Origin of the sequence: Streptomyces sp. NPDC088746, from assembly GCF_044751065.1 — a bacterium.
In the GTDB taxonomy this organism is placed as follows: Bacteria; Actinomycetota; Actinomycetes; order Streptomycetales; family Streptomycetaceae; genus Streptomyces.
The window spans coordinates 467595-581583 of the sequence record NZ_JBIVLA010000005.1 but is presented as its reverse complement, the minus strand read 5'-3'; the positions used below and the strand labels follow the sequence as shown (position 1 = coordinate 581583).

At 71.6% G+C, this 113989-nt stretch carries 98 protein-coding genes (1 of these 98 running past the window's edge); 74 read left to right on the top strand and 24 right to left on the bottom strand.

All coding sequences use genetic code 11. The annotated features are described in order from the left end of the window. The 10 genes from ACIP63_RS24915 to ACIP63_RS24870 form a co-directional block, all read left to right on the top strand. On the top strand, positions 1–626 hold the 3' portion of the coding sequence (locus ACIP63_RS24915; protein WP_401519414.1) for a GntR family transcriptional regulator. Its footprint begins 136 nt before the window's first position; 626 of the gene's 762 nt are visible here — the last part of the coding sequence; the start codon falls outside the window, past its left edge; the stop codon is at positions 624–626. A gap of 241 nt (positions 627–867) precedes the next feature. Further along, complete coding sequence (locus ACIP63_RS24910; protein WP_401519577.1) at positions 868–1848, top strand: sugar ABC transporter substrate-binding protein; 981 nt, start codon at positions 868–870, stop codon at positions 1846–1848. Further along, positions 1845–2894 carry an ABC transporter permease gene (locus ACIP63_RS24905; protein ID WP_401519411.1) on the top strand — a complete coding sequence of 350 codons (1050 nt, stop codon included), beginning with the start codon at positions 1845–1847 and terminating at the stop codon, positions 2892–2894. The genes ACIP63_RS24910 and ACIP63_RS24905 overlap by 4 nt, the downstream gene beginning before the upstream one ends. Then, positions 2891–3751 carry an ATP-binding cassette domain-containing protein gene (locus ACIP63_RS24900; protein ID WP_401519409.1) on the top strand — a complete coding sequence of 287 codons (861 nt, stop codon included), beginning with the start codon at positions 2891–2893 and terminating at the stop codon, positions 3749–3751. Before ACIP63_RS24905 ends, ACIP63_RS24900 begins: the two co-directional genes overlap by 4 nt. Positions 3752–3883: 132 nt before the next feature. After that, entirely contained in the window at positions 3884–5050 is a 1167-nt protein-coding gene (locus tag ACIP63_RS24895) for an ROK family glucokinase (RefSeq protein WP_401519406.1), read from the top strand. Positions 5051–5123: 73 nt separating this feature from the next. Then, on the top strand, positions 5124–5801 hold the full coding sequence (locus ACIP63_RS24890) for a hypothetical protein (RefSeq protein ID WP_401519403.1): 678 nt from the start codon (positions 5124–5126) through the stop codon (positions 5799–5801). A gap of 36 nt (positions 5802–5837) precedes the next feature. Beyond that, positions 5838–7643: an alpha/beta fold hydrolase gene (locus ACIP63_RS24885; RefSeq protein WP_401519401.1), complete on the top strand. Its 1806-nt coding sequence runs from the start codon at positions 5838–5840 to the stop codon at positions 7641–7643. A 12-nt stretch (positions 7644–7655) separates the two neighbouring features. Continuing rightward, positions 7656–8303 (top strand): MBL fold metallo-hydrolase, encoded by a 648-nt coding sequence (locus ACIP63_RS24880; RefSeq protein WP_401519398.1) that lies wholly within the window; start codon positions 7656–7658, stop codon positions 8301–8303. Between the two features lie 34 nt (positions 8304–8337). Beyond that, positions 8338–9117, top strand: coding sequence for an exodeoxyribonuclease III (locus tag ACIP63_RS24875; protein ID WP_401519395.1), 780 nt, complete (start codon positions 8338–8340; stop codon positions 9115–9117). A 60-nt stretch (positions 9118–9177) separates the two neighbouring features. Continuing rightward, positions 9178–9927 carry a Clp protease N-terminal domain-containing protein gene (locus ACIP63_RS24870; RefSeq protein WP_401519392.1) on the top strand — a complete coding sequence of 250 codons (750 nt, stop codon included), beginning with the start codon at positions 9178–9180 and terminating at the stop codon, positions 9925–9927. A gap of 62 nt (positions 9928–9989) precedes the next feature. Here ACIP63_RS24870 and ACIP63_RS24865 read toward each other — a convergent pair whose 3' ends face one another. After that, a complete protein-coding gene (locus ACIP63_RS24865; protein WP_401519389.1) occupies positions 9990–10769 on the bottom strand; it encodes an SDR family NAD(P)-dependent oxidoreductase in 780 nt (259 codons plus the stop codon). A gap of 107 nt (positions 10770–10876) precedes the next feature. On the opposite strand from ACIP63_RS24865, the gene ACIP63_RS24860 reads away from it, so the two are divergent. The 6 genes from ACIP63_RS24860 (at position 10877) to ACIP63_RS24835 (ending at position 15489) form a co-directional block, all read left to right on the top strand. Further along, complete coding sequence (locus ACIP63_RS24860) at positions 10877–11338, top strand: DUF6278 family protein (RefSeq protein WP_393762939.1); 462 nt, start codon at positions 10877–10879, stop codon at positions 11336–11338. 102 nt (positions 11339–11440) lie between these two features. Continuing rightward, on the top strand, positions 11441–12184 hold the full coding sequence (locus tag ACIP63_RS24855) for an amino acid ABC transporter ATP-binding protein (protein ID WP_104784391.1): 744 nt from the start codon (positions 11441–11443) through the stop codon (positions 12182–12184). A gap of 11 nt (positions 12185–12195) precedes the next feature. After that, positions 12196–13110 carry a glutamate ABC transporter substrate-binding protein gene (locus ACIP63_RS24850; RefSeq protein WP_401519385.1) on the top strand — a complete coding sequence of 305 codons (915 nt, stop codon included), beginning with the start codon at positions 12196–12198 and terminating at the stop codon, positions 13108–13110. A gap of 16 nt (positions 13111–13126) precedes the next feature. Next, positions 13127–13771: an amino acid ABC transporter permease gene (locus ACIP63_RS24845; protein WP_362935632.1), complete on the top strand. Its 645-nt coding sequence runs from the start codon at positions 13127–13129 to the stop codon at positions 13769–13771. Beyond that, positions 13768–14640 carry an amino acid ABC transporter permease gene (locus tag ACIP63_RS24840; protein WP_401519381.1) on the top strand — a complete coding sequence of 291 codons (873 nt, stop codon included), beginning with the start codon at positions 13768–13770 and terminating at the stop codon, positions 14638–14640. Before ACIP63_RS24845 ends, ACIP63_RS24840 begins: the two co-directional genes overlap by 4 nt. A gap of 315 nt (positions 14641–14955) precedes the next feature. Then, a complete protein-coding gene (locus tag ACIP63_RS24835; protein ID WP_401519379.1) occupies positions 14956–15489 on the top strand; it encodes an SRPBCC family protein in 534 nt (177 codons plus the stop codon). Positions 15490–15562: 73 nt separating this feature from the next. Here the strand turns inward: ACIP63_RS24835 and ACIP63_RS24830 are convergent, their stop codons facing one another. Together ACIP63_RS24830 and ACIP63_RS24825 are read right to left on the bottom strand one after the other, a co-directional pair. Further along, complete coding sequence (locus ACIP63_RS24830) at positions 15563–16774, bottom strand: aromatic acid exporter family protein (protein WP_401519376.1); 1212 nt, start codon at positions 16772–16774, stop codon at positions 15563–15565. A gap of 163 nt (positions 16775–16937) precedes the next feature. Then, a complete protein-coding gene (locus ACIP63_RS24825) occupies positions 16938–17318 on the bottom strand; it encodes a winged helix-turn-helix transcriptional regulator (RefSeq protein ID WP_401519373.1) in 381 nt (126 codons plus the stop codon). A 124-nt stretch (positions 17319–17442) separates the two neighbouring features. On the opposite strand from ACIP63_RS24825, the gene ACIP63_RS24820 reads away from it, so the two are divergent. Continuing rightward, a complete protein-coding gene (locus ACIP63_RS24820; protein ID WP_401519370.1) occupies positions 17443–17820 on the top strand; it encodes a VOC family protein in 378 nt (125 codons plus the stop codon). 47 nt (positions 17821–17867) lie between these two features. Here ACIP63_RS24820 and ACIP63_RS24815 read toward each other — a convergent pair whose 3' ends face one another. Continuing rightward, positions 17868–18614: a hypothetical protein gene (locus ACIP63_RS24815; protein WP_401519367.1), complete on the bottom strand. Its 747-nt coding sequence runs from the start codon at positions 18612–18614 to the stop codon at positions 17868–17870. A 104-nt stretch (positions 18615–18718) separates the two neighbouring features. On the opposite strand from ACIP63_RS24815, the gene ggt reads away from it, so the two are divergent. The 12 genes from ggt to hydA all read left to right on the top strand — a co-directional run bounded on the left by ggt (position 18719) and on the right by hydA (position 30470). Beyond that, positions 18719–20524, top strand: coding sequence for a gamma-glutamyltransferase (gene ggt / locus ACIP63_RS24810; RefSeq protein ID WP_401519364.1), 1806 nt, complete (start codon positions 18719–18721; stop codon positions 20522–20524). Between the two features lie 162 nt (positions 20525–20686). After that, the gene (locus tag ACIP63_RS24805) at positions 20687–21358 is read left to right on the top strand and encodes a glycoside hydrolase family 75 protein (protein ID WP_401519361.1); all 672 of its coding nucleotides are present in this window, start codon (positions 20687–20689) and stop codon (positions 21356–21358) included. Positions 21359–21491: 133 nt separating this feature from the next. Beyond that, the gene (locus ACIP63_RS24800; protein ID WP_362933334.1) at positions 21492–21785 is read left to right on the top strand and encodes a helix-turn-helix transcriptional regulator; all 294 of its coding nucleotides are present in this window, start codon (positions 21492–21494) and stop codon (positions 21783–21785) included. A gap of 19 nt (positions 21786–21804) precedes the next feature. After that, positions 21805–22185 (top strand): PPOX class F420-dependent oxidoreductase, encoded by a 381-nt coding sequence (locus ACIP63_RS24795; protein ID WP_401519359.1) that lies wholly within the window; start codon positions 21805–21807, stop codon positions 22183–22185. Between the two features lie 135 nt (positions 22186–22320). Further along, a complete protein-coding gene (locus ACIP63_RS24790; RefSeq protein WP_401519356.1) occupies positions 22321–23703 on the top strand; it encodes a hypothetical protein in 1383 nt (460 codons plus the stop codon). Positions 23704–23839: 136 nt separating this feature from the next. Further along, the gene (locus ACIP63_RS24785) at positions 23840–24022 is read left to right on the top strand and encodes a hypothetical protein (protein ID WP_401519353.1); all 183 of its coding nucleotides are present in this window, start codon (positions 23840–23842) and stop codon (positions 24020–24022) included. Then, the gene (locus tag ACIP63_RS24780; RefSeq protein ID WP_401519350.1) at positions 24019–24750 is read left to right on the top strand and encodes a hypothetical protein; all 732 of its coding nucleotides are present in this window, start codon (positions 24019–24021) and stop codon (positions 24748–24750) included. Before ACIP63_RS24785 ends, ACIP63_RS24780 begins: the two co-directional genes overlap by 4 nt. After that, complete coding sequence (locus tag ACIP63_RS24775; RefSeq protein WP_401519348.1) at positions 24747–25664, top strand: DUF6895 family protein; 918 nt, start codon at positions 24747–24749, stop codon at positions 25662–25664. The genes ACIP63_RS24780 and ACIP63_RS24775 overlap by 4 nt, the downstream gene beginning before the upstream one ends. Before the next feature lie 4 nt (positions 25665–25668). Further along, the gene (locus ACIP63_RS24770; RefSeq protein ID WP_401519345.1) at positions 25669–26697 is read left to right on the top strand and encodes a serine hydrolase domain-containing protein; all 1029 of its coding nucleotides are present in this window, start codon (positions 25669–25671) and stop codon (positions 26695–26697) included. A 137-nt stretch (positions 26698–26834) separates the two neighbouring features. Then, positions 26835–27677: a nitrilase-related carbon-nitrogen hydrolase gene (locus ACIP63_RS24765; RefSeq protein WP_356714420.1), complete on the top strand. Its 843-nt coding sequence runs from the start codon at positions 26835–26837 to the stop codon at positions 27675–27677. After that, complete coding sequence (locus ACIP63_RS24760) at positions 27674–28957, top strand: aspartate aminotransferase family protein (RefSeq protein ID WP_401519342.1); 1284 nt, start codon at positions 27674–27676, stop codon at positions 28955–28957. Before ACIP63_RS24765 ends, ACIP63_RS24760 begins: the two co-directional genes overlap by 4 nt. 115 nt (positions 28958–29072) lie before the next feature. Beyond that, complete coding sequence (hydA, locus tag ACIP63_RS24755) at positions 29073–30470, top strand: dihydropyrimidinase (protein WP_401519339.1); 1398 nt, start codon at positions 29073–29075, stop codon at positions 30468–30470. 31 nt (positions 30471–30501) lie between these two features. Here the strand turns inward: hydA and ACIP63_RS24750 are convergent, their stop codons facing one another. From ACIP63_RS24750 to ACIP63_RS24740, 3 genes are all read right to left on the bottom strand, one after another. After that, positions 30502–32319: a thiamine pyrophosphate-requiring protein gene (locus ACIP63_RS24750; RefSeq protein WP_401519337.1), complete on the bottom strand. Its 1818-nt coding sequence runs from the start codon at positions 32317–32319 to the stop codon at positions 30502–30504. 193 nt (positions 32320–32512) lie between these two features. Continuing rightward, complete coding sequence (locus tag ACIP63_RS24745; RefSeq protein ID WP_401519335.1) at positions 32513–33823, bottom strand: PP2C family protein-serine/threonine phosphatase; 1311 nt, start codon at positions 33821–33823, stop codon at positions 32513–32515. A gap of 102 nt (positions 33824–33925) precedes the next feature. Continuing rightward, positions 33926–34573 (bottom strand): type III effector protein, encoded by a 648-nt coding sequence (locus tag ACIP63_RS24740; protein ID WP_401519332.1) that lies wholly within the window; start codon positions 34571–34573, stop codon positions 33926–33928. Between the two features lie 127 nt (positions 34574–34700). On the opposite strand from ACIP63_RS24740, the gene ACIP63_RS24735 reads away from it, so the two are divergent. Both ACIP63_RS24735 and ACIP63_RS24730 read left to right on the top strand, forming a co-directional pair. Beyond that, positions 34701–35135, top strand: coding sequence for an Hsp20/alpha crystallin family protein (locus tag ACIP63_RS24735; RefSeq protein ID WP_401519330.1), 435 nt, complete (start codon positions 34701–34703; stop codon positions 35133–35135). A gap of 218 nt (positions 35136–35353) precedes the next feature. After that, positions 35354–35788 (top strand): DUF2267 domain-containing protein, encoded by a 435-nt coding sequence (locus ACIP63_RS24730; RefSeq protein ID WP_401519328.1) that lies wholly within the window; start codon positions 35354–35356, stop codon positions 35786–35788. Here ACIP63_RS24730 and ACIP63_RS24725 read toward each other — a convergent pair. The 3 genes from ACIP63_RS24725 to ACIP63_RS24715 are packed head-to-tail and all read right to left on the bottom strand — an operon-like array spanning position 35772 to position 37833. After that, positions 35772–36638: a cytochrome c oxidase assembly protein gene (locus ACIP63_RS24725; RefSeq protein WP_401519326.1), complete on the bottom strand. Its 867-nt coding sequence runs from the start codon at positions 36636–36638 to the stop codon at positions 35772–35774. The genes ACIP63_RS24730 and ACIP63_RS24725 overlap by 17 nt on opposite strands. Then, positions 36638–37192: a DUF2243 domain-containing protein gene (locus tag ACIP63_RS24720; protein ID WP_401519323.1), complete on the bottom strand. Its 555-nt coding sequence runs from the start codon at positions 37190–37192 to the stop codon at positions 36638–36640. The genes ACIP63_RS24725 and ACIP63_RS24720 overlap by 1 nt, the downstream gene beginning before the upstream one ends. Positions 37193–37224: 32 nt before the next feature. Beyond that, on the bottom strand, positions 37225–37833 hold the full coding sequence (locus tag ACIP63_RS24715) for a Dps family protein (protein WP_401519320.1): 609 nt from the start codon (positions 37831–37833) through the stop codon (positions 37225–37227). A 205-nt stretch (positions 37834–38038) separates the two neighbouring features. On the opposite strand from ACIP63_RS24715, the gene ACIP63_RS24710 reads away from it, so the two are divergent. Further along, positions 38039–38281: a cold-shock protein gene (locus ACIP63_RS24710; RefSeq protein WP_401519317.1), complete on the top strand. Its 243-nt coding sequence runs from the start codon at positions 38039–38041 to the stop codon at positions 38279–38281. Positions 38282–38299: 18 nt separating this feature from the next. Here ACIP63_RS24710 and ACIP63_RS24705 read toward each other — a convergent pair whose 3' ends face one another. Further along, positions 38300–39178 (bottom strand): Rieske 2Fe-2S domain-containing protein, encoded by an 879-nt coding sequence (locus ACIP63_RS24705; RefSeq protein ID WP_401519574.1) that lies wholly within the window; start codon positions 39176–39178, stop codon positions 38300–38302. 155 nt (positions 39179–39333) lie between these two features. Beyond that, positions 39334–41010, bottom strand: coding sequence for a family 20 glycosylhydrolase (locus ACIP63_RS24700; protein WP_401519314.1), 1677 nt, complete (start codon positions 41008–41010; stop codon positions 39334–39336). A gap of 189 nt (positions 41011–41199) precedes the next feature. Between ACIP63_RS24700 and ACIP63_RS24695 the strand changes: the two genes are divergently transcribed. Beyond that, positions 41200–42501, top strand: a complete 1302-nt coding sequence (locus ACIP63_RS24695; protein ID WP_401519312.1) for a glycoside hydrolase family 1 protein — start codon at positions 41200–41202, stop codon at positions 42499–42501. 10 nt (positions 42502–42511) lie between these two features. Further along, positions 42512–43090: a TetR/AcrR family transcriptional regulator gene (locus ACIP63_RS24690; protein WP_401519310.1), complete on the top strand. Its 579-nt coding sequence runs from the start codon at positions 42512–42514 to the stop codon at positions 43088–43090. A 66-nt stretch (positions 43091–43156) separates the two neighbouring features. Here ACIP63_RS24690 and ACIP63_RS24685 read toward each other — a convergent pair whose 3' ends face one another. Continuing rightward, entirely contained in the window at positions 43157–44449 is a 1293-nt protein-coding gene (locus ACIP63_RS24685; protein ID WP_401519307.1) for a serine hydrolase domain-containing protein, read from the bottom strand. A gap of 1 nt (position 44450) precedes the next feature. Then, positions 44451–46742 carry a glycoside hydrolase family 3 C-terminal domain-containing protein gene (locus ACIP63_RS24680; protein ID WP_401519304.1) on the bottom strand — a complete coding sequence of 764 codons (2292 nt, stop codon included), beginning with the start codon at positions 46740–46742 and terminating at the stop codon, positions 44451–44453. A 292-nt stretch (positions 46743–47034) separates the two neighbouring features. On the opposite strand from ACIP63_RS24680, the gene ACIP63_RS24675 reads away from it, so the two are divergent. Beyond that, positions 47035–47961 carry an SGNH/GDSL hydrolase family protein gene (locus ACIP63_RS24675; RefSeq protein WP_401519301.1) on the top strand — a complete coding sequence of 309 codons (927 nt, stop codon included), beginning with the start codon at positions 47035–47037 and terminating at the stop codon, positions 47959–47961. Here ACIP63_RS24675 and ACIP63_RS24670 read toward each other — a convergent pair. Beyond that, positions 47951–48610 (bottom strand): TetR/AcrR family transcriptional regulator, encoded by a 660-nt coding sequence (locus tag ACIP63_RS24670; RefSeq protein WP_401519300.1) that lies wholly within the window; start codon positions 48608–48610, stop codon positions 47951–47953. The two genes, ACIP63_RS24675 and ACIP63_RS24670, sit on opposite strands and share 11 nt — an antisense overlap. 235 nt (positions 48611–48845) lie before the next feature. On the opposite strand from ACIP63_RS24670, the gene ACIP63_RS24665 reads away from it, so the two are divergent. The 4 genes from ACIP63_RS24665 to ACIP63_RS24650 all read left to right on the top strand — a co-directional run bounded on the left by ACIP63_RS24665 (position 48846) and on the right by ACIP63_RS24650 (position 54082). Further along, a complete protein-coding gene (locus tag ACIP63_RS24665) occupies positions 48846–50375 on the top strand; it encodes an ABC transporter substrate-binding protein (protein ID WP_401519297.1) in 1530 nt (509 codons plus the stop codon). 85 nt (positions 50376–50460) lie between these two features. Next, on the top strand, positions 50461–51402 hold the full coding sequence (locus ACIP63_RS24660) for an ABC transporter permease (RefSeq protein ID WP_401519296.1): 942 nt from the start codon (positions 50461–50463) through the stop codon (positions 51400–51402). Continuing rightward, complete coding sequence (locus ACIP63_RS24655) at positions 51399–53204, top strand: dipeptide/oligopeptide/nickel ABC transporter permease/ATP-binding protein (protein ID WP_401519293.1); 1806 nt, start codon at positions 51399–51401, stop codon at positions 53202–53204. Before ACIP63_RS24660 ends, ACIP63_RS24655 begins: the two co-directional genes overlap by 4 nt. Further along, positions 53201–54082 carry an ABC transporter ATP-binding protein gene (locus ACIP63_RS24650; protein WP_401519290.1) on the top strand — a complete coding sequence of 294 codons (882 nt, stop codon included), beginning with the start codon at positions 53201–53203 and terminating at the stop codon, positions 54080–54082. The genes ACIP63_RS24655 and ACIP63_RS24650 overlap by 4 nt, the downstream gene beginning before the upstream one ends. Before the next feature lie 102 nt (positions 54083–54184). Here the strand turns inward: ACIP63_RS24650 and ACIP63_RS24645 are convergent, their stop codons facing one another. The 4 genes from ACIP63_RS24645 to ACIP63_RS24630 all read right to left on the bottom strand — a co-directional run bounded on the left by ACIP63_RS24645 (position 54185) and on the right by ACIP63_RS24630 (position 58164). Beyond that, complete coding sequence (locus ACIP63_RS24645) at positions 54185–54664, bottom strand: hypothetical protein (protein WP_401519287.1); 480 nt, start codon at positions 54662–54664, stop codon at positions 54185–54187. A gap of 118 nt (positions 54665–54782) precedes the next feature. Next, positions 54783–55913, bottom strand: a complete 1131-nt coding sequence (locus tag ACIP63_RS24640; RefSeq protein WP_401519285.1) for a SagB/ThcOx family dehydrogenase — start codon at positions 55911–55913, stop codon at positions 54783–54785. Between the two features lie 305 nt (positions 55914–56218). Further along, complete coding sequence (locus ACIP63_RS24635; RefSeq protein WP_401519283.1) at positions 56219–57757, bottom strand: MFS transporter; 1539 nt, start codon at positions 57755–57757, stop codon at positions 56219–56221. Further along, on the bottom strand, positions 57754–58164 hold the full coding sequence (locus ACIP63_RS24630; protein ID WP_401519280.1) for a DUF3291 domain-containing protein: 411 nt from the start codon (positions 58162–58164) through the stop codon (positions 57754–57756). The genes ACIP63_RS24635 and ACIP63_RS24630 overlap by 4 nt, the downstream gene beginning before the upstream one ends. A gap of 478 nt (positions 58165–58642) precedes the next feature. On the opposite strand from ACIP63_RS24630, the gene ACIP63_RS24625 reads away from it, so the two are divergent. The 21 genes from ACIP63_RS24625 (at position 58643) to ACIP63_RS24525 (ending at position 92884) form a co-directional block, all read left to right on the top strand. Next, on the top strand, positions 58643–59944 hold the full coding sequence (locus tag ACIP63_RS24625; protein ID WP_401519279.1) for an NAD(P)/FAD-dependent oxidoreductase: 1302 nt from the start codon (positions 58643–58645) through the stop codon (positions 59942–59944). 14 nt (positions 59945–59958) lie between these two features. After that, a complete protein-coding gene (locus ACIP63_RS24620) occupies positions 59959–60225 on the top strand; it encodes an acyl carrier protein (RefSeq protein WP_104784310.1) in 267 nt (88 codons plus the stop codon). After that, complete coding sequence (locus ACIP63_RS24615) at positions 60209–61096, top strand: alpha/beta fold hydrolase (RefSeq protein WP_401519276.1); 888 nt, start codon at positions 60209–60211, stop codon at positions 61094–61096. The genes ACIP63_RS24620 and ACIP63_RS24615 overlap by 17 nt, the downstream gene beginning before the upstream one ends. Positions 61097–61153: 57 nt before the next feature. After that, positions 61154–68539 carry an SDR family NAD(P)-dependent oxidoreductase gene (locus tag ACIP63_RS24610; protein ID WP_401519274.1) on the top strand — a complete coding sequence of 2462 codons (7386 nt, stop codon included), beginning with the start codon at positions 61154–61156 and terminating at the stop codon, positions 68537–68539. A 180-nt stretch (positions 68540–68719) separates the two neighbouring features. Then, positions 68720–76057, top strand: coding sequence for a beta-ketoacyl synthase N-terminal-like domain-containing protein (locus ACIP63_RS24605; protein WP_401519272.1), 7338 nt, complete (start codon positions 68720–68722; stop codon positions 76055–76057). 29 nt (positions 76058–76086) lie between these two features. Further along, positions 76087–77709: a PfaD family polyunsaturated fatty acid/polyketide biosynthesis protein gene (locus ACIP63_RS24600; RefSeq protein ID WP_401519270.1), complete on the top strand. Its 1623-nt coding sequence runs from the start codon at positions 76087–76089 to the stop codon at positions 77707–77709. After that, positions 77706–79553, top strand: a complete 1848-nt coding sequence (locus ACIP63_RS24595) for an acyl-CoA dehydrogenase family protein (protein WP_401519269.1) — start codon at positions 77706–77708, stop codon at positions 79551–79553. Before ACIP63_RS24600 ends, ACIP63_RS24595 begins: the two co-directional genes overlap by 4 nt. Then, on the top strand, positions 79550–81307 hold the full coding sequence (locus ACIP63_RS24590; protein WP_401519266.1) for an acyl-CoA dehydrogenase family protein: 1758 nt from the start codon (positions 79550–79552) through the stop codon (positions 81305–81307). Before ACIP63_RS24595 ends, ACIP63_RS24590 begins: the two co-directional genes overlap by 4 nt. Positions 81308–81329: 22 nt before the next feature. Continuing rightward, positions 81330–82100: a 4'-phosphopantetheinyl transferase family protein gene (locus ACIP63_RS24585; protein WP_401519264.1), complete on the top strand. Its 771-nt coding sequence runs from the start codon at positions 81330–81332 to the stop codon at positions 82098–82100. Between the two features lie 156 nt (positions 82101–82256). After that, positions 82257–82958 (top strand): RNA polymerase sigma factor, encoded by a 702-nt coding sequence (locus ACIP63_RS24580; RefSeq protein WP_401519262.1) that lies wholly within the window; start codon positions 82257–82259, stop codon positions 82956–82958. A 5-nt stretch (positions 82959–82963) separates the two neighbouring features. After that, positions 82964–83374 (top strand): acyl carrier protein, encoded by a 411-nt coding sequence (locus tag ACIP63_RS24575; RefSeq protein ID WP_401519260.1) that lies wholly within the window; start codon positions 82964–82966, stop codon positions 83372–83374. Then, positions 83367–83807 (top strand): hypothetical protein, encoded by a 441-nt coding sequence (locus ACIP63_RS24570; RefSeq protein ID WP_401519257.1) that lies wholly within the window; start codon positions 83367–83369, stop codon positions 83805–83807. Before ACIP63_RS24575 ends, ACIP63_RS24570 begins: the two co-directional genes overlap by 8 nt. Continuing rightward, a complete protein-coding gene (locus tag ACIP63_RS24565) occupies positions 83804–85216 on the top strand; it encodes an aldehyde dehydrogenase family protein (RefSeq protein ID WP_401519254.1) in 1413 nt (470 codons plus the stop codon). The genes ACIP63_RS24570 and ACIP63_RS24565 overlap by 4 nt, the downstream gene beginning before the upstream one ends. A 9-nt stretch (positions 85217–85225) precedes the next feature. Beyond that, entirely contained in the window at positions 85226–85705 is a 480-nt protein-coding gene (locus ACIP63_RS24560; protein WP_393765976.1) for a DUF4188 domain-containing protein, read from the top strand. A gap of 7 nt (positions 85706–85712) precedes the next feature. Beyond that, positions 85713–86792, top strand: a complete 1080-nt coding sequence (locus ACIP63_RS24555) for a LuxR C-terminal-related transcriptional regulator (protein ID WP_401519252.1) — start codon at positions 85713–85715, stop codon at positions 86790–86792. Between the two features lie 111 nt (positions 86793–86903). After that, complete coding sequence (locus ACIP63_RS24550; protein ID WP_393765974.1) at positions 86904–87395, top strand: cobalamin B12-binding domain-containing protein; 492 nt, start codon at positions 86904–86906, stop codon at positions 87393–87395. After that, complete coding sequence (locus ACIP63_RS24545) at positions 87395–88654, top strand: methylaspartate mutase (protein ID WP_401519250.1); 1260 nt, start codon at positions 87395–87397, stop codon at positions 88652–88654. The genes ACIP63_RS24550 and ACIP63_RS24545 overlap by 1 nt, the downstream gene beginning before the upstream one ends. After that, a complete protein-coding gene (locus ACIP63_RS24540; RefSeq protein ID WP_401519247.1) occupies positions 88651–89694 on the top strand; it encodes a transporter substrate-binding domain-containing protein in 1044 nt (347 codons plus the stop codon). Before ACIP63_RS24545 ends, ACIP63_RS24540 begins: the two co-directional genes overlap by 4 nt. A gap of 30 nt (positions 89695–89724) precedes the next feature. Then, on the top strand, positions 89725–90783 hold the full coding sequence (locus tag ACIP63_RS24535; RefSeq protein ID WP_401519245.1) for an aspartate-semialdehyde dehydrogenase: 1059 nt from the start codon (positions 89725–89727) through the stop codon (positions 90781–90783). Next, the gene (locus ACIP63_RS24530) at positions 90780–91874 is read left to right on the top strand and encodes an aspartate kinase (RefSeq protein WP_401519242.1); all 1095 of its coding nucleotides are present in this window, start codon (positions 90780–90782) and stop codon (positions 91872–91874) included. The genes ACIP63_RS24535 and ACIP63_RS24530 overlap by 4 nt, the downstream gene beginning before the upstream one ends. After that, positions 91871–92884 carry a TauD/TfdA family dioxygenase gene (locus ACIP63_RS24525; protein WP_401519239.1) on the top strand — a complete coding sequence of 338 codons (1014 nt, stop codon included), beginning with the start codon at positions 91871–91873 and terminating at the stop codon, positions 92882–92884. Before ACIP63_RS24530 ends, ACIP63_RS24525 begins: the two co-directional genes overlap by 4 nt. 162 nt (positions 92885–93046) lie before the next feature. Here the strand turns inward: ACIP63_RS24525 and ACIP63_RS24520 are convergent, their stop codons facing one another. Beyond that, complete coding sequence (locus ACIP63_RS24520; protein ID WP_401519237.1) at positions 93047–93253, bottom strand: hypothetical protein; 207 nt, start codon at positions 93251–93253, stop codon at positions 93047–93049. A gap of 163 nt (positions 93254–93416) precedes the next feature. On the opposite strand from ACIP63_RS24520, the gene ACIP63_RS24515 reads away from it, so the two are divergent. From ACIP63_RS24515 to ACIP63_RS24490, 6 genes are all read left to right on the top strand, one after another. Then, entirely contained in the window at positions 93417–94430 is a 1014-nt protein-coding gene (locus ACIP63_RS24515; protein ID WP_401519234.1) for a hypothetical protein, read from the top strand. 106 nt (positions 94431–94536) lie between these two features. Next, on the top strand, positions 94537–95433 hold the full coding sequence (locus ACIP63_RS24510) for a LysR family transcriptional regulator (RefSeq protein WP_401519230.1): 897 nt from the start codon (positions 94537–94539) through the stop codon (positions 95431–95433). A gap of 229 nt (positions 95434–95662) precedes the next feature. After that, positions 95663–96664, top strand: coding sequence for a TIGR03842 family LLM class F420-dependent oxidoreductase (locus tag ACIP63_RS24505; protein WP_401519227.1), 1002 nt, complete (start codon positions 95663–95665; stop codon positions 96662–96664). Positions 96665–96763: 99 nt separating this feature from the next. After that, on the top strand, positions 96764–97006 hold the full coding sequence (locus ACIP63_RS24500; RefSeq protein WP_393765965.1) for a DUF6411 family protein: 243 nt from the start codon (positions 96764–96766) through the stop codon (positions 97004–97006). A gap of 454 nt (positions 97007–97460) precedes the next feature. Beyond that, positions 97461–98687 carry a globin domain-containing protein gene (locus ACIP63_RS24495; RefSeq protein ID WP_401519223.1) on the top strand — a complete coding sequence of 409 codons (1227 nt, stop codon included), beginning with the start codon at positions 97461–97463 and terminating at the stop codon, positions 98685–98687. Beyond that, entirely contained in the window at positions 98684–99328 is a 645-nt protein-coding gene (locus tag ACIP63_RS24490; protein ID WP_401519222.1) for a pyridoxamine 5'-phosphate oxidase family protein, read from the top strand. Before ACIP63_RS24495 ends, ACIP63_RS24490 begins: the two co-directional genes overlap by 4 nt. Positions 99329–99463: 135 nt before the next feature. Here ACIP63_RS24490 and ACIP63_RS24485 read toward each other — a convergent pair whose 3' ends face one another. Beyond that, complete coding sequence (locus ACIP63_RS24485; protein ID WP_401519219.1) at positions 99464–101071, bottom strand: ATP-binding protein; 1608 nt, start codon at positions 101069–101071, stop codon at positions 99464–99466. Between the two features lie 107 nt (positions 101072–101178). Between ACIP63_RS24485 and ACIP63_RS24480 the strand changes: the two genes are divergently transcribed. Beyond that, complete coding sequence (locus ACIP63_RS24480; RefSeq protein WP_401519216.1) at positions 101179–101952, top strand: response regulator; 774 nt, start codon at positions 101179–101181, stop codon at positions 101950–101952. A gap of 25 nt (positions 101953–101977) precedes the next feature. Here the strand turns inward: ACIP63_RS24480 and ACIP63_RS24475 are convergent, their stop codons facing one another. Continuing rightward, positions 101978–102739: a hypothetical protein gene (locus ACIP63_RS24475; protein ID WP_401519214.1), complete on the bottom strand. Its 762-nt coding sequence runs from the start codon at positions 102737–102739 to the stop codon at positions 101978–101980. 291 nt (positions 102740–103030) lie between these two features. Here ACIP63_RS24475 and ACIP63_RS24470 point away from each other — a divergent pair, with 291 nt between their 5' ends. The 4 genes from ACIP63_RS24470 (at position 103031) to ACIP63_RS24455 (ending at position 109060) form a co-directional block, all read left to right on the top strand. Then, the gene (locus tag ACIP63_RS24470) at positions 103031–105310 is read left to right on the top strand and encodes a catalase (RefSeq protein WP_401519211.1); all 2280 of its coding nucleotides are present in this window, start codon (positions 103031–103033) and stop codon (positions 105308–105310) included. A gap of 168 nt (positions 105311–105478) precedes the next feature. After that, entirely contained in the window at positions 105479–106957 is a 1479-nt protein-coding gene (locus ACIP63_RS24465; protein ID WP_401519208.1) for an aminotransferase class I/II-fold pyridoxal phosphate-dependent enzyme, read from the top strand. 213 nt (positions 106958–107170) lie between these two features. Further along, positions 107171–108229 (top strand): YihY/virulence factor BrkB family protein, encoded by a 1059-nt coding sequence (locus tag ACIP63_RS24460; protein WP_401519206.1) that lies wholly within the window; start codon positions 107171–107173, stop codon positions 108227–108229. Between the two features lie 156 nt (positions 108230–108385). Next, entirely contained in the window at positions 108386–109060 is a 675-nt protein-coding gene (locus tag ACIP63_RS24455; protein ID WP_401519204.1) for an HAD family hydrolase, read from the top strand. Between the two features lie 153 nt (positions 109061–109213). Here the strand turns inward: ACIP63_RS24455 and ACIP63_RS24450 are convergent, their stop codons facing one another. Both ACIP63_RS24450 and ACIP63_RS24445 read right to left on the bottom strand, forming a co-directional pair. Continuing rightward, positions 109214–109483 (bottom strand): DUF1905 domain-containing protein, encoded by a 270-nt coding sequence (locus ACIP63_RS24450; protein ID WP_401519571.1) that lies wholly within the window; start codon positions 109481–109483, stop codon positions 109214–109216. A 177-nt stretch (positions 109484–109660) separates the two neighbouring features. Beyond that, the gene (locus ACIP63_RS24445) at positions 109661–110776 is read right to left on the bottom strand and encodes an FAD-dependent oxidoreductase (RefSeq protein WP_401519202.1); all 1116 of its coding nucleotides are present in this window, start codon (positions 110774–110776) and stop codon (positions 109661–109663) included. Between the two features lie 53 nt (positions 110777–110829). Here ACIP63_RS24445 and ACIP63_RS24440 point away from each other — a divergent pair, with 53 nt between their 5' ends. The 3 genes from ACIP63_RS24440 to ACIP63_RS24430 all read left to right on the top strand — a co-directional run bounded on the left by ACIP63_RS24440 (position 110830) and on the right by ACIP63_RS24430 (position 113820). After that, on the top strand, positions 110830–111522 hold the full coding sequence (locus ACIP63_RS24440; protein ID WP_401519199.1) for a TetR/AcrR family transcriptional regulator: 693 nt from the start codon (positions 110830–110832) through the stop codon (positions 111520–111522). A gap of 250 nt (positions 111523–111772) precedes the next feature. Then, a complete protein-coding gene (locus ACIP63_RS24435; protein WP_401519196.1) occupies positions 111773–112132 on the top strand; it encodes a hypothetical protein in 360 nt (119 codons plus the stop codon). A 197-nt stretch (positions 112133–112329) separates the two neighbouring features. Further along, entirely contained in the window at positions 112330–113820 is a 1491-nt protein-coding gene (locus tag ACIP63_RS24430) for an amidase (protein WP_401519195.1), read from the top strand. The last annotated feature ends 169 nt before the right edge of the window (positions 113821–113989 follow it).

Genomic DNA, 113989 nt, shown 5'->3' with positions numbered 1-113989 from the left:
TCGGCAACGAACTGGAGCTCGCCGCACGGCTCGGACTCTCCCGGCCCACCGTCCGCCAGGCCATCCAGTCCCTCGTCGACAAGGGGCTGATGGTGCGACGGCGCGGTGTCGGCACCCAGGTCGTGCACAGCCGCATCAAGCGTCCGCTCGAACTGAGCAGCCTCTACGACGACCTGGACACGGCCGGCCGGAAGCCGGCGACCCGCGTCCTGCGCAACACGGTCGAGCCGGCGGCACCCGAGGTCGCCGCCGCGCTCGGTGTCGAGGAGGGCGCGCACGTCCATCTCGTCGAGCGGGTGCGCTACGCGCACGACGAGCCCGTGGCGCTCCTGCGCAACCACCTGCCGCCGCAGCTGCTCGACCTCTCCACCGAGCGGCTGGAGTCGACCGGTCTGTACCGGATGATGCGTGCCAGGGGAATCACCCTGCACAGCGCCCGGCAGACCGTGGGCGCCCGCGCCGCCACCGCCGAGGAGGGTGAGCTGCTCGCCGAGCCCGCGGGCGCCCCGCTGCTGACCATGGAACGCACCACGTTCGACGACGGCGGGCGGGCGGTCGAATTCGGCTCGCACGTCTACCGGGCCTCGCGGTACGCCTTCGAGTTCCAGCTGCTCGTCCGGCCCTGAACCGCCTGGCCGGCGGCCTCCGGTAAGAATGTTCGGACAAAAGCGTTGACGCGGTCATGCTAGGTCGCTAGAACGGCGGGAGGGCGCGGCCCGCGCCCCTGCCGGTCCACGCCGGTCCGGGCTCGGGGATACTTGGCCCGCCGGGCGGCGAGTCCGCCCTCCCCGGCTTCACCAGGCAGCACAGCGAGCAGCACAAGAAGGGCACGGCGTCGTGGCAAGGGTTCGGACAGGGGTACGCGCGATGGGCGCCGTGCTGGCAGCGGTACTGGCAGCCTCCCTCGCGGGATGCAGCAGCACCGGCGGCAAGCGGGCGGAGGAGCGCGCCGCTCAGGCCGCCGAAGGCCGGTCCGCGGTGAACACGCCCCGCTGGACGTTCGCCATGGTCACCCACTCGGGTGATGGCGACACCTTCTGGGACATCGTCCAGAAGGGGGCCAAGCAGGCGGCCGTCAAGGACAACATCAACTTCCTCTACTCGCACAGCGACGAGGGCCAGCAGCAGGCGGAGCTCGTCCAGACCGCGATCGACAAGAAGGTCGACGGCCTGATCGTCTCGCTGGCCAAGCCAGACTCGATGAAGACCGTCGTGGCCAAGGCGGTCAAGGCGGGCATCCCCGTGATCACCGTGAACTCCGGCTCCGCCGAGTCCAAGGCCTTCGGGGCGCTCACCCACATCGGCCAGGACGAGTCCATCGCGGGCGAGGCCGTCGGCGACGAGCTGAACACGCGGAAGCGCGAGAAGGTGCTCTGCGTCCTGCACGAGCAGGGCAACGTCGGCCACGAGCAGCGCTGCGCCGGAGCGAAGAAGACCTTCGGCGGAACGATGCAGAACCTCTACGTCGACGGCACCAACATGCCCGACGTCCAGGCGTCCATCGAGGCCAAGCTCGACTCCGACAAGAGCATCGACGCGGTCGTCACCCTCGGCGCCCCCTTCGCCGCCGCGGCCGTCAAGGCGAAGAAGACCGCGGGCAGCAAGGCCGAGATCGACACCTTCGACCTCAACGCGAGCGTCGCCACCGGCCTGCAGGACAAGTCGCTCGGCTTCGCCGTCGACCAGCAGCCCTACCTCCAGGGGTACGAGGCCGTCGACCTGCTCTGGCTCTACCGCTACAACCAGAACGTGCTCGGCGGCGGCCTGCCCGTCCTGACCGGCCCGCAGGTCATCACCGCCGAGGACGCGGACGCGCTCGCCGAGTACACGAACCGGGGGACGCGATGACAGCGACCGGGCAACCGGCGGCGCCCCGCACCGACGAACGCCTGCTGCGCACCTCCCCCCTGCGCAAGCTCCTCGGCCGGCCCGAGCTCGGCTCCGTCGTCGGGGCCGCGGCCGTCTTCCTCTTCTTCGCGATCGTCGCCGACAGCTTCCTCCAGGCCTCCAGCCTCGGCACGGTGCTGTACGCGGCCTCCACCATCGGGATCATGGCGGCGCCCGTGGCGCTCCTGATGATCGGCGGCGAGTTCGACCTCTCCGCGGGTGTGATGGTGACCAGCTCGGCGCTGATCTCCTCGATGTTCAGCTACCAGATGACCGCCAACGTCTGGGTCGGCGTCTTCGTGTCGCTGCTGGTCACCCTGGGATTCGGCGCGTTCAACGGCTTCATGCTGACCCGCACCAAGCTCCCGAGCTTCATCATCACGCTCGGCACGTTCCTCATGCTGACCGGCCTGAACCTCGGCTTCACCAAGCTGATCAGCGGCACCGTGTCGACCAAGGCCATCGGCAACATGGAGGGCTTCGACTCCGCCCGTAAGGTCTTCGCGTCCCACCTCACCATCGGCGACGTCGAGCTGAAGGTCACCATCCTGTGGTGGGCGGCGCTCGTCGCGATCGCCACCTGGATCCTGATCCGCACCCGCTTCGGCAACTGGATCTTCGCCGTCGGCGGCGAGGCCGACGCCGCACGCGCGGTCGGCGTCCCGGTGATCCGTACGCGGATCGGGCTCTACCTCGGCGTCGCCTTCGCCGCATGGGTCTCCGGGCAGCACCTGCTCTTCTCGTACGACGTGGTCCAGTCCGGCGAGGGCGTCGGCAACGAGCTGATCTACATCATCGCGGCCGTCATCGGCGGCTGCCTGATCACCGGCGGCTACGGCTCCGCGATCGGATCCGCCATCGGCGCGATCATCTTCGGCATGACCAGCAAGGGCATCGTCTACGCGGAGTGGAACCCCGACTGGTTCAAGTTCTTCCTGGGAGCGATGCTGCTCCTGGCCACCCTGCTCAACGCATGGGTACGCAAGCGCGCGGAGGCGACGAAATGACGGCCACCCAGGCTCCGGCCCCCCGGGACACGGCCGGCCCGGCGCTCGTCGAGCTCGACGGCGTCAGCAAGTACTACGGCAACATCAAGGCCCTGGAGAACGTCTCGCTGGAGGTGCACGCGGGGGAGATCTCCTGTGTCCTCGGCGACAACGGCGCCGGCAAGTCCACCCTCATCAAGATCATCGCGGGGCTGCACCGGCACGACGCCGGGACCTTCCTGATCGAGGGCGAGGAGACCACGCTCGCCAACCCGCGCGACGCCCTGGACCGGGGCATCGCCACCGTCTACCAGGACCTGGCCGTCGTTCCGCTGATGCCGGTCTGGCGCAACTTCTTCCTGGGCTCCGAGCCGACGAAGGGCTCAGGCCCCTTCAAGCGCCTCGACGTACGGCGGATGCGCGAGACGACCCGCACGGAGCTCCTGCGCATGGGCATCGACCTGCGTGACGTCGATCAACCCATCGGCACCCTGTCAGGCGGTGAACGCCAGTGCGTGGCCATCGCCCGTGCCGTGTACTTCGGCGCCAAGGTCCTCGTCCTCGACGAGCCGACCGCGGCGCTGGGCGTCAAGCAGTCGGGGGTCGTGCTCAAGTACGTCGCGGCCGCCAGGGACGCCGGGCTCGGCGTGGTCCTCATCACGCACAACCCTCACCACGCGTACCTCGTGGGTGACCGGTTCGTGCTGCTCAAGCGTGGCGCGATGTCCGGAAGCCACACGAAGGACGACGTCACACTCGACGAACTGACCCGTCAGATGGCCGGTGGGAGCGAGCTCGACGAGCTCAGCCACGAGCTCGAACGAGCCCCCTCGCCGGACCACCTCGGCGGCCGGCCCGTCGGTGACGACACCCCGTAAACCCCGTTCCGCACCCCCCGCCCCGGGGCCGGAGACCGGTTCCGGGGGCGGGGGAATGGCAGAATCGTGTGCGGCGGGCGCCGTCCGCCGCCGGACGGATCACCGACCGGCCCCCCGACCTGCGCAGGGACGATGAGCACGTACCGCGACTTCACACACCGCGGCTCCGCCCGCGCCACCGTCCTGCGGACCGTCGGCACCAAGGAGCGGCGCTCGCACCTCACGGCACCCAGGGTTCCCACGGTCGGCATCGACATCGGCGGGACGAAGGTGATGGCCGGAGTCGTCGACGCCGACGGCAACATCCTGGAGACCCTGCGCACCGAGACGCCGGACAAGTCCAAGAGTCCCAAGGTCGTCGAGGACACCATCGTCGAGCTGGTCCTGGACCTCTCCGACCGGCACGACGTGCACGCCGTCGGGATCGGTGCGGCGGGCTGGGTCGACGCGGACCGCTCCAAGGTGCTGTTCGCCCCGCACCTGGCGTGGCGCGACGAACCCCTCCGCGACGCCATCGCTTCCCGGCTGGTGGTCCCCGTGATGGTCGACAACGACGCCAACACGGCGGCCTGGGCGGAGTGGCGCTTCGGCGCCGGCCGCGGCGAGGACCATCTGGTCATGATCACGCTGGGCACCGGCATCGGCGGCGCGATCCTCGAGGACGGGCACGTCAAGCGGGGCAAGTACGGCGTCGCGGGTGAGTTCGGCCATATGCAGGTGGTGCCCGGCGGGCACCGCTGCCCGTGCGGCAACCGCGGCTGCTGGGAGCAGTACAGCTCGGGCAACGCACTCGTGCGTGAGGCCAGGGAGCTGGCCGCGGCGGACTCCCCGGTGGCGCACGGCATCATCGAGCGGGTCAAGGGCAACATCCCCGACATCACCGGGCCGCTCATCACCGAACTGGCCCGCGAGGGCGACGCCATGTGCGTCGAGCTCCTCCAGGACATCGGCCAGTGGCTCGGCGTGGGGATCGCCAATCTCGCCGCCGCCCTCGACCCGTCCTGCTTCGTCATCGGCGGGGGCGTCAGCGCGGCCGACGACCTGCTGATCGGCCCGGCCAGGGACGCCTTCAAACGCCACCTCACCGGCCGCGGCTACCGCCCGGAGGCCCGCATCGCGAAGGCCCAGCTCGGCCCCGAGGCGGGTATGGTCGGCGCCGCGGACCTCGCGCGTCTGGTCGCCCGCAGGTTCCGGCGGACCAACCGCCGCCGGGTCGAGCGCTACGAGCGGTACGCGCAGTTCTACGACCAGGCCGCGAGCACCATCCGGAACACGCGCAGCACCCGCCCCGCCGAGTGACCGGGGGCCGCGAGCCGCGGCTTCCGGCCATCCGCACCCCGCTCCGTACCGCAGCTTCGAGGGATCACCGATCATGACCGCAGCCGAGCACCACATCGTGCCGCGCCAGCCTCCCACGTCCGGCCCTTCGGGGCCGTCCGGGTCGTCCGGCGCCTCGGGTTCTTCGGGGTCCTCCGGGTCCTCCGGTTCGTCAGGGTCCTCCGGGGACGGCGACGGCACGTCCCCGGACGACCGGCGCAGGGTGATCAGACGGCGCCTGATCACGCTGACCATCATCGTGCTGCTCATCGGCATCCCGGCCGGCTACCTGGTGATCTCCGCGGGCCAGAGCCGACGCTCCGGCAAGGACAAGGAAGCCGAGGCCGCCGCCCAGGGGCTGCGCGAGGACTGGCCGTCCGGCATGCAGCGCCGGATCTTCGAGCTGCCCATCCCGGGCAATGCGCAGGGGGTCCAGTACTACGAGACGAACAACTGGAAGGCCAGCCGGATGTACGTGAAGTTCCGTACGACATCCGCCGGGCTCGACCGCTTCCTGAGCGGTGTCGGCACCGGCCGTGCCGCGCTGGAGACCGGCAAGGTCACCATCGGCGAACGGGACATCAAGATCACCGGGTGGTATTTCGGACCGGGCGTCGACTGGTCCGGCACGGTCCACACGAACAAGGACCCGCGCCCCACCCAGAACATCACCGTCAACATGACCGATCCGGCGGCCCCGGTCGTCTACGTGGTCTCCGCGTCGACCCCCTGACGGGGAGCGGACGGGCCGCTCATTACCCTGGAGCGAGTGAGTGAAGTGAGCGAGACGACCCCGCAGCCCGCCCGGCCCCCGCGGACGGCCAACCCCGAGCCCCTGCAGGGCGAAGTGATCCGGCAGTCGCCCCAGGCCCCCCAGCCGGTGCCGGGCCAGGTGTACGCGCCGGCCCCGGGGCCGACGGCTGCGCAGCCGCCGCAGGCGGCCGCCCCGCCTCCGCAGCCGGCTTCCGGGCCGCAGTACGCCCCGCCTTCGCAGCCGTACGACCAGCCGCAGGTCCCGCAGCCGGCACCGGCCCAGCCGCACTCGCAGCAGCCTCCCGGCCCGCAGCACGCCCAGCCGCAGGCCCCCCAGGCCGCCCCCGGCCCGCAGCACACCCAGCCGCAGGCCCCCCAGGCCGCCCTCGGCCCGCAGCACGCCCAGCCGCAGGTCCCGCAGGCCGCCCCGGCGCAGCCGTACGCCCAGCCGCAGGTCCCGCAGCAGCCCCAGGGGCCCGGCGGTGCGCAGCAGGCCGGTCCCGCGGCGCAGACCCCGCGGCCCGCCTCCGGCCCGCAGGCGGCCCCGGGGCCCGGGCGGCTGCTCCAGTACCGCTTCGACGGTCCGGAGGACGCCCCCGTCCTGGTCATCGGGCCCTCGCTCGGCACCACCTGGCACATGTGGGACCGCCAGATACCGGAGCTCTCCCAGCACTGGAGGATCTTCCGCTACGACCTCCCCGGGCACGGCGGAGCCCCCGCGTACCCCGCCGCCGCGGTCACCGACCTCGCCGACCGTCTCCTCGCCACACTGGACAGCGTCGGCGTCCAGCGCTTCGGATACGCCGGCTGTTCCATCGGCGGCGCCGTCGGCGCCGACCTCGCGCTGCGCCACCCGCACCGGGTCGCCGCCCTCGCGCTCGTCGCCGCCTCCCCCCGCTTCGGCACCGCCGACGAATTCCGGCAGCGCGGGGTGATCGTGCGCAGCAACGGCCTGGAGCCGATCGCCCGGACCTCCCCGGAGCGCTGGTTCACCCCCGGCTTCGCCGCCGCCCAGCCGGCCATCGTCGAGTGGGCCGTACAGATGGTCCGCACCACCGACCCCGGCTGCTACATCGCCTCCTGCGAGGCACTGGCGGCCTTCGACATCCGTACGGAACTGCCCCGCATCGGAGTGCCGACCCTCGTCCTGGTCGGGGCGGAGGACAAGGTCACCGGCCCCGCCGAGGCCCGGACCTTGGTCGCGGGCATCCCGGACGCCCGGCTCGCCCTCGTCCCCGGAGCCTCCCACCTGGCCCCGGTCGAGCAGCCCGCCGCCGTCACCGACCTGCTGCTGATGCACTTCTCGACCGCCTGGCAGGACACCCTGGCGTCGATCCCCGTGCCGCCGTCCCCCGGCTTCTCCGCCCCGTTCGCCCCCGTCGTCCCCGTCGCGGAGATCGCGGCCCCCTCCGGCCTGCCCGACGCCTCCCCGACGGGACGCAGCGACCGGTACGAGCGGGGGATGAAGGTCCGGCGCGAGGTGCTGGGCGACGCGCACGTGGACGCCGCGACGGCCGCGTCCGACGGCTTCACCGACGACTTCCAGGACCTCCTCACCCGCTACGCCTGGGGCGAGATCTGGAGCAGGGAGGGCCTCGACCGCAGGGCCCGCAGCTGTGTCTCCCTCACCGCCGTCGTCGCGTCCGGGCATCTGGGCGGGCTCGCGCAGCACGTCAGGGCGGCCCTGCGCAACGGGCTCACACCGGTCGAGATCAAGGAGGTGCTGCTCCAGACCGCCGTCTACTGCGGCATCCCGGCGGCAGGCGCGGCGTTCGAGATCGCGCAGTCCGTGATCCAGGAGGAAACCACCCCGCCCGCGTAGCAGGATGGGTGCATGAACGCTTCGTCTCTCACCCTCACCAAGAAGATCCACTCCTGCGTCCGCCTGGAGCGGGACGGGCAGACGCTCGTCATCGACCCCGGTGGGTTCGCCGAGGACGACGCCGCGGTCGGTGCCGACGCGATCCTGGTGACGCACGAACACCCGGATCACTTCAACGAGGCGCGGCTGCGCGCCGCGTTGGAGTCCAACCCCGCGGCGCGCGTGTGGACCCTGCGCAGCGTGGCCGAGCAGGTCGCCGCCGCGTTCCCGGGGCGCGTGCACACGGTGGGTCACGGCGACACGTTCACCGCGGCGGGGCTCGACGTACAGGTGCACGGAGAACTGCACGCGGTGATCCACCCGGACATCCCGAGGATCACCAACATCGGGTTCCTCGTGGACGGTTCGGTCTTCCACCCCGGCGACGCCTTCACGGTGCCCGACCACCCGGTGGACACGCTGATGCTGCCGGTCATGGCCCCCTGGAGCAAGATCTCGGAGGTCATCGACTACGTACGCGAGGTGAAGCCGCGCCGTGCGATCGACATCCACGACGCCCTGCTCACCGACCTCGCCCGCCCGATCTACGACACGCAGATCGGCGCACTGGGCGGCGCGGACCACGGCCGGCTGTCACCGGGCGACGCGACCCGTCTCTGACCCGGCTGTCAGTGGGAGCGGTTAGGTTTACCGCATGCGCATCGCCACGTGGAACGTCAACTCGATCACCGCCCGGCTCCCCAGGCTGCTGGCCTGGCTGGAGAGCAGCGGCACGGACGTGCTCTGCCTCCAGGAGACCAAGTGCACGCTGGAGCAGTTCCCCGCCGAAGCGCTCCGCGAGGCGGGTTACGAGTCCGCGGTCAACGCCACGGGCCGGTGGAACGGCGTGGCGCTGCTCTCCCGCGTCGGCCTCGCCGACGTCGTGACGGGCCTGCCCGGCGGCCCGGACTACGAGGGAGTGCAGGAGCCGAGGGCGGTCTCGGCGACGTGCGGCCCCGCCCGCGTCTGGTCGGTCTACGTCCCCAACGGCCGCGAGGTCGCCCACGATCACTACGCCTACAAGCTGCGCTGGCTGGAGGCCCTGCAGAAGGCCGTCGCCGCGGACGCGGCGGGGACGCTGCCGTTCGCGGTCCTCGGCGACTTCAACATCGCGCCGACGGACGACGACGTCTGGGACCCGGCGCTGTTCGTCGGCGCCACCCACGTCACCCCCGCCGAGCGGGGGGCGCTCGCGACGCTGCGCGAGGAAGGGCTCTCCGACGTGGTGCCGCGCCCCCTCAAGTACGACCACCCGTACACCTACTGGGACTACCGCCAGCTCAGCTTCCCGAAGAACAAGGGCATGCGCATCGACCTGGTCTACGGCAACGCCCCCTTCGCCGCGGCGGTCAAGGACAGCTACGTCGACCGCGAGGAGCGCAAGGGCAAGGGAGCCTCAGACCATGCCCCGGTGGTGGTCGACCTCGACGTCTGACGGCCGGCCAGGTGTCAACCTTGGGTTGACGCGTGAGGGGTGTCAACCTAGGGTTGCCCCATGACGAAGCCGCTGCGCCCCCATCCGCCCGTCCGCCTCGACGACCTGATCGACGCGATCAAGAAGACCCACAGCGACACCCTGGAACAGCTCTCCGGAGCGGTGGTCGCCGCGGATCACCTGGGTGAGATCGCCGACCACCTCATCGGTCACTTCGTGGACCAGGCGCGTCGCTCCGGTGCGTCGTGGACGGACATCGGCCGGAGCATGGGCGTCACCCGGCAGGCCGCCCAGAAGAGGTTCGTGCCCAAGAAGCCCGGCGAGGCCTCGGACCTGGACCCGAGCCAGGGCTTCGGCCAGTTCGACCAGCAGGCCAGGAACGTCGTCGTGGGCGCCGGCAACGAGGCACACGCCGCCAGCAACGACGAGGTGGGGGTGGGGCACCTGATCCTGGGCCTCCTGGCCGAGCCGGACTCACTCGGCGTCCAGGCGATCGTCGGACAGGGGGTCGCGCTGGAAGCGGTCCGGGAGGCGGCGGCACTCGCCCTGCCCGCCGCGGCCGGCGAGGTGCCCGAGCTGATCCCCTACGACGCGGGAGCCCGCAAGGTCCTCGAACTCACCTTCCGGGAGGCCCTGCGCCTCGGCCACGACTTCGTCGGGACCGGGCACATCCTGCTGGCCGTGCTGGAGTTCGAGGGAGGCGCCGGAGTGCTCACGGGGCTGGGCGTCGACAAGGACGTGGCGTCGTCCGACGTCGCCGCGGCGGTCGCCGCCGAAGCCGGGGAGCCGGCCCCCGGCACCCGGAGCTGAGGACGCCGACGCACTGCGGATGCCGCCCTTGCCGGGGCGGCATCCCGCGTCGACGGATCGCCTCAGTGCACGGAGAAGCCGCCGTCGACGAACAGCGACTGCCCGGTGACGTACGACGAGGCGGCACTCGCGAGGAACACCGCGGCGCCCGCGAAGTCCTGGGCCAGCCCGTTGCGTCCCACCATCGTGCGGGCGGCCAGCGCCGCCACCCGCTCCGGATCGGACGACAGCCGCTCGTTGAGCGGCGTCATCACGAATCCGGGCACCAGCGTGTTGCAGGTGACCCCGTACGGCGACCATGCCTCCGCCTGCGAGCGGGCCAGTGACTCCAGCGCGCCCTTGGAGACCCCGTACGCCCCGCTCTGCACGAACGCCCGGTGCGCCTGCTGGGAGGTGATGTGGATGATCCGGCCGAAGCCACGCTCCGCCATGCCCGGTCCGAACCGGCGGCCCAGCAGGTAGGGGGCCTTGAGGTTCACCGTCATCGTGGTGTCCCAGACCTCCTCGTCGAGCTCGCTCATCGGCGGCCGCAGGTTGATGCCCGCGCAGTTGACGAGGATGTCGGGCTCGCCGAACGCGGCGGCCGCTCCCTCGCAGGCCGTACGCACGCCTTCGGTGGTCCCGAGGTCGGCGCTCACCCAGGCCGCCCGGCAGCCGTCGGCTTCGAGTTCACCGACGGTCCGCACCAGTTCCGCCTCTCCGCGTGCCACGACCACGACGCTCGCGCCGGCGTGCGCGAGGGCGCCTGTGATGGCCCGGCCGATGCCGGAGCTGCCGCCGGTCACCACGGCGACCCGGCCCTCCAGCGAGAAGAGTTCGGAAAGATAGTTCTGCGACGTCATCCTCGTACCCTAAAGAGGTGGCCGGCGGGTGTACGGGGCGGGTCCCGGAACCGGAACAGTCGCGCGCCCTGCGGTGCGGAAGCCGTCCGGGGTGGGATCCTGGTGGTATGAACATCCCTTTCCTGGACAACTGGCGGAAGCGACAAGGCGGTACACGGGCGATGGCTCTCGCGGCCGCCGTCGAGACCGACCCGGACGGCGTGGCCGAGCTGTTCGCGGAATGCGAGTTGCTGCGCGCCCGGGCAGGGCAGTGCGGCCTCGAACTCGACGACAGCCCCGCCTCGTTGTCCGCGCTCGACCAGCTGACGCCGATCTGGCGGGACGACCCGGAGGAGCTGCCCTGGGTGGGTAACGACGCGGGCCTCTACCTCGGCACCGTGCTGGTGCGTACCGTCCCCGGGGCCGCCTGGGACATCCTGGCCGGCGGAAAGCCCGTGGTGCGCCTGGGTTCCGGGCGGGAGATCGACGTGGTCGCCGCCGGTCTGGACTGGGCGATGTCGGGAAGCCCCGAGCTCTCCGAGATGTACGCGGAGTCGGCGGAGAGCGGCCCGGAGGCCAAAACGCGATAAACAGCCTTATGCGCCGCCGGTGCGTGTCGGCCCCGAAGCGCGTGTTCACCCCGGATAGTTTGCGCTGACCTCGACACAAGCGATAAGTGGGTAGGGCAGCGTATGGCCGTCGATCCGTTGATCGAGCTGCGGGACGTCAACAAGTACTTCGGGAAGTTGCACGTACTGCAGAACATCAATCTCACCGTCGGCCGCGGGGAGGTGGTGGTGGTCATCGGCCCCTCCGGATCGGGAAAATCGACGCTCTGCCGGACGATCAACCGGCTCGAGACGATCGAGTCCGGTCATATCGCCATCGACGGCAAACCGCTCCCCGAGGAGGGGAAGGGCCTCGCGGAGCTGCGGGCCGAAGTGGGCATGGTCTTCCAGTCGTTCAACCTGTTCGCCCACAAGACCGTCCTGGCGAACGTCTCGCTCGCCCAGCTCAAGGTCCGCAAGCGCAGGAAGGACGAGGCCGACCAGCGCTCCCGGGAACTTCTGGAGCGGGTCGGGCTGGCCTCGCAGGCGGACAAGCTTCCCGCACAGCTCTCCGGCGGCCAGCAGCAGCGCGTCGCCATCGCCCGCGCCCTCGCCATGGACCCCAAGGCGCTCCTCTTCGACGAGCCCACCTCCGCCCTGGACCCGGAGATGATCAACGAGGTCCTCGAAGTCATGCAGCAGCTCGCCCGCGAGGGCATGACCATGGTGGTCGTCACGCACGAGATGGGCTTCGCCCGGTCCGCGGCCAACCGCGTCGTCTTCATGTCCGACGGATGCATCATCGAGGACCGCACGCCGGAGGACTTCTTCACCTCCCCGGAGAGCGACCGCGCCAAGGACTTCCTGTCCAAGATCCTCAAGCACTGACAGGGGGCACCGTGTTGCGTACGAGGAACATCGCGGCCGTACTGGTCTGCCTCCTGATCGCCGCGCTCTCCGCCGGCTGCGGCAGGGAGGGCAGCCCTCCGGTCAAGGGGCCGAAGGCGGAGGCCTTGCCCCAGTACAAGGTCGACACCACCTTCCGGCTGCCGGAATCCAAGACCTGGAAGAAGGCGAAGAGGCGTGGCCATCTCGTCGTCGGCGCCAAGGAGGACCAGCCCTACCTCGGCGAGAAGGACCCGGCCACCGGGATCTACTCCGGCTTCGACATCGAGATCGCCCGCATGATGGCGGCCTCCCTCGGCTTCGATCCGGACACGATCCGCTTCCGGACCATCGCCTCCGCCAACCGGGAGACGGCACTCCAGAACGGGCAGATCGACTACTACGTCGGCACCTACACGATCAACGACATGCGCAAGAAGCTCGTCGGCTTCGCCGGGCCCTACTACATGGCCGGCCAGGGGCTGCTGGTGCGCACCGACGAGAACGACATCCACGGGCCGCAGGACCTGGCCGGCAAGACGGTCTGCTCGGCAGCCGGGTCCACGCCGTACCAGCGCATCGCCGCCGACTACCCCGAGGCGAAACTCGTCGCCTACGACACGTACTCGATCTGCGTCGACAACCTGCTGACCTTCCAGGTCGACGCCGTCACCACCGACGACGCCATCCTGCTGGGCTTCGCCGCCAAGGCACCGGACGAGATGAAGGTGGTCGGCAAGCCCTTCTCCGAGGAGCCGTACGGCATCGGCGTCCCGCGTGGTGACAACGCGCTGCGCGCCGCTCTCAATGACGCCTTGGAGGCCAACGAGAAGAACGGCAACTGGAAGAAGGCGTTCGAGGCGACTCTGGGCCTGTCCGGGGTACCCGCCCCGAAACCGCCGCCCATCGACCGCTACCCGTCGAACTGAGGGGCCGGCCACCACCATGGATGTACTGACAGAGAACTGGTCGCTCTACGGCAAGGGCTTCCTCGGCACCGTCGAACTCACCGTCTACGCCTCGATCCTGGCGCTGGTGCTCGGCTTCGTCATGGCCTCGTTCCGGGTCGCACCCGTCGGCTCCCTCCGGGTGATCGGCACCGTCTGGGTCGCTGTGCTCCGCAACACCCCGCTGACACTGCTGTTCTTCGCCGTGCTGCTCGGTCTGCCGCGCTTCGGCCTGGTCCTGCCCTTCCAGGTCTTCGCGGTCCTCGCTCTCGGCTGCTACACCTCGGCCTTCATCTGCGAGGCCCTGCGCTCCGGCATCAACACCGTGCCCACGGGGCAGGGCGAGGCCGCCCGGAGCCTCGGGATGTCCTTCGGGCAGACCCTGGGCAACGTGGTCCTGCCCCAGGCCTTCCGCTCCGTGATCCCGCCGGTGGGCTCGACGCTCATCGCCCTCGCCAAGAACTCCGCGATCGCCGGGGCGTTCAGCGTCACCGAGCTGCTGGGCACCTACAAGACCCTCAACGAACTCGGCTACAGCATCATCTGGTCCTTCATCTGGATCGCCGTCGGATACCTGATCATCACCCTCGCCATCAGTGCGATCTTCAACGTGTTGGAGAAGCGCTGGGGAGTCGCCCGATGACCCACTCCACCGCCTCCGCCTCCGCGCTCTACGACATCCCCGGGCCCGCCACCCGCAAGCGGCACTTCCTCTACGGCATCGTCTCGACGGCCGTGATCCTCGCGCTGTTCGGCTGCGTCCTCTATCTCCTCTTCGACACCGACCAGTTCACCAGCGAGAAGTGGACGCCCTTCACCTACAAGGGCATCCAGGAGCTGCTGCTGCGCGGACTCGGCAACACCCTGAAGGCCTTTGCGTACGCGGCGGTCCTCTCCCTCGCACTCGGGGCGGTGCTCGCCGTCGGGCGGCTCTCCGCCCACAGACCGGTGCGCTGGATCTCGACGCTGCTGGTCGAGTTCTTCCGCGCCATGCCGGTGCTGGTGATGATCTTCTTCATCTTCGTCGCCCTCAAGGTCCAGCCGCTGCCGGCGCTGGTGGCCGGACTGACCCTCTACAACGGGTCCGTGCTCGCCGAGGTCTTCCGGACCGGGATCAACTCCGTGGAGCGGGGGCAGCGGGAGGCGGCGTACGCACTGGGCATGCGCAAGACGCAGGTCACCACCCACGTCCTGGCCCCGCAGGCCGTCCGGGCGATGCTGCCCACCATCATCAGCCAGCTGGTGGTGGCGCTCAAGGACACCTCGCTCGGCTATCTGATCACCTACGAGGAGTTCCTCCACGCCGGCAAGCTGATCGCGTCGAACCTCGACTACGATCTGCCGTTCATCCCCGTGGTCATGGTGATCTCGCCCATCTACATCGGGATGTGCATGCTGCTCTCCTGGTTCGCCACCTGGGTGGCCAGACGGCAGCGGCGCAACCCGAAGACGGAGGGAACGGGCGTCGCCGCCGCAGAACCCGGAACGGTGCTGCCGGGCCGTCCGCAGTAGCCCTGGATCCGCCCGGCAGCAGCCGGTGATCACTCCTCGCACCCGGCGCCGGTACGCGATCCGTACCGGTGCCGGGCGGGGAGAAGGTCAGCTGCGCGCCGGCCGGGTCGCGGCCGCTGCGGCGAGGACCGGCGAAGGTCACGAGGCGACGTGTGACCGGCCTGGACGCCGTGGGCGTGGAGCCGCGCTCCACGCCCACGGGGAAACGGCCGTCCCGACGCCGGACCGCTCGGACCCCGGGCCGCACCCCGGAGGGAGCTCGTGGAATCCTCCTCACGGAAACGGCGAACGACCGTTTCATCAGGGGGAGTTGCCATGAGATACGCCGACGGGCCCAGCACGCACCGTGAGATCCGGATCTCGGCCGGGCCCGCGCGCGTCTGGGAGATCGTGGACGATGTCGAGGCCATGGCCGGATGGAGTCCCGAGCTGCTGGAGGTGGAGTGGCAGGACGGCGCCACATCGCCGGCGGCGGGTGCGCGCTACATCGGGCACAACGAGCACCCCGTGAACGGCCGTTGGCGCACCATCGCCCACTTCACCGAGTTCGAACCCGGCCGGACCCTCACCTGGTGCGTCCTGGACGTCGACGGCCGTTACGGCGAGTCGGCCGAGGCGCCGGAACACCGGATGGCGACCTGGTCCTTCACGCTCGCCCCCGACGGCGACGGCACCGTGCTGCGTCAGTCGGTCACGATCGGTCCCGGCCGCAGCGGACTCAGTGCCTACATCGAGCGCACGCCCGCGCACGAGGAGGCGATCATCGCCTACCGCTTCGACGAACTGGGCAAGGGCATGGACGCCACCCTCGAGGGCATCAGGGCCGCGGCGGAGCGCCGGCAGGGCTGAGGGCGGGCCGGAAGCCGTTCTCCGCGGAGCCGCTGTGTCCGGGCACGGGCCCCGGCCGGTGCGGTGGCCCCCTTCAGGCGCCCCGTGTCGTCGATGACCCCTCCTTCGCCGCATCGAGCAGGACCTGGCAGGTGTAGCGGAACTCCTCCGTGAGCCGGGTCGCCTCGGTGACGAGGACGCCGTACGGGACGGTGGGGTCGGAGAGGGACAAGGACAGGCGGCCGGTCACCTCGATCACCTCGTCGCGGCGCGCCTCGGCCTCGTCGGTGAGGCGGTCCAGCCGTTTCGCCTGCTGCAGCAGGGTCGTCTCGTCCAGCGTGGTCAGCACCTCGGTGACCGCGCCGCCCGCCTCCAGGAACGCCCCGTACCGCTGCAGGAAGGGCTGGAGGGCCTCGCCCCCCTCGCGGGACCGGTCGAGACCGCGGGTGAGGGCGGCGACCTGGTACAGCATGCGCTCCAGGGCGCCGAGCACGGCCTCGTACCCCTGGAAGCCCGGGTGGCCCCGGTAGCGGCGCCACAGGCGGCGCGGGTTGAGCAGGGTGCTCTCCTTGGCCGTCCGGAGCCCCGCCTGGGCCTGCTTGATCATCTCGCCGGTACGCCCGGCGCGGGACCGCCACTCCGCGGCGGTGTCCCGGTCCGGCACCTGGTCGGCGAGTACCGGATGGATGTCGGTGAGGAGGTCGTGGAGGGTCCGAGCGAGGTTGTGGATGCTGTACTCGGCGCTCCGGTAGCGCAGGGGAGGGGCGACGAGGATGTTGACGGCAGTGCCGATCGCGCAGCCGATGAGCACGAGCACCACGATCTCCCCCAGCCGGAAGAACCGTTGCGCGTCGCCTGACGACGAGGTGTAGGTCGAGAAGGCGAAGAAGGCGGCGGTGGCGACCTGCGGGCCCTGGACACCCAGAACGGACCAGCGGCCGATCGCCAGGGCGATGAGGGCCACCAGCACGAAGGTCAGCAGATCCGGACCCGCGAGGTAGCCGAGCGCGGCTTGCACCAGCACTCCCGCGACGACCGCGCCGACGTACCGGAGCGACTGTATGACCGAGCGGTAGACCGTCACCTGCATGATCAGTACGGCGGAGAACGGTGCGAACGCAGGCGAGTCGGCGTCGAGGACGTCGTACGCGACCACCCAGGCGAGGGTGGCGGCGAGGGTGCTCTTCCCGACGACCAGCAGGGTGGCGCGCTCGTCGCCCGCGTACGAGAAGGCGCGCTGCCACCACCGGGCCGCGGCCGTGAGCCTCCCCGCTCCCGTCCACTCGCTTGCAGAGCCGTCAGCCATGAACGTCCACGTCCTCCTTCGATCAGAACCCGTTGGGCCGGCCGGTACCCCTGGGGCGGATGGGCCGGGGCAGGCCCTATCTGTTCCCCGAACGGAGCGACCGAATCCACTTGGGCCCGTCAGGCGTCGGGAGTTCCGAGGAGGAGTGCCTCGGCCGCGCGGACTACGCGTCGAAGCGACGCCGGGCCGCCTCGATCTCGTCCATGTACCGGCGGGTCCACGCGCACATGCCGTTGACCGTGTCGCGCAGCGCGGCGCCCGCCTCGGTGAGGCGGTAGTCGACGCGGGGCGGCACCTCGGCGTACACGGTCCTGCGCACCACCCCGTCCCGTTCGAGGCCGCGCAGCGTCTGGGCGAGCATCTTGTGGCTGATGCCTTCCACCTCGGTCCGCAGTGCGGTGAACCGGAGGGTCCGCTCTCCCAGCACGTTGATGATCAGCAGGGCCCACTTGTTGGCCACGCCGGTGAAGATCTCGCGGGCCAGGGAGTCGGCCCGCATCACGTCCCCGTCATCGAATCCGCGACCGACCTGCTCGGTAACCACGAGGTTCCCTTCTCACTGCGAAGTGCGTTCTTCCACGTCAGAGCATACTCACCTACGGTTCCTGAGTAACCAGAAGTAACCGCTGCCGCAGACCGGCCGCGGCCGACACGAGACGGAACCGCTCATGAGCATCCTGAAGACGTACGCCCGCCTGTGGACCGACGACCTCGACCGGGCGCTGCCGCTCCTCGCGGAACTCACCGGCGCGCAGCCGGATCTGCGGCTCGCCTTCCACTCGGTGGAACTCGCCGCCATCGGCGACTTCCTCGTCATCGCGGGCCCGGCCGAGGAGCGCGCGAAGTACGCGCATGCCTCCGCGACCGTGGTGGTCGAGGACCTCGACGCCCTCGCCACGACTCTGGAGGCCGCCCGAGCCACCGTCACCACTCCCGCGACGAGCGGCCCGACCGGGCGGTTCCTCTACGCCCGCCACGCCGACGGGGCGGAGGTCGAGTACGTCGAGTGGGCTCCGGAGCTGGTCCGGCGGCTCATCCCCCGGTGACGGCGCCGGGCGGACGCCGACGGGCCCCGTGAGCGAGCGAGCCGGTCTCAGCCGGCGGCGCGGTGGGAGGTACGGGGCGCGGCGGGCAGGGGGGCCTGTGCGGTGCGCGTCACGTCGCCGACCAGCTCGACCACATCGGGGCCGTACGCCTGGGAGTTGACCACCTTCAGGAGCAGTACGAAGGACCCGCCGCGGTGCTTGCGCTGCAGTTTCTCGTAATTGCGCATCAGATAACGGGAGGCGGCCTGGTTGGTGATGGCGCGCTGACCGCAGAGGAGGAAGACGGGCCGGGCGTCCTGGCCGCCGGTGAGCCGGGCGAGCAGGACGTGTTCGGAGGTTCCGGGTTCCAGCCGGTAGCGTTCCGAGCCCACCTGGAAGGCCGCGCGGTCGGGGCCCGGTTCCGGCCCGGTGTTGATCTTCACGCCAGGCAGCAGGGACTGCAGGTGCGCGGCCATGCGCCGGTTGGACCCCGGGCCGCCGACGCAGAACTCCGTACGTTCACCGAAGCCCTGCTGGGCGGTGTCGTGGGAGACGATCTGGGCGTGTGCGGCGCAGTCCTTGATGAGGGCCGAGAGTTCGAGGAGCGCGAAGACGTCGTGGCGGTGGACCGCGCCGTCGCCGCCGGCGTCGCGGTTGACGACGAGCAGGCACTCGGAGTTCCCCGGCAGACCGAAGAACGCCTGCTTGCGGCGGAGTCTGCGCCGCCACAGGTACGTCCGGGCGAGCCAGCCGAAGGCGGCGCTGATTCCGGCGGCTATGAGGCCGAGCACGATGTTGCGCACGTCGTCATTCATGAGCGGGGATGGTAGCGGCCGTTCGGACGTGTGGCCGAGGCGGTCCTGACGGTGCGGGTGTGACGGCGCTACCCTGCGCGGACGATCCTTCACAGGAGGTACGGATGCGTCATTCCGTCGGCCGGAATGTGTCGTTCCCACTCGTGATCGCCGTCATCGGCTCGCTCGGTGCCGCGGCCCCCGCGGCCTCGGCGCCACCCGTGCCGCCTCCCAAGTCCCCGGTGGCGGTGGGGTACGGGGGAGCGGTGTCGAGTGTCGACGCGGACGCCTCGGCGGCCGGTATCGAGGTGCTCCGCAAGGGTGGCAACGCCGTCGACGCGGCGGTCGCCACCGCCGCCGCGCTGGGCGTCACGGAGCCCTACTCGGCGGGCATCGGAGGCGGGGGGTACTTCGTCCACTACGACGCGAGGACGGGCAGGGTACAGACCATCGACGGCCGCGAGACGGCGCCCCGCAGCGCGGACTCCTCGCTCTTCCTGGAGGACGGGAAGCCGGTCCCCTTCGCCGACGCCGTCACCAGCGGACTCGGGGTCGGCACGCCCGGCACGCCCGCCACCTGGGAGAAGGCCCTCGACGCCTGGGGCACCAAGCCGCTCGGGCGGCTGCTCGAACCGGCCGAACGGCTGGCGCGCGACGGCTTCGTCGTGGACGAGACCTTCCGCTCCCAGACCGCCTCCAACGAGGCCAGGTTCGCCGATTTCCCCGCGTCCGCCGAACTCTTCCTGCCCGGCGGTGAGCTGCCGGTGACCGGATCGGTGTTCAAGAACCCGGACCTCGCCCGTACGTACAGGACGCTGGGCCGCGAGGGCGTCGACGAGCTCTACCGGGGCGACCTGGCCCGGGACATCGTGTCGACGGTACGCAAGCCGCCCGTGGACCCGGCGGCGACGCGTGCGGTGCGTCCGGGAGACCTGACGACCGCGGACCTGAAGTCCTACCGCGCACTGCGCCAGGCCCCGACGAGGACCGCCTACCGGGGCCTCGACGTGTACGGCATCGCGCCGTCCTCGTCGGGGGGCACGAGCGTGGGTGAGGCCCTCAACATCCTGGAGTCGACGGACCTTTCGAAGGCGAGCGGGACGCAGTACCTCCACCGCCTGATCGAGGCGAGCAGGATCGCGTTCGCCGACCGGGGACGCTGGGTGGGCGACCCCGCCTTCGAGGACGTCCCGACGCGGGAGCTGATCAGCCAGCGCTTCGCCGACTCGCGGGAGTGCCTCATCAAGGACGACGCGGTCCTCACCAGCCCGCTCGCCCCGGGCGACCCGCGCCACCCGGCCCGCTGCGCCACGGGGGGCAAGGCCGCCCCCACGACGTACGAGGGTGAGAACACGACGCACCTGACGACCGCCGACAAGTGGGGCAACGTCGTCGCGTACACCCTGACGATCGAGTCGACGGGCGGCAGCGGTATCACCGTGCCGGGGCGGGGCTTCCTGCTCAACAACGAGCTGACCGACTTCTCGTTCGCGCCCGCCGACCCGGCGGTCCACGACCCGAACCTGCCGGGTCCGTCCAAGCGCCCGCGCTCGTCGATCTCGCCGACCGTGGTGCTGGAGCACGGGAAGCCCGTGCTCGCCCTGGGGTCGCCGGGCGGTGCCACGATCATCACCACCGTCCTCCAGTCGCTGACCGGTCACCTGGACCGGGGGCTCCCGCTGGTCGACGCGATCGCCGCGCCCCGTGCCAGCCAGCGCAACTCGCCGACGACCGAGATCGAGCCGGGGCTGTGGGACAGTCCGGTGCGCGGAAGGCTGGAGGCCCTCGGGCACGTGTTCAAGGCGAATCCGGAGATCGGGGCGGCCACCGGCGTCCAGCGGCTCCCGGACGGGCGCTGGCTCGCGGCCGCCGAAAAGGTGCGGCGCGGCGGCGGCTCGGCCATGGTGGTGCATCCGGGCGGTCGTTCGTGACCGGTCGGCGGTAGCAGTGGCCCCGGGGCCGGTATGTCGCGCTCGGCAGCGTCGTACCGGCCCCGAGGTCTTACACGGCCGGCCGCGTCCATGGCGCGCCGCCGTCGGCAAGGAGGCGCCCGCCGGGGTTCCTCGTGTCCAGTGAAAGGTGCAGTCACGACCGTGCGTACGCGAATGCTGGTCCTCTCCGCGCTCTCCGGCGCCGCTCTGCTCGCCTCGGCACTCCCCGCCGCGGCCGGGGGCGGAGGGAGCCCGGTCGGTGCGGCCGAACTGCTGGCCGAGGTGAAGAAGTGCACCCGGATCTCCCAGGGGAAGTACCGGACCGACCAGGGCGCCGCCGCCACCGTCCCGGTCTGCGGGACCGATGAGGCCGTGTTCTGGGAGGCCGACATGGACATCGACTGCGACGGCCGGACCACGACCGTCTGCAACACCAGGACCGACCCCGCGTTCCAGCCCCGGACGGCGTTCCAGGGGTCGGACGGCAAGCCCCTGGACTCCGCCCGGGTGCCGTACGTCGTCGTCCCCGGCCCCGGGCCGCTGTGGAACTACGCCAAGTCGGGGATCAAGGGCGGTGGTGTGGCCGCCGTCATCCACGACGGCAAGGTCCGCTACGCCGTCGTGGGGGACACGGGGCCCGCCGGGATCATCGGCGAGGGTTCGTACGCCCTGGCCGAGGCGCTCGGCATCGATCCGGACCCCCGGACCGGGGGTACGGCGTCCGGCGTCACCTACATCCTCTTCAAGAACTCCGAGGTGTCACCGATCGAGAGCCCCGCCGCCGCGGTGAGTGCCGGTGAGGCGCTCGCCCGGAAGTTCGCCGGGGGAGCCTGAGCGGCGCGGGCCGCGCCGCTGCCGTCACTCCCGCGGCCGGTCCGGCCGTCCCGGTCCGGGTGGGAGGCGTCACCGCCGGCGAACGGCATCGAGCCAATTACAATACCGGGGCCAGCGGTATTAGAATGACGGCATGGTACGGAACCCCCTGACACCCGAAGAGCGCCGACGCGGCGAGCGGCTCGGCGAAGTGCTGCGTGAGGCGCGCGGCGGACGCAGCATGGTCGCGGTCGCGGCGAGCGCGGGAATCTCGGCCGAGACGCTCCGCAAGATCGAGACGGGCCGGGCCCCCACCCCCGCCTTCTTCACGGTCGCGGCGCTGGCGGGGGCCCTCGGGCTGTCGATGGACGAGCTGCTCGCGCTGTGTGTGCCGGTGCCCGTCCCCGGGCCGCTGCCGGAACCGGGGGAGCTGCCGCTCACGGCGTAGGCCGAGTAGGGTCGCGCCCGTGACTCTCCAGGACTTCGCCCGCAGTGAGTACGTCAGCCTGACCACGTACCGGAAGGACGGCACGCCCGTCGCCACGCCCGTCTGGGCCGCGGCGGACGGTGGTGTGCTGTACGTCTGGACGCGGTCCGACTCCTGGAAGGTCAAGCGGCTGCGCAACGACAGCCGGGTCCTCGTGGCCGTCTGCGACGTCCGCGGCCGAGTCGCCGAGGGCGCGCCGAGCGCAGAGGGGACGGCCAGGCTGCTCGACGGCGACGGGACCGCGGCGGTCCGCAAGGTCCTGGCCCGCAAGTACACCTGGAAGTTCTGGCTCGTGGACCGGCCCGCCACGATCGCGCGCCTCGGCAAGCGGCCGCACACCGGGATCGCCGTCACTCTCTGACGGGGGCGCACCGGCTCCGGCCGCGCTCCGGACGCACCCTGCCGGAAAAGTGTGCGTAGTCGTCCCGTAACACGCCTGCGGTCGAATGCCCGCGGACTGGAACGCTCCAGTCCCTGGCGACCGGTGAGGGCGACGGTGACGGTGGATCAGCACGCTGTGGAAGTAAGGGCGTTCGCGGAGTACCTGCGGGGCCTCGCTGACCTGCTCGATCCCGGGCAGGGCTGGTACGGGGTCTTCTGCGCCCGCGACCCCGACGGCATGCGCGCCTGCTTCGACGGCTCGGAGGTCCCGCCCTGGGACGTGGTCGAGTCGCTGCTCCAAGACCTCGCCGCCGTGCGCGGCGCCGCGTACGCCGCGGGGGAATCCGTACGCGCCGCCGCTCTGTGTGCCGCGTCGGCGGCCGCCTACGACAGGCGGCCGGGCGGGCGCCAAGCCCTCGTCGACCGGCTCGGCGTGATGCTGCGGGAGCAGTCGTACGCGGCCCGGCGGATGCGGGCGGCCGGGGCGAACGGGGCGCGTGAGGCGTACGGGGAGACGGAGGCGGTGGCCTGGGCGCGCGACGATCACGCCCGTGCCACGGCCCGGTGCGCCGAGCTCCGCAGCCGGCTGGCGGCCTTGGAGACGACGGTCCCGGACGACTGGTTCCGGCGGCAGGGGGACGCGGAGGCGACGGCCCACGGCGGCGCGCCCGCGGTTCCCGCCCCCCGCCTTCCGGAGGAGCCCGGGGCCCAGGGCGTACGGCGCGGTCCGGAAGCGGGGCCGCAGGCCGACTCCGCCCCCGTGAAGAAGCGCGGGAAGCCGCGCGGGGCGCGCTTCGCGGGCCTGGACCTCGACGACGAGACGGAAGCCGGGCCGGTTCCGTCGGGCGCGCCCGTGCTGCCGGTCCCCTCGCAGACCGCCCCCGTCCCGCGCGGGGCCCGCTTCGGCGGCGCCACCGCCGAGGAAGGCGCCGGCCGGACCGCACCGCGGGCGGCGGAACCCGACCCCGCCGCCCGCCGGACCGCCGAGGACGCCGTCGCGCTGCTCGTACGGCTGCGCGCGGAAGGCCGCACCGGAGAGGCGCACGTCGTGCTCTGCGAGGCCGCCACGTGGCCCCCCGGGCATCTGCCGGTGCTCGCCGTCGCGCTGCACGGGGCCGGCCTGGACGCCGACTGGGCGACCCTGCTGTGGGAGGTGTCCTCGCTGCCACCCGCCGAACTCGCCGCCGCCGCGGGCGCGCTGGCCGCCGCGGGCCGTGCCGACGACTGCGGGCAGCTGCTCCGGCAGGGTGTCGCCCGGCCCGCCGGTGAGATCGCCGACGCCGTGGTCGCGCTCGACCGGGCGGGCCTGGAGCCGGAGGCGCGTGCGCTGCTGGGCGCGTTCGTCCGCGTACGGACCCCGCAGGACGCGGCACGCGTCGCCGAGGGAGGGACGCGCCACCTCGTCCCCCAGTTGCTCGCCGCGGCGCGCGAGGTGTCGACGGCGCGGGAGTGGGACGTCGTCCACGCGCTGCGGGTCGCGGGCATAGCGGCACCGTAGGGCCCTCGGACCCTGTGGTCCATGCACGTCACCAGTGCGCGCGGGCTCGGCGAGATAAATCCGAAATCACCCTTTATCGTCGTTCGAGGCAGCGCCGCACACGTGGCACATGTCCCCCCAGTGATGTGGAGGCACCATGCTTACCCAGGAGATCACTCTCACCGCGACACCGGCCCAGACCACCACGCTGAGCGCCCTGATGGCGGAGCCCGAGGCGGCCGTCAGCGACGCCCCGCTCTACACCCCCGAGGGCACGGGCCTCCTGCTCGCGCTCCTCCTCCTGTCTCCCAAGGAGCCGAAGGAGCCCCGGGGCAAGTGAGTTCCCACTCCGCATTCGCCGAGGCGGCCGACGCCCTGGCAGACAGTGTCCTCGGTGCCCTCAGCGGCACCGGGGGCGCTGTGCAGCTGGCGCGGTACGTCGACGACGCCCCTGACACCCTCGCGGCGCTGGCAGCCGTCCGGGTGCTGGGGGCCGACGTCTTCAGCCCTCATCTCCTGGCCGGCCACCCGTTGCCGGCGCAGGACGCCGCCGTCGTGGTCAAGGCCTTCGACGCCTTCCCGCCGTCCGACGCCCCCGAGGAGGCAGCGGTCGCCCGGCGCGACCACGCCACCGCGGTCCTGCTCGCCAGGCTCTCCGGGGACGACACCCTGAGCGCCCTCGTGCCCGCACCCGCGGACGACGCCGGGCCCGGCCCTGCCGCGGACTGGAGCGCCTGGTCCGTGCGGATGGCACAACTCGCCCCGCTCGCCACGCTCGGCCTCGACGGCCCGGTCCACGAGGCGGCCCGCAGCGGCGCGCTGCCGCTGAGCCGCGGAGTCAGCCGCTCGATCCTCCGCCGCGACTTCCCCACCGCCGTGCGCCTCGTCCGCTGGCTGGCCTGGCTGCGGTACGAGGGCGTGGAACCGCCCCTGGACCCGGACATCGCGGCCGAGCACGTACGGCTGGTGGGCGGGCCCGGCCCCCGCGCCGCCCTGGACCTGGCGATCGCCCGTCACTTCCTCGAACAGCGGCCCGGCACGGCCCCCAAGGAGGCGGCACACACATGACGATCCCCGAGCCGGTCACCCGGGCGGCCCGCACCATGGCGGACCGGGCACTGTCATGGCTGCACGCCAACCGGAACCTCGGCGGCCTGCCGCCCGGCACCACCGAGACCATGGCCGACCCCGACAGCGTCTACAAGCCCCTGGGGGAGACCACCCTCGCCGCCTCCCTGATCCTGCGCGACGGTGTCGCCGGACCGGGCCGCCTCGCCGCCGCGCAGAGCCTGATGGACTTCACCTGGGAGCAGTTCAGGCGCGGCGACATGATCTACGAACGCCAGCTCCACCACACGCTGATGACGGACCCGCTGGAGATGTACGCCCCCTTCGTCCGCTGCGGCTACCGCCACGAGGCGCTGGACCGCCTCCTCGCCCACCGCGCCCGCATGCGCTCCGTGAGCAGCGTCGAGGTCCTGCCCAACCGGCGGCTCGCCGTCGCCAACGCCGCCCGGGTCGTGGGCCTGGAGCACACCGAGGACCTGGGCGCGCTGGCCGCAGCCACCTGGCTCGGTGCGCGGCCCGAGCCGTGGGCCATCAACTGGATCACCGCCTACGCGATGACCCACACCGTCTTCCACCTCACCGACTGGGGCGGCAACCCGGGCGGACTCCCGCCCGAACTCGCCGACTACGTACGCACCTGGCTCCCCGTCTGGATCGACGTCTGGCGTGAGGTGGGCCAGTGGGACCTCGTCACGGAACTGCTCGTCGTGGGCGCCTCGATCGAGGACCCCTACTGCCGAGCGGAGGACTGGGAAGCCGTCGCCGCGCTCCAGCATGAGGACGGACTCGTGCCCCGGGACAGCGACCCGGTGGACGACGACCCGCAGCGGCGCTTCACGGACCATCAGCACACCGTCGTCGTCGCGGCCGTCGCCGGATCCATCGCGCTCGCCCGGGCGGCGGGGCAGCGGTGACGGCGTGACACCACCGCCGCTGACCACAGGTCTCCAGCCTCTCCTGGCCGCGGCCCAGGGGCCGGCGGCGGTGGTCGCGGCGGTGCGGGGCGCCGAGCGTGCGGTGCTCTGCCGGGGCCCGGCGGGGGAGGGCAGCCGGTTCGAGACGGGCTCCCTGACGAAGACGTTCACCGCCCTGCTGCTCGCCGAGCTGGCCGCCCGGGGTGAGGTCCGCTACGGCGACCGCGCCGACCGCTACCTGCCCTTCCGGATCCCCGGGCCCCCGCTCACCCTCCTCCACCTCGCCACCCACACCTCCGGTCTGCCGCGGCTGCCCCCGGGCCTGCTCGGCCGGGCGGTGCGCAGCGGGTGGCTCAGCAACCCGTACGCCGGATTCTCCGAGGACGACCTGCTCGCCTCGCTGCGCCGTACCCGGCCACGGCACCGGCCCGGCAGCCGGGTCCTGTACTCCAACTTCGGCGGCGGCCTGCTGGGCCACGTCCTCGCGAGGGCGGCCGGCGGGACCGGGAGCGACTATCCGGCCCTGCTGGCCGAGCGCGTCACCGGCCCGCTCGGCCTCACGGACACCGACTGCGACCCCGACCGCCCCCAGATCACCGGGCACTGGCACGGCCGCCCGCGCCCCGCCCTGCTCATGCCGGGACTGACGGCCGCCGGAGCCGTACGGTCCAGCGCCCGTGACCTGCTGAGCGTCCTGGCCGCACTCCTGGACCCGGACACCGCGCCGGACCCCGTGCTGCGCACCGCGCTGGCCGAGGTGCAGCGGCCCCGGCTGAGCATCCCCAGAACCGGTTCCCGGCTGTGTCTCATCTGGAACCTCCGCCCGCGCCCGTCCGGCGCGCTGCTCCACCACTCCGGGGGCACCCGCGGTTTCACCGCCTTCGCGGGCTTCCTCCCCGGCTCGGCCACGGGCCTCGTGGCCCTCACCAACACGGCTCCGACCCCGCTCGCACCGTTCGTCCAGTCCGCCTACGGGGCCCTGCGGGGACTGGACGCCGCCCCCTCCGGAACGGTGTGGACCGCTCGGGTGTGAAACATGATCGACTCCGCCGGTTCACGGCGATGGTCTTGCCCCGTTGTGTGACGGGGCTTACGTTCTCCTCCTATGCACCGTGTCTACGGGCGTAGAGAACGTAGAGGCTCTCTGACGCCGCGTCGAAGGAGCAGCTCATGTCCCACGTCGTACGCGCCGCACTCGTCCAGGCGACCTGGACCGGCGACACCGAATCCATGATCGCCAAGCATGAGGAACACGCGCGCGAGGCCGCCCGGCAGGGTGCGAAGATCATCGGCTTCCAGGAGGTGTTCAACGCCCCCTACTTCTGCCAGGTCCAGGAGCCCGAGCACTACCGCTGGGCGGAACCCGTCCCGGACGGGCCGACGGTCGTGCGCATGCGCGATCTCGCCCGGGAGACGGGCATGGTGATCGTCGTGCCGGTCTTCGAGGTCGAGCAGTCCGGCTTCTACTACAACACCGCGGCGGTCATCGACGCCGACGGCACGTACCTCGGCAAGTACCGCAAGCACCACATCCCGCAGGTCAAGGGGTTCTGGGAGAAGTACTACTTCAAGCCCGGCAACGTCGGCTGGCCGGTCTTCGACACCGCCGTCGGCAAGGTGGGCGTCTACATCTGCTACGACCGGCACTTCCCCGAGGGGTGGCGCCAACTCGGACTCAACGGAGCCCAGTTGGTCTACAACCCGTCCGCCACCTCGCGCGGCCTCTCCGGCTACCTCTGGCAGCTCGAACAGCCCGCGTCCGCCGTCGCCAACGAGTACTTCGTCGCGGCGATCAACCGGGTCGGCCAGGAGGAGTACGGCGACAACGACTTCTACGGCACGAGCTACTTCGTCGACCCGCGCGGGCAGTTCGTCGGGGAGGTGGCCAGCGACAAGGAGGAGGAACTCGTCGTACGCGACCTGGACTTCGGGCTGATCGAGCAGGTGCGGCAGCAGTGGGCGTTCTACCGGGACCGCCGGCCGGACGCGTACGACGGGCTGGTGGAGCCGTGACCGGACTGCACGAGCGGCACCTGGCCGTCAGCCCCGACTGGCTGGCCCTCTACTACCGGCACCCGCTGGAGCTCACCCACGGGGAGGGCCGCCACGTCTGGGACGCCGACGGCAACCGCTACCTCGACTTCTTCGGCGGCATCCTCACGACGATGACCGCGCACGCCCTGCCCGAGGTGACCAAGGCCGTCTCCGAGCAGGCCGGCCGGATCATCCACTCCTCGACCCTCTACCTCAACCGCCCGATGGTCGAGCTCGCCGAGCGGATCGCCACCCTCTCCGGCATCCCCGACGCCCGGGTCTTCTTCACCACTTCGGGCACCGAGGCCAACGACACCGCCCTGCTGCTCGCCACCGCCCACCGGGGGTCGAACCAGATCCTGGCGATGCGCAACAGTTACCACGGCAGGTCGTTCTCGGCCGTCTCCGTCACGGGCAACAGGTCCTGGTCGACGACGAGCCTGTCCCCGCTCCAGACGCTGTACGTCCATGGCGGGGTCCGCACCAGGGGACCGTACGCGGAGCTGAGCGACGAACGGTTCATCAAGGCGTGCGTGGCCGACCTGGAAGACCTCCTCGGACACACCCGGGGCGTCGCGGCGCTGATCGCCGAACCCGTGCAGGGGGTCGGCGGGTTCACCGCACCGCCCGACGGGCTGTACGCCGCCTTCCGGGAGGTCCTCGACCGGCACGGCATCCTGTGGATCTCCGACGAGGTGCAGACCGGCTGGGGACGCACGGGCGACCACTTCTGGGGCTGGCAGGCGCACGCTTCGAACGGGCCGCCGGACATCCTCACCTTCGCCAAGGGCATCGGCAACGGCATGTCCGTCGGCGGGGTCGTCGCCCGCGCCGACGTCATGAACTGCCTGGACGCCAACTCCATCTCGACGTTCGGGGGTTCCCCGGTCACCATGGCCGCCGGGCTCGCCAACCTCTCGTACCTGCTGGAGCACGACCTCCAGGGCAACGCCCGGCGGGTCGGCGGCCTGCTCATCGAGCGGCTCCGGGCGGTCGGCGCGGGCTCGCCGGCCGTACGCGAGGTGCGCGGCAGAGGGCTCATGATCGGCATCGAGCTCGTGAGGCCCGGCACCGACGAGGCCGACCCGGACGGAGCGGCGGCCGTGCTCGAAGCGGCCCGCGCGGGCGGGCTGCTCATCGGGAAGGGCGGCGGCCACGACACCAGCGTTCTGCGGATCGCGCCGCCCCTGTCGCTCACCGTCGCCGAGGCCGAGGAGGGCGCGGAGATCCTGGGCCAGGCACTGCGCGCGGCCACCTGAGCGCGGGCGCCCCGCGGCACCTCCCCGGCCGCGGGGCAGCCCGCTTCCCCGTACGTCGTCATCACGCACCCGGCCCGCGTGTGCGGGCCGGTTCCGCCACCGCGAGGAGAGGTACATGAGCCGCACCGTCATCCACGGCGGCCTCGTCGTCACCGCGTCGGACGAGATCCACGCCGACGTACTCATCGAGGGCGGGCGCGTCGCCGCCCTCGCCGCCCACGGCACCGACGTCGCGGCCGGCTGGAGCGCCGACCGGAGGATCGACGCCACCGGGAAGTACGTCATCCCGGGCGGCGTCGACGCGCACACCCACATGGAGATGCCGTTCGGCGGGACCTACGCCGCCGACACCTTCGAGACCGGCACCCGGGCCGCGGCCTGGGGCGGCACCACCACGATCGTCGACTTCGCCATCCAGACCATCGGCCGCTCGCTGCAGGAGGGGCTCGACGCCTGGCACACCAAGGCCGACGGCAAGTGCGCCGTCGACTACGCCTTCCACATGATCATCTCGGATGTGAACAAGTCCTCGCTCAAGGAGATGGACCGCCTGGTGGCGGAGGGCGTCACCTCCTTCAAACTGTTCATGGCCTACCCGGGGGTGTTCTACAGCGACGACGGCAAGATCCTCCGCGCCATGCAACAGGCCTCCGGAAACGGCGGCCTGATCATGATGCACGCCGAGAACGGCATCGCCATCGACGTACTGGTCGAGCAGGCGCTAGCGGAGGGGCGCACCGATCCGCGCCACCACGGCGACGTGCGCAAGGTGGCTCTGGAGGCCGAGGCCACCCACCGCGCGATCCAGCTCGCGAGGGTCGCCGGATCGCCGCTTTACGTCGTCCACGTCTCCGCCGACGAGGCCGTCGCCGAGATCGCCGCGGCCCGCCACAAAGGGCTCCCGGTCTTCGGCGAGACCTGCCCGCAGTACCTCTTCCTCTCGACGGACAACCTCGCCGAACCCGGCTTCGAGGGCGCGAAGTACGTCTGCTCGACCCCGCTGCGCCCCCGGGAACACCAGGAGGCGCTCTGGCGGGGTCTGCGGAACAACGAACTCCAGGTCGTCTCCACCGACCACTGCCCCTTCTGCTTCACGGGGCAGAAGGACCTGGGCCGCGGCGACTTCTCCAAGATCCCGAACGGCCTTCCGGGGGTGGAGAACCGCATGGACCTCCTCCACCAGGCCGTCGTCGACGGCCACATCTCCCGCCGGCGCTGGATCGAGATCGCCTGTGCCACCCCGGCGCGGATGTTCGGCCTCTACCCGAGGAAGGGGACGATCGCGCCGGGCGCGGACGCGGACATCGTCGTCTACGACCCGGAGGCCGGGCAGACGATCTCCGCCGGGACGCACCACATGAACGTCGACTACTCGGCGTACGAGGGGAAGACGGTCACCGGGCGGGTCGAGACGGTGCTCTCGCGCGGTGTCCCGGTGATCGAGGGGGGCGCCTATGTGGGCCACGCCGGTCACGGGGCCTACGTGCCGAGGGGGCTGAGCCACTACCTGTGAGCGGACGGGTGCCACGCCATGACCGGCGGCGTCACTTCTCGGTCCCCGTGCCCGGGGCGGCGTCGCGGTGGCGGTGTCCGGGGAGCATCTCCTGCACCTTGGCCTTGAGCCCCTGCTTGACCATGCCGCCGCGGTCACTGTCCCCCTTGACGATGGAGGACACCACCGCCTCGGCCTGCTCCCGGGTGGCGTGCGGAGGGATGGGCGGTACGGCAGGGTCGGTACGGAAGTCGATCACGAAGGGACGGTCGGAGCCGAGGGCCTGCCGCCAGGCCGCCTCCACCTGGTCGGGCTTCTCCACGCGGACGCCACCGAGACCGATGGACCGGGCGAAGTCGGCGTAGGGCACGTCGGGGAGCGCTTGGGAGGGCAGGAACTGGGGGGCGCCGGACATGGCGCGCATCTCCCAGGTCACCTGGTTGAGGTCCTGGTTGTTCAGTACGGCGACGATCAGCCGCGGGTCCTGCCACTCCTGCCAGTACTTGGCGGCGGTGATGAGTTCGGCCATGCCGTTCATCTGCATGGCGCCGTCGCCGACGATCGCGATGGCCGGGCGCCCGGGGTGGGCGAACTTCGCGCCGATGACGTACGGCACGCCAGGTCCCATGGTGGCGAGCGTGCCGGACAGGGAACCGCGCATCGTCCCGCGGATGCGCAGATGGCGCGCGTACCAGTTGGCGGCCGAGCCGGAGTCGGCCGCCAGGATCACGTCGTCGGGCAGCAGCGCGTCGAGGGTGTGCACGACGTACTCGGGATTGATGGGATCCGCCTCGACGGCGGCCCGTCGCTCCATGACGTCCCACCAGCGGGCGGTGTCCTTCTCGATCTTCTTTCGCCAGGCGCCGTGCTTCTTGCGCTCCAGTCGCGGCAGCAGTGCCTTGAGGGTTTCCCGGGCGTCCCCGACGAGGTTGACCTCGAACGGGTAGCGCATGCCGACGTTGTGGGGGTCGATGTCGATCTGGACGGCGCGCGCCTGGCCGAACTCCGGCAGGAACTGGCTGTAGGGGAAGCTGGAACCCACCACGAGGAGTGTGTCGCAGTCCTGCATCAGCTCCCAGGAGGGCCGCGTGCCGAGCAGGCCGATCGATCCGGTGACGTAGGGCAGGTCGTCAGGCAGGGCGTCCTTGCCGAGGAGCGCCTTGGCGACACCGGCTCCGAGAACGTCGGCGAGTTCCTGCACCTCGGCGCGGGCGCCTCGTGCCCCCTGGCCGATGAGGAGGGCGACCTTCTCACCGGCGTTCAGGACTTCCGCCGCGCGGGCGAGCTCCGTGCCGTCCGGGACCGGTGCGTACGCGGGCATGCCGAGACTGGACGGCACCATCTTGAAGGCGTGGGTGGGCGGGGAGTAGTCGAGGTCCTGGACATCGGCCGGGATGATCACGGCCGTCACCGTCCGCCTGCTGTAGGCGGTGCGCATCGCACGGTCGAGAACGTTGGGCAGCTGTTCGGGGACGGTCACCATCTCGCAGAACTCGGAGGCGACGTCCTTGTACAGGCTCAGCAGATCGACTTCCTGCTGGTAGGAGCTGCCCATGGCGCTGCGGGCGGTCTGCCCGACGATCGCCACCACGGGGACGTGGTCCAGTTTCGCGTCGTACAGGCCGTTGAGCAGATGGATCGCGCCGGGCCCCGACGTCGCGGCGCACACACCGACCTTGCCGGAGAACTTGGCGTAGCCGACTGCTTCGAACGCGGCCATCTCCTCGTGCCGGGCCTGAACGAACTCCGGCTTGTTCTCGGCACGGCCCCACGCCGACAGGAGCCCGTTGATGCCATCGCCCGCGTAGGCGAACACGTGGTCGACCTCCCACTCGCGCAGGCGTTGCAGGACGAAGTCGGACACCTTCATCTGACGTTCCTCTCATGTGCTGGCGTTGCAGGCGGTCACGAGCAGGGGGGCGCGGCGGCGCGGGGCCATCCGTACCACCGCCCGCCTGCGCGTAACGCATACCTGGTGCCCACTCAGGCGATTGCCAGACACCCGCCCCGGCGCCGAACGGCTGACGAGACGCCCCTGGAGGAAGAGGAGGGCGCGGTGACTGTCAGTCGCCCTCGTCCTCGGCGGGCCGCTGGGCCCAGGCGGAGGCGATCGTCTCCGGGGTGATCGAGCGGGGCAGACCTGTCAGCGCCTGCAGCTGGGACGGCCGGTACGGGGTCGGGCCGTGCCACTCCAGGAGCATCACGGTGGCGTCGTCGTCGAGGCGGCCGAGGTGGTACGCCAGGTGGTGCCCGATCAGCCGGCGCAGGGTCTCGGGCACGGGGAGGCCGTCGGCGTGGTGGCGGATGAGGAAGTCGGTCAGGCCGTCCAGGCCGAATTCCCGCCCTTCCCGGTTGCGCGCCTCCGTGATGCCGTCGGTGTAGAGCACCAGACGGTCCCCGGGTTCCAGCTGGTCGCTGCGCAGGGTGCCGGGCATGCCCAGGTCCGTCCCCAGGGGAGGGACGGGAGGGCAGGACAGGTGCACGACGGTACGGTTGCCGCGGATGACGACCGGTGGGTGGTGACCGTAGTTCGTCCAGGTCAGCACGCCGGTGGTCAGATGGAGGTCGGCCAGGATGCTCGTGGCGTAGCGGCTGCCCGCGAACTGCTCGGTGAGGGTCTCGCCGACGCCTTCGGCCGTTTCGAGAAGACCGGCGCCCTGGCGGCGGTGGTTACGGGCCGCCGCGAGGGCGAGGTTGGCGGTCAGGCCGGCGGCGGTGTCGTGTCCCATGGCGTCGAAGACCGACAGATGCACGGTCTCCCCGGTCAGGGCGTAGTCGAAGGCATCTCCGCTCACCTGGTAGGCCGGCTCCATGACCGCACTGATCAGGGCACGGTCGGTGGCGAAGGTCCGTGGCGGCATCAGCTGCCACTCCATCTCCGCGGCTACCCTCATCCGTCGGCGGCGGACCAGCCGGGAGTAGGAATCGCTCGTTCCACGCTTGCTCTCCAGCAGGAGGGCCACGAGCCCGGCGAGCCTGTTCAGGTCCTCGTCCGCCTCGACCCGCGCGCCCGGTGCGCCGACCCGCAGCACGCCCAGACGCTCCGCGCCGTCCAGCAGCGGGACCCACCACTGTCCCTTGGCGGAAGCCGACGCCGGAAACACCTTGCCCAGCTGGAAGGCGCGTCCGGCCACCGTCCCGTCGACGGACAACTCGGCCGGAGCATCGGGTTCGCCGGGGCCTGCCTCGACGTTTCCGGCCAGGAGATACAGCCGTTCCTGTTGCAGATCGGCCAGATAGATCCGCACCTGAGGCCAGCCCGCCCCGGCAGCGTGCGACGCCACGGTGCCGGGCAGCTGCTCCAGAGTCATCAGATGACTCGCAGCGATCAGGTCCCCCAGCATGTGTGCACGCGTCGCTCCCACGCTGTTCATCAACGAAACCTTAGGTCCGCGAAGGCGGGACAGGTCCCCACGACACCGGAAGCGGGTGAAATGCCGCCGAGCCCGTCAGCGCCGTGGTGCCCTCGGCCGGGGTCAGGGTGAGGTCCGCCGGCCGTCGCTGTCCTGGCGGAGCCGGTCGGTGTGGCGGGTGAGCGTGTCGACGCGGGCGGCCAGGTCGGGGTGGTCGGCCGTCAGGTGCTGGCGGGCGTCGGTGAGCGGAGCGATGAGGGCGGCGGCCTCGTTGTCGGCGAGCGCGGCGGCGAGCCGGGCGGTCGAGGTGCCGGGGAGGTCGGTGAGGGCCGTGATCTGGCCGGCGAGCTGCCGCAGGTCGGCGGCGTTCTCCCGAGCCCACGTGGTGACGGTGCGGTCGGCGGCGCGGTGGTTGCGGGTGGCTTGCACACGCTGTTCGCCGGTGGTGCCGGGAGCTCCGGGACGCACGCGCAAGTAGCGGCGCTCGGCCGCCTGACGGCTGGCGACCCCGAGGGGGTGGGCGAGGTCGGCCCAGCTGGTGCCCGCAGCGCGGGCCGCTTCGATCAGCCCCGGCTCCCATCCGGCGAGCTGGTCGCGCAGCTCGCGCAGGAGAAGGAGGGCGGCCACAGCCTGCTCGGAGTCCGCCTGCCCGCCCGCTGCGTGCTGCGGTCCTGGTCTCCGGGCGGCCCGGACGGCCTCGTCGATGGCGTTCAGCGCCGCTGCGGCCGCGGCGAAGGACGCCGGCTCGCCGCCCGAGGGGGATGGGTTCATGAAAGCTCCTTACGGCTGTCATCCGAACAATGACATTGCAGGTTGTCATCCTTTGGATGACATGCTACAACGGTGTCAGACGCAGCGCATTGGCAGTTTCTGCCTGACCAGTGGAGGTGTTTTCGCAGTGTTGATGCGCACTGACCCGTTCCGTGAACTCGACCGTCTCGCCCAGCAGCTCACGGGCGTTTCCGGCACCTGGTCCAAGCCGTCGGCGATGCCGATGGACGCCTGGCGCGAGGGTGAGGAATACGTGATCGCCCTCGACCTGCCCGGTGTCGCGAAGGACGCGATCGATATCGACGTCGAACGGAACATGCTCACCGTCAAGGCTGAGCGCCGTCCCGCCGCCACCGGCGAGGACGTGCAGGTGGAGCTCTCCGAGCGGCCGCTGGGTGTCTTCTCCCGCCAGCTGGTCCTGGCTGACACGCTGGACACGGAGCGCATCAGGGCCGACTACGACGCAGGGGTGCTGACCCTGCGGATCCCGATCGCCGAGCGGGCGAAGCCCCGCAAGATCGCCATCGGCGGAGAGTCCGACCACAGGCAGCTCGGCACCTGAACGCACCCGTGCCCACCCGCCCGCAGGAACGCCGAGCACGGGGAGCCGCTTCTCCGCAGGCCCCTCCCCGCGCTCGGCAGCCTGTGTGGCGGGTGAGCCTCAGGTCAAGCCTGTCGTCGGCCACCCGACGTCGCTGAGCAGCTACTCAACCGCAGCGCGGCTGCCGGGCCCCGCCCGGTCGCAGCGGCAGCCGCCCCGTCGAGAAAGGCATTTCACCGATGCGCTCCCCGCATGAACCGACGCGTGCCACAGCGGACGTGACGTTCGACCAGATGCTGGAACGGATCAGGTACGAGGGTGCGTATCCCACGCGCGAACGAGCCGAGGCCGTCACCCATGCCGTGCTGTCCGGACTCGGCCGGCAGCTGACCGGGGCCGAACGTGCCGGCCTCGCCGCCCGGCTGCCCGCCGAGGCGGCCCTCGCCCTCACCGCGCAGACCCCTGACCCCGAGCCGCTCACCGGCTGGGGGTTCGTCAAGGACCTCGCGGCTCGCACGGGCGGCACCCCCGCCACTGCGCGATGGGACGCCGGAGCCGTCCTGGCCACGGTCGGCCATCTCGCCGGCTCCCGTGCCCTCGATCGCGTGCTGGCCCGGCTCCCCTCCGGATACGCGCTGCTGTTCGGGCGTGCGGAGCTCATCCAGGCCGCATGAACGGCTTCGTCAAGAGGCGGCCGAGGGCGGGGAACCTCTCGTGCACGGCGACCGTCCGTGCGCCGCGACGGGGCGAAGGCCGCCAGGTCGCGACAAGGGCACCTGCCAACAGCAGTTCGGCGATGTCGCCGCCGTAATACATGAGCTCCGCCCCACCCCGCACCTGGCTGACCGGCGCGCGCACGTCGATCAGGAACCCCCCGTACATCAGCTGGGAGATGGTCGCGTGCGCCGCGACGGCGACGCCGAGCGCCACCAGGCGGGCCGGCACGCCCGGCCGGCCAGGGGCAGGGTCCGGGCCGGCGACGGCATGGGCGAACAGGCACCCGGACAGCAGGAAATGGGCGAGCACCAGCCGGTGCGGGCCCGGTGCGTCCATCGTCGCGTTGTACACGGGCGTGGAGTAGAGGGCCGCGAGAGTGCCGGTGCTCAGTACCAGGGCAAGGACCGGGTGAGTCGCCAGGCGCACCGGCCGGCTGTGCAGGAGGCCGGTCAGCCGCCGGGCCCGCGCGGCGGGCAGAGTCCGCAGCAGGAGGGTCACCGGCGCTCCGAGGACCAGCCCGAGCGGCGCGTACATGCCGATGAGCAGGTGCTGCGCCATGTGCCCGCGGAAGTCCTGGTGGGCGAACGTGGACACGGGCGGGAGGAGCGCCGCGCCGAGCAGGGCGCATCCGGTCAGGAAGACGGCCGTCCGCCACCGGCTCCACCTCCGTACGGGATTGCGTCCGTGCGCCCGGTGAACGAGGAGGAGATAGGCGGCGGCAGGCAGGAGCACAGCCGTGAGGGGCGCAAGGACCTCCCACACCTCACCGCCGCCGCCGCGGCCATGCGTGTGGTGCGCGTCGCCCATCAGACGCGCTGCCCGGGAGGCCCGGGTGCGTCAGGGGTGACGTACCCGCCGCCGCGACGCACGAGATGGCCGACGACGAGGAGGACGACGCCCAGGAGCAGGAAGCCCATGTCCCACCAGATCCGGTGGGGGCCGCCGTGGACGTGATGGATGCCGAGGATCTGGTGGTCCAGGAGACCCTCGACGATGTTGAACAGGCCCCACCCGACGAGGACCCAGCCCCACAGCACCCGTGAGGTCCACACCCGGCGCCGGCCGTGGGTCACGCGATGGTGGAGGATGCCCAGGCCGAGCAGGACCGCCACCCAGCAGACCGCGTGGAAGACGCCGTCCCACACGGTGTTCATCTCCAGCCCTGACACCGTGTTGGGTGAGTAGTACTTCACCCCGATCCGGTCGTCGTTCGTACCGGTCAGCATGTGGTGCCACTGGAGCAGTTGATGGAGCAGGATGCCGTCGACGAAACCGCCCAGCCCGATGCCCAGCACGATCCCCGGCAACCGGATGCTCGTGGGCGCGATGCCCGATGGCGTCTCACGCGTACGGGTGGCCATGACCGGTCTCCTTCGCGGCGGGGAGTCCGTCCTCAGGCCTTGGACTTGGCGGCCCTGCCGGCCGGCCGCTTCGCGGCCGCCTTGCGGGCGGGGGACGCGGCCTTGGCGGCCTGCCGCTCGGTCGCGGAACCGGCCGTGGAGAGGGAGCCGCCGGCGCTCTCCAGGTGAGCCCGGACGAACCACTGGAACTGCTCCAGGGAACGGAGATGCTCGATGAGCAGGTCCTCGGTGACCGGATCGACCGAACCGGCCTTGGACGCTGCCGTCCGGTGATCCTTGATGACGCCGGTGTACACGAGGTCCAGGGCGCCGAGGTGCGCGAGCGCGTCGGCACGGCCGATGCTGTAGTCCTCCCAGGTGCGCCCGGCCACCAGGGCGCCGGGGGTGCCCTGCGGTTCACCGCCGAGCGCAGAAATGCGCTCCGCCGTGCCGTCGGCCATGGCCCTCACGGCGGCTGTCTGGGGGTCGAGCATTTCGTGGACGGCGATGAAGTGCGGACCCACCACGTTCCAGTGGATGTGCTTGAGGGTGAGCGCCAGATCGTTGAGGGCGTGCAGGCGCGTGCTCAGGAGTGAGATGAGCTGCTTGCCCTCCTTGGTGCTGAGGCCGGGGACGGTGTAGCCAGGGGTGGGAACTGCCATGACTTCTCCCTCTGTGGTGATGTACGCATTTCCCTGTGCCCTTTCCCGCGTGATCCCTAACCGAGGGACAGTGGTCCGCGCCGCAATGCACCTGCGGGGGTGACGCCCGTCCGCCCACTTGCCAGGTCACCGCTCCGGGGCCGGGAGACGCCGTCGCGATGTCGACGGGGCGTGTTACCCGAATGCACCGGCCACGAGCCTTAATGTGAAGGGGATTTCCCCTTTCCTTGCGTCGGAGGCAAGTGTGTTCAACGGGACAGTGCAGGCATTCAATAGTGAAAAAGGTTATGGCTATATTCTGCCCAGTGCGGGTGGACCGGAGATCATCGTCCACTTCTCCGCCATCATGGAAGGCACGTGCACGGAGCTCGCGGCGGGTCAGTCCGTCTGCTTCGACGTCGTCCAGGGGCAGCGCGGACCTCAGGCCGAGCGAGTGCAGATCCGGTAGCTGGGGGGACCGCGAGGTTCAGCCGCCGCTCATCAGCCGGATCTCCACGCGAGCGCCGGCAACCCGCGCCTGGAAGGCCGGCTGAGGCGCGGTGGCGGGCCCGCCCACGTTCCAGCCGTCGGCCAGCCGGAAGACACTGCCGTGCCAAGGGCACCGCACGCAGCCGTCGCTGACGGCCCCTTCGGACAGCGGGCCTCCCATGTGACTGCACGAATCGGCGAGGGCGTGCACCTCGCCGCCGCTCTCACGGACGACCACTACGGGCACCCCGTCGACATGGCGCCGGGCCGGCCGGCCGACCTCGAAGTCGGACACGTCGCCGACTTCGTGCCACCCGGCGCCCACCGTGTTCGAGACCGACTCCGCGTGGTTGGCCCCCGACGCCAGCCGGTAGGCCAGGTGGCCGCCGAGCGCGCTGCCGACACCGACCACCGACAGCCCCGCGAGCCCGAGGGCCTTCCCCAGACCGGAGCGCCCCCGCAGGCGAGCGGCCAGCGACCCGCCGTACAAGGCCACGGCCGTGGCGTTCACCGCCGCGTGGACGAGCCCTACGCGCTTCTGCCGAGGCCCCTGCTCCGCCCAGTCGACCCAGCCGGTCAGGGCCGCCGGGGCGGCGGCCGCGATGCCCACGCCGATCAGGACACCCGCCGCGCGTCGCTGCCCGGGGAGGCAGTCGAGCACCGCTGCGGAGAACCAGGTGCCGATCGGCACCTCGACCAGTACCGGGTGGGCGGGGTGGCCCAGCCGGCGACCGTGCAGCACGTCACGCCAGGGGCCCAGGGGAAGCGCCCGGAAGCGGTTGCCCAGCAGCTCGACCGCCGGGTCGAGCACGGAGGCCCGCTCCAGCCGGTCCATGCCCCGGAGGACGCGGCCGGGGCCGAGCGGCGACGGCAGCATGCGGCGCACCGCCCGGAGCACGGTGTGTCCGGTACGACCGCGGTCATCGATGCGAGAAGTCTCGTCCATACAAGGCGGGTAACCGTTCACCGACGCCGAAAACGGTCTTGCCGCCATGTCCCTCCGAAGGAGGGAGGCTGTGCGGAGGCCACACGTCACGCGTCGGTGTCCGGCGGACCCGACGGCGATGTCCGCCCCGGGGTGCGGCCGGGCGGCGGCTGAGCGCGCGCGCCGTCCGAGTCCGGCTCGTCCCAGGGGATCTCCGTCGAGGCGAGGTAGGTGAGCCCCCGTTGCTGCCAGAGGCGCGCGTGGCGGGCGACCCGGACGCGGTGGTCGTCCCAGCGGGGCGCCCTTCCGGCCCACGCGGCCGCCGCGACGGACGGCAGGCGCGGCAGCAGCAGGACGGTGACGTCGTCGAACCCTTCGACCGACTCGCCGAAGACGGTCGCCTCGACGCCCGCGACCCGGTCGTCGGGGATCGCGTGGGAGGCAGGGTCCCAGGCGGCCGTGTGCCGGACTCCGTGGGGCCGGTAGGCGGGGAATCCGACACGTGCCGCGGTCGGGGCCTGGGCGGGCGGGACGACCTCGGGGGCGTACGCGCGGTCCAGGTAGAGGTGGGACTGCGGGGACAGGAGTACGCGGCCGCCGCCTTCGAGGACGCGCGAGAGATCGTGGTCGCTGGGGGCGAAGAACCGTTTGAGTGCCGCGATCAGTTCGGGGGTGTGGCCCGCCGCGAGAAGTTCCGGGCGGCCGGCGAGCTCCTCCGGGGTGTCCGGCAGGTCCATCATCGGCACGTCCACCCAGTACTGCGCGATGTCGTCCGGGCCGATCCCGGCCCGTGAGGACTCCTGCCAGGCCAGCGGCCGCTTCCCGGACTCCCGTACCAGCGAGCGCAGTTCACGGATCGCGTGCGCGAAGCTGTCCGGGGTCGCCCCGACCGCCTCGTCGCCGCCCACATGGACGAACGGGCCGTCGGTCAGGCGGCACACGTCGGCGAGGACCGAAGCCACGGCCTCCCGGGTGCCCGGGTCCGCGAGGTCGAGCGGTGGGACGTACGGAAAGCGTCCTTTCAGGCCCTCGGGCGCCGGTGCGTCCGGAAGTCCGGGCAGCGCTTCGCGCAGGGTGGCGCAGTGGCCGGGCAGGTCGATCTCGGGGACGACCGTCACGAAGCGTTCGGCGGCGTACCGCTGGAGGGCGCGGTAGTCCTCGGCGGTGTAGAAGCCGCGGGGGGAGCCGTCCGGCCCGGCCGCGGTGAGTCCCGGGGTGCCGGGGATCTCGAGGCGCCAGCCCTCGTTGTCCGTGAGGTGCAGGTGCAGCACGTTGAGCTTGTAGAGCGCCGCCAGGTCGATGACCCGGCGCACCTCTCCCGGTGTGAGGTGGTGGCGTGCCGGGTCGATCAGGAGGCCGCGCCAGGCGAACCGGGGGGCGTCGCACAGTTCCTGGCAGGGGATGGGGCCGGTGGAGGTGGCGATGAGCTGGAGGGCGGTGGCCACTGCCCGGAACACGCCGGTGGGGGTGGCCGCCAGGCAGGTGATGCCGGACCCGGTGACCGTGAGGCGGTAGGACTCGTCGACGGGTTCGGCGGCCCCGCAGGGGGCGACGCCCACCGTCCGGCCGTGCGGCCCGAGTGTCTCGTCGAGGGCGAGCGTCAGGGTGGCCGCCGGGGTGTCCGTGCGGTTGCCCAGGTGCGGTTCGAGCAGCGTCCTCACGGTCCCCGCCATCGCGGTCAGGCGGTCGTCCGCCGCGTGGATCCGCCACGGGCCCTTGGCGTGCGGACCCGGGCCGGGGGCGGCCGCGTCCTGCCGCCCGGGCTGGGGAATGACGGCGTTCATGGTCTCCTCCACCGGCTGCTCCCTTCGGATGTGCGGACCGGCCTCCCGCGGCGGCGCGCCGAGGCCGTCGCCTCTTCCTGCAGGCCAGGTGCGCCTGTACGCTAACACGAAAACCGATCAATGAACGCTTTTCACGGGGCGGGGACCGGCTCACGCGGCCCTCGGCCCCGCTGCGGAAGGAGCTCCTCCATGACACCCCCGACCGGGCCAGGACTCGCACTCCCGGATGGCTTCCTGCTGGGCGCCTCCACCTCCGCCCACCAGGTCGAGGGGAACAACGTCTCCAGCGACTGGTGGGCCATCGAGAACCGGCCCGGCACCTTCGTCGCCGAGCGCAGCGGAGACGCGGCCGACAGCTTGCACCGCTGGCCCGAGGACATGGACCTGCTCAGCGAACTCGGCTTCAACGCCTACCGGTTCAGCATCGAGTGGGCCCGTGTCGAGCCCGAGCGCGGGCAGGTGTCGCGGGCTGCCGTCGCGCACTACCGCGCCATGGTGCGCGGAGCGCTGGAGCGCGGGCTGACACCGGTGGTGACCCTGCACCACTTCACCTCCCCGCGGTGGTTCAGCGCCCTCGGCGGCTGGGCCTCGCCCGACTCGGCGGACTTGTTCGCCTCGTACGCGCGCGTCGCCACGGAGATCCTCCTGCCGGGCGTCCGGCACGTCGCCACCATCAACGAGCCGAACATGATCGCGCTGATGTCCACCCTGATCCGCGGTGCCGGCCTCGCGCAGGACGAGGGCACCGCGCGTCCGGCGGGCGGCGAGCGGACCGGTGCCGCGCTCGACCCCGGTTCGGCGGAGCCGGACGCCTCGGTCGCGCAGGCGCTGATCCGCGCCCACCGGGCCGCCACCGCCGTCCTGAAGGCCGCCGATCCCACGCTCCAGGTGGGGTGGACGGTCGCCAACCAGGCCTACCAGGCCGAGCCCGGCGCGGAGGAGGTCATGGCGGCGTACGCCAGGCCACGGGAGGACATCTATCTGGAGGCCGCCCGCGAGGACGACTGGATCGGCGTCCAGGCCTACACGCGCCACCGGATCGGGAAGGACGGTCCGCTGCCCGTCCCGCAGGGCGCTCCCACCACACTCGCCGGCTGGGAGGTCTACCCCGAGGCGCTGGGGGAGGCCGTACGGCACACCGCGGACGTCGTCGGCCCGCGCGTCCCGGTCCTGGTCACGGAGAACGGCATCGCCACGGCCGACGACGAGCAGCGCATCGCGTACACCACGGGGGCCCTGGCGAGCCTGGCCTCGGCCATGCGCGACGGGATCGACGTCCGCGGCTATCTGCACTGGAGCGCCCTGGACAACTACGAATGGGGCTCCTACCGGCCGACGTTCGGGCTGATCGCGGTCGACCCGCGGACCTTCGCGCGTACGCCCAAGCCGTCCGCCGGATGGCTCGGCTCGCTGGCCCGGGCCGGCCGCATCCCGGAGGGGCCCCTCGGGCTCCCGGCGGCCGGGCCCGCCCGTGTCCGCAGTGCCGGTTAGGCTGCTGGGCATGGCGAAACGGGGCCCGTACGAAAAGGGCGAGGCGAAGCGCACCGAGATCCTGCAGGCGGCTCTGGAGATCTTCGCCACCGAGGGGTACCGGGGCACCTCGCTGCGCAAGGTGGCCGCCAAGTGCAGCCTCAGCCTGCCCGGTCTGATGCACTACTTCAGCTCCAAGGAGGATCTGCTCACGCAGGTCCTCCGGATGCGCGACGAGACCGCCCGGGTCCGGCAGGACGAGCGCACCAGCCCGGAGAGCTACCGCGAGATCATCCGGGAGGGGGCGAAGACCCCGGGGCTCGTGGAGCTCTTCGTCTCCATGGCGGCGGCGGCCGGCGACCCCGGGCACCCGGCCCACGCGCACTTCGCGGAGCGTTATCCGGTCCTGCGCGAGCGCGTCGCCGGTTACGTCCAGGCGCGGATGGACGAGGGGCGGATGACCACGGAGATCCCCGCCGACCGGCTGGCGGTGCTGCTGCTCGCGGTGGCCGACGGCATCCAGCTCCAGTGGCTCATCGACCGTACGACGGACATGGAGCAGCCGATCGACGACATCATGCGGCTGCTCGCGCTCGGCGCGAAGGGCTGAGCGGAGCGTGGGTGCCGGCGGTGGCCGCCGGTGCCCACGCTGCCCCTCGCGGAGGCCGCGCCGGTGTCAGGCCGGGGCGGGGAGTCCCGCCGCCTCCTTGACGGCCGTCGTCCAGGGCGCCCAGCGCGGGTCGGGCCCGGCCGACGGCTCCCAGGTCATCGCCGTGCAGACGTAACCGACCGCGAGTCCGCTCTCCGGGTGGGCCATCCCGAGGCGGCCGCCCGCCCCGGCGTGTCCGAAGGAGCCGGTGCCCAGCAGGGGCTCGCCGGGGCGGGGCAGTTCGAAGCCGAGCCCGAATCGGGAGCGGTCGGGGCCGTCGAACCGGTGCAGCGGCGCGGGCTGCGGCAGATGGTCGGTGTGCGGAGTGCGCGCCAGGTCCAGGGTCCGGGGTGACAGCAGCCGTATGCCGTCGACGCGGCCGATGAGCGCCGCGTACAGCCGGGAGAGGGACCGGGCGTTCCCGATGCCGCCGGCGGCCGGTATCCCGGCGGCCCGCCCCTTCCTATGGCTCAACGCCCCGACCACACCGGCCACTTCGGCGGCCGAGGCCCGCAGTGCGGTGCCGAGCGGGTGGTCCGGGGCAAGGCCGAGCCGTCCGACGGCCGCCGCGATCTGCTCGGCTGTGGGCGGCGGGCCGGCGGACTGAGGCACGAACCGGTGTTCCTCCCGCTGCGGCAGGCCGATCCACAGATCCAGGCCCAGCGGCCCGGCCACCTCGTCGGCGAACAGCCGGCCGACGCTCCGTCCCGAGACCCGGCGGACGACCTCTCCGACCAGGTGCCCGTAGGTCAGCGCGTGGTAGAGGAACGCCGACCCCGGCTGCCATACGGGCCGCATCGCCGCGAGCGCGCGTGTGCGAGCCTCGGCGTCGAGCAGGCCGGGCAGGGGTGTCCCCCCGGGGTCGGCTGTGAACGCGGGCAGGCCCGCCCGGTGGGCGAGCAGGTCGGCGACCGTGGTCTCCGCCTTGCCCGAGGCGGCGAACTCCGGCCAGGAGCGGGCGACCGGTGCGTCCAGGTCCAGGACCCCGCGCTCGCTGAGGAGATGGGCACAGACGGCGACCAGGGCTTTGGAGACCGACATCAGGACGCCGACGGAGTCCGGGCCGAACGGCCGGGGGCCCGGGGCCGCAGCGGCCGGGTTCCCTGCGCCAGGGACCCCTGCGCCCAAGACCCCCGTGCCCGGGCGCAGGGAGCCGGTGGCCGGCGCGCCCGTGGACCACAGGTCCACGACCAGCCGGCCGTGGTGGTGCACGGCCAGCTGGGCGTGACCGGGATCCTGCGCCTGGCCCTGTGCGAAGGTATCCCGTACCGCCTCCCAGCCCGGTCGCACGCTTCCGTCCACCGCCGGGCGTCCTGTCATCTCACGCGTCCCCCGCGGGCGTGCCGGCCGCGGCCAGGGCCGTCAGCTCCGCCACGCCGTCGGGGCCCACGGGGCTCTGCGGGAACTCGGCGACCACCTCCAGGGGCATACCGGCGAGGAACCGCGCCATCGTCGGGTTCTCCATGGCGGCCGCTCCCGCCGCGGCCCGGGCGGCCATGAACCTCTCCATCAGCAGCGGGCCGCCGACCGGGTGGTCCAGCCATTCCGCGATCGTGCTGCGGCCGCTCAGCGCGACGCCCGGCGGATCGCCCTCCACGCTGATCACCGCAGAACCACGGATGTCCCGGGAGGACGAGCCGGCCTCGATGCCGTAGTCGCCGCCCTCGACCCGCCAGCCGGACTCGCGTGCGCTGTAGTAGGCGAGTTCACCGCGCGGAATCCCCACGGCGACGTCACGGCTCTCACCGGGGTCCAGGGTCACGGACACGAAGCCGCGCAGTTCCCTCGGGGGGCGGGCGACCGTGGACCCGGCCGGTCCGCTGCTGTAGATCTGCACCACCTCGCGTCCGCGGCGCCGGCCCGTGTTGGTGACGGTGACGCTCACGGAGAAGGTGTCACCGTCCCGTTCGACCCTCGGGCCGGAGTACGCGAAGGAGGTGTACGAGAGGCCGTGACCGAAGGGGAAGGCGACCTCGCGTGCCGCGGCGTCGTAGCCCCGGTACCCGACGAAGACGCCCTCGCCGTAGCGGACATGCCCTTCCTCCCCCGGGAAGGAGAGGTGGCTCGGTGAGTCCTCCAGGCGCAGCGGGACGGTCTCGGCCAGTTTGCCCGACGGGTTGACGGCGCCGAAGAGCACCCGGGCCAGGGCGCCGCCGCCGGCCTGTCCCAGCAGCCAGCCCTCGATCAGGGCGGGCACGGTGTCGTGCCAGGGAGCGGTGCGCACCACGCCGCCGTTGGAGAGTACGGCCACCACGCGTGGGTTCGCCGCTACCAGCCGTTCCAGCAGCAGGAGTTGGTCCTCCGGCAGGCCGATGTGGCCGCGGTCGAACCCTTCGGACTCGTCGGCGGCCGACAGGCCCAGGAAGACGACGACGGTGTCGCAGGCGGCCGCCAGACGCACGGCCTCGTCAGCCGGTGCCCCGGCCGTCGCCTCCCCCTCGCCGCCGGGGGCCGGACAGCCGGGGGCGAACTCCACGCGGGCGCCGTCGGCGAGTTCACGCAGCTTGTCGAGGGGCGTGTCGAGCCGGGTCGGGGTGACCTGGGAGCTGCCCGCGCCCTGGTAGCGCGGCGTGCGTGCCGGCTCGCCGATGACCGCCACGCTGCCGTTGGACCGGTCGAGCGGCAGGATCCCCCGCTCGTTCTTGAGGAGGACGACGCACCGGTCGGCGGCCTCCCCGGCGAGGCGGTGGTGCTCGTCCACCGACATCCGGGGGCCGGTCCGGACGCCCTCGTCGGCCCGCCGGGCGAAGAGGGCCAGCCGCTCCACGGAGGTGTCCAGCACCGACTCGTCGAGCTCTCCCGCCGTCACCGCCGCGACGACTTCCGCGTCGGAGCGGCCGTGCGTGCCCGGCATCTGGAGGTCGAGTCCTGCGCGGAGTGCGGCGACCCGGTCGCGTACGGCGCCCCAGTCGGACATGACGACGCCGTCGAAGCCCCACTCGGTACGCAGGATGCCGGTGAGCAGCCGGGCGTTCTCGGACAGAAGCGTGCCGTTGACCGCGTTGTAGGAGCACATGACGGACCAGGGGCGGTCGCGGCGGACGATGCGTTCGAAGGCCCGCAGATAGATCTCGCGCAGCGGGCGCTCGTCGATGTCGGCGCTGACGCGCATGCGGTCGGTCTCCTGGTTGTTCGCCGCGTAGTGCTTGAGTGCCGCGCCGACGCCTGACTCCTGGAGCCCCCGGACCATCGCGCCGCCCATCTCGGCCGTGAGCAGCGGGTCCTCGGAGAAGTACTCGAAATTCCGCCCGCACAGCGGGGACCGCTTGATGTTGATGCCGGGGCCGAGCAGGACACGGATCCCGTGCGAGGCCGCCTCGTCGGCGAGCGCACCCGCCACGCGGTGGGCGAGCTCCGGGTCCCAGCTGCTGCCCAGCGCCACGGCGGGCGGGTAGCAGGTGGCCGGGGCGGCGCTGTGCAGATCGACCTGGCCGCCGTCGCCGCTCTCCTTCGGGAGCCGCAGCCCGTGCGGGCCGTCGGACATGGTGACGGCGGGAATCCCCGCCTCCGGCACGGCCGTCGTGACGAAATCACCGGCGCCGCTGGTCAGGGACGCCTTCTCGGTGAGGGAGAGCCGCGGAGCTGCCGGGGGAGGAGGGGTCTGCTGGGTCATGCGGCACCTAACGGGTCGGGGCGGGAGGAGCGGCCGGGCGGCGGCCGGCCGGGTGGCGCCCGGTCCCGGGCGATCTGAAAACCGTAAATTGATCGGTTTTAGACGTCAAGGGGTCTCACCGCACGTCAGTCGTACGGCGGACATGCGGTGCGTGAGCCTCTGTGCGACCCCTTGACGGTTAGAAACCGTTCAACGTACGGTTTTCGCGCTCGAGCCGCGCCGCTCCGGGACAGTGCACCGCACAGCGTCCTGAGGCCGCGCCTCCTTTCCCTGAACGAAACGAGGAACGGTCATGTCCCCTGCCAGTCAGCCCTCTTCACGGGCCGGACTCTCCGGCCGCGCCCGCCGGGCGGTGCGCGTCCCGCTCGCCGCCGTCACCGTCATGGCCGCGCTGGCCGCCTCCGCGGGAGCCGCCTCCGCCGGCCCCGCGGAACGCCCGGGCGTGAGCGGCGGGGAGGCCGTCCGGTACGTCGCGCTGGGAGACTCCTTCAGTTCCGGGCCGGGCGTGCCCGACCAGACCGACGCGACCTGCGGCCGCTCGTCCAGGAACTACCCGTCCCTGATCGCGGCGGAGCTCGGCGCCGCCTCGTTCACCGACGTCACCTGCGCCGGGGCCGACACGAGCCATATGACGGCCCCGCAGGCGACGGCGCCTCCCCAGCTCGACGCCCTGCGGCCCGACACGACCCTGGTCACCCTCGGCATCGGCGGCAACGACCTCGACCTGGCCGGCATCCTCACGCGCTGCGTCATCCTCGGCCAACTGGCCCCGTACGGCGCGCCCTGCAAGAGCAGCTACACGCTGCTCGGCACCGACGAGATCGGCTCCCGCATCGCCACCACGGCACCGAAGGTCGCTGCGGTGCTGGCGGAGATCCACGGCAGGTCACCGAACGCCAGGGTGCTGGTGGTCGGATATCCCGCGATCCTCCCCGACGACGGGACGGCCTGCCGCCCCACGGTGTCCCTCGCGACCGGCGACTTCCCCTGGATCAGGGACAAGGAGAAGCAGCTCAACTCGATGCTCGCGCAGCAGGCGGGGGCGCGGCGGGACGTGTACGTCGACGCGTACGCGCCCTCCGTCGGGCACGACGCGTGCAAGCCGGCCGGGGTCCGCTGGATCGAGCCCGCGGACACGGCCGAGGCGGCCGGGTTCCACCCCAACGCCGCCGGACACAGAAGCACGGCCGATGCCGCACTCGCGACGCTCACACGCTGACGGGGGCATCCCTCCCCGCGCCGTCGTCGGGGTCGAGCCCGAGCCGGGCGAGGAACGCGCGTACCAGCGCCTCCATCGGCACGGCCTCGGGCTCCAGCAGCCACTGGGTCTGAAGCCCGTCCATCAGGGCGAGCAACTGGACGGCCACCACGCCGGGTTCCACGTCGGCCGGCGAACCGCTCTCGGCCTGCAGGGCCCCGACGAGTCCGGTCAGCTCCGCCCTGACGACGCGGTAGCGCTCCCTGAAGTAGTGGTGCGCGGGATGGTCGGGGTCGGTCGCCTCGGCGGACAGCTTCGTGTAGAGGGCCACCATGCCGTGCGTCCGGCTGTTGCGCACCACCAGGCCGACCAGGCCGCGCAGCCGGTCGGTCGCCTGTGCCGGTGTTCCCGGCCGGACGATGTCGGGGAAGACGGTCTGCGCGTCCGTACGGTCCCGCTGCGCCAGCACCTCGAGGAGCATGGCCTCCTTGCCGGGGAAGTGGTGGAGCAGACCGGCGTGGGTCATCCCGGCGTGCGCGGCGATGTCGCGCAGCGAGACCGCGTTGAAGCCGGTGCGGGAGAAGAGCTCCGTCGCCGCTTCGAGGATGCGGGCGCGTGTGCGCTCGCCCTTCGTCAGGCGCTGCGGGGCGTCCTCGGGTCGGTCACTCAACTCGGCGGCCTCCTGCCGTCGTGGGGCAGCCGTCCGCCCTGCCGCTCGCGGGGCCGGCCTCCAGGGCGGTCCGCCGCGACTGTCCTGACCTGCGGGTTCGTCATGCTCCCCCGGAATTTACCAGGCGAACGAACTCGCACCGTAAAAACCTACCAACTGGTTAATTCCGTGTGTAGGCTCACCGCCACTCTCACCCGGGACGTCCTTCCCCGGCCCTCCAGACGGAGCGAATCTCATGAGCAGAACCACTCGGAGCGGGGCTCTCGCCGCCGCCCTGGCGATGTCCCTCGCCCTCGCGGGATGCGCGGGCTCGGCCACCAAGAGCTCCGGCGACTCGCAGCTGGACATCGCCACGCTGACCTTCCCTCAGAGCCTGGACCCGGCGCACGCCGTGGGCAGCGCGCTGCCGTTCTTCCAGGCCACCTACGACACCCTGGTCAAGCGGGAGCCGAACGGTGACTTCAGCCCGATGCTCGCCACGGAGTGGACGTACAACGAGGACGCCACCGAGCTCGCCCTCACCCTGCGCGAGGACGTGAAGTTCGCCGACGGCACGGCCTTCGACGCGGCCGCCGTGAAGGCGAACATGGAGCACTTCAAGAAGGGCGGCGGGGCCGACGCGAAGTGGCTGAACGGTCTGGAGGCCGTCGAGGTCGTGGACCCCACGCATGTGACCCTCGAGCTAGCACAGGCCGACCCGGCCATGCTCTTCTACCTGAGTGACGCGGCGGGTCTGATGGCGAACCCCGCGAAGTTCGCCAAGGCCGACAGCCTCAAGACCACCCCGGACGGCACGGGCCCCTACCGCCTGGTCAAGGCGAAGACGACCATCGGGACCAAGTGGGTCTACGAGCGGAACAAGGACTACTGGGGCGAGAAGGCACCCTACGAGAACCTCGCGATCAGCTTCTTCGACAACGAGACGGCGATCGTCAACGGCATCAGGACCGGCCAGGTCGACGCGGCCCTCCTGCAGAGCGCCGACCAGCAGATCAGCATCGAGTCCGACCCCCGGGTGAAGACGACGAAGCAGGAGTTCGACTTCCAGGGGCTGCTGCTGTTCGACCGCGCGGGCGCGCTGACCCCCGCGCTCAAGGACCCCCGGGTCCGCCAGGCGCTCAACCTCGCGATCGACCGCGAGACGATGCTCTCCACCATCCGGCAGAAGCGGGGCAAGGTCACGGACCAGGTCTTCGGCCCCGACACCCAGGGCTACGACCCGAAGCTGGACACCTACTGGTCCCACGACCCGGCGAAGGCCAAGGGCCTGCTGAAGGCCGCCGGTTACGCCAAAGGCTTCGAGCTGAAGCTTCCCCGCATCTCCGCGATCGTCAACGACGCCCTGGCCGCGTCGCTCGTCACCGACCTCAAGGCCATCGGCATCACGCTGGTCTGGGACGACCTCGACGGCAGCTCGGCCGTCCAGAAGGTGTTCACCGACCGCGCCTACTCCGGGATGGTCATGAACATCGGGCAGTCCTCGTCCGACTGGGTCGTCGTCAACGAGCTGGTGACTCCCGGCGCCTTCAACATGTTCGGCACCACCGACGCCACCGTGCAGAAGCTGATACCGCGGATCCAGACCGGCACCGGGGCTCAGGCGAAGCAGGCGGCTACGGCGCTCAACAGGCACCTCGTCGAGGAGGGCTGGTTCGTGCCCTTCTACCGGATGACCTATCTGCACGTCTCGGACGGCACGGTGAAGATCACCCCGCAGTCCGGCATGGCCGTGCCGTCGATCTACAACTACGCCCCCGTCTCATGACGGCCCGCCGGGGGAGGTCCGCGAGGCGGGACCACCCCCGGCGGCCGGCCACGCACAGCCGAGTGCCGAACAGATACCGAGTGCCATGCTGAACTTCATCGCCCGAAGGATCGCGGCGGGGGCTGTGCTCCTGGTCGTCATCTCCCTCCTCTCCTACCTGCTGCTGTCGGTCTCCGACGCGGACGTCGGCAGGCAACTCCTCGGCCAGGGCGCCGACCAGGCGGCCGTCGACGCCAAGAACGCCTCGCTCGGCCTGGACCGGCCGGTGCTCGTGCAGTACGCCGACTGGCTCGCGCACGCCGTCCGCGGCGACCTGGGCACCTCCTGGTTCACCAGTGAGGACGTCGGGACCGCGGTCGCCGGCCGGCTGCCGGTCACCGCGAGCCTCACCCTGGGAGTCACCCTCGTCACCACCCTCGTGTCGTTCCTGCTCGGCGTCTGGGCGGGCGTCCGGCGCGGAGCGGCCGACCGCTTCGTACAGGTCCTCGGAGTGGTCGGATACGCCCTGCCGGGATTCCTCGTCACCCTGGTGATCGTCCTGGTCTTCGCGGTCAACCTGAACTGGTTCCCGGCGATCGGGTACACCCCGTTCACCGAGTCACCCAGCGGCTGGCTCTCCACCGTCACGCTCCCGGTCCTGTCCCTCGCGGTCGCCTCCGTCGCGGGGGTCTCCCAGCAGGTCCGAGGCGCCGTCGTCGACGTCCTGCGCCAGGACTACGTCCGTACGCTGCGCGCACGCGGACTGCCCACCTCCCGGATCGTGTTCCGGCACGTGCTGCGCAACGCGTCCGCGCCCGCGCTCTCCGTCCTCGGGATGCAGTTCGTCGGCCTGCTCGGCGGCGCGGTGCTCGTGGAACAGATCTTCGGGCTCCCCGGGATCGGAAGCATGACCGTCACCTACACCACGCGCGGTGACATCCCCGTGATCATGGCGCTGGTCATGTTCACCGTGATCGGTGTCGTCCTGATCAATCTCCTGGTCGACACCATGATCGGCTGGCTCAACCCGAAGGCGAGGGCCGCATGAGCGAGAACCTCCCGGCCGGCGCGGATGCCGCGTCCCACCCGTCCGCACCGGACCCCGGCTCCGCGGCCGGCAGTCTGCGCAGGCTCCTGCGCAACCCCCTCGGCGCGATCTCCGCGGGGGTGCTCCTCCTGCTCGTCGCCGGTGTCGTCCTCGCGCCCCTGCTCGCACCGCAGGCCCCGGACATCTCCTCGCTCGGCGACGCGTTCGCCGCGCCCGACGCAGCGCACCCCATGGGCATGGACTCCGCGGGGCGGGACATCCTCTCGCGCATCCTGTACGGCGGACGCAACACACTGGGCGGCGCGGTGGTCGCCCTGGCGATCGCCCTCGCCCTGGGAGTGCCGTCCGGCCTGTACGCCGGTTACTACGGCGGCCGGTTCGACTCCGTCGCCAACTGGGCCGTCAACCTCGTCATGGCGCTGCCCGCGATGGTGGTGCTCCTCGCCTCCCGCGCCATCCTCGGCCCCAACGTCTGGGTGCTGATGATCGTGCTCGGGGTGCTCGTGGCCCCCGCCTTCTTCCGTCTGGTCCGCGGCATCGTCGCCAACGTCCGCAAGGAGCTGTACGTCGACGCCGCCAAGGTGTCCGGGCTGTCCGACACCCGGATCGTCGCCCGGCACATCCTGATCGTCGTCCGCGGCCCCCTCATCATCCAGGTGGCCCTCGTCGCCGGAATCGCCATCGGGCTCCAGGCCGGTCTGGAGTTCCTCGGCGTCGGCAGCGGCTCGGCGGCGACCTGGGGCGCGATGCTCAACGAGGCGTTCCAGAACATCCAGCGCGCGCCCCTGCTCATCCTCTGGCCCGGACTGGCCCTCGGCCTGACCAACGGCAGCCTCGTCCTGCTCGCCGGGGCGCTGCGCGACGTACTGGAGGACCGCGGCGGCGAGCCCGCCGGGCGGCGCCGTGGCAGGTCCCGTGCCCGGGCCACCCCGCACGCGCCGGTCGTGGACAGGCCGTCGGAACCGGGCGCACTCCTCTCGGTCCGTGGCCTCACCGTCGCCTACGCCCGCCCGGACGGTACACGCAAGGAAGTCGTGCACGGCATCGACCTCGACGTGCACCCCGGCGAAATCGTGGGCCTGGTGGGGGAGTCGGGCTCCGGGAAGACCCAGACCGCCTTCTCCGTGCTCGGGATCCTGCCCGAGGGCGGGCGCGTCGCCTCGGGCAGCGTCATGATCAAGGGGCAGGAGATCGTCGGACTGCCCGAGCGCGCTCACCGTGCGCTGAGGGGAGGCACCGTGGCGTACGTCCCGCAGGAACCCATGAGCAACCTCGACCCCGCCTTCACCATCGGCAGTCAGCTCATGGAACCCATGCGGCACGTCCTCGGCATCTCGCGGAAGGAGGCCGCCGACCGGGCTCTCGACCTGCTGCGCCTCGTGGAGATCCCCGAACCCGCGCGGACGATGCGGCTGTACCCCCACGAGATCTCCGGGGGCATGGCCCAGCGGGTCCTGATCGCGGGCGCCATGTCCTGCGACCCGGAGCTCCTCATCGCCGACGAGCCGACCACGGCGCTGGACGTCCGGGTCCAGGCCGAGATACTCGGTCTGCTGCGCAGGCTCCAGCAGGACCGGGGCCTGGGCGTGCTTCTGGTGACCCACAACCTCGGTGTCGTGGCGGACCTCTGCGACCGCGTCGCCGTGATGAGCGACGGCAGGATCCTCGAGACCGGGGCAACCGACCAGGTCCTCCGCTCCCCCCGGGACCCCTACACCCGGACCCTGCTCGGCGCGGTCCTCGACGAGGCCCCGGTCCGTGCGCCCTGGCAGCCCCGAGAGGCGAGGAGGACCACCGCATGACCACCACCGCCACCACCGAATCCACCGTCCCCGACGCCCTGCTGAGGATCAGGGACCTCCGGGTCTCCTACCCGGGCAAGGGATGGCGCGCCCCGCGCACCGAGATCCTCAAGGGCGTCTCCCTCGACATCCGGCCGGGCGAGACCCTGGGGCTGGTCGGCGAGTCGGGCTCGGGCAAGACGACGATCGGGCGCGCCGTCCTCGGGCTCGTACCGGCCCGCTCCGGCAGCATCACCTTCGACGGCGAGCGCATCGACACGGCGAAACCCTCGCGCCGCCGTGAGCTCAGCCGCGACCTCCAGGTCGTCTTCCAGGACCCGTACACCTCGCTGAACCCCTCACGCACCGTCGGGGACACGCTCAGCGAGCCCCTCCTGGGGCACGGCACGAGCACCCGGGAGGCACGCGGCCGGGTGGGCGACCTCCTGGAGCGGGTCCATCTCCCGCCGGACGCGGCGAGCCGCCTGCCCCGGGACTTCTCGGGCGGCCAGCGTCAACGGGTCGCCATCGCCCGTGCGCTGGCGCTGCGTCCCCGGCTCGTGATCTGCGACGAACCGGTGTCCGCCCTCGACCTGACCACCCAGCGCACGGTTCTCGAACTGCTGCTGGAGATCCAGGAGGAGACGGGCGTCGCCTATCTCTTCGTCACCCACGACCTCTCCGTCGTGCGCTTCATGAGCCACCGCGTGGCGGTGATCAAGGGCGGGTCCTTCGTGGAGACGGGCGACGCCCACGACGTCACCACCGACCCCCGGCACCCGTACACCCGGGCCCTCATGCTGTCCGCTCCCGTGGCCGACGTCGCGGAGCAGCGGCGCCGCAGGGAGTCCGCGGCCGCCCTCGGCGGGGGAGCCGCCGCACCGGCCGGCGACGGCTGACGCCGACGGGGCGGGGCGGGGCCGGCCCGTCGGGAGGATGCCCGACGAGCCGGCCCGGCACCGCCCCGTCGGTACGGTGAACGGGCTCCGGGGGGAGCCCGTTCACCGGGTCTCGGTGACCTGCATGAAGCCGAGCGCGTCGACCAGCGCACCCAGATCGAACTCCGGACCGCGCCGCAGGGAGTCGAGCGCGGGTGCCGCCGGAGGCCGCGCGGGGTGCGGACCCGGCGTCGGCTGCGCCCCGCCGTCGTCCTGCTCCGTGGCCCTGTACCCGGCGCCGTCGAGGGGGCGGCGGGGCTCGGCGGTGTCCTCGGGGAGTACGGAAACGGGTGCCGGGGCCACCGACCTCAGCGCGGCCTTGCGTACGGCCCAGAGGAGGTCGGCGGGATCGGCGGTCTTCGCCGACGTGGCCAGGCGGTCGGCGGCCTCCAGAAGGACGCTGCGGGCCAGCTCCCCGTCGTTCTCCAGTGCGTCGAGCGAGACGGAGGCCGTGAGCCAGCGGTCGTCTCCGACTGCCTGGCTCACCAGTTCGGTGAGCAGTTCGTGGCGGGTGACCGGAGGGCGGGCGACGGTGGGGTGCATGGACAGGTCCTCCCGGGTGCGCGGCGGATGGAAGGTGCGGGCAGGTCGGACGGTGCGGGCAGGGCGGACGGTGCGGGCAGGTCGGACGGCGCGGGGCGCCGCACCCGAGGAGCCGGATTCAGCCCGCCGCCGGCCACGGCGCGGGGGCCGCCCAGGGCGCGGGCGTCGCCTCCGGGAGCGGCGGGAAGGCGAAACCGGCGGGAGCCAAGGGGCCGGGGCGCTCCGGGACGCCCGCCGAGAGCAGGTACACGGCGAACTCCTCGTCGGGGTCGACACCGAGGAACCGTTCCACCTCGCTGTCGGCGAAGGCGACCGTCTGGAAGGGGCCGAGGCCCAGCGCGGTGGCGGTCAGGGCGAAGGTCCGGCCGTAGTGGTCGGCGTCGTGCATCCACCGCCGATAGGCGTGGGGGTGGCGGTACTTCCAGGCCAGCCGGTCCGCGACAGCCGTGGTGAAGACCGTGAACGCGCCCTCGTAGGAAGGTTCCTGATGATACGTCAGCTCGGCTACGCGTTCGCGGGAGGCGTCCGTGCCGAGCAGCTCCAGGGCATGGCGGGCGGCCGAGTAGTGGTAGAGGCCCGGCTGGACCCCCTCGACGTCGTACGCCACGACGTACGCCTCGGCCTCGTGCCGGCCGCCGGCCGGGGAGCCGGCCCTGTCCCGCCGGGCGCCTGAAGGGCCGCCGTGGAGGGAGCGGTGCGGGGCGAAGCTGTGGAGGAGCAGGGTGCCGAGCTGGTCGAGCGAGACCGGGGCGCCGCTGAATCTGCGGTGGCTGCGCCGGGTGGTGAAGGCCGACCCGACCGGTGCCGCCAGGCGCAACGGCCGGCGCGGCAGCATCACGACGGGGTTGCCGGGGTACTCCTTGAAGACGCCGGGGAAGCCGTCCTCGCCCACGGGGTCCTCCGCGAGCTCCACGCGGGCGGGGGAGTGCACCAGGCGCTCGGCGCCCCGCACCTCGGCGGGGAACCGCCCGGCGACGGTGTCACGGCGGTCCCGCGCCGGGGGAGCGTCCTCGTACGGCACCAGCACACCCAGCTCCGTGAGGGCTCCCACGGCGCTGCGGACCCGGTCGTGCTCCTCGGCGGGGAACCGTCCCGCCAGCTCGTCCGTGTCGGTCCCCTCGCCGGCTTTCGAAAGGAGGTCGAGCAGATCGGGGGTGATCTCGATCCAGCGACGCTCCCCGGGAATTCCCATGCGCAACCCGTCCGGATGCCAGCTGCAGACCAGGTGATCCCGGCGGCGGACCTTCATGGTGGAATCTCCTTTTCTGTTTCCTGGACGCACCGGGGGGCGTTGTGGCGGAAGGTGCTCATTGATCCGGCGGGGCGCGCCCGGCTGCGGGACAGAATCCGTCTCGCAGCCGGAACGCTTTCCGCCCAGGCCCCTCGTCAGTCGTGCGGGGGTATTTCCCTGCCTCCCCTCGAATTACCGGACCGGCGAGGTGAGTTCTCCGCGTTGATTCAATGACACCACTCCGCGGACGCCGGGTACATACTTTTCCGGTGGTACTCTGCGCGCTATCAGAATTCCTGAACCCGTATCAGGAATTCGAAATTCTAACTTTCCTTCTTCTTGGTGGAAATGAACGCGAAGGCGAGCACGGCGGCCAGCGCGGACACCCCGGCCACCACCCACAGACCGGTGTGGATGCCCACGTTGAACGAGGCGCTGACGGCTTCCGTGACCTCAGGCGTGGAACGGCCGGCGCTGTTGCCGCCCTCCCGCGCCACGGCCACGACCTGCGTGGCGACCTCCGGGGGCACATGGGCGGTGTCGAGCCGCTCCGGCAGCGCGCCGATGAACCGTACGGCGAGCACCGAGCCCAGGACGGCGGTGGCGAGCACCGAGCCGACCTGACGGAAGGCGGTCACCGCGTTGGAGGCCGCGCCCATCTGGGCCGGCTCCGCCACGGCGAAGGCCGCGGCGGTCGACGGGGCGACCACGAGCCCGCTGCCCAGGCCGAGCAGCGCCAGGCCGACGGCCGTGATCCCGTACGAGCTGTCGGGCTGCTGCCGGACCAGGACGATCGCGGCGGCCGCCGTGACCAGTGAGCCCACGGCGAGCAGCCGGGCGGGCCCGACCTTGCCCGCGATCCGCTGCGCCACCAGGGTGGACAGGACGAACGCGACCATCGCGGGCAGCAGCTTGAGACCGGTGGCCATGGGCTCGGTGCCCTGGACCCGCTGAAGGAACAGCACTTCGAGGAAGACGACGCCGACGAAGGTGAAGAGCGCGCTCGCCGCGACCACCAGCGTGGCGGACAGCGGGACCGAAGCCATCATGCGTACGTCCAGCATGGGCACCGGCGCCCGCCGTTCGACCAGGACCAGCGCCGTCAGGGCGACCACCGCGACCACCAGGGTGGTCACCACCACCGGGTCGCCGTAGCCCTCGCGGCCGCCGACCGCGATCCCGTACACCAGCGTGCCGAGACCGACGACGGACAGGAACTGGCCCGGCAGGTCGAGAGCGCGGTCGGGGACCTTCGTCTCCTTGACCGCGTAAAGGGTGACGGCCACGGTCACCACCGCGAGCGGGGCGTTCACCAGATACACCGCGGGCCAGTCGAACCGGTCCAGGAGCGCACCGCCGAGCAGCGGACCCACGGCGAGGCCGACGCCGGACATGGACACCCAGATGGTGATGTAGCGCAGCATGCGCGGCAGGTCGACGAAGAACGTCGTGGTGATGATGGCGAGTGACGTCGGCAGCACCAGCGCGCCGCCGACACCGCTGATCGCCCGGCCGACGAGCACCTGCGGGAAGCCGCTCGCGGTCGCCACGACGAGTGAACCGGCGGCGAGCGCGACCACCCCGATGACGAACACACGGCGTCGGCCGAAGCGTTCGCCCAGTGCGCCTCCGGAGAGCACACAGGCGGCCACGACCAGGGTGTAGGTGCTCGACACCCAGCTCAGGTCGGCGGGGGCTACGTGCATGTCCACCTGCAGGGCACGCAGGGTCGAGATCGCCGCCGTCACCTCGATGAACGACATGAACAGCCCGAGGCAGGCGGCGGTCAGCACCAGCCCGCCGCGCGGGATCACCGGCTTCGGGGGCGTGTCGGCGGGGGCCTGTCCCGTGACGGCGCTCATCGGCCCGCCTCCTTGTCGGACAGCCGCTTCACCGCGTCGTCCCAGCCGGCGGGCAGGCTCGTGCGGTCCGCCGGGTAGAAGACGAACACCGAACGGGCCATCACCTTGCGGAGACGGCCGACGATGCCCTTGTGCGGGTCCGAGCGCGAGAACGTGTCCAGGGCCTCCTGGTCGCTCCACGCCGAGAGGGTCCAGAAGGTCTTCTTCAGCGGTTCTGCCCGCAGCGAGGCGCCGATGACGCCGGGCGCCGACCGCACCTGCTTCCAGACCACGAGTGACAGCAGGAAGAAGCGGGGGACGTGGAGCAGCGAGCTGACCTGAAGCTTGGACGCCATGACCACGGCTTGGCCGGAGTCGGCGGTCGCTTCGTCGGCGGCTGCCCCTGGCATCCAGGGAATGGTGGGCATGGAAGCCTCTCCTCTACTACTGCGACATGACACGGGGCTCTGGGCGGCAGGGTTGGCTGCCTCCTACAAGAGCCCACCCTGGCCTCGATCCGGACAGTCACGAAGGATGAACTTCGGATGGTGCGCGGAGTTGGCCGAATAGCGGCTACGAGCGCAGAGACGTTCGAATCCGGACACCGTTCTTTCAGCCCATCGGATCTTCCGATGGACGCTCGGGCGTCCCCGATCCGGTGATTGACCCCCGTGCGGCGGCCGACCTACGTTTCTGGCCATGCCGGCCCCGTCGCCGGACACAGTTCACACCGCCGTCGTCACACCCCGCCGTCGCAGCGACGCCGCCGTCACACCGGCCGTCAACGCCGCAACGGGGCCCAGGCGAACTCTCCGCCCCAGAGGTCTCACTCCTCTGCGCCCCAGCCGTCGTCGCGCCGCCGCGACCGGTTCCACGAGTACCGCTCACGCCGAAGGGCTGCCTGCCATGACCACCCGTGTCGCTGTCGTCGGTGCCGGCATATCCGGACTGTCCGCCGCCCACCACCTGCCGGACGACGTCGAAGTCACCGTGTACGAGAAGGACGACCGGCCCGGAGGTCACGCGCTGACCGTCGAGGTCGAGGAGGAGGACGGCCGGACGATCGGCATCGACACCGCCTTCGTGGTCTTCAACTCCCGTACCTACCCGCAGATCACCGCGTTCTTCGAGGAGATCGGCGCCACCGCCCTGGACCACACGGGCGGATTCGACTTCTTCGACCTCGACCGTGGCCTCGACTACGGAACGACCGAGTTCGAACTGACCGAGGAGGAGATCGCCCGGCGCTATCCGGCCGACTTCCTCACCCTGTGGCGGGACGCCGAACGCTTCCACCGCGAGGCGCCGCGCGACTTCCTGCGCAAGCGCACCGACATGGCGCTCGGTGAGTACCTGAGCAGGGGCGGTTACTCCGACGCCTTCAAGTACGGCTACGTCGTCCTGCTCGCCACCGCCGTCTGGTCCATCCCCGCCGAGCTCATCTGGGAGATGCCCGCCACGACCGTCATCGCCTTCTTCATGTCCCACGACCCCGGCGGCCTCGGCGGGCGCACGGTCGCCTGGAAGACCGTGGCCGGCGGCAGCATCGAGTACGTACGCAGGGTCGTCGCCGGGATCCACGGCAAGGTCCGCACCTCCAGCCCGGTCACCCGGGTCCGCGAGGAGGCAGACGGTGTGGTCATCGGCACGGCCGACGGCGAGGAGCGCTACGACTACGCGGTCCTGGCCTCGCACGCGGACCAGACGCTCGCGATGCTCGAACAGCCCAGCGCACTCCAGGCCGACATCCTCGGCAAGGTCCGCTACAGCTCCACCAGCGCCGTCCTGCACACGGACCCGGCCGCGATGCCGCCCAACCGCGAGCGCTGGCAGAGCTGGAACTACGGCCTCAAGACCGTGGACGGGCGCACCCGCACCTGGGTCGCGTACTACATGAACTCGCTCCAGGGCTTCACCGCGAGCAAGGACTACTTCGTCACGCTCGACTCGCCCATCGTCCCCCGGGACGAACTCGTCATCCGCGAGCTGCCGTTCACCCACCCGATCATCGACCTGGACGTGCGCGGCATGCAGCGCACCATCTACTCGGTCAACGAGACCGGACGCGTCAAGCTCGCCGGTTCGTACTTCCACTCCCCGAAGATCGGCCACGACCTCATCGGGTCCCACGAGGCCGGCTTCGTCTCAGGGCTGAAGGCCGCCGAGTCCATCACCCGTGATCTCCGCCCCCACGCCGTCAAGAAGTGAATCGAGGTACTCCCATGCAGACTGTCACCGCTAAGGAAGCACAGGCCTGGCTGGTCGAGAAGCTGGCCGTCCGCCTGGAGGTCGAGCCCTCCGAGATCGACGTCGAACGCTACTTCGACGAGTTCGACCTCGACTCGACCGAGGCCCTCATCCTCGCCGGCGAGCTGGAGAAGTGGCTCGGCTTCGAACTGGAGGCGACCGCCCTCTGGTACCACCCGACCGTGGCCGCGCTCTCCGAGCACATAGCCGAGGAGAGCGCGAACCATGTCGCCGCGGCCTGACCCGTCCGCACCCCGCCCCGTACTGCGCACCCTGCGGGACGCGGGCGGGGACGCGGCCCACCGGATCTGCGCCGTCCACCCGGGCGCGCTCGCGGCCGGTGAGTGGGAGGCGCTCGCCGGGCAGCTGCCCGAGGACACCGCCCTGTACCTGCTCGACCTGGGCAACGTCCCCGAGTTCCTCGCCGCGGCCCTCGACCCCCGCGCACCCGTCGTGTCCGTCGGGGCGCTGGCCGCCCGCTGCCTCGACGAACTCGCCGCTGCGGGCGCCGACTCCGCGCCGTTCTCGCTCGTCGGCTGGTCCTTCGGCGGAGTCGTCGCCTACGAGATCGCCAGCCGGCTCGAAGCGGCCGGGCGCGGCGCCGTCCTGCGGGACCTCGTCCTGCTCGACAGCATCGCCCCCGTCCCCGCCTTCAAGCGCACCGACGAACTGCTCGACGCCTCGATGCTCCTCGACTGGTTCGCGATGTACCTCGGGGCGAAGCGCCGCAGCCCCTTCACCGTGAGCGTCCCGTCCCTCGCCGCACCCGAGGACGGACTGCCCCAGGTGCTCGACGCCGCCGTCGACCAGGGGCTCCTGCCGCGGGGCACCGAACTCGCCGGACTGCGCAAGCTGTACGCCGCCTACCAGGGCGGCCTGTCCCGTAACAACCGCTGCACCGCCCCGTACGAGCCGGGCCCCATCGAGCGCCCCCTCACCCTCGTCAAGCCGGAGCGCTCCCTGCTGCCCGACAGCGGGGACCTCGGCTGGAGCGGCCTCAGCGCACATCCCGTACGACAGGTGGCCGTCCCGGGCGACCACTACACCATGCTCCGGGACCCCGAGGCCGTGAGCGCGCTCGCCGGACTGCTGGCCGGCTCCGCCGTCGTCTGAACACACCCCGCGGACCCGCGCCCTGCCCACCCGCCGAACTTGAACGAGAGGACCGTCGTGCACCACTCACGTCTGGCCGAGACACCCATCGCCATCGTCGGGTTGGCCGGCCTGTTCCCCCAGTCGCGCAACGTGCGCGAGTTCTGGCACAACATCGTCGACGGCAACGACTGCATCGAGGACGTACCGGACACCCACTGGAACCTCGACGACTACTACGATCCCGACCCGACGGCCGAGGACAAGACCTACGCCCGGCGCGGCGGGTTCCTGCCCGAAATCGCCTTCAACCCCATGGAGTTCGGCCTGCCGCCGAACACCCTGGAGGTCACCGACATCCTCCAGCTCCTGTCGCTGACCGTCGCCCGCGACGTCCTGCGCGACGCGGGCACCGAGGGCTCCGGGTGGTACGACCCGACCCGCACCGGGGTCATCCTCGGCGTCACCGGCGCCAACTCCCTGACGCAGCCGCTCTCCGCACGGCTCCAGACGCCCGTCCTCAAGGAAGTGGTCCGCAGCGTCGGACTGAGCGAGGCCCAGGCCGAAGAGGTCGCCGAGCGCTTCAAGAAGGCATACATCCCGTGGGAGGAGAACTCCTTCCCCGGCATGCTCGGCAACGTCGTCGCCGGCCGCATCGCCAACCGCTTCGACCTCGGCGGCACCAACTGCACCGTGGACGCCGCCTGCGCAAGCGCCCTCGCCGCTGTCAAGCTCGCCGTCAGCGAGCTCGTCGAAGGCCGCTCCGACCTGATGATCACCGGCGGCTGCGACGCCGAGAACACGATCCTCATGTACATGTGCTTCAGCAAGACCCCGGCGTTCTCCAAGAGCCAGATCATCCGGCCCTTCGACGAGTCCGCCGACGGCACGCTGATCGGCGAGGGCATCGGCATGCTCGCCCTCAAGCGGCTCGCCGACGCCGAGCGCGACGGCGACCGGATCTACTCCGTACTGCGCGGCATCGGCACCTCGAGCGACGGCCGCTTCAAGAGCATCTACGCCCCGCGCGCCCAGGGCCAGCAGCTCGCCCTGCGCCGCGCCTACGAGGACGCGGACGTCCCCGCCGGCTCCATCGAACTCTTCGAGGCGCACGGCACGGGCACCGCCGTCGGCGACCACACCGAGCTCTCCGCTCTCGGCTCCTTCGTGGCCGAGGGGCAGGACGCACGCGGCTACGCCGCCATCGGAAGCGTCAAGTCGCAGATCGGGCACACCAAGGCGGCGGCCGGCGCGGCCGGGCTGATCAAGCTCTCGCTCGCCCTGCACCAGAAGGTCCTGCCGCCGACCATCAACGTCGAGCAGCCCAGCGCCGCCGTCGACCCCGCCGAGACCCCGTTCTACGTCAACTCCCAGGCGCGTCCCTGGATCGCCGACCCGGGCCGTGACAAGCGCCGGGCCGCCGTCTCCTCCTTCGGCTTCGGCGGCACCAACTTCCACATGGTCCTGGAGGAGCACGACACCACCGGCGGCAAGGTGCTCGGCCCCGTCGCCCGCACCGGCCTCTGGCACGCCGCCGACCCCGAGGCTCTCGTCCGGCGCCTGGAGCAGGGCGCGGCGCCCGACCCGCTGGGGTGGGTGCCCGCGGGTGACGCGCGCATCGGCATCGTGGCCGGCTCGGACGAGGAGTTCGAGGCGCTGCGCACCACGGCCGTCGAGCTGCTGCGGGCCAAGTCCGGAGCGGACGCCTGGCAGCACCCCAAGGGGATCACCTACCGGCGCTCCGGCATCCCGGCCGGCACGAAGGCCGCCGCGGTCTTCGCGGGACAGGGCAGCCAGTACGTCGGCATGGGCCGCGAGGCCGCCCTCGCCGTCCCGCCCGTGCTCGCCGCGTACGACAGGGCCAACCGCCTGACCGCGGGAGCCGAGACGCTCGGCCGCGTCGTGTTCCCGCCGCCGGCCTTCGACGACGCCACGCGCAAGGCCCAGGAGGACTCGTTGCGGCGCACCGAGTTCGCCCAGCCCGCGATCGGGGCGCTGTCCGCCGGACAGTTCGCCTGGTTCAAGGAGCTCGGGTTCGCCCCCGACGGCGTCATCGGACACTCCTTCGGCGAACTGACCGCCCTGTGGGCCGCCGGTGTCCTCGACGACGACGGATTCACCGAGCTGGCCCGCGCCCGCGGCCTCGCGATGGCCCCGCCCGCCGACGCCTCCGCCTCCCACGACCCCGGCGCCATGGCCGCCGTGCGCGGCGAGCTGAGCGCGGTCGAGGCGCTCGTCGCCGGCTACCAGGACGTATCGGTCTGCAACATCAACGCCCCCGGGCAGATCGTGGTCGGCGGCCCGACCGCGGAGATCGACCGCCTCGTGGCGGACGCCGCGAGCGGCACGATTCCCGCGAAGCGGCTCCCCGTCTCGGCGGCCTTCCACACCCGGTTCGTCGCCCACGCCGCCGACGCCTTCCGCGAGGCGGTCTCGGGCGTCGCCCTGAACGCCCCGCGCATTCCCGTCTACGCGAACACCCCGGGCGCCTCCTACGGTGCCGACCAGGCCGAGAGCCGCCGCACGCTGGTCGACCAGCTGCTGCGGCCGGTCGCCTTCGCGGACCGCATCGAGGAAATGTACGCCGACGGCTTCCGGGTCTTCGTGGAGTTCGGCCCCAAGCGGGTCCTCTCCGACCTCGTGGACCGCGTCCTCGAAGGTCGCGACGGCGTACGGACCGTCGCGGTCGACGGCGGCCCCGCCAAGGACGGCGAGCTCGCCCTCAAGCGCGCCGTCATCGAGCTGGCGGTCCTGGGCCTCCCGGTCTCCGGCATCGACGACCACAGCGCCGAGGTGCCCGAGGTGCCCGCGGGCAAGGGCATGGCGATCCCGCTGCGGGGCATCAACTACGTCACGGAAGCCCGCCGTTCGGCGTACCGCGACGCGATTGCCGAGCCCTCCCGCGAGGCGGCGCCGACGGAGCAGCCGGCCGTTCAGCCCGTGTCGGAGCCGGTGACACAGACGGCGGAGCGCGCTTCGGACGCTCTGAGTGCGGTGGCCCGAGAGGGGCTCGACCTCCAGGCCGAGATCCTCGACGCGCACGTCGAGACGATCCGCGAGGCGGTGAAGACCCTCGAACTGTCGGTCCGCTCCGGCACCCACCCCGACGCCGACGCGGCGCTGCGGCTCATCGAGCAGCACGGTGCGTCGATCACGTCGGCACACGAGCGCGCGACGCGGCTCCTGATCGACGCGCTGAAGAGCGAGGAGGCGCCTGCGGCCACGCCGGTGGAGCCTGCCGCCGCCGCTGCCATTGTTGCTGCTCCGGTGGTGGCGGAGCCTGCGCCCGCTCCCGCACCCGCGCCCGTACAGGCCGAGACGTCTCCGGTGCCTGCTGCTCCCGCTGCCCCCTCTGCTCCGGTGGCGGAGGTGGACGCCGCTGTGTTGGGTGCGCTGATGGAGGTGGTGGCGGAGAAGACGGGTTACCCGGTGGAGATGTTGGAGCCGGGTATGGATGTGGAGGCCGATCTCGGGATCGATTCGATCAAGCGGGTTCAGATCATGGGGGCGCTCCAGGAGCGCTTCCCCGTGTCGGGTGAGGTGGATCCGGAGCGGATGGGTGAGCTGCGGACGCTGGACGACATTGCGGGCTTCCTGGCCTCGGCGTCCGGTGCGCCGGCCTCGGTTGAGCCTGCTGCTGTTCCCGCCGCTCCCGCGCCTGCCGCTCCTGTGGTTGCGGAGTCTGCGGTCTCTGCGCCGTCCGATGAGGTGAATGCCGCTGTTCTGGGGGCGTTGCTCGAAGTTGTGGCGGAGAAGACGGGTTATCCGGTGGAGATGTTGGAGCCGGGTATGGATGTGGAGGCTGACCTGGGGATCGATTCGATCAAGCGGGTTCAGATCATGGGGGCGCTCCAGGAGCGGTTCCCGGTTTCCGGTGAGGTGGATCCGGAGCGGATGGGTGAGCTCCGGACGCTGAACGACATCGCCGGCTTCCTGGCCTCCGCCTCCGGTGCGAGCGCTCCGGCCGCTCCTGTCGCTGCTCCCGCTCCTGTCGCTGCTCCCGCGCCTGCCGCTCCTGTGGTGGTGGAGGCTTCCGTCTCCGCGCCGTCCGGCGAGGTGAATGCCGCTGTTCTGGGGGCGTTGCTCGAAGTTGTGGCGGAGAAGACGGGTTACCCGGTGGAGATGTTGGAGCCGGGTATGGATGTGGAGGCCGATCTCGGGATCGATTCGATCAAGCGGGTTCAGATCATGGGGGCGCTCCAGGAGCGCTTCCCCGTGTCGGGTGAGGTGGATCCGGAGCGGATGGGTGAGCTCCGGACGCTGGATGACATCGCGGGCTTCCTGGCCTCCGCCTCCGGTGCGAGCGCTCCGGCCGCTCCCGCGCCTGCCGCTCCCGTGGTTGTGGAGTCTGCGGTCTCTGCGCCGTCCGGCGAGGTGAATGCCGCTGTGCTGGGGGCGTTGCTCGAAGTCGTGGCGGAGAAGACGGGTTACCCGGTCGAAATGCTGGAGCCGGGTATGGACGTCGAGGCCGATCTCGGGATCGACTCGATCAAGCGGGTTCAGATCATGGGGGCGCTCCAGGAGCGGTTCCCGGTTTCCGGTGAGGTGGATCCGGAGCGGATGGGTGAGCTCCGGACGCTGGACGACATCGCGGGCTTCCTGGCCTCCGCGTCCGGTGCGAGCGCGCCTGCTGAGCCCGCTCCCGCCCCCGCTCCTGTGGTTGCGGAGTCTGCGGTCTCCGCGCCGTCCGATGAGGTGAACGCTGCTGTGTTGGGGGCGTTGCTCGAAGTCGTGGCGGAGAAGACGGGTTATCCGGTGGAGATGCTGGAGCCGGGTATGGACGTTGAGGCCGACCTCGGGATCGACTCGATCAAGCGGGTCCAGATCATGGGGGCGCTCCAGGAGCGCTTCCCGGTGTCGGGTGAGGTGGACCCGGAGCGGATGGGTGAGCTGCGGACGCTGGACGACATCGCCGGCTTCCTGGCCTCCGCCTCCGGTGCGGCCCCCAGTGGTTCGGCCGCAGAGGGTTCCGGCCCCACCGTGGAGTCCCCCCTCGTCATCACCTACCCCCAGGCGGACGGCGTGGGAAGGACCTTCGCGGCCGTACGCGAACTCCCCGCGGTCTGCCGTGTCGTACGGGCCTACGCGGAGCAGCCCGTCGCCCTCGTCCTCGACGACGGGTCGACGCTGACCCGGCCGCTGGTGGCCGGTCTGCGCGCCGACGGCTGGAGGGTGGAGGTCGTCGTACTGCCGGGCGCCACCACGTCCGCGGGTGAGGCCGACTCCGTCCTCCCGCTCCGTACGTGGGACGAGAAGGAGCTCGCCGCGGCCGTCACGGCCGAACGGCTCGACCTGGTCGTGCAGATGGCCGCCGAGGCCGGACAGGAGTGGACCGAGGCGGCACGCCGGCTGGCGCACACCGTCCTCGTCGCCAAGCTGACCCAGGCCCCGCTGAAGGCAGCGGCCGGCGACCGGGCCGCGTTCGTCGCGGTGACCCGGCTCGACGGAGCGAACGGTTACCGCGGCAGCGGCACCGGATCCGCACTCCTCGGCGGTGTGAGCGGACTCATCAAGACGCTGGCGATCGAGGTCCCCTCGCTCTTCACACGCACCGTGGACTTCGCTCCCGCTCTGGACGACCGCACCGTCGCGGCATGCTTCCTGGACGAGATCCACGACGTGTCGGCCGACCTCGCGGATGTGGGCGTCGACCCGGAGGGACGCCGCACGATCGTGCCGTCCAACGAGCCGCCGGCCGCGCACGTGACGGCCGTACAGGAGATCGGCGCCCGGGATCTGCTCGTCGTCACCGGTGGCGCCCGCGGCATCACCGCGGACTGCCTCCAGGCGCTCGCGGAGGCCCGTCCCGTGGGTCTGCTGCTGCTCGGCCGTAGCCAGGTGACCCCCGAGCCCGAGTGGTCGGCTGGTGTCGACGGCGCGGCGCTCAAGGGCCTCATCGCCAAGCGGATCACCGCCTCGGGGGAGAAGGCCACCCCGCGCGGTGTCGAGGCTGTCTACCGCGAGCTGACCGGCAGCCGCGAGATCCAGGCCAACCTCGACCGGCTCCGGGGGACCGGCGCCACCGTCGAGTACCTCGTGGTCGACATCACCGACGCCGCCGCGGTCCGGACCGCCCTCGCCCCGTACGCCTCCCGTGTCACGGGCGTCGTGCACGGCGCCGGTGTCCTGGCCGACCGGCTGATCGCGGACAAGACGCCGGAGGAGATCGCCCGGGTCCTCGGTACGAAGATCGTCGGCCTCGGTCATGTGCTGGACGCGCTCCGCGGCTCGGCCGACCTGCGCCACCTCGTGTTCTTCTCCTCGGTCGCCGGATTCTTCGGCAACCGGGGCCAGTCGGACTACGCTGTGGCCAACGAGGCGCTCAACCGTCTCGCGGTGCGCCTCAGGCAGGAGCTGCCCTCGGCGCGCGTGACCTCCGTCAACTGGGGCGCGTGGGACGGCGGGATGGTCACCGACGACCTGCGCCGGATGTTCGCCTCGCGGGGCGTGGCGCTGGTTCCGGTGGCGACGGGTGCGGGCATGTTCGCCGAGCAGTTCACCGCCGCCCGCGGCCAGGACACGGTCGTCGTCGCCGGCCCGCTCACTCCGCTCTCCGCTCCGCCGGCCGAGGGTTCCCCGGCCTCGCCGACCCTGCTCGTCGACCGTACGCTCGCGGACATCTCCGCCGCCCCGCTGCTCGCGGACCACACGATCGGCGGCAAGCGGGTGCTGCCCGCCACCGCCGCGCTCGGAGCCCTGGTCAACACCACCGAGAGGGTGACCGGCAAGCAGGTCACCGAGGTGTCCGCGTTCAAGGTCTTCAAGGGCCTGGTGATGGACGCGGCGGAGGGCGAGGGAGCCGACGCCTCACGGCTGCGGCTGTTCATCGAGCCCGGACCGGCCACCCGCCCGCACGCGATCGAGGTGCTGGCCTCCGCGGTGGACGACGCCGGACGGAGCAGGCCGTCCTACGGGGCGAGCCTCTCCACGGACGTGCCGCCGGTGCCCGCGGACCGTACGGAACTCGCCCGTGCCGCGCGTACGGCGACCCGTACGGACGCCGCTCCGCTGTACCGGGACGGCACGCTCTTCCACGGTCCCGCGCTCCGCGGCATCCGCTCGGTGCTGGTCGCGGAGGAAGGACTGCTGCTGCTCGCCGCACGGCTCGGTGACGGGCGGCCGGCACGCGGTGCCTACCACGGCCGGTTCCACAGCCCGGTCATCGCCGATCTGCTCCTCCAGTCCGCGCTGGTGTGGGTGCGACGGTTCCGTAACCGCGCCTCCCTGCCGATGGAGATCGGCAGCGCCCGCTTCCACGCGGAGCTCCCCTCCGACCAGGAGTTCCTGATCGCGGTGGAGAACGTCACCTCCGGGCCGAGCGGCATCAGCTGCTCGATCACCGCGCTCGACCGGGAGGGCCGTGTGCTCCAGGTCCTCGACGGTGTGGTGGTCGTGGAGGACCCGCAGCTGGAGGGCAAGTTCGGGGCGGCCGAAAGGACCGGGGCCGCCGCCGTCTCCGTCTGACGGCGACCGGGCGGGTCCGGCCCCGGCCCCCTCCGGGGCCGGACCCGCCCGGTACTTCCCGGGCCGCACGCGCCCGTGCCCGACGGGACACCGGTCCCCTCGTGACCCGGCCCGTACCGCCCCCTCTCCCGACCCTGACTCCCGAACCGAACCATGCGGAACCCGGAGGCTGACCCAACCATGGGCAAGTACGCGATCGTCGGCCTGGCCTGCCTCTTCCCGGGGGCAGGGACACCCGACGACTACTGGCGCAACCTGATCGAAGGCGTGGACTCACGCACCGACGGGGACGACCGTGTCTTCGGGCACGCCCCGGAGGCCCGGGAGACCGACCCCGAGGACAGGCACCGCATCTACTGCACCAGGGGCGGTTTCCTGGACGAGTACGACGAGCGTGCCGCAGGCCTCGACCCGAAGAACTACCGCCTTCCCGCCGACTACCTGGCCGGCCTGGACCGCTCGTTCCACTGGGCGCTCCGGGTGGCCGGGGACGCGCTGGCCGACGCGGGCCACCCCCCGACCGCGGACGGCCGGCCAGGACGGAGGACCGGGGTGGTGTTCGGGAACTATCCGTTCCCCACCCCGGCCTCCGGCCGCTTCGCCGGTGAGCTCTGGGACTCGGCCGTGGCCGACGGTCTCGCCGAGGCGGGTCTCCCGGTGCCCGACGCCCTGATCACGCCCGGCGCACCGGGCCCGTCCGGTGCGGTCACCGCGCACAACCTCTGGGCGGGCGGCATGCCGGCCCGCGTCGTCGCGGCCGCCCTGGGCCTGGAGGGCCCGAGGTTCACCCTCGACGCGGCGTGCTCCTCCGCGCTGTACGCCCTGAAGCTCGCCTGCGCCCATCTGGAGACGGGCCGGGCCGATCTCATGCTGGCGGGGGGTGTCTGCGCACCCGACCCGACCGTCATCCACCTGTCCTTCTCCGACCTGCGCGCCTATCCGCAGGACGGCTTCAGCCAGCCCTTCGACGCCCGTTCCCGGGGCATCGTCACCGGGCAGGGAGCCGCGATGATCGCGGTGAAGCGGCTCGCCGACGCACAGCGCGACGGCGACCGCATCCACGCGGTGATCGACGCCCTCGCCCTGACCAACGACGGCCCCGGCAAGCACCTGCTCGCGCCGAACGAGGCCGGGCAGCTCGCCGCGTACGAACTCGCCTACCGGGAAGCCGGGGTCGACCCGTCCGCGATCCAGTACCTGGAGTGCCACGCCACCGGTACGCCGCTGGGGGACAGCACGGAACTCGGCGGCGCCGAGGCCTTCTTCGGCCGCGGCCCGCTGCTCGGGTCCGTCAAGGCGAACATCGGCCACCTGCTGACCGTGGCCGGCATGTCCAGCCTCCTCAAGGTCGTCCTCTCGCTGTCGCACGGTGTCATCCCCCCGACGATCGGCGTGGAGCAGCCGCTGCCCGGCACGATCGCGGACCGGGTCGTACGCGAGGCCGTGCCCTGGCCGGACCCCGCCCCCGGCGCGCCCCGCCGCGCGGGAGTCTCCGCCTTCGGCTTCGGCGGTACGAACGCCCACGTGGTCCTCTCCGCACCGGAGACACCGGAGACACCGGAGAGGACAGGCGCACCCGCCGTACCCGAAGCGCCCTCCGCCCCCACCGAGCCGCCCCCGCTCGCCGTGATCGGCATGGGCGCGCACTTCGGACCCTTCGCCACCCTGGACGAGTTCGAACGCGCCGGCTACGACGGTCTCGTCGGCGTACGCCCCCTGCCCGAGCAGCGCTGGCGCGGCTTCGAGACCGTGGAGGGCGGCCCCCTGGACCGGGCAGGTCTCGGCGGGGACGCGGCCCCCCGGGCGGCCTACATCGAGGACTTCGAGGTCGACACCACCTCGTACCGCATCCCGCCCAAGGACCTCGCCCACTTCAACCAGCAGCAGCTGCTGCTCATGCGCGTGGCCGAGGAGGCGCTGCACGACGCGGGATTCGAGCGCAAACGCCCCGGCGGCAAGGCCGGTTCCGCCGCACGGCGGGTCGGCGTCGTCATCGGCATGGAGATGGAGCCCAGCGCGCACGGCCACGGCTCCCGCTACGAGCTGGGGCGCAAACTGACCGAGTGGTGCGCGGCAGCCGGCGTCGACCCGTCGCCGCAGCAGCTCGCGGAACTGACCCGGGCCGCGCGGGACGGCGTCCACGACTCCATCGAGCCCAACGAGGTCCTCAGCTACATCGGCAACATCATGGCGAGCCGGGTCTCCTCGCTGTGGAACCTCACCGGCCCCTCCTTCACCCTCTCCTCGGACAGCGCCGTCGGCGTCGAGGCGCTGGACGTGGCCCGGCTGCTGCTCCTCGACCCCACCGTGGAAGCCGTCCTGGTCGGCGCGGTCGACCTCGCTGCCGGACCGGAGAACACCCTCGCCCGCGAACTGCTCGAACCGGGCACCGTGCGGGACGGGCTGCGCATCCTGGGCGAGGGCGCGGGCGCCGTCGTCGTCACCCGGCCCGACTCCGTCCCCCAGGACCGCAGGGTGTACGCCACCGTCGAGTCGATCGCCGTGCACCACGCGCCGGACGTCACCCCCGCCGCGAGCGCCGAACTCGTCGAACGCGCCGCACAGGACGCGCTCGCCGCCGCCGGTATCGGCCCGTCGGACGTCGAGCTGGTGGAAGCCGGCGGAGCGCATCCCGCGGAGCTCGACGGCCTAGCCCGCGTCTGGAGCACCGAGCGGGCGGGCGGCGAGCTGCGTACGGCCCTCTCCTCGGCTCGCCGGGCCGTGGGCGACACCGGGTGCGCCTCCGGACTCGCCGCACTCATCCGGGCCGCGCTCTGCCTGCACCACGCCTACTTCCCCGTGGCCCCCGAGGGGATCGCGGCGGACCGGACCGAGGGCTCCGCCTTCTTCCTGGCCGCGGACTCCCGGCCCTGGCTGCGCTCCCACCGCGAGGGCAGGCGCGCCGCGTCCGTCAGCGTCGTCGGCGCGGCGGGCAGCCACGCCCACCTCGTGCTCACCGGCGGTCAGGTGCGCGGTGAGACCACCGAGGCCGACTGGACCCGTTCCGGCGGGGGAGTGGTCGTGCCGGTCGGTGCGGACGACTTCGACGGGCTGCTGCGACGGCTCGGTGAACTCCGTACGGCCATCGGGGCGGCCGAGACCGGAAACGACTGGCAGGCGGACTTCGCGGACCGGCCGGCGAAGGTCAAGGCCGTGCTCGTCGCGGACGACCGGGCCGGCCTCGTCCGGCAGATCGACCAGGCGCTCAAGGACCTGCCCGGCGTGTGGAGTTCCGGCGGCGAGTGGTCATCGCCGTCCGGGAGCTGCTTCACCGCCACGCCGATCGGCCCCGACGCCAAGGTCACCCTGGTCTTCCCCGGAGCTTTCAACTCCTATCTCGGCCTGGGGCGTTCGATGTTCCGGGCCTTCCCCGGGCTGCTTCCCCGCTTCGAGGCCCAGGCCGAACTCCCCGCCGACCTCCTGCGCAGCGCGGCGCTCTACCCCCGCTCCCGGGAGCCCCTGGGCCGGCGTGAGCTGATGCGCATGGAGGGCGAACTCGTCGAGGACATCCCGCTGATGCTGGCGGCCGGCACGAGTTACGCCCTGCTCTCCACGGACCTGGTGCGGGAGGTGCTCGGCGTCCCCGTGCACGGAGCCCTCGGGTACAGCCTGGGCGAGAGCAGCATGCTCTTCGCCACCGGAGGCTGGATCAAGAGCGCACGCGGGGACGAGAAGATCAGCGCCTCGCCGCTCTTCGACGACATGCTGCGCGGGCCCAAGCGCACCGTGCGCGCCCTCTGGGACCTCGCCGACGAGGTCCCCGACCCGCAGGTGTGGGCCACCCATGTGCTGCTCGCACCCGCCGACGACGTACGGGCGGCGCTGCGCCGCTACGACCGGGTGTTCCTCACCCACGTCAACACGCCGCAGGAGGCGGTCGTCGCGGGAGACCCGCAGCAGTGCCGCGACCTGATCGCCGAACTGGACTGCCGCAGCGCCCGCTCGCCCGCCAACCACGTGATGCACTGCCCGGTGGTGGACGGGGTCCTGCCCGAGCTCGCCGACCTCAACCGCTACCCGACCGGTGACGTCGGGGACCTGGTCCTCTACAGCAGCCGGCACTACGCGCCGGTGACGGACTTCGACGCGGACGCGGTGGCCGGGAACATCGCGGTCACACTGCGCGAGACGGTCGACTTCCCCCGGCTGGTCCGGCGTGCGTACGACGACGGCTACCGCTGCTTCATCGAGGTCGGCCCGAGCAGCACGTGCTCGCGGTGGATCCACGAGACCCTGGGCGACGAGCCGCACCTGTCGGTCTCGGTGGACCGGCGGGGTGCCCGCGGGGCGACCGACATCGCCCGGCTGGCGGCCCGTCTCGCCGCCCACGGCATCCCGGTCGACCTCAGCGCCTTCGCCCCCCTCCCGGACAGCCGTCCGGACCGCTCGCCCGGTCTGCGGGCCTTCCTGGCGGGCGGCGCCCCGGTCCCGCCCCTGGTGGCCTCGGCCGCGGCCCCGACGGTGGCCGCGCTGCCGCGTATCCCGGTCCCGGCGGTGGAATCCGTGCCGCGCACCCCGGTCCCGCAGGCCGCGGTGGCCGCACCGTCCGCGCCCGCAGCTCCGCCCGTGGCGCCCGCCGCGCCGAGCCCCCGGCCCGCCGTCGCTCCCGCCACCACCACCCCCACCGCCCCGCCCGCCCGTCCTGCCGCGCCGGTCGCGGCGTTCGCGGCGCGCCCCGACAGCCCGGCGGAGGCCACGACGGCCGTCGTGGCCCAGGGCTCTCTCCTCGCCGATCCGGCGCCCGGCACGGGCGCCGAAAACTCCACGGAATGGGACACCGCGATGCCGACCCACCCCTCCGCGCAGCCGCCGACGCCATCCCTGGCGTTGGAAAGGGAGCCCATCACGATGATTCCGGCCGGTGCCCAGGTGCCGCCCGCGAACACCCCCGCGCCCCCGCCGGCGGGCGCCGTGTCCGGTACGCCGCTGCCGGCGCAGCCGGCTCCCGCGCCGGGCCAGGCGCTCACGGGCGACGAGACCGCGGCCGTCCTGGTGCGCGGACTCCGCAGCGAGATGCTGGAGGCCCACCGTGAGGTGCTCGCGGCCCAGCGGGAGCTGCGCGACCAGCTCGTCTCGCTGCTGACCGAAGGAGGCACCCCGCCGCCCCGCCCGCCCAAGCCCGAGGGCGTGATCTGGGACGAGCACGACCTCCTCGAGTTCGCCACAGGCAAGGTCGGCAACGTCTTCGGCCCCCGCTTCGCGGAGATCGACGAGCACCGCCGCCGTGTCCGGCTGCCCGCCCCGCCCTACCACTTCGCGACCCGGGTCACCGCCCTGGAGGCCGAGCCGGGAGAGTTCAAGCCCTCCTTCATCCGCACCGAGTACGACGTACCGGTGGACGCCTGGTACGCCGTCGACGGACAGGTCCCCCCGGCCGTCACCATCGAGGCCGGCCAGTGCGACCTGCTGCTGATCAGCTACCTCGGCGCCGACTTCACCAACCGCGGTGACCGCGTCTACCGCCTGCTCGACAGCAGTCTCAGCTTCGTCGGAGACCTCCCGCGCGTCGGGCAGACCCTGCGCTACGACATCTGGATCGACCAGTTCGTGCGCCAGGGGGACACCCTCCTCTTCTTCTTCCACTACGACTGCTACGCGGACGGGGAGCTGATCCTCAAGCTCAACAACGCCTGCGCCGGCTTCTTCACCGACGAGGAACTGGAGAGCTCCCTCGGCATCCTCCAGGCGAAGGTCCGCCCGCCCGTCGGTGACGGCACGTTCACCGGGTCCAGCGCCTTCAAGCCGCTCGCCCGCACCGGGCGCACCGCCCTGGGCCCCGCCGACCTGGCGCGCCTCGCCGAAGGTCGGATCGCCGACGTGTTCGGGCCGGGTCACGCCCAGCCCGCCGGCTGCAACACCTCGCTGAGGCTCCCCACCGAGCGGCTCCGCATGGCCGACGAGATCACCGTCCTGGACCGCAAGGGCGGCCCCGCAGGACTCGGACGTATCGAGGCCGTGAAGCATCTGGTGCCGGACGGCTGGTACTTCACCAGCCACTTCCCGGACGACCCGGTACTCGCCGGTTCACTGGTCGCGGAGGGCGCCGTCCAGCTCCTGGAGGTGTACGCGCTCTCCCTCGGGCTGCACCTGTCGTTCCCCGACGCCCGCTTCCAGCCCGTCCCGGACCTGCGGACCGAGGTCAAGGTCCGGGGGCAGATCACGCCGGAGCACGAGAAGATCGAGTACCAGGTCGACATCACCTCCCTCACCCTCCTGCCGCGCCCCGCCATCACCGCCGACGTGGTCGTGCTCCGCGACGGCAAGCCGTCCATCGGCGTCACCGGGCTCGGCATCCGGCTGGTGGAGAAGCCGGGCGCGCCCTACCGCCCCGAAGCCGGGGGGACCGTCCCGCACTTCCTGGGACGGCTGAGCCCCGCCAGCGGAAAGCCCGCGCTGCTCAGCGAGTTCCACATGGCCCACGCCGCCAAGGGCGACCTGGCCACGGCCATGGGACCCGAGTTCGAGGTCTACGCCGACAGCCGTGCCCCGTACATCCCCAACGGCGACTTCCTCTTCGTCGACCGCGTCATGGAGCTGGAGGGCACCCGGGGCGTCCTCAAGCGCGGGGCCGTCATGGTCACCGAGTACGACTCCCCGGACGACGCCTGGTACTACGACCACAACGGCCACCCGCACATGCCCAACTGCGTCCACATGGAGTCCAGCCTCCAGGCGGCCATCCTCCTCGGCTACTACCTGGGCGCCACCCTGCCCTTCCCCGAGGAGCAGTTCAGCATCCGCAACCTCGACGGCCGTGCCACCCTGGTCAAGGACGTCGATCTGCGCGGCAAGACCATCCAGCACCGGTCGACTCTGCTGTCCAGCGACCAGATGCCGGGCTCCATCCTGCAGAACTACAGCTACGAACTGTCCGCGGACGGCGAGGTCTTCTACCGGGGCGAGTCGCTCTTCGGCTACTTCAGCGCCAAGGCCCTGGAGAACCAGGTCGGCCTGGACAAAGGCAAGCACGTGGCGCCCTGGATCGACCGCCAGGCCCAGCGCCCGGAAGCCCGCCGCGTCGACCTCGACGCCTACCGGGCCGCCGAGGCGTCCCGTCCCGGGCCCCGTATCGGCCGGGACCACCTCGACCTCGTCGAGTGGGTCGACATCGTGGCCGGCGGCGGCGACCACGGCCGCGGCTACCTCCGCGGACACCGCACGATCCGCCCGGACGACTGGTACTTCTCCTGCCACTTCCACCGCGACCCGGTGATGCCCGGTTCGCTCGGCGTCGAGTCCCTGCTCCAGGGCCTCCAGGTCTACGCCGTGGAGACCGGCCTCACCGACGGCCTCGTCAACCCTCGCTTCGCCCTGCTCTCCGAAGCCGAGACGACCTGGTCCTACCGGGGCCAGATCCTGCGCGACGACCCCGAGATGGAGTTCGACGTGCACATCAAGGAGGTGCGCCGCGCACCGGGCCGGATCCAGCTGGTCGGCGACGCGAGCGTCTGGAAGTCCACCCTGCGGATCTACCAGCTCGGTGGCATCGGCATCGAGATCCACCACGACCAGGCCTGATCCCGCGTACGACCGACAGGAGACGCAGCATGACCACCGATCAGCACCGGCCGCGGTGGGCCGGGCCGGGAGACCCGGCCACCGGCGACACCGGGGTCTACGAGACCCTGATGCGCCTCGACGAACCCGTCTACATCGTGCGCGGGCCGTACGGGCTGGGCGCGGCCGCCGGCGGGACGCTCACCGGCGACGGCCCCCACGAGGTGGTCGCCTCGGTGCCCCCGCTCGGCCCCGAACGGCTCGGCAGCGCCGCGTTCCTCGCCGCGCACGGCCTCCAGCAGGCCTACATGAGCGGCGCCATGGCCAACGGCATCGCCTCCGCCGACCTCGTCGTCGCGATGGCACGCGCGGGATTCCTCGGCTCGTACGGAGCGGCCGGACTGCTCCCCGAGGCGGTGGAGAAGGCACTGATCCGGTTCCGCGACGAGATCCCCGGCCTCGGCTACGCCTGCAACCTCATCCACAGCCCGAGCGAGGACCGTCTCGAGCGGACCTCCGTCGATCTCTTCCTGAAGTACGGCGTGCCCTGCGTGGAGGCGTCCGCCTTCCTCAAGCTGACGCCCCACCTCGTCCGTTACCGGCTCGCGGGTCTGCGGGCCAGCGGGCCGGACGGGGTCATCGCCTCCAACCGGGTCATCGCCAAGATCTCCCGCACCGAGACCGCCGAACTCTTCATGCGTCCCGCCCCCGAGGCCATGGTGCGCGGGCTGCTCGCGGACGGTCTCATCACCGAGGAGCAGGCCCGTCTCGCGCCCCGGGTGCCGCTCGCCGACGACATCACCGTCGAGGCGGACTCCGGGGGCCACACCGACCGCCGGCCGCTGCCCGCCCTGCTGCCCGTCATCATGCGGCAGCGCGACGCGATCATGCAGGAGGCCGGCTACGCCGAGCGCATCCGCATCGGGGCCGCCGGCGGCATCGGGACCCCGGACGCGGCGGCCGCCGCGTTCGCGATGGGCGCCGACTACATCGTGACCGGTTCCGTGAACCAGTCCTGCGTGGAGGCGGGCACCTCGCCGCGCGTCAAGGAGATGCTCGCCCAGGCCGGCATCGCCGACTTCGACATGGCCCCCGCCGCCGACATGTTCGAGATGGGCGTCGAGCTCCAGGTCCTCAAGCGCGGCACGTTCTTCCCCATGCGCGCCAAGCAGCTGTACGACCTCTACCGCACGTACGACGGCATCGAGGCCCTTCCCCAGGACGTACGGACCCGCGTCGAGCAGCAGATCTTCCGCCGGCCGCTGGACAGCGTCTGGGAGGAGACCGCCGAGTACTTCGCCCGTCGCGACCCCGGCCAGCTCGAACGGGCCGAGGGACACCCCAAGAGGCGGGCCGCGCTCGTCTTCCGCTGGTACCTGGGCATGGCGTCCCGCTGGGCGAAGACCGGCGAGGCCGACCGGGCGGTCGACTACCAGATCTGGTGCGGGCCGGCCATGGGCAGCTTCAACTCATGGGTGCGCGGGACCTACCTGGCGGCGCCCGAGCACCGGGGGGTCGCCGACGTGGGGCGGCAGATCATGAAGGGCGCCGCCTTCCACCAGCGGCTCGCCATGCTGAGAGCGGCAGGCGTCGCCTTCCCCGCCGGCATCGCCACCCGGCCGTCGCCGGAGGACTCCGCGCCCCGCGACTCCTCCGTCGGGGTGGGGCAGTGACCCTCATCGACGCGCCGGCCCCGGCCGCCGTGCCCGCCCACGCGGCGCCCCCGGCCGGGGCCTTCGCCCCGGCGGAGCGCCTCGACCGGCTGCTCGGCGACCCCTGGTCGCAGGAGAACCCGTACGGCTTCGCGGCAGGCGTGGCCCGGGACGCCGCCGAGGAGTACCCGCACGAGGCCGAGGCCCGCCTCCGCGCGGAGGACTTCCACCTGTGCCACCTCCCCGGCACGCTCGGCGGGACCCTCCGCTCCTTCGAGGACACCCAGATCCTCGTCCGTGTCGCCGCCCGGCGCGACGTCAACGTCATGCCCGCCACCATGTTCAGCATCTCGGCGGTCATGACCGTGCTCGCCGCCGGGACGGAAGCCCAGCACCGGACCGTCGCCGACTGGCTGCGCGAGGGCCGCACGATCGCCTTCGGGTTCTCCGAGGAGCGGGCCGGCAGCGATGTGCTCGCGAACAGCTGCGCGCTGACCCCCGAAGGACTGCTCAACGGTACGAAGTGGCTCGTCGGCCGGGGGAGTTCGGCCGACGCGGCGGTGATCGTGGCGCGTACGGCGGAGCGCGGCGCGGGCGCCTTCACCGCCGTACTGCTGGGACCGGAGGAGCTGTCCGCCCCCCAGGTGAGGCGGCACGCGCCGCAGCGCACCACCGGGATGCGCGGCATCGACTTCGCCGACCTGGAGTTCGACGGGCTGCCCGTGCCGCCCGAGGCCGTCGTCGGTGACGTCGGCAGCGGTCTGGCGGGCGCGCTGCGCGCCCAGCAGATCGTCCGGATGATGAGCACGGCAGGGTGTCTCGCCACCGCCGACACGGCGCTGCGCACGGCACTGCGGTTCGCGGCCGGGCACCGCACCGGCACAGAACGCGTCGCGGACACCCCCTACGGGTCCCGTGAACTCGCCCTGGCCGCCGCCGGACTGATCGCCACCGACCTCACGGTGCTGACCGCCGCACGCCAGGCGCACGTCGCGCCCGGAACGTTCGGCCTGGCGTCCGCCGTCGTCAAGGACGTCGCCGTCCGGCTCACCGCCGACTGCGTCACCCGCTCCCACGCCCTGATCGGTGCCCGGGCGGTCCTGCGGGCCGGCCCCGGCGCCGTACTCGACAAAGCGGTGCGCGACAACGCCATGGTCGCGGTCATCGACACCAGCGTGCTCGGCAACCTGCGCGCCCTGGCGATGCACCTCCCCGGGTACGCGCCGGCCTTCCCGGAGGACCGGGAGGCACCCACCGTGCTGGAGGAGTCCGCGCGGGAGCGGCTGCGCGCGGTCTTCGCCCTGGGCGACCCCACGTCGCTGCCCGTACTGGACCCCGCCGCACTGGACCTGGGGGTGCGTCCCAAGGACGACGTCCTGCTCGGATTCGCCGCGTACGCCCCCGCGATCGGCGAGGCGCTGAGCGGCCGGGGCGAGGACCGGGCGGCCGCACTGGTCGCCGGGGTGCGGTCGGCGCTCGCCACGGTGCTCCGCGAGGCGGCCGCCGCCCAGCGTGACCGTGCCCGGTCGGCGAAGGTCTCCCCGGAGACCCTGGACCTCGCCGGCCGGCTGTCGCTGCTCCGCGCGGCGGCCACCGCCGCCCTGGCCTGGTGGTACCACCGCGACGGGGACGGCCTCTACGGCGCGGGCCCCGGCGACACCTCCTGGCTGGTCCCCGTACTCGCGCTGCTGACCACCCTCGCCGACGGCCGTGACCCGCGCACCGCGCCGTACCGGGATCTCGCCCCGGCCGGACGCCTGGTCACCGCACTCGACGCGTCACAGCGCCTGTTCACCGCGCTGCCGGTCCGGCTGAGCGACACACCGACGAAGAGCGACAGGAACGAGGAGGACGAGGAGCGATGACCGATCTGCCGGCCCTCATGGCCGACCTGGAACGCCACATGGGCGACCCCTTCGACGAGGACGGGCCCCTCTCCTTCGGCCGCGTCCTCGAACTGGACGAGGGGGAGACGTACCCCGACGAGTTCGTCGACCTGCTCGCCTCCTGGGGGCTGTACGACTGGAGCATCCCCGCCGAGAGCGGCGGCCGGGCCGTCGACATCCAGGACGGCTTCAACCTCTACCGGCTGGTCGCCCGCCGCGACCCGACCACCGCGACCGCCATGGTCATCAGCACCATCAGCTACATGCCGCTGTGGGTCGCCGGCACCCCGGAGCAGCGCCGCTACTTCGCCGACCTGATCAAGAGCGGATCGAAGCTGGCCTGGGGCCTCTCGGAGCGGGAGCACGGCAGCGACATCCTCGCCAACGCGACCACCGCCCGGAGGACCGAGGGCGGCTGGGTGCTCGACGGCGAGAAGTGGACCATCGGCAACGCCACCGTCGCCGACGTCGTGATGGTCTTCGCCCGTACGTCGGAGAAGGGCGGCCCCGGCGGGTACTCCGTCTTCGCCGTCGAGAAGGGGCGGCTCGAGGAAGGACAGTGCGAGCCCCTGCCGCACGAGCCGCTGCACGGCCTGCGCGGCCTGGACATGAGCGGGGTCCGGCTGCGCGACTGCTTCGTGCCCGACTCCGCGGTGGTGGGGCGGCCCGGCCAGGGCCTGGAAGTCGCCCTGAAGAGCAGCCATCTGGTCCGCATAGCCATCACCAGCATCGCCATGAGCTGCGCGGACACCGCACTGCGCGCCACCCTCGACTTCGCGACCCGGCGGATGATCTTCGGCGGGCCGGTCTCCGAGGTGCCGTACTCCCAGCGCCAGCTCGTGGAGAGCTACGCCGACCTCCTCGTCGCCGACGCGCTGACCACCGGTGCGATACGCAGCCTCCAGCTGACGCCGGAACAGTCGAGCATCTGGTCCTCGGTGGTGAAGTACTTCGTCCCCACCCTGCTCCAGGAGACACTGGCCAGGCTCGCCATCGTGCTCGGCGCCCGCCACTACCTCCGGACCCACCCCCGGTACGGCATCTTCCAGAAGGCCGTGCGGGACTGCGCGGTCGCCGACTTCGCCGACGGCAACACCGTCGTCAACCTCAAGAACATCGCCCTCCAGCTCGGGAACCTCCTGGACACGGCGGTCACCCAGGACCCGGAGAAGGTGGCGGGCGCAGTGGAGCGGACCCGCGCGCTCTTCGACCCGGCCCACCCCATGAAGCCCTACCGCCCCGCCGAACAGCAGCTGTTCAGCCGCGGCGTCGACGACCCGGTGCTCGCGCTCCGGTCGGCCGTCGACGACCTGCACCAGGCCGCGGCCGCCGCCGCCGGGACCGACGCCGCACGCCTGGCCGCCGCGGCCGACGCCGCGGGGGCCGTCGCCGACGAGCTGGACCGCATCGCCGCGGAGCACCGCAAGCTCTTCTCCGGCCTCGGCAAGGCCGCCGGCCAGTCCGCCGAACTGTACGACCTGGCCAAGCAGTACACGTACGTCTCGGCGGCCGCGGCCGTCGTCCACCTCCACCTGCACGGCCACGACAGCGTCCATCCGGCACTGCGCTCCCCGGCGGTCCTGCTCGTCTGCCTGGAGCGGCTGCTCAAGCGGTTCCACCCCACGGTGAGCGTGGCCGGGCCCCAGGAGATCAGCGAGGTCTCGGACGCACTGACCGCCGCGCACCGTGAGGGCCGCCTCTTCTCGTTCCGGCCCTTTTCCGTCAACTGGTGAATCAAGGAAGGAGACCGAGCCCATGGACAGCACGGCACCGTTCGCCGACCCGCTCGCCGACACGGCCGAGGTCTGGCTGCTGGCGGAGGAGGACGTGGACCGGTTCGCCGAGGCGACGGGCGGCGCCGCGTTGCTGACGGACGAGGAACGGGCCCGGCACGACCGGCTCCTGTTCCCGGCGGCCCGCCGCCGCTTCCTCGGCGCACGTCTCCTCTCCCGTCAGGTCCTGTCCCGCTACGCCGACGTGGCCCCCGACTCCTGGCGGTTCAGGACCGGCACCTACGGGCGCCCCGAGGTCGAGGGGTGCGCCTGGGGGCTGGATTTCAACATCACCCACACCAACGGTCTGATCGCGGCCATAGTGGTCCGCGGCCGGACCGCCGGCGTCGACGCCGAGGTCACCCCCGCCAGGCCCGAGGCGATGCAGTTCGCGCCGAAGGTCTTCACCCCGCTGGAGAACGAGGTCCTCCGCCGTAACCGGGAGGGCCAGCGGGGCCGCGCCTTCGCCGACTCCTGGGTGGCCAAGGAGGCGTACACGAAGGCCACCGGCATGGGCATGTGCCGGGGTTTCGACGCCTTCTCCGTCCACCGGCTCAGGGACGGGAGCCTGGCGGTCGTCGACGAGGACATCCCCGAGAAGGACCGGGACCTGTGGCAGGTCCAGGTCCTCCAGATCTGGGACCGGTACGCGCTGGGCGTCGCCATCCGGGCCGACCGGAGCGACGCGGGCCCGCTGCCGGTCAGGCTGCGCTCGGCGATCCCCGACCTCCTGCCGGAGCAGGCGGTCCGATGACCGGGCCGGCCCGGAACCACCGCTGTCCACCTGTGGCCGGTCCCCTACCTGACGTCGTATCCGCTTGCCCCGCCCACCCCCCAGCGGATTGCATGGTCGTACTCCCGTTGACGGCGTTCGAAAACCTTGCCCCCACCCCTCACGAAGGGAATTCCCATGCCCCGTAAAGCGAACGCGGAACTGCTGGCGGGGTGCGCACGTGGAGAACAGGCATCCTGGGACGCCATGGTGGAACGATTCGGCAGACTTGTCTGGTCCGTCGTCCGGAGTCATCGGATGAGCGATGCCGACGCCGAGGACGTACGACAGCTCACCTGGCTCCGGCTCGTGCAGAACGTCGAGCGGATCCGGGACCCGGAACGCGTCGGTGACTGGCTCGCCACCGTCGCGCGCCGGGAATCCCTCAAGGTCCTCTCGCGCAGGAACCGACTCGTCATGGTCGGTGACAGCGAGACCCTCGACGGACTCTCCGGTCACAGCGAGAGCCCCGAACAGATCACGCTGCGCGCCCAGCGCAGGGAGGACGCCCAGCGGGCCATCGACACCCTCTCCGAGCAGTGCCGCGGCGTGCTGATGCTGGCCCTCGCGGACCCGCCGGCCTCGTACGACGAGATCTCCACCGCGCTGGCCATGTCGGTCGGCTCCGTCGGCCCCATCCGCACCCGCTGCCTGCGCCGACTCCGCCGCGCGCTGGCCGCCGCGGACGCCGGCGAACGCGTCCCCGCGGCGGCGGGGCACTCCCGCTGCCCCCTCGTATCGCTACATGCGGACCTGTCCGGTCCGCGGCACCGGAAGGCTCTGGTGGGGGGAGGCCCCGAAGCGAGGGCCGCACAGGCCGGGCCGGCCGGACAGGAGTGACGCGCATGTCCCACTACGACGTGAACGAACTGGTGCGGTCGATCGTCATCGACACGCTGGGAATTCCCACGGACCTGTACAGCACGGATCTGGTCTTCTCCGCCGATCTGGGTCTCGAATCCCTGGATCTGCTCGACATATTCTTCCGCATCGAATGCACCGCACCGGTCATTCTCTCCGTCGAGAAATGCGGGGAGTACCTCCAGGGAGCGGTTCCCGACACGGAGTTCTGCGACGCCCGGGGAATCATCAGCGGGCGCGGGATGGCGCAGCTGAGCACCGTCATGCCGCAGCTCGACACCGTCCGCTGGGAAGGGAAGCTCACCCTCGACCGCATGCTCGCGGAGATGTCCGTCGGCAACCTCATCTCCATGGTCGAGAACCTCCTCGCCGAAGGGCAGGCCGCCCATGCCTGACACGGCGGACCCGGCGGCCGGGCGCGGCGCCCACCCGCCCGTCCGGGCCGACAGCGTCCTCAGGGTGGGCAGCTACGGCGTCGACACCAACGCCGTCGAGCGGCTGGTCGCCTGGCACGGACCGGGCGCCCTCCAGATCTCGTCCGGCGGCGGCTCCGTCGTCGGCTGGGCGTTGCGTCAGGCCGCCCTGCGCGCCCTCGCCGCGCCGCCGCGGATCGCCTCCCGGTGGAACGACATCCTCCTCCGCGGCACCGAGGAAGGCCCCTGGACCCTGGCCTTCCGGGGCGAACTCGCCCGGTTCGCCGCACTCGTCCTGCACGGGGACATCTCCTTGTCGGTGACCTCCGGCCCCGGCCGGATCACCGCCCACGCCGTCCTCACCCGTGCCGGCACCCCCCGACCCTCCTCCCGAGAATCCGAGGTACCCAGGTGAGCACCGTCACCGAAGCCGCCCTGCTGACGAGCCGCGAGATCATCACCGGCGACGAGCTGGGCAGCGTCCCGCTCGCCACCTCCGGCGCCGTCCTCTCGGCGGCCCGCCGGGCGGCCGCGGCCGCGCCGCGGTGGGCCGCGACGCCGGCCGCCGAACGGGCCGCGATCCTGAACCGCGCAGCCGACCTGCTGCTCGAACGCGCCCAGGAGGCCCAGGACCTGCTGGTCAGGGAAGGCGGATCCATCACGGGCAAGGCCTTCTACGAGGTGCACGCCGGCGCGGCGGAGCTGCGCCACGCCGCCGAACTCGCCACCGCGCCCCGCACGCCGCACGGCCCCGGCTCCGACCCGGGCCGGGAGACCGAGGTGCGGCGCGTACCGCTGGGCGTCGTCGGCGTGATCGTGCCCTGGAACTTCCCGGTGCTGCTGGGCATGCGCTCGGTCGCCCCCGCCCTCGCGCTGGGCAACACCGTCCTCCTCAAGCCCGACCCGCACACCCCGCTGAGCGGCGGCCGGCTCTTCGCGGAGGTGCTGGCCGCGGCCGGGCTGCCCGAGGGTGTCCTGGAGGTGGTGTACGGCGACACGGACGCGGGCGCCGCACTCGTCCGGTCGCCGGACGTCGCGATGGTCTCGTTCACCGGATCCACCGAGGTGGGCCGCGAGATCGGTGCCACCGCGGGACGGCTGCTCAAGCGCGTGGTCCTCGAACTGGGCGGGCAGAACGCCTACGTCGTCCTGCCCGACGCCGACATCGAGGCCGCCGCCTCCGCCGGCTCCTGGGGATCGTTCCTGCACCAGGGGCAGATCTGCATGGCCGCCCGGCGCCACCTGGTCCACCAGGACGTGGTGGAGAGCTACACCGAGGCGCTGGCCCGCCGCGCCGCGGCGCTGCGCATCGGCGACCCGTACCGTACGGACGCCCAGATCGGCCCGGTCATCGACCGGGGCCAGCTCACCCGGATCGCCACCGCGGTCGAGGACGCCGTCGCGCAGGGGGCCCGCCTCGTCACCGGCGGCCGTGTGCAGGGGCAGTTCTTCCCGCCGACCGTGCTGGCCGACGTGACGCCGAAGATGTCCGTCTTCCACGCCGAGGTGTTCGGCCCCGTGGCCACGGTGACCTCCTTCGCCGACGAGGAGGAGGCCGTGGAACTCGCCAACACCTCCGACTACGGTCTCACCGCCGCCGTCTACACCTCGGACGCCGACCGGGGCCGTGCCCTGGCCTCCAGGCTGCGCTGCGGTGTCGTCCACGTCGGCGACCAGACGGTCAACCACGACCCCCACCTGCCGTTCGGCGGGGTCGGCGCCTCGGGCAACGCGTCCGGGTTCGGCGGACAGGCGGCGATCGACGCCTTCACCCGCTGGCACACCCTCACCGTCAGCAGCCCGGCGCGCTCCTACCCCTTCTGAGAGGAAACCATGGATCTCAAGGTCGTCACCGAACCGCGCATCGCCTCGGCACCCGAGGGCACGGTGGTGCTGCTGATCGGCACCCGGATCAACAAGTTCTGGATGGTGCACCGCTGGGTGCCCGTCATCGCCTCGATGATCCCGATGCTGATCGAGCTGAAGAAGAACAAGGACCACGGGTTCCTCTACTCGCGCGCCTGGTTCAACCGGACCGTGATCATGCTCCAGTACTGGCGCAGCATGGACGATCTGATGCGCTACTCGCACAACACCAGTGGCAAGCACCGCTCGATGTGGGCCTGGTTCAACCGAGCGGTGCGCAACGACGGCGCCGTCGGCATCTTCCACGAGGCCTACATCGTCGACCCGGCGCGCATGCACACCGTGTACCGGAACATACCCGTGTTCGGGATCGCCGCCGCCACGGAGTCCGTCCCGCAGCGGGTGCGTCCCCCCGTGCCCGGCGCCGCCGGCGCCGAGAAGGCCTGACACCGCCGTGCGCCAGGGGCAGGAGCCGGTACGCGCCGGCCAGGACGTGAGCGTCTCCGGCCCCGGGGCGCGTGCCACCGTCCCCGTACACGACACCCTCATGGCCGACGAGCCGCTCACCGACGAGGACATCAGCGTCTACCGACAGCTCCTGGAGGTCTCACCGGACGCGGACGAGGCCGCGGCCCAACTCGGTCTCACAGCCGACCGGTTCGCCGGGTCCGTCCGAAGGCTGACGGCCCGGCAGCTGCTGCGCCCCGACGGACCGCACCGCCTCGAGGCCCTCTCCCCGGGGCTCGCGGCGGTCGCACTGACCACCTCCTCCCAGACGCGGGTGCGTGAACTCCTGCGGCGGATCGACACCACACACCGCGAACTCGGGCCGCTCGGGCCCCTGTACGAGCGGCAGGTGCGCCGTGGCCTCGAAGGCGGCGCGACCGAACTGCTCACCGACGGGGAGGCCGTACGCCACCGGCTCGCCGAACTCTCCGCACAGGTACGGCACAGCGTGCTCACGGCACACCCCACCATGGGCAGCCCGGAGACGCTGCGCGCCGCCAGGGAGCTCGACCAGGACCTCCTGGACCGGGGTGTGCGCTACCGCACCGTCGTACCGCACACCGCCCGCCGGCAGCGCGAGGCACTGCACCACATGACGCTCCTCAACGGCCTCGGCGCCGAGGTGCGTTCCGCCGCGGTGATCCCCGGGCGGCTCATCATCCTCGACGACGACACCGCGGTCGTGCCCACGGCGACGGGCGGCGCGGCCGTGCTCCGCGACCCCACCGTGGTCACCTTCCTCACCGTGATCTTCGACCACATCTGGGAGCACGCCCGGCCGGTGGGCACCGGCGGTGCGGACAACGAGGTCTTCGAGGACGTCGAACTGGCCGTCCTGCGCCACCTGGAGCGCGGCAGATCCGACGACTTCATCGCCCGCAAACTGGGGATCTCGACCCGCACCATGCGCCGCTACCTCGCCGGACTCTGCGAGAAGCTCCAGGTCGAGACCCGCTTCCAACTCGGCCTCGCGGCCGCGCGGCTGGGTCTTCTCAGCGACGCCCGGCCCCAGGACGACGGCGGATAGGAATTCCTGATCGGCCGCATCGGGAAACCCCGTCGAGGCGGCTGGACCGGGCCGCGGAGCGGGGCGGATAGTTTCCACGACCGCTCGCTCACATACCCCCGGGGGGACAGCATGAACGGCACGGCCTTCGCCGGGCGTCGCCTACGCGTCGTCGTCTCCGGCCTGTCCTCCGACGCCCACCTGTGGAACCTCGTGCACCTCCAGCTGTTCCTGGAGGACCGGGGGCACGAGGTGGCGAACCTGGGCAACACGACGCCCGACGCGACGATCGTCGAGGCCTGCCGCACCGGCCGCCCCGACCTCCTCGTCATCAGTACGGTCAACGGCCACGGACGCACGGACGGGCTCCGCCTCATCCGTACCCTCCGCGCAGTGCCGTCACTCGCCGCCCTGCCCGCCGTCATCGGCGGCAAGCTGGGCATCGACGGCCGCGACCACGCCGACGCCGACGCGCGGCTGCGGGCCGCCGGATACGACGGGGTCTTCGACGACGCCGCCGAGGGAGGACCCGAATCCGGCCTGGTCCGCTTCGAGGCGTTCCTCGGCCGTCTGGCGGCCGGCCATTCCCGTGGGCGGCCCGACGCAGGGGCCGGAGCCGCCTGATGACGGCCACCGACCGGTTCACCGCCTTCGTGGACCGCGCGCACGCCGCGGGCCGTCTCGTCGTCCAGCCGCGCATGGGCTTCGGCGAACTCCGTCGCATGCGCGCCGGCCTGGCCGCCGTACGGGAGGCGGACGCCACCACCGTGGGCACCGTCACCCTGGACAGCTACACCCGGTGTCTCGACGACGGGGCCGCGCGTCGCGCGCTGCGGGACGACCCCGCCGGACTCAACGGCTTCCCCCTCCTCGCCCACGGCGTCCCGGCGGTACGGGCTCTCCTCCAGGACTGCTCGTCGGCCGCCTTCCCCGTGCAGATCCGTCACGGCACGCCCCGGCCCCTGCGGCTCTTCCGCGCGATGGCCGAGGCCGGGGCGGACGCCACGGAGGGCGGCCCGGTCTCGTACTGCCTGCCCTACGGCCGGGTGCCGCTGGCGCGGGCGGTCGCCGAGTGGAGCGCGGGCTGCGAACTGCTCGCCGCACAGCCCGTGCCCCCGCACATCGAGACCTTCGGCGGCTGCATGCTGGGTCAGCTGTGCCCGCCGTCGCTCCTGGTCGCGCTCGCGGTGCTGGAGGCCATGTTCTTCCAGGAACACGGCCTGCGCGGCATCTCCCTCAGCTACGCGCAGCAGATCCACCAGGGGCAGGACCTGGAGGCACTGGCGGCGCTGCGGAGGCTCGCCGGCGAGCGGCTGTCCACCACCCACCACGTCGTGCTCTACACCTTCATGGGTGTCTTCCCGCGCACCGAGGACGGCAGCCGCCGTCTCCTCGCCGAGAGCGCCCGCCTCGCCGTCCACGGCGGCGCCGAACGCCTGGTCGTCAAGACCCCGGCCGAGGCGCACCGCATACCCACCGTCGAGGAGAACGTGGCGGCACTCGAGTACGCGGCCTCCGTGGCCGCCACCACCTCGGACGGCGCCGACGGCCCCCGTGCCACCTCCTCGGGCCTCTACGAGGAGGCCCGCACCCTGGTCGACGCCGCCCTGGAGACCGGCCGCACGATCGGCGACTGCCTGGTCAGGGCCTTCGCCCGGGGTGTGCTCGACGTGCCCTACTGCCTCCACCCCGACAACGCGAACCGCGCACGCGCCACGATCGACACACGGTCCATGCTCGGCTGGAGCCGGGCCGGCGGCATGCCCGTGGCGGCCGGGGGAGCGGCGCCGGTCACCGCGCACCACCTGACCGAGCTGCTCACCTTCAACCGTCGGCGCTTCGACAGCGACGCCCGACGCCACCCGCTGAGGAGCGCCTCATGACCCGCCCCGTCCCGGCTCCGAGGCTGCGCGCCACGGGCCGTTCCCTCTCCCGCCCTCCGGCCCCGCACCCGCCGTCCCGCACGGCGGCCACCCCCGGGCCGCCCGACGGCGGGCCCTCCGGATCCCGCCGGACCGCGACGGCCACGCTGCGTGCCGCCCGCGCGCGGGGAGCCCTGCGGGCAGCCGTCTCGCAGGGCATCCACGGACTCTCCCGGTGCACGCCGGAGGGGCGCTGGACGGGACTCGACACCGACATCGCACGCGCCGTCGCGGCGGCGGCCCTCGGCGACCCCGAAGCCGTCGACTGGCGCCCCGTCACGGCCGGTGACCGGCTGACGGCGCTCGAAGCGGGGCACGCCGACCTGACGACGTGCAACCTGACCTGGACCATGGGCCGGGAGGCCACCCGCCGGGTGCTCTTCGCCGGAGTCACCTGCTACGACGGCGAGGGGTTCCTCGTCCCGGCGGACTCGGACGTCACCGGGCCCGAGGACCTCGCCGGCCGGCGCCTGGCCGTCCACAAGGGCTGCACCACCACGTTCAACCTGGACGCCTGGTACGGCCCGCGGGGCCTGGAGGTCGAGCCCGTCCCCTTCGACGACCCGGCCGACGCCCTCGCCGCGTACGCCGCCGGCGACTGCGCGGCCTACGTCCTGGACCGCACGGCGCTCGCCGGTGCCAGATCCCGGCTGCCCCGGCCGCGGGACCACCACATCCTGCCGGTCTCCATCTCCCGCGAGCCGATGGCCGCCGCGGTCCACGAGACCGACCCGCAGTGGTTCCGCCTGGTCCGCTGGGTGCTCCAGCTCCTGCTGGCGGCCGAGTACGAGAGCCCCGGGGCCGCGGCCCGGCACGCGGGACCTCACGGCCCGGCCGTCGGCCTCGACGAACGATGGGCCGACCGGGTCCTGTCGGCGGTCGGCACGTACGCCGACGTCTACGAGCGCAACCTCGGCGCCGCCTCCGGCCTCGACGTGCCCCGTGGACTCAACCACCTGTGGACGTCGGGCGGGCTGCACTATCCCGTGCCCCTCCACTGACCCGCCCCTCGCCCAGAACGGAGAAGTCTCATGACTCTCGTCACCGACCCCGCCGCCCCTCGTATCGCTGTCATCGGTGCCACCGGAGCCGTGGGCAGCACCCTCATCGAGCTTCTCGAGGAACGGGATCTGCACTACCGCGAGTTGTACCTGGTCGCCTCGGCCCGCAGCGTCGGCCGCCAGATCCCGGTCGGCGGACGGCAGCACGAGGTGCTCTCCCTGGAGGACTTCGACTTCGGTCTCGTCGACCTCGCCTTCTTCTCCGCCGGGACGTCCGTCAGCAGAGCCTGGGTGCCGGCCGCCGTAGCCAAGGGCGCCCTGGTCATCGACAACACCCGCGCCTACCGGATGGACCCCGACACCCCCCTCGTCGTGCCACAGGTCAACCACGCCGTCCTGGACCGGCCTCCGGGGAGCGGCATCATCGCCAACCCCAACTGCTCGACCATCCCCCTGGTCCGGGTACTCCAGCCGGTCGAGCGGCGCTGGGGGATCCGGCAGGTCGTCGTCAGCACCTACCAGGCCGCGTCGGGGCAGGGGCACCAGGGCATCGAGGAACTGCTGGAAGGCGCCGAGGTGGCCCTGCGCGATCCGGACGCCGACCTGCCGTCCGAGCGGTTCAGTCCGCCGCTGGCGTTCAACGTGGTTCCCTTCATCGACGAGCTCCAGGACAGCGGATTCACGCTGGAGGAGCAGAAGATGGTCCAGGAGTCCCGGAAGATCCTGGGCCTGCCCGGCCTCGAGGTCACCGCGACCTGTGTCCGCGTGCCGGTCGTCAACTCCCACTCCGAAGCGGTCTGGGTGGAGACGGACGAGCCGGTGGACCGCCGCGAGCTGGTCGGGCTGCTCGGCCGCCAGAGCGAGGTCACCGTGCACGACGCCGAGAACCGCTCGGCCTTCCCCACCCCGCTCAACGCCGGCCACCCCGATCATGTGCACGTCGGCCGGGTGCGGGTGTCGCCCCAGAACCCGCGCGGCTTCTGGCTCTGGCTCGTCTCCGACAACCTGCGCGTGGGAGCGGCCCTCAACGCGGTCCAGATCGCCGAGTACGCCCTCGGCCGCGGCTTCCTGTCGGGAGGAGAGCGGTGAACACGCCGGTGGTACTGAAGTTCGGCGGCTCCACCTTCCGCACCCCCGACGCCTACCACGAGCTCGCCGCCGGACTCGACGAGCGTATCCGCCGCGAGGGCCGGCCCATGGCCGTCGTGGTGAGTGCGATGCAGGGGGAGACCGAAGGGCTGCGCGACCGGCTGCACGAGGTCAACGTCCATGCCGGGCCGGAGACCGCCGCCGGCCTGCTGACCACGGCCGACCTGGTCAGCGCCCATCTCCTGGCCACCGCCCTGCACCGCAGAGGACGCGGCGCCACGGTCCTCGCGGGACACCAGCTGGGACTGACCACCAACGCCTCGTTCCTCTGGGCCCGGGTGACCGGGATCGATCCGGGCCCGCTGCGCCGGGCCCTCTCGGAGTACGAGGTCGTGGTGGTGCCCGGGGGCCAGGCGGTGGACGCAGAGGGGCGCCCGACCTGGCTGGGCAAGAACAGCTCCGACCTGTCGGCGCTGGCGGTCGCCCGCGCCGTCGGGAGCCGCTCGTGCGAGATCCACTCCGACGTCGACGGGATCTACACCTCCGACCCCCATCTGATCACCGGGGCCAGGATGCTCCGGGAGGTCTCGTACAACATGGCGGCCCTGATGTCGCTGTACGGGGCGAAGGTGCTGCACCGCCGCGCCGTACAGCTGGCGCTGCGGCACCGGATCGAGATCGTCCTGCGTCTCAACCGCGCCCCCTTCACGGCCGGTACGACGATCAGCGGGGCGGGCACCCAGGCGGCGGCCGTGGTCTTCAACCAGCGGTCCGTGGTGCTCGACTACCCCGACGAGGCGCGCGCCGACGCCGCGCACCAGGCCTTCCACCTCGAAGGGCTCGACGCCGTGCGGCTCAACCGCCGTCCGTCGGTGGCGGTCGTCGGGGGATACGCCGACACGGAGGGCATCCAGCACCGGCACGGGGTGGCGCCCGGGAGGGTGGCGGGAGTGCCCGTGGCGGAGATGCGGGGGAGCAAGGTCACCACGCACGTGGCCGACGGCAGCGCCGAAGCGCTGCACCTGGCCCAGCAGTTGCACGACGGGCTGGACTTCCCGGCCCCGCGGGCCGGCATACGAGTGGGGGTATGAGCGACATGAGTGAGTCCACCATGACCTTTGCGGACCTGGTGCTGCCCGATGCCGTACGGGAGGCGCTCGGCCGGCAGCTGGCGGACCTGCCCGATCCCGCACACGACATCGACGCGACGACGGCGCGCTGCCATCAGATCTTCGCGGGGCTGCCCCTCGGACTCCTGCGCACCGTCCTGGACTTCGGCAGGCACATCGACACCCCGGGTGTCGCACTGGTGCGCAACCTCCCCGTCGACGCGGAGACGGGACCCACCCCGCTCGACGGTGGCCCGGGCCGGGGCAAGAGCGGATTCGTCAGCGAGGGCGTGCTGCTGGGCCTGACCGGCCTGCTGGGCGAGGCGCTCGGCGTGCTCACGGAGAAGGGCGGCCGCCTGGTCCACGACGTCGTCCCGGTGGCCGGCGGCGCCCGGACCCAGACCAACCAGAGTTCAGCGGTCTTCCTGAACTTCCACAGCGACATCACCTATGACGCCACGGGCCGTTACGACGTCGCCAACCCGGACTTCCTCGTGCTCAACTGCCTGCGGGGCGACCCCTCGGGAGCGGCGGTCACCTACTACGCGGACGCCCGCGACCTCTGCCGCCGGCTGGACGGCGACGCGCTGGAGCTCCTGCGCCGTCCGCTCTTCCGGCTCAACGCGCCGGGCAGTTACACACGCAGCGCCGCGGGCGGCGCGGAGGTCCTGTCCGACCCGGTGCCCGTGATCAGCGGCACCGGGCCGTACCCGGAGATCGCCGTGTCGGCGAACGGTGTGCGCGCCCTAGGCCGGGAGGCCGAGGCCGCCTTCGAGCACCTCCAGGAGGTCGCCCGGGAGGTGGCGCACGCTGTGCGGCTGGAGCCGGGCCAGGCCCTGCTCATCAACAACCGCAAGGGCATCCACGCCCGTTCGCCCTTCGAGGCCCGCCACGACGGATCGGACCGGTGGCTCCAGCGGACCTATGTGCGGCGGAGCCTCTGGGACATCCGGTACCGGGTGACCCCCGAGGACCGCCGCGTGCACTTCTGAATCCCACCTGCCGTACTCGTCCCGCACCCCCCCGGGTGCCGCGGGCGCTACGGGGTCCGGCGCGGCCAGTGCAGCGTTCCGGAGTCAACCCGGAGTGTTTCGAGAACGGTCGCGGAAAGTTTCCTCTGGAACACGGTTGCTCCTCGGTATTTCAGCGCGGATTCAGGAAAGGGAAGAGAGGGTGGCGGTGGTTCTGGAACCGGTCGGCGGCGCGGGCGGGACGACGTCCCACTTGTCGTCGGCGACGATTATCCGGCCGGACGTTTCGTCCGTTCCGGTGCTCGTGGACGTCATCTCGACGGAGTGAAACATTCCGATTGCCAGTGCGGTTGTGGCGATGCCATGAGTCAGGAAAGTGCGAGCCTTCATGTCGAGTCCCCCCAGTGAGTCTCATTCGTTTGCGGCGCCGTTCGGGCCGCAGTGGAAATCTGTCAGTTCCGGAGATCCAGATCGAGTGCCGCGGGGTGTCCTATGATGGAGCGGCAGCAAGTGGATAGCGACATATCGGGCATTCGATGGGGGTTGGTGGCCGATGGACGAGCATCACGAGTTGGACGAAGTGGCCGTCGCGACTTATGAGTTCGCGTTGCGGACCGGTTCCTTCGCGGACGAGGACGTCGCCGGCCATCTCGGCGTCGACGTCCGCCTGGTCACCCAGGCGCGCAAGACCCTGCAGGACATGAGGCTGCTGGCCTCGGCGGGGAGCGGTCGCGCGGTCGTGGCGCTCGACCCCGAGATCGCCGAGGCGGAGCTGGTCACGCCTCTGGAGCTGTCGATCGCCCAGCGCCGCCGGGAGATCTCCAGCATCCATCAGCAGTTGCGCGTCCTGTCCTCGATGTACCGCGCGCGGGCCCAGCCCGTGGCCGAGGACGTGCCGATCCGCGTCCTCGACGACTTCGAGGACGTCCGGCGCGAGATCGACCTGGCACGAAGACGTTGCACGGACGAGCGCATCACCCTTCAACCCGGTGGGGGCCGCAGCGCGGAACTGCTCGACCAGGATCTCCTCCAGACGCTGGAGATGCGGGAGCGCGGCATCCGCATCAGGACCCTCTACCAGCACACCGCACACGCCAGCCTCGCCACCCGTGCCTACGTACGCCAGATATGCGAGGCGGGCGCCGAGGTCCGCACCGCCGAGGAACTGTCCGAGCGGCTGATCATCTACGACCGCAAGGTCGCCTTCATCCCCAAGGAACGTACGGGCAAGGAGCCGCCCGGCGCGGCGCTCGTCACCGACCCCACGATCGTCGCCTACCTGTACCGCTCCTTCGAGTCCGTGTGGCAGGGGAGCCAGACCTTCGACATCGGCGGGACCTCCGAGTATCACCATGCCGAGGACCTGCGGATATCGGTCGTCCGTCTGATGGCCATGGGCCTCAAGGACGAAGTGATCGCCCGCCGACTGGGAATGTCCACCCGCACATGCCGCCGTCATATTTCCGGAATCATGGGGGAGGTGGGAGCGACGAGTCGCTTCCAGGCGGGCATCCTGCTCGCGAAGCAAGGACTGGATCAGGGCGACGAAAGCGTGACCGTTTCCTGACGGCGTCTGTCCTCGATGAGACAGCTGGTTGTTCTGGCCCACCCCTCCCATGGGCTGATTTTCTTGTGTTCGCCACGTTCGGCGAAAACCGGACCTCGGAGGGGACATGGATATTCGGCAGTTGGCGACGTTTCACAAGGTGGGGACGCTGCTCAGTTTCACTCGTGCGGCAGCTGAACTGAAGTATGCGCAATCCAGCCTGACCGCCCACGTCAAGAGCCTTGAGGAATCGCTGGAGGTGAGCCTTTTCGACCGGCTCGGCGGCCGGATCGAGCTCACCGACGCCGGGCGGCGGCTCCTGCCCTACGCCGAGCAGATGCTCACGCTCGCCGGTGAGGCGCGGGGCGCCGCCCTGGGCTCCGACGAGCCCACGGGTGCGCTCACCGTCGGCTCGATGGAGAGCATCACCTCCTACCGCATGCCGATGCTGCTGGAGTTCTTCCACCACCGTCACCCCGCCCTCCAGATCATCCTCCGTCCCAGCCTCTGTGCCGAGACCTGCCATGCCCTGCGCCAGGGCCTGTTCGACCTGGGCTTCCTCATGGAGGCCGAGACCCGGCACCCGGGCGTCCAGACGGAGGTCCTCGGCTCCGAACCCCTCACGCTCGTCGCCTCCCCGGGGCACCCCCTGGCGCAGGCGGAGAAGGTGACGACCGAGGCTCTCCGCGGCGTCCAGGTCCTCTCCGCCGAAGCGGGCTGCGCGTACAGGGAGCTCTTCGAGGCGGAACTCAACGACGGAACCGGCGAGTCGCTGCCCTTCCTGGAGTTCGGCACGATCGAGTCCATCAAGCGAGGGGTGTCCGCCGGACTCGGCGTCAGCCTTCTCCCCACGGCCACGGTCGCCGACGCCCTGGGGGCCGGGACCCTGGTCTCCCTGCCCTGGGCGATCCCCTTCACGGTGTACACCCAGATCGCCTGGCGTCGGGGCAAGACCCTCACGCGCGAGATGCGGGTCTTCATCGACCAGACGATGCGGTTCCTCACCGAGGAGTACGCCCAGTAGGCGGCCCCTTCCTCCGCGACTCGCCCGAGCGGTGGTCGTCGTACGAGGTTCGGCACGGCCCGATGTGGAAAGCTCTACCGGAGCACGTCGCTCACGGACGCGCCCGCGGAGCCGCTCCGGCGTGCCCCGGGACACCTGAGGACCGTGGCTCGGAGCCTTCCCGAGCGCAGCCGGTCCCGGCCTCCACATCCCCGCGCTCGCTGCCGGCACCGGACCAGGAGTATCTGCCATGGATTTCGGACTCGTCCTCCAGACCGATCCGCCCGCCTCGGCCGTCGTCGGACTCATGCGCCGCGCGGAGCGGAACGGGTTCCGCTACGGCTGGACCTTCGACTCGGCGGTGCTCTGGCAGGAGCCCTTCGTCATCTACAGCCGGATCCTGGAGCACACCGAGCGGATGGTCGTCGGGCCGATGGTGACGAACCCGGGGACCCGCACCTGGGAGGTCACCGCCTCCACCTTCGCCACGCTCAACGAGATGTACGGCAACCGGACCGTCTGCGGCATCGGGCGCGGCGACTCCGCGATGCGGGTGGCCGGCCGCAAGCCCGGCACGCTGGCCCGGCTCGGTGAGGCGATCGAGGTCATCCGCGATCTCGCCGAGGGGCGCGAGGCGACCGTCGACGGACGGCCGGTACGGATCCCGTGGGTCAAGGACGGCAAGCTGCCCGTCTGGATGGGTGCGTACGGGCCCAAGGCCCTCGCGCTCGCAGGGGAGAAGGCCGACGGGTTCATCCTCCAGCTGGCCGATCCCTACCTCACCGAATGGATGATCAAGGCGGTACGCGACGCGGCCGCCTCGGCCGGCCGCGACCCGGACTCCGTCACCATCTGCGTCGCCGCGCCCGCCTACGTGAGCGAGGATCTGGATCACGCGCGCGAGCAGTGCCGCTGGTTCGGCGGCATGGTCGGCAACCACGTGGCCGACCTCGTCTCCCGGTACGGGGAGCACTCCGGCCTCGTACCCGAGGCCCTCACGGCGTACATCGCGGGACGCTCCGGATACGACTACAGCCACCACGGCCGCACCGGGAACCCGGACACGGCCTTCGTCCCCGACGAGATCGTGGACCGGTTCTGCCTCCTGGGACCCGCCGAGGCACATATCGAGAAGCTCCAGGTCCTGCGCGACCTCGGCGTCGACCAGTTCGCCGTCTACGACATGCACGACGCGCGGGAGGCGACCATCGACGCCTACGGTTCGACGGTGATCCCCGCGCTGTCCGCCTGACGCGCGGGTCACGGGAACGGGCGGACGGGCCGGGCGGCCGGCGCATGCCCCCGCATCCGCGGGGCAAGCGGAAGGGACACCCGAAGCAAGGAGCCCTTCATGATGATTGTCGGCATTGTCGCTGTATGTATCGTTCTGGCCGTCCTTGCCTTCTTCGTGCCCCGACTCTCGCGGCACCCCGAGCGCGGCACCCAGCGCACCCTGGGAGCCGGATCACGCGCCGGCGGCAAGGCTCCCGGCGTCCTGGGCCGGATCTTCAGCAAGCCCTTCCGCAGCAGCTCCAAGGCTGTGGGCCGCAGCGGTTCCGCCGGCCGGAACGCCCGGGGCCGCATGCCTTTCTGAGGCCGCGCACCGGAGCCGGGCCCCGGTGAGGGAGGCTCCCGTCAAGCCGTTCGTCGGAGCGTCCAGGCCGACTTCCGCCTCGACTGTTAGCCATGGCAAACAATTGACATGAGGCAAGGGACGCGCATCTACTGATCATCCGCGACGGCCACCGATGAGTGGCCTTCCTCCCCGCATCCGTACGGGGTGGGTCCTCCGGAGCGCGTGCCCGTCTCGTGATCTAGGGTGGGCGGGCCTTCGAGCTCCCGCTCCCCCCACCGACGCTCGCGGCTCCGCTCGCCACACGCGGGCGGCGCACGTGCGTGAACCCATCCGATTGCGATCTGCCCTTGATAAGACACAACGGCCTCCGGCCAGGCCGATGAAGATTCCCCGGCCGACGTTCCGCACGCCGCCCTCCCCCAGACGCCCGGAACACGGGCACACCGCCGGCGCCACCCCGGGACATGAGCCCGTGGCGCCACCCGGGCCGGTGGGCCCCGTCGAGACGGCGGCCACTCCGGAGATCCTGACCTCCGACGAGATCAAACTGGTCCGCGCCAGTGTCGAGGTCGTCGGGCCGGTGGCAGGCGAGGTGACGGTCTACTTCTACGCCATTCTGTTCGCCCGCTATCCGCAGGTCAGAGAACTGTTCCCGGCCAACATGGATGTGCAGCGGGACCGGTTGCTGCGCGGCCTGCTGCGCATCGTGGACCTGGTCGACGATCCGGACAACCTGGTGAGTTTCTGTACCCGGCTCGGCCGTGACCATCGCAAATTCGGGGCGCTGCGCGACCACTACCCCGCGGTCGGCGCCTGCCTGCTCGACGCCTTGGCCCGCTACGCCGGGCCCGCCTGGGGCCCGGAGACGGCCGACGCCTGGACCCGCGCCTACACCGCGGCCGCCGATGTGATGGCCCAGGCCGCCGAGAGTGACGCACAGCTGCGACCGGCGGTCTGGCCCGCCGAGATCATCCACCATGTGCCACTGGGTCACGGCATCGCCGAGATCACCGTTCGCCCCCAGGGCCCGTACCCCTACACGGCCGGGCAGTACGTGAGCATGGAGACGCCCTGGCAGCCCCGGGCGTGGCGCTACTACTCGCCCAGCCACGCCCCGCGCGCCGACTCCACCCTCAGCTTCCACGTCCGGGCCGTGGACGGCGGACAGGTCAGTACGGCACTGGTCCACCGGGCCCGAACCGGCGACTTCGTACGCCTGGGGCCCCCGCAGGGCGACATGGTCCTCGACCCCCGCGGGACCCGCGACCTGGTGTGCGTGGCCGGCGGGACCGGCCTCGCGCCCATCCGCGCCCTGGTGGAACAGGCCGCCCGCAACGGATTCCAGCGCAACGTGAACGTGTTCATCGGAGCCCGTACGGGCGAGGAACTCTACGGCCTCGACGACATGCTCAGAAGCGCCCAGCGCCACCACTGGCTCACGGTGCGGGCGGCCGTGTCCCACCAGCGCATCCCCGGACGCGAGGGCATGCTCCCCGATGTGCTGCGCGAGTTCGGCCCCTGGTACCAGCACGAAGCCTTCCTGTCCGGCCCGGTCCCCATGGTGGCGGCCGCCGCGCAGATCCTGCTGGACCACGGAGTGCCCCGGTCCCGCATCCACCACGACCCGCTCGAGGGTGTTCCGGCACTGGAACCCTCCCCGACACCCGTACGACCCGACGAGAGGCGCCAGGCACTGTGAACACCCCGCACCACGACGGCACACCCTCACTCGGGGAACGGCTTCTCCAGCAGCAGATGGGCACCACCGAACGCGCCGACGACTTCTACGCCCGCCAGGTCCACGGGGAACTCACGCCGAGCATGCGCGAGTTCATCGCGCGCCAGCCCATGGTGTTCCTCTCCACGGCGGATGCCCGCGGCAACTGCGACACCAGCTTCCGTGCCGGCCCGCCGGGTTTCGTGCAGGTGCTGGACGAGCACACCCTGACCTACCCCGAGTACCGCGGGAACGGTGTTCTGGCCAGCGCCGGGAACATCACCGAGAACCCCCACATCGGCCTGCTGTTCATGGACTTCAGCGAGCACCACATCGGGCTCCACGTCAACGGCGCCGCCCATCTGCGCGCCGCCACGGAACAGCAGACCCACGACCGGATACCCACCCCCACCGGCGCCGGTCGTACACCGCAGATGTGGATCCACATCACCGTCCACGAGGCGTACATCCACTGTTCCAAGCACATACCCCACCTGCAGGCGGCCCCCCGCGAACGCGACGCCGCCCGCAACCGCCCCAAGGACGCGGTCTACTTCACCGCCCCGCAACCCGGGGCCCCGGCGCCGTACCAGGGCACCCACGGGGCGCCGCCCCGCTGGTAGCGCGCGCGCCGGCCGGGGCGGAGCACGTCGGGGTCGTCGGACGAGCGGGGCGTCACCCTCGTCGTCCCCGATCAGCAGGACGCGTACGCCGGCTCGTCGGCCGCCGCCGCGGCGGCCGACATGGCCGGGGTCGTCTCATCCGCTCCGTTCCGCGCCGGAGCGGATGGCCTGCGGCAGGGAGGACGGGCCGGGATTCTCCGGCGGTTCCGGCGCCAGGGTGAAGGTGATGCGCGTGCCCTCCTGGTACTCCGTGTCGACGGCGATGGTGCCGCCGTGGAATTCGACGACCTTCTTGCACATGGCGAGGCCGATGCCGCTGCCGGAGTAGACGTCCTTGGTGTGCAGCCGCTGGAAGATCACGAAGACCTTGTCGGCGTATTCCGGTGCGATGCCGATGCCGTTGTCGGTGACGGTGAACCGCCACAGTTCGTCTTCCCGGGCCGCCGAGACATGGATCTTCGGTGTCTCCCCGGGGCGGCGGAACTTGATGGCGTTGCCGATCAGGTTCTGCCAGAGCATGCCCATCTGGGTGGGGTCGGCGACCAGCGTCGGCAGCGGGTCGTGGGTGATCGTCGCGCCGGTTTCCTCGATGCCGACGCTCAGCCCGGACAGGGTCCGCTCCAGCGCCGTGTCCAGGTCGAGGCTCTGGTGGGTGTTGTTCACCCGTCCGACCCGCGAGAACTCGAGCAGGTCGTTGATGAGGGTCTGCATGCGGTTCGCCCCGTCGACCGCGAAATCGATGTACTGATCGGCCCGGTCGTCGAGCTGCCCGCCGTAGCGCCGCTGGAGGAGCTGGGTGAAGCTGGAGACCTTGCGCAGCGGCTCCTGGAGGTCGTGCGAGGCCACGTAGGCGAACTGCTCCAGCTCGGCGTTGGAGCGCTGGAGGTTCGCGGCCTGAGCGTCGAGGCGCTGGAGTGACTCCTCGCTGAAGGCCAGCTCCCTCACGAGACGGCGGCGCATGAAGTCGATCTCGCTGCTCAGACGCCTCAGGTCGGCGGGCCCGGTCGGGGTGATGGGGTGGTCGAAGTCGCCGCCGGCGATGATCCGGGCGTCCGTGCCGAGCTGTTCCAGCGGCCGGTTGATGCCGCGGCGCAGCCCTTCGAAGACGATGGCCGTCAGCGCGACCATCAGTATCGCGATGGCGCTGAAGATCCCGTTACGCAAGGCCATCGTCGTCCTGAGGTCGTCCTTCACGCGGACGCCCTCCGCGCGCAGCCGTTCCTGCTGCCTGCTCAGAGCCACGCGTACGTCGTCGAAGGTCTTCTTGCCCTCGGCGGCTCGCTCGGTGGCCAGAGGTGAGGGTGAGCCGCCGGGTGCGGCGGCGATCGGCCGTGCGATCCTCTCCTGCCACACGGCCGTGGCGTCCTGCACGGCCTTGAGGTCGTCGAGGCCGGCGCGGTCGCCGTGCAGCAGCTCGGTGAGCTCCGCGATGACGGCTTCCTGCTTGGCGAGGCCCTCCTCGTAAGGAGTGATGAACTCCTTCGTGCCGGTGAGCCCGTAGCCACGGATGCCCGTCTCCTGGTTGAGCAGAGCCGATTCCAGGCGGACCGCCTGTGCCATGGCGGGCGACCGCACGTCCGCGAGCTCGCTGCTGATCGAGGCGCTGCGTGCCAGGACCCATGCCCCGGTCGTTCCGAGAACGGCCAGCACCACCAAGGAAACAGCCACTCCGACGCGAAGCCACCGCCGGGTCGTCCACGTGGAAAACCCCCGCGTACGCGGTGGTTTCGTATTCCCGGTCATTCGGTGGACTCCTCGCTGCGTCAGCCGCCCGGAGGAGCGGCCAGCACACTCTAAGGGGGGACAACGATTGTTGTCACCGAGAGCATCGAGGCCCTAGAGTGCCGGACATGCCAGGCAAGAACTTCGCACTGCGGACCACGCCGGAGGAGACGGCCGTCATCGCCGACGCAGAGGTCGACAGTCTTGCGCAGCGTCTCGCTCGCCGTTTGCTGGAAACCTCGCCGCGTCAGGGACCGGACGACCCGGCGCCGGCACTGGCTCTGCTCCATGTGCTGGAGAACCTTCAGCAGGCAGCTGAGCGGCTCCAGCGGGATGCAGCCGTGGCTGCCGCCCGTGCGGGTGCCGGCTATCCACAGCTCGGTGCCGCCTGCGGTATGAGCCGACAAGGCGCACGGCGCCGCTGGCCAGGCCTCTTCCACCACTCCGACGAGAAACCCACGGAGCACCCGATGACCAGCACCACCCCCTCCCGCCCGTTCGACGTTCTGCTCGTCGAGGACGACATGGCCGACGCCATGCTCATCGAGGAAGCTCTCGCCGAGCGCGGGGCCCGCAATCTGGTTCAGGTCACGGACGGTGTCGCCGCCCTGGAACACCTGCGCGCGCCGGGCAACTCGCGGCCCGACCTGATCGTTCTCGACCTGAACATGCCGCGGATGAACGGCCGTGAGCTGCTGAAGGTCCTGAAGAACGACGAGGACCTGCACACCATCCCGGTGGTCGTCCTCACCACGTCCACCGCCCCGGACGACGTGACCGACGCGTACAGCAGTCACGCCAACGCGTACGTGACCAAGCCCGTGAACCTCCAGGAGTTCGAGCGGGCCGTCCGGAGCATCGACGCCTTCTACCTCGACACGGCGACCCGGCCGCGCCCCTGAACGGCCACTTCTTCGGGCCGGCGCGTCAGGACTGCGCCGGAGCCCGGCCGAGCACGGCGCTGACGTCCACCGTCTCGTCCGCGGGCGGGGTGGCCGTGGGCACCGGCTCGTCGAAGCCGGAGAAGTCCACGGCGGCGTCCGCCCCGTCACCCAGCACGGTGATCCGCAGCGGGTAGTGCTCGCCACCGGTGTCGACGTACGCCGTCAGCTTCTGCCCGTGCAGCGTCCTGGTGACCGGCACGGTCCGTACGCCGTCGACCGTCGTCACCTTCCCCTTGGTGAACGTCGCGGCGTCGTTGCCGGCGTTGTCGGAGACCAGTTCGCGGAAGGTGTCCAGATCGCACGCCTCCACGACGGGCCGCAGCCTGGAGTCCGAGGCGGAGCCCCTCATGTACCGTCCGGCGAGGACGGCCTCGAAGGCCGATCCGCCCACGGGGACCTGGTTCTCCCAGAAGTCCGCGTCCGGCTTCAGCCAGACCGAGTCGCCCCTTTTGACGATCTCGACGGAACCCTTGTCCTCGCCCAGGTCCACGCCCCCCGCGCAGTTGCCGTTCCGGTCGAGGCTGAGGTTCACCGTCATCGGCGGACGGTCCTCCCCGAGGTCGCCCCGCGCACGCAGATGCACGGAGCTGACGTCCAGCAGCGCGTCACGGGAGCGGTCGGCGATCTGTCCGGCGGGAAGCGATTCGATGTCGTCGTCCGCCTGGGCCGCCGTGGTGCCGGTGACGGCGAGCACGACCACGGCCGCACAGGCGGCAGCACGCGTGGCGATGCGCTGTCCTGTCACGGCGCCTCCTCGGAAACGTCCCTGTTCAGGCCTTCACGAGCGGGATTCACCCCAGGGATTCACCCCACCTGGCGAGCGTACGCCCGCGCATGGTCGCGTGCATGGCGGCCGGTCGCACGGAGGGTGAGGTCCGGCGCCGACTCCTGCTACGGCGGAGGCGTCGCAGTGCCGGATGGCGCAGTACATGTGTCGGTGGTCGTGGTGGGTGGTACGCGTGATCCGTCGATGTCTGCCTTCCCGGAGCGCTGATCGCTCCGCGCCTGGCACTGTCCGTCAACGGATTGGAACCAAGTGAGCGAGAAGAAGAATCCCGTCGCGGCTGCCGCCGAAAAGGTTGTGGAGAAGGTCCAGGAGGCAGTGCTTCCGGCAAACGAGATTCCAGGCGCACCGAGCCCGGCCGCCGCACCGGTCGAGGAGCCGGCAGAAGCGCGTAAGCCGCTCCCGCCCAAGCACGACCAGCGCGGACCGGACACGTACAGCCCCACCGGGCAGGACACCGCAGTGCCGCAGAGCCAGGTCGCGCAGGGAGGTGCCTACCTCACTACCGCCCAGGGTGCGCGCCTGCACGACACCGACCACTCCCTGAAGGCCGGCCCCCGTGGTCCTGTGCTGCTTCAGGACCACCATCTGCGGGAGAAGATCACTCACTTCGATCACGAGCGCATTCCCGAGCGAGTGGTACACGCCCGCGGCGCGGCCGCACACGGCGTCTTTCGCGCGTACGGTGCCGGGGCGGGGATCAGCAAAGCCGCCTTCCTCGCCGAGGGCGTCGAGACCCCGGTGTTCGTCCGCTTCTCCACGGTCCTGGGCTCGCGCGGATCGGCGGACACCGTGCGCGACACCCGGGGCTTCGCGACGAAGTTCTACACCGACGAGGGCGTTTTCGACCTGGTCGGCAACAACATTCCGGTGTTCTTCATCCAGGACGCGATCAAGTTCCCCGACGTGATCCATGCCGGCAAGCCGCACCCGGACCGTGAGATCCCGCAGGCACAGAGCGCCCACGACACGTTCTGGGACTTCGTGACCCTCCACACGGAGGCGACCCACCACACGCTGTGGAACATGTCGGACCGTGGTATCCCGCGTTCCTACCGGATGATGGAGGGCTTCGGAGTCCACACCTTCCGGCTGGTCAACGCCGAGGGCTCCACCACGCTGGTGAAGTTCCACTGGAAGCCGAAGCTGGGCGTGCACTCGCTGGTGTGGGAGGAAGCGCAGATCACCGCCGGTGTGGATCCGGACTTCCACCGCCGCGACCTCGCCGACGCGATCGAGGCGGGTGCCTTCCCCCAGTGGGAGCTGGGTGTGCAGACCTTCCCGGACACCGGGGACCAGATGTTCGAGGGCATCGACCTGCTGGACCCGACGAAGATCGTGCCGGAGGAACTGGCGCCGGTCCGTCCGATCGGCCTGATGACCCTCGACGCCAACCCGTCGAACTTCTTCGCCGAGACGGAACAGGTCGCCTTCCACCTCGGCCATCTGGTCCCCGGCATCGACGTCACCGACGACCCGCTGCTCCAGGGGCGTCTCTTCTCCTACCTCGACACCCAGATCAGCCGGCTCGGCGGGCCCAATTTCGGGCAGCTGCCGATCAACCGCACGCACGCGCCCGTCAACGACATGCTGCGTGACGGCATGCACCAGACCGCGGTGCACCGAGGTGTGGCCCCGTACCGGCCCAACTCCCTCGACGCGGGCTGCCCGTTCCTCGCGGGTGCGGACACCGGCGCCTACATCGAGGTCCCCGCCGAGGTCCCCGCGGCCCGCAAGGTGCGCGAGGCGGCGGCTTCCTTCGACGACCACTTCAGCCAGGCCCGGCTGTTCTGGCTCAGCATGACTCCTACCGAGCGGGAGCACATCGTCGCCGCTTACACCTTCGAACTCGGAAAGTGCTGGGAGCAGGCCATCAAGGAGCGGGCCCTCATGGTGCTCGCCAACATCGACCCGGAGCTCTGCGCGCAGGTCGCGGCCGGCCTGGGCCTTCCGGTACCGGAGGCGAGCCTCCCGCTCGCGGCGGTGGAGCCCAGCCCCGCGCTGTCCCAGCTCGGTGAGGAATGGCCGGTTGACGGACGGATCATCGGCATCGTCACCGACGGCGCGGACGACCTGGACGGCGTGCGCGAAGTGCGGCGGGCGGTCCTTGACGCCGGCATGGTTCCGCTGGTCATCGCACCGGCGGGAGGCACGCTGGGAGCGGATGGCGACCCGGTCACCGTGCAGCGGACCTTCACCACCGCCCGGTCCGTGGAGTTCGACGCCATTCTGCTGGCCGGAGCGCCGGCCCCGGCGGCGGACGCCTACGGGGCCCGCGATGCCAAGGCCGACGACAGCGCTGCCGTGGCCACCGGTGTGGACCCCCGGCTCCTGCTGATGGTCACCGAGGCGTACCGCCATGGCAAGGCCATCGGAGCCTGGGGCGCAGGTGTCAGTGCTCTGGAGTCGGCCGGCCTGCCCGCGAACTCGGCGGGCGTGGTGACCGGCGGAGCCGCGCCCGCGGTCCTGGAGGCCGTGACCGCTCTCGTCCGGGGACACCGGGCCTGGGACCGTTTCGCACCCGCTCTCTGACGGGGCGCCGGTCAGGATCCGAGCTGCGTGAGCAGGGGCGGCGGGAGCGTCGTGAGACGGACGCTCGTGCCGCCCCCGACCGGCGGCCAGGCCTCCCGCGCGCCGGCGCCGCCTCCCTGGCCCTCACCCGTATCGTTTTCGCCCTCCTGCACTGGGAAGCCGCACATCATGGACCACTCGAAAGCTCCCGTTCTCGACGCACTGAAGGCATACCAGGCGCAGGAGCAACTGCCGTTCACCCCGCCCGGGCACAAGCAGGGCCGGGGGGCCGACCCGAGGGTACGGGCCGTACTGGGCGACGCTCTCTTCGGTGCGGACATGCTCGCGGTGTCCGGTCTGGACGACCGGACACAGTCGAAGAAAGTCCTGGAGCGGGCGGAAGACCTCATGGCCGACGCCGTCGGTGCCGAGCACACGTTCTTCTCCACATGCGGCAGCTCGCTCTCGGTCAAGGCCGCCATGCTGTCCGTCGCCGGACCGCACCAGAAGCTCCTGGTCGGACGCGACGCGCACAAGTCGGTCATCTCCGGCCTGATCATTGCCGGTATCCGCCCGGTGTGGGTCGATCCCCAGTGGGACCCCGATCTCCACCTGGCCCACCCGCCGGCCCCCGAGGCCTTCCGGGCGGCGTTCGAGCAGCATCCGGACGCACGGGGGGCGCTGGTCACCAGCCCCACCCCCTACGGAACCTGCGCCGACATCGGAGCCATCGCGACGCTGTGCCACGAGCACGGCGTACCGCTGATCGTGGACGAAGCGTGGGGCGCGCACCTGCCCTTCCACCCCGAGCTGCCCACCTGGGCCATGGACGCCGGCGCGGACGTGTGCGTCACGTCGGTGCACAAAATGGGCTCCGGGCTCGAACAAGGGTCGGTCTTCCACCTCCAGGGCGACCTGGTCGCCGTCCCGACCCTCGCCTCCCGCGCCGACCTCCTGGACACCACCAGCCCCTCGGTCCTCATCTACGCCGCCCTCGACGGCTGGCGTCGCCAGATGGTGGAACACGGCCGCGAGCTCCTGGACGACGCCCTCTCCAGGGCCCGCCGTGTGCGCGAAGCCATCGAGGACATCGAGGGCCTGCACGTCAACGACCGCGACGACTTCTGCGCGCCCGGGCGCGCCTACGACCTGGACCCCCTCCAGGTCTTCATCGACCTGAGCGGAGTCAAGTTCAGCGGTTACGACGCCGCCGACTGGCTGCGCCGAAACCATCGCATCAACCTGCACACGTCCGATCACCGGCGCATCAACGCCCAGCTCACGCACGCCGATGACGACACGACGACGGCGCGGCTCCTCGACGGCCTCCGTGATCTCGTGGCCCGCGCCGACGAACTGCCACCGGCGCCGGACATCCGCATCCCGGCCCCCGGCGACCTCCGTCTGCGGCAGGCGACACTTCCGCGCGACGCCTTCTTCGGGGATGTCGAGCAAGTTCCCGCAGACCAGGCGGTCGGCCGTGTCTGTGCCGAGATGCTCACGCCCTACCCTCCAGGGATCCCCGCGGCCCTTCCCGGCGAGGTGCTGGACCAGGCCGCGGTGGATTACCTGCGTACCGGTGCCAGCGGGGGGATGCTCATTCCCGACGCCGCCGACAGCACCATCGGCACGATTCGCGTGTCCGTGCACGACGTCGACGCGGACTGACCGGGCGCCGAGCGGCGAGGGAGACGTACCAGGGCCCGCACCTGTCTGCACGGAGCACCAGCCGTTCGGCGGCGCGGCCCCCTACCGCGCCCCCGAAGGCGGCCTGGGCCTGTTGCAGTCGGACGTGCACCTGGATGGGCCAGCCCGTCCCTCCTGGTGCACGGGACCGCTGCGAAGTCGCGCAGCGGACGCGCCTGGGATTGTCTGGTTCACATGCCGAACGAACAGAACAGCGGGGAGAGCGCCGGGCCGCGTGGGGGCGGGCGCGCGGGGCCGGACCCGGAAGTGGAGCGTGATGCACCGGACACGCCTACGAAGGTGGGCAGAGCGTCCTGGGGAGCGGTGCTGCTCCGCACGCTCAAGGAATTCAAGCGGGATGAACTCACCGACCGGGCGGCGGCACTGACCTACTACGGAATCCTGGCGCTCTTCCCGGCCCTGCTGGTTCTTGTCTCCCTGCTCGGCATCGCGGGTGAGTCGAACACCCAGACCGTGCTGGACAACATCCAGAAGCTTGCTCCGGGGGCGGCGCGCGACGTCCTCAGGAACGCGGTCACCCAGTTGCAGTCCAGCAGCGGGACCGGGCTGGTCATGGCGATCGTGGGGCTGCTGGCCGCCCTGTGGTCCGCGTCCGGCTATGTGGCAGCGTTCATCCGAGCCTCCAACGCGGTGTACGACGTCCCCGAGGGGCGGCCGGTTTGGAAGGTGCTCCCGGTCCGAGTCGGCTTGACCTTGGCGCTGATGGTGCTGGCCTGCGTCAGTGCGCTGATCGTCGTTCTCTCGGGTGGCCTCGCGCGACGGCTCGGTACCGTACTGGGTGTCGGGGACACTGCCATGACCATCTGGTCGATCGCGAAATGGCCCGTCCTGGTGGTGCTGGTGACCGTGCTGCTGGCGATCCTCTACTGGGCAGCGCCGAACGCGAAGGGGCGGGGCTTCAAGTTCGTGTCGCTGGGCAGCCTGCTGGCACTGGTGATCTGGATGGTCGCGTCGGCGGCCTTCGCCTTCTACGTCGCCAATTTCGGGTCGTACAACAAGACCTACGGCGCCGTGGCCGGCGTGATCATCTTTCTCGTCTGGCTGTGGATCACGAACCTGGCGATTCTGCTCGGTCTCGAGTTCGATGCGGAGTTGGCTCGTGAGCGAGCCGTCATCGGCGGTCATCCACAGCGGGAGGAGCCATACGTCACGCCCCGGGACACCAGCAAGTGGTCGGACGAGGATCGCAGGGGCATGGGGGACACCGGCCCCTCCGAGCCCCGCTCCCACTGACCGGGTCGTGGCCGGAGACCTCCTGCGGGACTCCGTCGTCCCTCCGCGCCGGCCGCGGCCTGCATCCGTCGATCGCGGGAAGAGTCCGGAGGGACGTCCCGGCGGTTCCGTCGAAATTTCGCGGAGCCGGCGGCCCGGTACACCAGAAGGAGTGTCATGGTTCGCGCTGCACTGTTCGACGTGGATGGAACGCTCGTGGACACCAACTACCTCCACGTCACCGCATGGTGGGAGGCCTTTCGGCAAGGCGGTCACACGGTGCCGATGACCGCCGTGCACCAGGCCATCGGCCTGGGCTCCGCCGATCTGATCGAGCACCTTCTCGGAGCTGAGCGGGACAGCGGTCGGGACGAGTGGATCAGCAGCACGCACTCAGCGCTGTACGCGACGTACTTCGAGCGGCTGGTCGCGGTGGACGGGGCGGCTGACCTGCTGCGGGCACTGGCGGCTCGGGGGTGGAAGGTGGTGCTCGCCACCTCGGCGTCCGGTCCGGAGCTCAAGGCGCTGCGACGCGTGCTGGATGCCGACGACGTCATCACCGACACCGCGAGTGCGGACGATGTGGACGAGGGGAAGCCGGCTCCCGCACCGGTCCGGCATGCGATGGAGCTTGCCGGTGGGACGAGCGGGGAGACGGTGTACGTGGGTGACTCGGTCTGGGACATGAAAGCCGCGACCGGTGCGTCCGTGACCGCGGTGGCGCTCCTGTCGGGCGGTATTGCACAACAGGATCTGGTGGAGGCCGGGGCCACCGAGGTGTACCGGAACCCGGCCGACCTCCTCGCGCATCTGGACAGCAGCGTCTTTGCCCGGGTCGGCCGTGTCGACTGACGCGCGGTTCGGGTTGCGGATTCGGCACCGGGCGCGTGGCAGGCGACGAGGACCGCCCGGTGAGGATGTGCGCCCAAGCCCTCTCCGTCCGACCTCGACGAACGCACGAACCTGGTTCGGCATGACGCACCGCTCCGCAGGCAGGCAGGCAGATCAGTCCTTGACCTGCTCCAGCAGACGGACGGTCACGGAGTCCCCTTCCTCCTTGCCGATCGCCTTGCGCACTTCCGCCTTCACCGGCAGTTTGTGCGTGCCGTCCCCCAGAGCCATGAACGAACTTCGGAACGCGTGACCGTCGATCGTGCCCCGGACCTTCACCAGGCCGCGGGTGCCGAAGAATTCTGCGGACTCGGGCCACACGACGTAGGTCCAGCCGCCCTTGTCCGGGCTCTTCCGCAGGGTCGCGGTGAACTGCTTGTCCATCACGGACACCTCCTGTTCACGAGCTTTCGATGCGGATGAGGTTGTTGCCTCCGCTTCCTTCTTGTTCACCAGTTAAGACGGAGGCAGCCGGGGAAACTCATCGCCGGCCGCGAAGTCCGACCCTGTCCCCGCGAGGCCGTGGCGAGCTGCTGGTGCTGTTGCTCTCGCGCTTGGCGGTCAGGGCTGGACATGGTCGAAGAGGGCCACGGCTTCGGCGGGATCCGGGCTCACGAGGCGTTCCAGACCGGCCGTCGTGATCTTCGCCCACCTGCCGGCCCGTGCCCACATCTGTTCCTCGAAGGCTCGGACGGCCTCGTCCAGATCTTCGGGGCCGGCGGCGATGGCCTCGGCGAGTTCGGCGCCTTCCAGCATCGCGAGGTTCGCGCCCGCCCCCAACGGAGGCATCAGATGTGCGGCGTCGCCCAGGAGCGTCACCCCGGGGACGTGGGTCCAGGTGTGGGACACCGGCAGTACGTGAAGCGGGCGGTGGACGAACGTGGTGCCGTGGCGGAGAAGGCCGAGGACGGGAGCGGCCCAGCCGTCGAACAGAGCCAGCAGGCTCGATCGCACGGCCTCGACGTCGGCCAGGTCCAGGTTCGCGTGCCAGTCCAGCGGCGCGCGGAACTGGGCGTACACCTTGACGTGGCCGCCGCTGTTGCGCTGGGCGACGAGCGCTCGGTTCACGCCGTACACAGCCACGGAACCGTCGCCGACCAGCCGGGCGAGGTCGGGGTGGCGGGTGTCGACGTCGTCGAGGGAGGTCTCCACATAGGTCACGCCGGTGTAGTGCGGTGTCGCCGACGAGACCGCCGGGCGGATCCGGGACCAGGCGCCGTCCGCGCCGACCACGAGGTCGAACGCCTCCTGCCGCCCGTCCGCGAAGTAAACCAGTACGCCGTCCCGGGTCCCCGGCACCACCTGCGTCACACCCCGGCCCCACTGGACATCGAGAGGGCCGAGCAGCAGGTCACGGAGTTGCCCGCGGTCGATCTCGGGATTGGCCCGGTCTTCCGGACGGGGTTGCCAGTCGCGCAGGACTGCTCCGTCCGTGTCCAGGATGCGCATGGCCTGCCCCTCGGGACGGGACAGCGCCTGGAACTCCGCCAGCAGCCCCGCCTTGTCCAGCGCTAGCTGGCCCAGTCCTTCGTGCAGGTCCAGGGTGCCGCCCGGGGGGCGGGCGTCCCGGGCGGGATCGCGTTCGAGGACGGTGACCGGGTGACCATGACGGTGCAGGACGCGGGCGAAGGTGAGGCCGGCGGGTCCGCTCCCGACCACTGCGATGCGGTGTCTCATGGCGATACACTGTATTGTTCCTCTACGGTGTAGCGCAACGGTACGGTGTGAGCATGACTGTCTGGGACCGGCCGGAACCGCCGACTCGCCCCGCGCCGCTCGACCGGGAGCGGATTGTCGCCGCCGCCATCGCACTGGCCGACGAGGGCGGGCTCGAGGCGGTGTCGGTGCGCAAGGTCGCGGCCCGCCTGGGCGTCGGCCCGATGCGGCTGTACAGGTACATCTCCACCAAGGAGGAGCTGTTCGACCTCATGGTGGACGCGGTCCAGGCCGAGATCCTCCCCGAGGAACAGCCCGGTGACTGGCGGGAGGCGCTGTGTCTCCTCGCCCGGCGCACCAGGCAGGCCGCTCTCCGTCACGAGTGGCTGGCCGACCTGCTCGGCGGTCGCCCGGCCCTGGGCCCGAACGGCCTGGCCGTGACGGAGGCCACGCTGGCCGCCTTCGACGACCACGCCGACGTCGACACCGTCATGCGCGCCGTGGAGACTGTCAGCGCCTACTTCATCGGCGCGATCAGACGCGAGATCGCGAACCTGCGGGCCGAGCACGCCACGGGTCTGTCCAAGCACGACTGGCAGCGCGCCCATGGCCCGCACATGACGCGAACACTGGCCACCGGCCGCTTCCCGGCGTTGGCCAAGGTCGTGTACGACGGCACGGACGTGGACGCCGAAACGTCCTTCGCGACCGGCCTGGACTGGGTCCTCGACGCCGTCGCCACCAAGCTCACCCGGCCGCCGGCGTGACGCCCTTGCCGGCGGGTACGGCGTCAGCTCGGCGGGGGCTGGGCTGAAGGGCGAGTCGCCCTGGTCAGGGCAGGTGCGGGAGAGATTCACCCCACCTGGCGAGCGCACGCCCGCGCACGGTTGCGTGCGGGGGTGGCCAGGTGTACGGAGGGTGAGGTTCGGCGCTGTTTTCGGCTACGGAACGTGGGGGAGCACTGCCCTGAAGATCACCGGAACTCGACGGAAGCGTCGACCGGAATCAAGGGGAGACATGAAGAAGCTGTTCAAGGGGAACGTCGTCCGCACGCTGGCGCGGGGTGCCGCCGTCACCGGTCTGACCGTCGCGCTCGCCGTGCCGGCCACCGCAGCGGTGGCTGTCGCACCCGCTGCCGCCATTCCGCCGGGTCTGTCGTGCGACACCGGCAAGCACGCGATCGACGACTACACCGGCTACGCCCTCTGCCGGAACAACGGTTCGGCCACGCAGACCTTCTGGGTGCACCTGGTCTGCGGCTGGTCGCCCGACGTGGACGGTGAGCACGTCACGCTGAGGCCGGGCGAGTCCGGGCAGTCGACGGCCCACTGCGCCGGCCTCGGTTCGGGGATCGGCGAGATCCACGTGCGCCCGTAGCAACCCGTTGCCGTACGCCCGTCTCCCCGTATGTGCTCCCGGAGCCGTCACCGCCCGGGGGAGGGAGACGGGTACCGGTCCGTGTGCGGCGTGCTTGAGCGGACCCCCCTGCCTCGTTACTCTCCGGTAGACCCGCTCGGGCGGACTCCGGGCGGACCCGGGGCCGGTGCTCCGGCGGACGCGAGGAGGCGGTGGCGATGTCCTCAGCAGACCCCACGGAGCGGACCGGGCCGAGCAGGCCGGCGGAACCGCACGTACAGCCCGGACTCACGGACTGCGCCAGGGAGCTGGCCGAGGGACGAACGACCTCGTCCGCGCTCGTCGCCGCGGCGCTCGCGCGCATCGAGGCGAGCCGTCACACCCTCAACGCCTTCCGCCAGCTCCGTACGGAAGCCGCACTCGCCGAGGCCGCCGAGGCCGACCGGCGGCTGGCGGCGGGGGAGCGGCTTCCGCTGCTCGGGGTGCCGGTCGCCGTCAAGGACGACACCGACGTCGCCGGGATGCCCACCTACTTCGGTTGCGACGGCGTACTGCCGCCCGCCACCGCCGACAGCGAGGCGGTCCGCAGGCTCCGGGCCGCCGGGGCCGTCGTCGTCGGCAAGACCAACTCCTGTGAGCTGGGCCAGTGGGCCTTCACGGAAGGGGCCGCCTTCGGCGTCACCCGTAACCCCTGGAGCACCGCGCACACGCCCGGGGGCTCCTCCGGCGGCTCCGCGGCGGCCGTGGCCGCGGGGCTCGTCCCCGCGGCACTGGGTTCGGACGGCGCGGGCTCCATCCGTATCCCCGCCGCCTGGACCCACCTCGTCGGCATCAAGCCGCAGCGCGGCCGGGTCTCCGTCCACCCCAACAGTGATGCCTTCCAGGGCCTCACCGTCAACGGCCCCCTCGCCCGCACCGTCGCGGACGCCGCCCTCCTCCTGGACGCCGCGGCGGGGCCGCACCCACGGGACGCGCACCGCCCGCCCGCCGTCGACGCGTCCGCCGCAGCCCGCCGCGACCCCGGCAGGCTGCGCATCGGCCTCTCCCTGCGGCCTCCACCCACCCTCACCCGCAACGCGCCCCACCCGGAGGTCCTGCGGGCCGTCACCGCCCTCGCCGAAGTCCTCGCCCGGCTCGGCCACCACGTCGAGGAGGCCCACCCCCGCTACGGGCTCATCGGTCTCTCCTTCGTCCCCCGGGCCACCGCCGGCATCGCCGAACTCGCCGCGCTGCACCCCGAGCCCGCGCTCCTCGACCCGCGCACCCGCAGCGCCCTGCGCACCGGGACCCGTCTCGGCGGCCGGATCGTGCGGGCCGCCCGCGCCCGTGAGGTACGCCAGCACGCCAGGATCGGCGCCTTCTTCGACACGGCCCGGGGCGACCATGGTTACGACGTGCTCCTCACCCCGACCACGGCCGCCCCGCCACCACGGGTCGGGGCGTTCGACCGGCTCAGCGCCTGGCGCACCGACCTCGCGATGACGTCGGCCTGCCCCTACGCCTGGCCCTGGAACGTGCTCGGCTGGCCCGGCGTCAACGTCCCGGCCGGCTTCACCCGCGACGGCCTGCCCCTCGGCGCCCAGCTCCTGGGCCCCTCCCGGAGCGAGGCCCGGCTCATCTCGCTCGCCGCGCAGCTGGAGGCCGACCTGCGCTGGTACGAGCACCGGCCGCCGGCCCCGGGCGTGATCGGCGGGGCCGGCGGGCGCTGACCACCCACACGCCCGCCCGCAGCGGGACGCCCTCGGGGGTCTCACCGCGCCCACCTCGAAGGTCCCGTCGCCGTCCCGCGCGGGATCGGTCAGGGCACGGACCCGCGTGACGAGGGACGCCGACGCGGGTGACCCGCCCCCGCGGCGTTCACGCGCGCTCCTCGGCAGT

What these genes read in the sequence shown, in the direction of transcription:
- ACIP63_RS24910 (WP_401519577.1), top strand. Translation starts at nt 868, where the DNA reads ATGGGCGCCGTGCTGGCAGCGGTACTGGCAGCCTCCCTCGCGGGATGC.
- ACIP63_RS24905 (WP_401519411.1), top strand. Translation starts at nt 1,845, where the DNA reads ATGACAGCGACCGGGCAACCGGCGGCGCCCCGCACCGACGAACGCCTG.
- ACIP63_RS24900 (WP_401519409.1), top strand. Translation starts at nt 2,891, where the DNA reads ATGACGGCCACCCAGGCTCCGGCCCCCCGGGACACGGCCGGCCCGGCG.
- ACIP63_RS24895 (WP_401519406.1), top strand. Translation starts at nt 3,884, where the DNA reads ATGAGCACGTACCGCGACTTCACACACCGCGGCTCCGCCCGCGCCACC.
- ACIP63_RS24890 (WP_401519403.1), top strand. Translation starts at nt 5,124, where the DNA reads ATGACCGCAGCCGAGCACCACATCGTGCCGCGCCAGCCTCCCACGTCC.
- ACIP63_RS24880 (WP_401519398.1), top strand. Translation starts at nt 7,656, where the DNA reads ATGAACGCTTCGTCTCTCACCCTCACCAAGAAGATCCACTCCTGCGTC.
- ACIP63_RS24875 (WP_401519395.1), top strand. Translation starts at nt 8,338, where the DNA reads ATGCGCATCGCCACGTGGAACGTCAACTCGATCACCGCCCGGCTCCCC.
- ACIP63_RS24870 (WP_401519392.1), top strand. Translation starts at nt 9,178, where the DNA reads ATGACGAAGCCGCTGCGCCCCCATCCGCCCGTCCGCCTCGACGACCTG.
- ACIP63_RS24865 (WP_401519389.1), bottom strand. Translation starts at nt 10,769, where the DNA reads ATGACGTCGCAGAACTATCTTTCCGAACTCTTCTCGCTGGAGGGCCGG.
- ACIP63_RS24860 (WP_393762939.1), top strand. Translation starts at nt 10,877, where the DNA reads ATGAACATCCCTTTCCTGGACAACTGGCGGAAGCGACAAGGCGGTACA.
- ACIP63_RS24855 (WP_104784391.1), top strand. Translation starts at nt 11,441, where the DNA reads ATGGCCGTCGATCCGTTGATCGAGCTGCGGGACGTCAACAAGTACTTC.
- ACIP63_RS24845 (WP_362935632.1), top strand. Translation starts at nt 13,127, where the DNA reads ATGGATGTACTGACAGAGAACTGGTCGCTCTACGGCAAGGGCTTCCTC.
- ACIP63_RS24840 (WP_401519381.1), top strand. Translation starts at nt 13,768, where the DNA reads ATGACCCACTCCACCGCCTCCGCCTCCGCGCTCTACGACATCCCCGGG.
- ACIP63_RS24835 (WP_401519379.1), top strand. Translation starts at nt 14,956, where the DNA reads ATGAGATACGCCGACGGGCCCAGCACGCACCGTGAGATCCGGATCTCG.
- ACIP63_RS24830 (WP_401519376.1), bottom strand. Translation starts at nt 16,774, where the DNA reads ATGGCTGACGGCTCTGCAAGCGAGTGGACGGGAGCGGGGAGGCTCACG.
- ACIP63_RS24820 (WP_401519370.1), top strand. Translation starts at nt 17,443, where the DNA reads ATGAGCATCCTGAAGACGTACGCCCGCCTGTGGACCGACGACCTCGAC.
- ACIP63_RS24815 (WP_401519367.1), bottom strand. Translation starts at nt 18,614, where the DNA reads ATGAATGACGACGTGCGCAACATCGTGCTCGGCCTCATAGCCGCCGGA.
- ggt (WP_401519364.1), top strand. Translation starts at nt 18,719, where the DNA reads ATGCGTCATTCCGTCGGCCGGAATGTGTCGTTCCCACTCGTGATCGCC.
- ACIP63_RS24800 (WP_362933334.1), top strand. Translation starts at nt 21,492, where the DNA reads ATGGTACGGAACCCCCTGACACCCGAAGAGCGCCGACGCGGCGAGCGG.
- ACIP63_RS24785 (WP_401519353.1), top strand. Translation starts at nt 23,840, where the DNA reads ATGCTTACCCAGGAGATCACTCTCACCGCGACACCGGCCCAGACCACC.
- ACIP63_RS24775 (WP_401519348.1), top strand. Translation starts at nt 24,747, where the DNA reads ATGACGATCCCCGAGCCGGTCACCCGGGCGGCCCGCACCATGGCGGAC.
- ACIP63_RS24765 (WP_356714420.1), top strand. Translation starts at nt 26,835, where the DNA reads ATGTCCCACGTCGTACGCGCCGCACTCGTCCAGGCGACCTGGACCGGC.
- hydA (WP_401519339.1), top strand. Translation starts at nt 29,073, where the DNA reads ATGAGCCGCACCGTCATCCACGGCGGCCTCGTCGTCACCGCGTCGGAC.
- ACIP63_RS24750 (WP_401519337.1), bottom strand. Translation starts at nt 32,319, where the DNA reads ATGAAGGTGTCCGACTTCGTCCTGCAACGCCTGCGCGAGTGGGAGGTC.
- ACIP63_RS24745 (WP_401519335.1), bottom strand. Translation starts at nt 33,823, where the DNA reads ATGAACAGCGTGGGAGCGACGCGTGCACACATGCTGGGGGACCTGATC.
- ACIP63_RS24740 (WP_401519332.1), bottom strand. Translation starts at nt 34,573, where the DNA reads ATGAACCCATCCCCCTCGGGCGGCGAGCCGGCGTCCTTCGCCGCGGCC.
- ACIP63_RS24730 (WP_401519328.1), top strand. Translation starts at nt 35,354, where the DNA reads ATGCGCTCCCCGCATGAACCGACGCGTGCCACAGCGGACGTGACGTTC.
- ACIP63_RS24725 (WP_401519326.1), bottom strand. Translation starts at nt 36,638, where the DNA reads ATGGGCGACGCGCACCACACGCATGGCCGCGGCGGCGGCGGTGAGGTG.
- ACIP63_RS24720 (WP_401519323.1), bottom strand. Translation starts at nt 37,192, where the DNA reads ATGGCCACCCGTACGCGTGAGACGCCATCGGGCATCGCGCCCACGAGC.
- ACIP63_RS24715 (WP_401519320.1), bottom strand. Translation starts at nt 37,833, where the DNA reads ATGGCAGTTCCCACCCCTGGCTACACCGTCCCCGGCCTCAGCACCAAG.
- ACIP63_RS24705 (WP_401519574.1), bottom strand. Translation starts at nt 39,178, where the DNA reads ATGCTGCCGTCGCCGCTCGGCCCCGGCCGCGTCCTCCGGGGCATGGAC.
- ACIP63_RS24700 (WP_401519314.1), bottom strand. Translation starts at nt 41,010, where the DNA reads ATGAACGCCGTCATTCCCCAGCCCGGGCGGCAGGACGCGGCCGCCCCC.
- ACIP63_RS24695 (WP_401519312.1), top strand. Translation starts at nt 41,200, where the DNA reads ATGACACCCCCGACCGGGCCAGGACTCGCACTCCCGGATGGCTTCCTG.
- ACIP63_RS24690 (WP_401519310.1), top strand. Translation starts at nt 42,512, where the DNA reads ATGGCGAAACGGGGCCCGTACGAAAAGGGCGAGGCGAAGCGCACCGAG.
- ACIP63_RS24685 (WP_401519307.1), bottom strand. Translation starts at nt 44,449, where the DNA reads ATGACAGGACGCCCGGCGGTGGACGGAAGCGTGCGACCGGGCTGGGAG.
- ACIP63_RS24680 (WP_401519304.1), bottom strand. Translation starts at nt 46,742, where the DNA reads ATGACCCAGCAGACCCCTCCTCCCCCGGCAGCTCCGCGGCTCTCCCTC.
- ACIP63_RS24675 (WP_401519301.1), top strand. Translation starts at nt 47,035, where the DNA reads ATGTCCCCTGCCAGTCAGCCCTCTTCACGGGCCGGACTCTCCGGCCGC.
- ACIP63_RS24665 (WP_401519297.1), top strand. Translation starts at nt 48,846, where the DNA reads ATGAGCAGAACCACTCGGAGCGGGGCTCTCGCCGCCGCCCTGGCGATG.
- ACIP63_RS24660 (WP_401519296.1), top strand. Translation starts at nt 50,461, where the DNA reads ATGCTGAACTTCATCGCCCGAAGGATCGCGGCGGGGGCTGTGCTCCTG.
- ACIP63_RS24655 (WP_401519293.1), top strand. Translation starts at nt 51,399, where the DNA reads ATGAGCGAGAACCTCCCGGCCGGCGCGGATGCCGCGTCCCACCCGTCC.
- ACIP63_RS24650 (WP_401519290.1), top strand. Translation starts at nt 53,201, where the DNA reads ATGACCACCACCGCCACCACCGAATCCACCGTCCCCGACGCCCTGCTG.
- ACIP63_RS24645 (WP_401519287.1), bottom strand. Translation starts at nt 54,664, where the DNA reads ATGCACCCCACCGTCGCCCGCCCTCCGGTCACCCGCCACGAACTGCTC.
- ACIP63_RS24640 (WP_401519285.1), bottom strand. Translation starts at nt 55,913, where the DNA reads ATGAAGGTCCGCCGCCGGGATCACCTGGTCTGCAGCTGGCATCCGGAC.
- ACIP63_RS24635 (WP_401519283.1), bottom strand. Translation starts at nt 57,757, where the DNA reads ATGAGCGCCGTCACGGGACAGGCCCCCGCCGACACGCCCCCGAAGCCG.
- ACIP63_RS24630 (WP_401519280.1), bottom strand. Translation starts at nt 58,164, where the DNA reads ATGCCCACCATTCCCTGGATGCCAGGGGCAGCCGCCGACGAAGCGACC.
- ACIP63_RS24625 (WP_401519279.1), top strand. Translation starts at nt 58,643, where the DNA reads ATGACCACCCGTGTCGCTGTCGTCGGTGCCGGCATATCCGGACTGTCC.
- ACIP63_RS24620 (WP_104784310.1), top strand. Translation starts at nt 59,959, where the DNA reads ATGCAGACTGTCACCGCTAAGGAAGCACAGGCCTGGCTGGTCGAGAAG.
- ACIP63_RS24615 (WP_401519276.1), top strand. Translation starts at nt 60,209, where the DNA reads ATGTCGCCGCGGCCTGACCCGTCCGCACCCCGCCCCGTACTGCGCACC.
- ACIP63_RS24605 (WP_401519272.1), top strand. Translation starts at nt 68,720, where the DNA reads ATGGGCAAGTACGCGATCGTCGGCCTGGCCTGCCTCTTCCCGGGGGCA.
- ACIP63_RS24600 (WP_401519270.1), top strand. Translation starts at nt 76,087, where the DNA reads ATGACCACCGATCAGCACCGGCCGCGGTGGGCCGGGCCGGGAGACCCG.
- ACIP63_RS24590 (WP_401519266.1), top strand. Translation starts at nt 79,550, where the DNA reads ATGACCGATCTGCCGGCCCTCATGGCCGACCTGGAACGCCACATGGGC.
- ACIP63_RS24585 (WP_401519264.1), top strand. Translation starts at nt 81,330, where the DNA reads ATGGACAGCACGGCACCGTTCGCCGACCCGCTCGCCGACACGGCCGAG.
- ACIP63_RS24580 (WP_401519262.1), top strand. Translation starts at nt 82,257, where the DNA reads ATGCCCCGTAAAGCGAACGCGGAACTGCTGGCGGGGTGCGCACGTGGA.
- ACIP63_RS24575 (WP_401519260.1), top strand. Translation starts at nt 82,964, where the DNA reads ATGTCCCACTACGACGTGAACGAACTGGTGCGGTCGATCGTCATCGAC.
- ACIP63_RS24570 (WP_401519257.1), top strand. Translation starts at nt 83,367, where the DNA reads ATGCCTGACACGGCGGACCCGGCGGCCGGGCGCGGCGCCCACCCGCCC.
- ACIP63_RS24560 (WP_393765976.1), top strand. Translation starts at nt 85,226, where the DNA reads ATGGATCTCAAGGTCGTCACCGAACCGCGCATCGCCTCGGCACCCGAG.
- ACIP63_RS24550 (WP_393765974.1), top strand. Translation starts at nt 86,904, where the DNA reads ATGAACGGCACGGCCTTCGCCGGGCGTCGCCTACGCGTCGTCGTCTCC.
- ACIP63_RS24545 (WP_401519250.1), top strand. Translation starts at nt 87,395, where the DNA reads ATGACGGCCACCGACCGGTTCACCGCCTTCGTGGACCGCGCGCACGCC.
- ACIP63_RS24540 (WP_401519247.1), top strand. Translation starts at nt 88,651, where the DNA reads ATGACCCGCCCCGTCCCGGCTCCGAGGCTGCGCGCCACGGGCCGTTCC.
- ACIP63_RS24535 (WP_401519245.1), top strand. Translation starts at nt 89,725, where the DNA reads ATGACTCTCGTCACCGACCCCGCCGCCCCTCGTATCGCTGTCATCGGT.
- ACIP63_RS24525 (WP_401519239.1), top strand. Translation starts at nt 91,871, where the DNA reads ATGAGCGACATGAGTGAGTCCACCATGACCTTTGCGGACCTGGTGCTG.
- ACIP63_RS24520 (WP_401519237.1), bottom strand. Translation starts at nt 93,253, where the DNA reads ATGAAGGCTCGCACTTTCCTGACTCATGGCATCGCCACAACCGCACTG.
- ACIP63_RS24515 (WP_401519234.1), top strand. Translation starts at nt 93,417, where the DNA reads ATGGACGAGCATCACGAGTTGGACGAAGTGGCCGTCGCGACTTATGAG.
- ACIP63_RS24510 (WP_401519230.1), top strand. Translation starts at nt 94,537, where the DNA reads ATGGATATTCGGCAGTTGGCGACGTTTCACAAGGTGGGGACGCTGCTC.
- ACIP63_RS24505 (WP_401519227.1), top strand. Translation starts at nt 95,663, where the DNA reads ATGGATTTCGGACTCGTCCTCCAGACCGATCCGCCCGCCTCGGCCGTC.
- ACIP63_RS24500 (WP_393765965.1), top strand. Translation starts at nt 96,764, where the DNA reads ATGATGATTGTCGGCATTGTCGCTGTATGTATCGTTCTGGCCGTCCTT.
- ACIP63_RS24485 (WP_401519219.1), bottom strand. Translation starts at nt 101,071, where the DNA reads ATGACCGGGAATACGAAACCACCGCGTACGCGGGGGTTTTCCACGTGG.
- ACIP63_RS24480 (WP_401519216.1), top strand. Translation starts at nt 101,179, where the DNA reads ATGCCAGGCAAGAACTTCGCACTGCGGACCACGCCGGAGGAGACGGCC.
- ACIP63_RS24465 (WP_401519208.1), top strand. Translation starts at nt 105,479, where the DNA reads ATGGACCACTCGAAAGCTCCCGTTCTCGACGCACTGAAGGCATACCAG.
- ACIP63_RS24460 (WP_401519206.1), top strand. Translation starts at nt 107,171, where the DNA reads ATGCCGAACGAACAGAACAGCGGGGAGAGCGCCGGGCCGCGTGGGGGC.
- ACIP63_RS24455 (WP_401519204.1), top strand. Translation starts at nt 108,386, where the DNA reads ATGGTTCGCGCTGCACTGTTCGACGTGGATGGAACGCTCGTGGACACC.
- ACIP63_RS24450 (WP_401519571.1), bottom strand. Translation starts at nt 109,483, where the DNA reads ATGGACAAGCAGTTCACCGCGACCCTGCGGAAGAGCCCGGACAAGGGC.
- ACIP63_RS24445 (WP_401519202.1), bottom strand. Translation starts at nt 110,776, where the DNA reads ATGAGACACCGCATCGCAGTGGTCGGGAGCGGACCCGCCGGCCTCACC.
- ACIP63_RS24440 (WP_401519199.1), top strand. Translation starts at nt 110,830, where the DNA reads ATGACTGTCTGGGACCGGCCGGAACCGCCGACTCGCCCCGCGCCGCTC.
- ACIP63_RS24435 (WP_401519196.1), top strand. Translation starts at nt 111,773, where the DNA reads ATGAAGAAGCTGTTCAAGGGGAACGTCGTCCGCACGCTGGCGCGGGGT.
- ACIP63_RS24430 (WP_401519195.1), top strand. Translation starts at nt 112,330, where the DNA reads ATGTCCTCAGCAGACCCCACGGAGCGGACCGGGCCGAGCAGGCCGGCG.